Genomic DNA, 114,286 nt, shown 5'->3' with positions numbered 1-114,286 from the left:
GCCGGCGCTCAGTGCAGGCCAGAGCGCGGCGGCCACCGCGTATCCGCTGGCCTGCGCCTATTTCCATCGGGATCTCGACCAGTACGCGCATTGCGCCCGGCGCGAGGGCGGGATGGTCCGGGTCGCTCCGGCCCACGCCGCTCGGATGCATTTCGAGCGCGGCTTGGCCGAGTTGCGCGTGCCGGGAATCGGCTGTCTCTGGGTGCGCCGCGACGGACTCGCGCTGCCGGTGTTCATGCTCGACAACGGGCCGGACCCGTTCGCGCAGGGCCTCGTGCGCCATTGGCGGGACGGCAAGGTCGCCTTCTCCGACCGCCGGCTGCGGCTCGTCCTCGCCACGCCCTACGACTGGGCCTTTCCATTCAACGCCCGCGGCGAAGCCCTGGTCTGCGAGGGCTGCCGCTCGGACGGACGGGAGCCTGCCTCCATGGTCGGCGGGCGCTGGGGCCTGATCGACCGGACAGGGCGCCTGACCATGCCTTTGCGGGACGGCGAGGCCGCCCATCGGCAGTTCTTCGGCTGGCGCTGATCGGCGGCCTACGCGTCCTCGACCGCGTAGCCGAACTCGGCGGCCGCGTGCTCCAGCCAGTGCCAGAAGCTTCCGGCGAAGCTGCGGGCCACCGCGAGGTCGTAGGTCGGTCCCGTATCGCGCTGCCAGAGCTGCACGCCGATATGGGCGATGCTCGTCACCGCAGCCTGCCCCGGCCCAAAGGCGCGGGGATGCAGATCGACCGCCACGCCCTTGGCCAGCATGGCGCGTGCCTGCGGGCCGGAGATCCGCACCAGGGCGCGGCTGTCGCTCTGGTCGGTGACCGCCGCGACGCTGCGCAGGGCCTCGGGCAGGTCCCGCAAATCGCGCGGCGACGGCGCCACCGCCAGCCACTGGCCCGGCGCCGACCAGATCAGGCCGCGCTCGCCTTCGAATTGTGCCGCGCCGGCCTCCGGCAGAGACAGGCCGAAGCGCTCGGTCAGGATCGCTCGTAAGTCGGCTTCCTTTCCGTCCGCCGCGATGAGCGTGGCGAGCCCGAAACCGTCGCGGAGTGTCAGACGGATGCCCGCCGGGCCCTTCGCCGCGCCGTAACGTCCGGTCTTCGCCGCCCCCTCCCAGGCGCCGCGGGGGCGCCAGAGCGGTGAGGGCGCTCGGGAAGCCGAAGCTTGGGTCGTTGCCGGCTCAGACACGCAGCTTCTCCTCCTTGGGATCGACGAAGATGGGCGAACAGATCTCGACCTCGATATCGGCGCCGCGCACCGGATCGTATGCGCGGACCCGCTCGCCGTGGCGCTCCGGCCCGCGCCGGATCAGGCCGATGCCGATCCACATCCGCAGGCTCGGCGAGTAGGCGACCGACGTCATCACGCCCTCGTCCGCCGCCAGGCTCGCCTCCGCGTCGAGGCTCAGGAAATGGGCGCCTGCCCGCAGCCGCGCGCTCGGATCGACCGGCCGGAAGCCCGCCAGGATCGGCCGATCCGGATCGGTGAGCGCGGGACGCTCCTTCATCAGGCGACCGACATAGTCCTTCTTCTTGGCGAGCATGCCGCCGAGCCCGAGATCGCGGGCGGTGGTCTGGCCGTTGATCTCGGCGCCGGCTGCGTGGCCCTTCTCGATGCGCATGACCGAGAGCGCCTCGGAGCCGTAGGCGGTGATGCCGTAGGGCAGGCCCGCCTGCATGACCGCCCGCCACGCCGCATCGCCGTAGCTTGCGGGCACCGCCAGCTCGTAGGCGAGTTCGCCCGAGAACGAGATGCGGAACAGCCGCGCCGGAATGCCGCCGCCGACGGTGATGTCGGCGCAGGCCAGGAACGGGAAGGCCTCGTTTCCGATGTCGAAGCCGGGATCGACGATGCGGCGGAGCGTATCGCGGGCGCGGGGGCCGGCGATCGCGTATTGCGCCCACTGCTCGCTGACCGATGCGAGCTGCACGTCGAGGTCCGGCCACAACCATTGCCGGCAAAATTCGAGGTGCTGCATCACCCGCGCGGCGTTCGCCGTCGAGGCGGTCATGACGTAGTGGGTCTCGCCGAGGCGCACGACGGTGCCGTCATCCATGACGAAACCGTCCTCACGCAGCAGCACGGCGTAGCGCGCCTTGCCGACGGGGAGCGTTGCGAAGGGGTTGGCGCAGACCCGCTCAATGAAGGCGAGCGCATCGGGGCCCTGGATGTCGATCTTGCCGAGCGTGGTGACGTCGCAGATTCCGACGCGGGCGCGCACGGTCTCGACCTCCCGCACCACCGTGTCGAGCCAATCGGTCTCGCCGGCCTTCGGGAAGTAGGCGGGGCGCAGCCACAGGCCGGTCTCGACGAAGACGCAGCCGTTCTCTTCCGCCCAGGCGTGCGAGGGGACGTGGCGGGTCGCGCGAAAATCCTTGCCGCGGTGGTGGCCGGCGAAGGCGCCGATGGCGACCGGCGTGAAGGGCGGACGGAACACCGTGGTGCCGACGCTGGGGATGTCCTTGCCGGTCAGCTCGGCCATGATCGAGAGGCCGGCGAGGTTCGAGGTCTTGCCCTGGTCGGTCGCCATGCCGAGGGTGGTGTAGCGCTTCAGCAGTTCGACCGCACGGAAGCCCTCGCGGTGAGCGAGTTCGACGTCGGAGGCGGCCACGTCGTTCTGGAAGTCGACGAAGGCTTTTCCACGGGGCTTGGGCACGCGCCAGAGCGGCGTGTGATCCACACTCTCCGGGTCGGTCCGAGGCGTGGCCTCGGCCGTGGCGCTGAAGCCGCAATCCGCGGCAGCCTCGGCGCCGGCCCGCGCGCCGGTCTCCAGGCATTCGGCCAGGGTGAAGCGCCCGGCGGCGGCGCCCGCCGCCCGCATGCCGGAGGGGAGGGCACCCGGCACGAAGGCGTGGATCGCCTCGTCCCAGACCGGCCGGCGCGAGAGATGCGAATCGAGATGGACGATCGGGTTCCAGCCATTGGCCATGGCAAGGCCATCGCAGGCGATCGTCTCGGTGCTGTGGTAGCCGTCCACGACCTGGATCGCGCTCAAGCCGAGATGGCCCTTGGTGCCGGCGACGTACCCGCCGGCCACCACCCGGGCACCTGCGGCTTCCGCCATCCGGCGTAGCGCAGGGGGAATAGAGGCACGGGTGTCGATCACCGCCGCAAGCCCTCCGCCGGCGGCCAGGATGTCGGCGGCGGTGCGCCAGCCGTCGTCGCTCGACGTGAACACGGCGAGGCGGCGGCCCGGCAGCACGCCGTAGCGGTTGAGATAGGTCCGCACCGCGCCGGCCAGCATCACACCGGGCCGGTCGTTGCCGCCGAAGACGTGCGGGCGCTCGATGGCGCCAGCCGCGAGCACCGCGCGCCGCGCCACGATCCGCCACAGCCGCTGGCGCGGGGCGTAGGCGGCCGGCACCGCGACATGATCGGAGACGCGCTCCACCGCGCCGTAGGCGCCGTGATCGTAGACGCCGAACAGGGTGGTGCGCGACAGGATGCGGACTTCGGGCAGGCTCTCCAGCTCGGCCAGCGCGCGGGCTGCCCACTCGGCCCCGCTCGCGCCGCCGATCTCGCGCCGTTCGGCGAGCAGGCGGCCGCCGGTCGAAAAGTCCTCGTCGACGAGGATGACCCGCGCGCCCGAGCGGCCGGCGGCCAAAGCCGCCGACAGGCCGGCCGGGCCGCCGCCGATGACGAGCACGTCGCAATGGGCGTGGGCGTGGTCGTAGGTGTCGGGATCGGGGGCGTCGGCGGCACGCCCGAGGCCCGCCGCGCGCCGGATCATCGGCTCGTACAGCTTCTCCCACAGGGAAGCCGGCCACATGAACGTCTTGTAGTAGAAGCCCGCGGCGAAGACCGGCGAGAGCAGAGCATTGACCGAGAGCGCATCGACGGCGAGCGAGGGCCAGCGGTTCTGGCTCGTCGCCTCCAGCCCCTCGTAGAGCTCGGCCATCGTAGCGCGGGTGTTGGGCTCGCGTCGCGCCCCGGAGCGCAGCTCCACCAGGGCGTTCGGTTCCTCCGAGCCGGCCGAGAGGATGCCGCGTGGTCGGTGATACTTGAACGAGCGGCCGACGAGGCGCACGCCGTTGGCGAGCAGGGCCGAGGCCAGGGTGTCGCCGTGGAAGCCGGTGAGGCGCCGGCCGTCGAAGGTGAAATCGCGCGGCCGGTTGCGGTCGATCAGGCCACCGGTGGCGGTGCGGAAGGGCTGCGTGTCTGCGGCCATGGAGGCGGGTGCCTCGGCACGCTGAAGGGCGAGCGTGGTCATGCGGCCTCTCCCGAGCGGCGCGCCCGCGCGACATCGCGCGCCGGCTCCACCGATTCAATCGCGTGGGTGCGGGTGTCGCGGGTCACGACCAGCCAGGAGCGGCATCCGGCGGCGTGGTACCAGAGCTCGCGGATCGTCCCGGCCGGGTTGTCGCGCAGATAGACGTAGTCGTGCATGGCCGCCGCCGAGGCCTCCATCCCGTCGGGACGCTGAGGCGCGGCGTCGCCGAGGTAGCTGAACTCCCCGTTGTCGCGCTCGCCGCAATGGGGGCATCGGATGCGCATGGCGTATCGTCCTCTTCGAGATCGGTGCCCGCTGCAGCGGGCGCCGCCAAGGAAGCGTCAGTGCAGGTTGGGCTGGGCGCCCATGCCCTTCTCGTCGATGAGATGGCCGGTGGCGAAGCGGTCGAGGCGGTAGGCGCTCGCATCCGCATGCGGTTCGTCGCGGGCGATCAGGTAGGCGAAGCAGAAGCCCGCGGCCGGCGTCGCCTTGAAGCCGCCGTAGCACCAGCCGGCGTTGAGGTAGAGGCCGCCGATATCGGTGCGGTCGATGATCGGGCTTCCGTCCATCGACATATCCATGATGCCGCCCCAGTGGCGCAGCAGCCGCAGGCGCCCGAGACCGGGCCACAGCGCCATGCCGCCTTCCATCACGTCCTCGATGGTGTGGAGGTTTCCGCGTTGGGCGTAGGAATTGTAGCCGTCGATATCACCGCCGAAGACGAGGCCGCCCTTGTCCGACTGGCTGACGTAGAAGTGGCCGGCCCCAAACGTCATCACGCCGTCGATCAGCGGCTTCACGCCCTCGCTGACGAAGGCCTGGAGCACGTGGCTCTCGATCGGCAGGCGCATGTCGACCATGCCGGCGAGCAGCGAGGACGAGCCGGCCACCGAGATCGCCACCTTGTTGGCGCGGATGAAGCCGCGGCTGGTCTCGACGCCGGTGACGCGGCCGTTCTCGCGGCGGATGCCGGTGACGGCGCAGTTCTGGACGATGTCGACGCCGCGGTCGCTCGCGGCGCGGGCGTAGCCCCAGGCCACGGCATCGTGGCGCACGGTGCCGCCGCGACGCTGGAGCAGGCCGCCCTTCACGGGGAAGCGGGCGTTGTCGAAATCGATGAACGGCACGAGGCGGCGCACGCCCTCGCGGTCGAGAAGTTCCGCATCGATCCCGGCGAGCCGCATGGCGTTGCCGCGGCGGGCGTAAGAATCGCGCTGGGCGTCCGAGTGGTAGAGGTTCAGCACACCGCGCTGGCTGACCATGGCATTGTAGTTGATGTCCTGCTCCAGCCCCTCCCAGAGCTTCATCGACCGCTCGTAGAACGGGATGTTGCCGGGCAGGCCGTAATTCGAGCGCACGATCGTGGTGTTGCGCCCGACATTGCCGGAGCCGACGTGGCTCTTCTCCAGCACGGCGACGCGGGTGATGCCGTGCTCCTTGGCGAGATAGTAGGCGGTGGCCAGCCCGTGCCCGCCGCCGCCGACGATCACCACGTCGTAGGCCTCCTGCGGGGCGGCGTCGCGCCATTGCGGGGTCCAGTCCCGCTGGCCGCGCAGGGCTTGTCCCAGGACGCTGAAGAGAGAGTAGCGCATGCGGGAATCCGCTCAATCGCCGGAGGAGTGTCGCTCGCCCCATCACTAGCGGACATGCCCGCAGTTGGACTTGCATTTCGCGACATGATTCCGGCACATCACGTCGAAATGCATGAGGCACACGCACCGACCGGCCGGGCGCGCTCCGGGCGCAGGGCGCCGCAGGCCGTCACCCCCGCCCCGCGCACGGTCGGCTTCGTGCTGGTGCCGGACTTTCCGCTGATGGCCTACACCGCGGCGGTCGAACCGCTGCGCGCGGCCAACACGCTGTCGGGCTGCGAACTCTATCGCTGGTGGCACGCCGCACCCGGTGGCGGCATGGTGCAGGCGTCGAACGGACTCGGCATCCTCACCGACGTCACCGTGGGCGCGAGCGCGGACGCCGACCGCATCTTCGTCTGCGCCGGCGGCAACCCGGCCGAATTCGACGATCCCGCCCTGTTCGCGTGGCTGCGCGGGCTCGCCCGGCACGGGGCGACGCTCGGCGGTATCTCCGGCGGCCCGTACCTGCTCGCCCGCGCCGGCCTGCTCGCCGGGCGCCGCTGCACGCTGCACTGGGAACACGTGCCGGCGTTCGAGGAGCGTTATCCCGAGATCGACGTGGTCCGCTCGTTGTTCGAGATCCAGGGCGATCGCATCACCTGCTCCGGCGGCATCGCGGCGCTGGATCTGATGCTCGACCTGATCGGACGCGACCACGGCGCCGGGCTCGCGGCGGGCGTCAGCGACTGGTTCCTGCACAACCGGATCCGCGAGGGCGTGAGCCCGCAACGGATGGATCTGCGCCAGCGCTTCGGCGTGCGCGACCCGCGCCTGCTGCGGGTGCTCGCGGCAATGGAGGCGAACCTCGAGGCGCCGCTTTCCCGCGAGACCCTGGCGGATCTCGCCCACGTATCCGTGCGGCAGTTGGAGCGGCTGTTTCGCGGTGGCCTCGGGCGGGGCCTCCACCGGCATTATCTGGGGCTGCGCCTCGACCGGGCGCACCAGCTCGGCCGCGAGAGCGCGCTGAGCCGGACCGAGATCGCCACCGCGACGGGTTTTGCCAGCGCCGACGAGCTGTCGCGGGCCGAGCGGCGACGGCAGCGGCAGGGGGCGGAGGGTTGAGATCGAGGCCGGCCGCGTCCGTCTCTCCCGCCGTCATCGCGAGCGTCAGCGAAGCGATCCAGAACGCGACATCCCCGGACAGGCCGCGCCCTGGATTGCCACGGCTTCGCCTCGCAATGACGCAGGCGTGACGGGAACCACCGGCTCGATCGCGAGACCAGCGTTTCATGAGAGGAAATTTTCGTGCTTGAAAGTTGACGTAGCCGTCACACCATGCGATCCCTCTCGACAGTGATCGAACGGACGGGGCGACGCCGATGTGCGGTATTGTCGGACTATTCCTCAAGAATCCGAAGCTCGAACCGCAGCTCGGCGCGATGCTCTCCAAGATGCTGGAGACGATGACCGATCGCGGCCCCGACAGCGCGGGCTTCGCGGTCTACGGCTCGGACGGTGTTTCGGATACGGGCAGCGTGAAGCTGACCCTGCGCGGACCCGGCGCTTCGGCCCTGCGAGAGGCCGTCTCGAAGATGGAAGGGGCGCTGTCCCTCTCGGCGCAAGCGACCGAGCGCGATACCCACACCGTCCTGTCCATCCCGGCAGAGCGCGAGAGCGAGATCCGCGCCTGGCTCAAGACCAACGCACCGGGCATCGACGTGGTGAGCGCGGGCAGGCGGATGGAGATCTACAAGGAGGTCGGCCTGCCGGCCTCCGTCGCCGAGCGGTTCACCTTGGAGAAGATGTCCGGCACCCACGGCATCGGCCACACCCGCATGGCCACCGAGAGCGCGGTGACGACCAACGGCGCCCACCCGTTCTCGACCGGCACCGACGAGTGCCTCGTCCATAACGGCTCGCTGTCGAACCACAACGACCTGCGCCGCCGCCTCCGGCACGAGGGCCTGAGCTTCGCCACGCAGAACGACACCGAGGTCGCCGCCGGTTACCTGAGCTGGCGCATGCGCGAGGGCGCGTCCCTGAAGCAGGCGCTGGAATCGAGCCTGACCGATCTCGACGGCTTCTTCACCTTCGTCGTCGGCACCGAGACGGGCTTTGCCGTGGTGCGCGACCCCATCGCCTGCAAGCCCGCCGTGATGGCCGAGACCGACGACTACGTCGCCTTCGGCTCCGAGTACCGGGCGCTGGTCGGCCTGCCCGGCATCGACACCGCCCGCGTGTTCGAGCCCGAGCCGGCCAAGGTCTACGCGTGGGAGCGCACGAGCGGCAACCACGCCTCCGGGGAGCGCCAGTGATGCCGAGCTTCGACCTGCGATCCGCGCCGCTGCGCGAGCTGAACCGGGCGCTCCACGCCCTGCGGCCCGATACCAACGAAACGCACTGGACCGTCACCGGTCCGGACGGGCGCCACGCCATCGCCGCCGGGCTTGACGCGCCGGTCTCCGTCGAGATCGAGGGCAATGTCGGCTATTACTGCGCCGGCATGAACAAGCTCGCCACCGTTCTCGTCAACGGCAATGCGGGCGTGGGGGTGGCCGAGAACATGATCTCCGGCCTCGTCCACGTGCGGGGCGATGCCAGCCAATCGGCCGGCGCCACGGCGCATGGCGGCATGCTCATCATCGACGGCAATGCGGGCGCCCGCTGCGGCATCTCGATGAAGGGCGTCGACATCGTCGTGAAGGGCTCGATCGGCCACATGTCGGCCTTCATGGCCCAAGCCGGCACCCTCACCGTCCTGGGGGACGCCGGCGAGGCGCTCGGCGACTCGCTCTACGAGGCGAAGCTCTACGTGCGCGGCTCGGTGAAAAGCCTCGGCGCCGACTGCGTCGAGAAGCCCATGCGCGACGAGCACCTGCGGGAACTCGCCGACAAGCTCGCCGCCGCCGGCCTCGCCGGCGAGGTGAACCCGAGCGAGTTCCGCCGCTACGGCTCGGCCCGCACCCTCTACCACTTCCACGTCGACAACGCCGGAGCCTACTGATGACGGATCACCGCCAGCCTCCGCGCACCAAGCCGCGTCTGTCGGCGACCTTCACCCCCGACGTGATGTCCGAGATCCGCCGCGCGGCGGCGACCGGCATCTACGACATCCGTGGCGCCGGCGCGAAGCGCGCCCTGCCGCATTTCGACGACCTCCTGTTCCTCGGCGCCTCGATCAGCCGCTACCCGCTGGAGGGCTACCGCGAGCGCTGCGGCACCGAAGTGGTGCTGGGCGCGCGCTTCGCCTCGAAGCCGATCCACCTGAAGACGCCGGTCACCATCGCCGGCATGAGCTTCGGCTCGCTCTCGGCCAACGCCAAGGAGGCGCTCGGGCGCGGCGCCACCATCGCCGGCACCTCCACCACCACGGGCGACGGCGGCATGACGCCAGAGGAGCGCGGCCACTCCAAGACCCTGGTCTACCAGTACCTGCCGTCGCGCTACGGCATGAATCCGGACGACCTGCGCAAGGCCGACGCCATCGAGGTGGTGATCGGCCAGGGCGCCAAGCCCGGCGGCGGCGGCATGCTGCTCGGCCAGAAGATCACGGAGCGCGTCGCCGGCATGCGCTGCCTGCCCCCCGGCGTCGATCAGCGCTCCGCCTGCCGCCACCCGGACTGGACCGGGCCGGACGACCTCGCGATCAAGATCGAGGAGCTGCGCGAGATCACCGACTGGGAGAAGCCGATCTACGTCAAGGTCGGCGCCTCGCGCCCCTACTACGACACCGCGCTCGCCGCGAAGTCGGGCGCCGACGTGGTGGTGCTCGACGGCATGCAGGGCGGCACCGCAGCGACCCAGGACGTGTTCATCGAGCATGTCGGCATCCCGACGCTCGCCGCGATCCGCCCGGCCGTGCAGGCGCTCCAGGATCTCGGCCTGCATCGCAAGGTGCAGCTCGTGGTCTCCGGCGGCATCCGCTCCGGCGCGGACGTTGCCAAGGTGCTGGCGCTCGGCGCCGACGCGGTCGCCATCGGCACCGCCGCCCTGATCGCGCTCGGGGACAACGATCCCCGCTGGCAGGCCGAGTACGAGGCGCTCGGCACCACGGCCGGCGCCTACGACGACTGGCACGAGGGCCGCGACCCCGCCGGCATCACCACGCAGGATCCGGAACTGGCCAAGCGCCTCGATCCGGAGCTCGCCGGCCGCCGGCTCGCCAACTACCTCGCGGTGATGACGCTGGAGGCCCAGACCATCGCCCGGGCCTGCGGCAAGAGCCACCTGCACAACCTCGAACCCGAGGATCTGGTGGCGCTCACCATCGAGGCCGCGGCCATGGCGCAAGTGCCGCTCGCCGGCACCGGCTGGATCCCCGGCAAGACGGGCATGTGATCTGCGAGGGCCGCTCCCGAGGCTTCGAGGGCGGCCCTCTTTCTTTTGTGGCGATGGGGCCGAACCACCAAGCCGGGAGGATTCTTGCAATGACGCACGAACTCGAAGCCGCCGCCCGGGAACGCGGCATCAAGTATTTCCTCGTCTCCTACACCGACCTGTTCGGCACGCAGCGCGCCAAGCTGGTGCCGGCCGCCGCGATCGCCAGCACCTGCCGCAACGGCGCGGGATTTGCCGGCTTCGCCACCTGGCTCGACATGAGCCCGGCCGACGCCGACCTTCTGGCGATGCCCGACCCCGAGGGGCTGATCCAGCTCCCCTGGAAACCGGAAGTCGGCTGGCTGCCCGCCGACCTCGTAATGAACGGCAAGGCGGTCGAGCAGGGCCCGCGCAACATCCTCAAGCGCCTGATCAAGGAGGCGGCCCGCGAGGGGCTGCAGATGAAGAGCGGCGTCGAGTGCGAGTTCTTCCTGATCACGCCGTGCGGCTCGGAGCCCGCCGACACCGCCGACAAGCAGACCAAGCCCTGCTACGACCAATCCGCTCTGATGCGCCGCTACGAGGTGATCACCGAGATCTGCGACGCGATGCTGAGCCTCGGCTGGAAGCCCTACCAGAACGACCACGAGGACGCGAACGGCCAGTTCGAGATGAACTGGGACTACGACGACGCTCTGATCACCGCCGACCGGCACGCCTTCTTCAAGTACATGACGCGCTCGATCGCCGAGAAGCACGGCTTCCGCGCGACCTTCATGCCCAAGCCCTTCATGGACCTGACGGGCTCGGGCTGCCACGCCCACGTCTCGCTCTGGCGCGACGGCCAGAACGTCTTCTCCGACCGCTCGGACGAGATCGGCCTGTCGAAGCTCGGCTACCACTTCATCGGCGGCCTGATCCACTCGGCCGACGCGCTCGCCGCCCTCACCAACCCGTGCGTGAACTCCTACAAGCGCATCAACGCGCCGCGCACGACCTCCGGCGCAACCTGGGCGCCGAACACCGTGACCTATACGGGCAACAACCGCACCCACATGATCCGCATTCCGGATGGCGGGCGCTTCGAGTTCCGCCTCGCCGACGGCGCGGCCAACCCCTACCTGCTCCAGGCGGGCATCCTCGCCGCCGGCCTCGACGGCATCCGGCAGGGCCGCGATCCGGGCCCGCGCCTCGACATCAACATGTACACCGACGGTCACACCGTCGAGGGCGTGAAGCGCCTGCCGCTCAACCTGCTCGATGCCCTTCGCGCGCTGGAGGCCAGCCCGGTCCTCAACGAGGCGCTCGGCGCCTTCGTGCCGAGCTACCTCAAGCTCAAGCGCTCGGAATGGGACGATTACTGCCGCCACCTGACGCAATGGGAGCGCGACACCACGCTCGATTGCTGAGCGGTTCGAAGGCATCCGCCCGATCGTTCGGGGCGGATGCCATCCCCACGCATCGGTGACCGGACCGTGGCTCGGGCGGGAACGCAAGCCGTTGCCCTGTCCGGCTCGCCCGGCCTATCGGTCTCTCCCGTTGCCGCCTCCGGCGAAGCGAGAGAAGGACCCGATCACCGATGACGTGGCTCGGACGCCTCCTCCTTTCCGTTATCGCCCTGATTCTGGCGATTCCGGCCGGCGCCCTGACGCTCAGCGCCGGAGTGCTCCTCGATCCGACCTTCCGCCAGACGTTAGGCGAACTCGGCCTCGTCGGCCTCTTCGCCGGCCTGTCGGATCTCGCGCAGGGCCTTCCGCCGGACATGGCAGTGATGGCCGTGATTCTCCTCGCCCAGGCCCTCGGCCTCCTGCTGATCCTGCCGCCGACACTGACCGCGCTCGTGGGCGAGACGCTCGGGCTGCGCTCCCCGTTCTGGTATGGCGGCGCGACGGGGCTTCTCACGGCGCTCCTGCCCTGGCTTGCCCGCGGCGGCCCACCGCTAGCCGCCGGCTCGGCGGCAGCGGGCGCGGAAACACGGCTCGCCGCAATCCTTCTCGTGACGGGCGCCGCCTCCGGCCTCGTCTACTGGCTGATCGCCGGCCGCAGCGCGGGTGCACGAATGGCGCGACGCGGCTCAGGCGCATTTTAGGGGTGGACAGGCGCCCGCCATCGCTTATGAAAATGGAGTGCTTTCGAAGCCTTGCCGCTCGAAAAGTACGCTCCGGCTCGAGGGCGGGTCACCGCGCCGAGCGCGGCCGGATGCGGGCGTAGTTCAGTGGTAGAACGTCAGCTTCCCAAGCTGAATGTCGTCGGTTCGATCCCGATCGCCCGCTCCATGCTTCACAACAACTTAGCCTGTGGATGACGTCCCACCCCGGGCGTGGATACCAGATCGATACCAGCCGCAGCCTGCGAGCCGGCTGGCATCCACCCGGCTGCCGGCGCCTAGCCGATACCCCATGTCGAACTCCGGCAGGCTCGCACGAAGAATGGTCTGTCCCCCCCCCGGAGACGGACATGCCCGCCAACGCCTACCTCGGCCTCACCTCTCTCACTGGCACGCGCCCTTTCGCGGTCCCCGACGACGTCCGCGGGTTCCGGCGTGAGGATCCCGCCGGGCGGTGCTCGACCTGCCGGCACCACGCCCGCATCGAGGGGCCGGCGCCGGCGACGCGCCATACCGGCCAGCCCGCCGTGGCGGACGTCTGCCTGGCGTACCGGCGCGAGCTCCTCGTCGCGCGACCGACGACGCGGCCCTGCCCACGCGCCGCCTGAGGTTCACACGCTCGGGTGAATTCCCCCGCCTGGGCCCGCCGTCACACGCTCGCGTGAAAACCAGAAGGGGCCCCCGGCGCGCGACCGGGGACCCCTCTCATGCCGCGGCAAGCCCCCCGGCCAGGGCGCGGCCGCCGTGCACGGGGACCGCGCGGCCAGGGTGTGGGATGTGGACCGATTCGTCACCCCGATTGCTGGGGGCCGCGGCCCCGGCGATCATCGCCGCCATGAGCGAGGCCCCCCTCCACCCCGTCGAGGACGGCCCCGGCGCCGGGCAGGTCGTCGAGGTCACCGTCCGCGTGATGGTCGGCCCGGAACGGTCCACCGTCGTCGTCCGCCGGGGGCGGGATCCCGTCGCCCTGCACGAGGTCCGGGAGCACGGGCGCGAGGTCGAGGGGATCGGCGACGCGGTCGAGGCGGTCGTGCGCGAGGTGCTCGCGAGACTGCCCTAGTCCTCGCCGCCGGGGAACAGGCGGAAGCGCTGGCGGAACCTGCGCTCCCTGTCCCAGGCCTCGAACACCTGCCCAGCGGCCTCCGGGGTGGAGACCCGGCCGTTGATCGTGACCAGGTCGCCCGAGCGTTCGATCTCGATAGTGTCGACCTCGGCATCGAGGCCGACCGCCGCCAGCGCCCGGCGTGCCAGCAGGCCGGCGCCGTTGATGATCAGGGTGTGGCTCACGCTCCCCTCCTCGCGTCGTCGGCTCTCAGGCACGTGTCCCGGCACTCGGGCTCGGCGGACCCGAGATAGGTGATGTCGAACTCCACGGACCACGTCCCGGCGGCCTCGTCGACCTCGAAGGAGGTGACGACGCCTTAGGCCTGGACCCGCCGCAGGACGCCCGTGGGCATGGCGGCCAGGGCCGCGTCAGCGGCCGCCTTCTCGCGCCCGGTCATGCCGTCCTCCTGAGCCAGGCGCGGGCGCGGCCCTGCCACCGGCGGCGGGCGCGGATGGAGAGGCGCTTGCCGAGGGGCGGCCGGGCGGTCTCGCTCATGGCGCCGATCATGCGGGACACCTGCACCTGGTACGGCGTCAGGCCGGTGACCCCGCCGAACCGCGCGATCCACTCCTCCAGCGTCAGTCCGGCCGAGCCGCCCGGCGCCGAATCCCACACCTCGCGCATGCGGTCGGCGAACTGGGAGTTGGCGACGCAGCGGTGCGCGAATTCGAGGCGCAGGAACTCGTCGTGCGTCATGTCAGCGTCAGCAATGGAAGGACCCCACCTGCGGCAGGCCGGCGTCGCGGGTGCGGACGGGCGGGTGGCGCGGGGCGCCGTAGACCCACATGCCGCCCTCGTATGTGCCGATGGTGAAGAGGACCCACTCGGCGGTCCAGGCCTGCGCGCCGAACCTCTCAAGGTCGAGCGCCTCCCGGTCCCCCGGCTCGCCCCCCTTCGGGCTCACCCAGTCCTCTGACGAGAGCTCGATGGCGGATAGCCGGCGCCGGGCCTCATCCTCCGAGACCGTCCGATCCCCGATCTGCCACGCCTCGATGCGGGCGCCGTCGGCGCGCGAGAGGAAGAGGTCGTACGTCGAGGTCTTCATGCGTTGCGGCCTCCTACGGCTTCGCGACTGGGCCGCCCGGAACGATGCGCCCGGAGATCTGGCGGCGGTAGCGCCACGCCAGGTAGGCGGCGACTTGGCACTGACGCGGGGTGAACGGACGGCCGCTGTCGAGCCGGCGCGCCAGCTCGCGGGCCAGCTTCTTGTCCGTGCTGCCCACCGAGTAGGTCACCGCGCCCGGCGACAGGGCGGCCGCGCGGCGCCCGGCGAGGTCCTGTGTCTCCCGCCATATCCGCCTCAGGCGCTCGCGCTCGTCACGGTCGCGCTCGGCCATCACCTCGTCGTAGGAGAGGTCGAGGGAGGCGCACATGTGCTCCATGACGGTGCGGACGAATCGCTCGTGGGTCGCCTCAGCCATGGAAGCTCCCCACCTGCGGGAGGTCGCCATCCTTGGTGCGGGCGGACCGGCGGCGCAGGATGTTGGGGTGATCGACGTAGGCGTCGAGCCGGTTGAGCACCGCCAGCTCCCATCCCCCGTAGATAAGGCCGTTCATGAAGGCCTCGTCCATCTGCGTGCCGTCGGGCAGGTCCGGGTTCGCGAGGAGATCCTGCAGGCTATGCAGGCGATGACCAGGGCGGGGCTTCGCCCGCTCGCGCGCTTCGGCCTGCATGGCGGCGAACCGCTCCTGCCACCCGGGCAGCATCACCATGATCAGGACCTTCCTTGCTTCGTGGCGGCGGCGATCCTCGCCCCCTCGGTACGGAGCCACATGGCGGCCGCCGCGATCAGGCTGTCGACCTCGTGGTCGTCGGTCTCCATGGCGGACCGGGAGACGATGCTGGCGGCCTTCTCGTGGGCAGGGGTCTCTCGGTCCCAGCGGATGCCCATCCGCGTCGCCTCGGACAGGGTGAAGGTGATCCGGAACTCGCCGGCGCGGTTGCGCTTGCTGAAGCGCTCCGGGCGCGTCCCCCGCTACCAGACGTCGCCCGAGCGTTCGAGCGCCCGCAGGGTCGACCAGTCCTCGGGGCCGGTGCGCTCGACGAGCTCGCCGTCGCGGTAGACGAAGAGCGCGCCTTCGGGGTTCTCGTACAGCCACTCCAGGACCCGGACGGAGGCGGCAGAGCGCGTGTAGACGTGACGGGAGAACGACATGGCTCAGGCCCCTTTCAGGATGTAGCCGGGAACGTCGTCGTCCTTCGCCAGCTCGCGGAGGTCGTAGTCACGGCCCCGCACGTAGTCGTAGTCATCCTCGTCCTGCAGCGGGTGGCCGCTGCCAAGGTGCTCGTGACCGTAGCGCTCGTACCCGGCGCGATAGGCCGCCTGCAGGGTGACGCCCCGGACGAAGCCGGCGTCCCGGAGAACCCGCACGGACACCTTCGGGTCGGGGTGGGCGGACCTGATGATGAAGTCGACGACCTGGAAATCCGTCATGGCCCGCAGGCGGTCGAGGCGCTTCTCCTCGGCCCGGACCCGCTCCGCCTTGATGGCGAGCAGGGAGACCTGCAGCGCGGCCTCCTCGTCCTCGCTCAGGTCCGCCAGCGTCGCCGCCAGGGCGTCGATCTCGCGCTCAGTAGTCATCCGCGTCTCGGGGGTCGATGGGGACGGCGGCGCCTGTGTTGCCGCTCAGGAAATCGATCCAGGCCATGCCCTCAGGCTACCCTCGGCGCGGCCCCGGAACAGGGGTCCTGCCGCCGGTTGCGGTAACCATGTTGACGGCGGCGGGGGCCTGGATGAACTCGTAAATGAGTTATCCGGGCCCCCGGGGTCCCCGACACAAGCTATATGAGTTGCCCGGCGGCCGGTGTCGGCGACCGCGTTAACCATGCGGTTCCGACAGTGGCCTCTATACGCGACATCCGGACCGCCCCGCCCCCGAGATGTCGCGTATACGAACCATTCGGCCTGCGGCGTCGGCGACCGCGTTAACCCTGGCCTGTGGCGGCTCGCGGTGGCAGGAACGTCGGGAGCGCGGATCCTCGCGCCCTCCTCAGGACCGTCCGTTCAGTGCGCATCATGCTCCACCCGATCCCCGACGGCGTGCCGGTCGTGGGCACGCCCGTCGGGCTCGTGAACCCGACCCGGCTCAAGGAACTGGGCGCAGTCATCACCGCCCGGAACGTGGGCTCGGTGCTGTCCTACGACGGGCGCCAGGCCCTGATCGACGGGCAGCCCGTGGAGCATGACGCCATCGCCGAGCCCCTCTGGGAGGCCATCGACACCGCGGCGCGGCGGCTGTTCGGGCCGCGAGAGTGGACCAGCGACCTCTCGGCCATCACCGGCATGAACACGCGCTCGATGATGCGCGGGCGGATCCTCTCGCACGGCCTGCCGCCGGCCATCCTGTCGCTGCTTGGCCGCGCCGCGGCGAGCCGGTCTCCCCGCGCCCTCGGCCACCTGATGCTCGCCGTCGCGTGGATGTGGGACGAGGCCGTGAAGGATGCCGCGCGCGAGGGGGACGAGGAGGTCTCGCTGGCGCCGGGCGGCCGCCTGTCGCCGCAGGGCCAGGATCTCCTCCAGGAGCGGCTGGACGGCATGCTGGCGCGCGCCTTGGAGCTCGTCGGCGGGATGCAGGCAGACTCCGCCGCGGCCCGGGCCCGGCGCGAAACGAAGCCTTAACCCGGCGCTGCTACGGTCAAAGTCCCTTATCAGGCCTTCCGCGGGAAGGCTGTCAGTGGGAGTAGACCAATGACAGACGAGATCCGGCGCGCGGAGCGCGCCCGGGCGCTGCGCCACGCGTACACGCCCCCCGACACCGTCACCGCCCCCGCGACCCTGCGTCAGCTCCGCTACGGCTGGCCCCTGCTCTGGGGGCACCCCGGCCCGGACCTGCTCGCGTGGTCCCGCTCGATCCCGCTCGACGGGCTGCCGCGCGGCGTGCTCGACGCCCTGGCCGCCCTCGACGAGGGCACCGTCACCGTGGCGGTGGCATCCACGCTAACGGAGGCCTTCGCGGATGCCGCCGCCGACACCCGGCTCACGTCGGACGTGCGCGACGACTGCCGGGAGTACGCCTCCCGCTGCCGGTTCTCCACCGCTTGGCTCGGGGACTACGCGAACTCCGTCCTCGCCATGCACGAGACCGACGTCCATCTCGGCGGCTCGTTCGACGACTGCGAGCGCTGGGCTCTCATGCTCACGCGCGCGGAGCTCTCGTACCTGGCGCACCAGATTCTGCAGGGTGGGCACGACCACACACAGCCCGTCCACCGCGCCTTGATGCGCGAGCGGGCGGCCCAGGAGCTCCTCGCCGAGAGCGAGGTCGTCCGGTTCTGGGCGGCGCTCGACCGGGGCGAGAGCGGCTCCACCCTCCGGGGCGCGGTCCGGGGCCCGGTCCGCGACGACACCGGCACGGACCCGCGGGATCCCGATTTCGACCCCCTCGACCTCGGTGACGAGGCCGTGGAAGCGCCCCCGGCCGGGGTCCGGGTGGCGCCCCCGCTGACGCACCTCGCCGACACGCGGGCGGGCCCGCGGGCGGAGTTCCGTGACGTCGCCGACCGGATTCTGCCCGTCACGCCGGCGCCGGACCCCGAGGCCGTCCATGCCGCGCTGCTGCGGCGCGTGCCGTGGGCCCCGGCGCTGGCCGACGCCGTCGCCAGCGACCTCGTCGGCGCGCCCTACGCCCGCCTGCGTCCCACGCTCCTCGTGGGCCCTCCGGGCAGCGGGAAGACCTCGGCGGGCCTGGCCATCGGCGAGGTCCTCACCCTGCCCGCGACGCTGTTCAGCGCCGCCGGCGTGGCCGACGGCATGTTCGGCGGCACGTCCCGGGCCTACCACTCCGGCCGCGCCAGCATCCCGTTGCAGGCCATCCGGCGGGCGAGGCAGGCGAACGTCCTGATCGTCGTCGACGAGGGGGACAAGGCCGCGACCTCGGACCACAACGGGTCTCTCGTCTCGACGCTGCTGCCGTACCTCGAATCGACGTCGGCGCGCCGGCTGTACGACGTCTACCTTGAGTGTGAGGTCGACCTCTCGCCGGTCTCGTACGTCATCACGGCGAACGACCTGGCGCGCGTCGCCGGCCCGCTCCGGGACCGGTGCCGGGTGATCCACGTGCCGCGTCCCGGCCGGGAGCACCTCGCGGCCCTCGCGCCCCAGATCGCGGAGGCGCTCTGCCGCGAGCGGGGCATGCACCCGTCCGAGGCGGCCCTGGACGCCTCGGAGATGGAGAGCCTGTACGCGTTCTGGCGCGGAGGCTCGCTCCGCGAGCTCACGGCTTGCGTGGCGGTCTGTTTCGACAGCCGCGCCCTCGGCCCGCGCCATTAGGGAGGACAGGCCATGCACGCTCCCGTCCTCGACTACCTGCTCTCCACGCTCCGCTCGCACCGCGCGGCGGGGACCGTCCACCCGGCCGCGGCGGCGGGCATGGAGCAGTACATGCTCCACGTCATCCGCCTGGCGGACGAGCGCGCCATCACCGGGCCCGAGGCCCTCGTCGCGGCGAACCGCGCCCTCAACTCGGCCCTCGGCCTGCCCCCGCTCCAGGAGGCGCGCCGTGAGCCCCGGTGAGATCGCAGCGACCGCCGACCGGATCCAGGCGGCGTGGGAGAGCGGGCGCATCTGTTCGCTCTCCGGGCGGGGGCTCCGCGCCCGCGTCCTACGCGCCGGCAGGCTCGTCCGGGCCGGCATGCTGTCCCCGGCCGCGGCGGCCGCCGTCGCCATCGAGGCGGAGAACGTGGCGCTGGCGTTCGCGCCCCTGCCGACGCCGCCCCTCGATGACTGACGTCTACCGCAACCTCTCGCGCCGGGTCTGGTCGGTGCGAGAGGGCGGCCGCGTCGTCGCGCACCTGCCCGAGATCGCGCTCCGGGACGTGCGCCTCGTCGTCCAACCCGGCGGCCGCGCGGCGTGCCTGCGCACCGGACAGCGCTCGGTTCACGCGGTCGCGCGCGGCACCCGCACCGATTTCGCCGGCGTCCCCGAGGGCGCCGTCGAGATCGGGTACAGCCCGTGGATGGCACCGTATTTCACCTTCCGGCCAGGGTTTCGGAAAGCTTTGGCCTGTAGGGTCGCAGTATTCACAAGCAACGGCACGGCCTGGGCGCTCCTCTGAGCGCGGCCGGAGGACTCCCGCCATGACCGCCCGCCTCTGGGTCCTCTCGGACCTGCATCTCGACGTGCACCCGCTCGATCTCGACCCGCCCGAGCACGACGTCGCCGTCATCGCCGGGGACGTGTGCGAGCGCCTGTGCGACCGCGTCCTGCCGTGGCTGCGGGGGCTCGCCGGCCCCGTCGTCTACGTGCCCGGCAACCACGACTTCTGGAGAACGACGTACCAGAAGGAGGTCGCCGAGGCGCGCGAGCTGGCGGCGGCCGCCGGGATCCACCTCCTGATCGAGGGCGAGGTCGCCGAGATCGCGGGGGTCCGGTTCATCGGCGCGACGCTCTGGACGGACTGGTCTCTCCGCCTGGACGAGCAGGCCCGCGCGATGTCGGAGGGGGCCGCGCGCGAGGGCGGCATGCGGGACGTGCGGCGGATCAAGTGGCGCAGGGGGCCGCAGGACTACAGCAAGTTCCTGCCCCGCTTCTCCGCCGACCTGCACCGCGAGCAACGCCAGCGCATCGAGGCCGCGCTGGCGGAGCCGTACGCGGGCCCGACGGTCGTCGTCACGCACCATGCCCCGCACGAGCGGAGCCTGCGCGGCGGCGGCTGGCGGACGCCGCTGGACGCCGCCTACGCCTCCGACCTCTCCGCGGTGTTGGAGGGGCCGACGGCGCCGGCGGTCTGGATCCACGGGCACATCCACGAGTGCCGGGACTACACGGTCGGGGCCACGCGGGTCGTGGCGAACCCGCGAGGCTACGTGACGGAGCGGCTAGCATCCCGCCTCCGGCCGGCGACGCGGGAGGTCGAGAACCCGGCTTTCGACCCGGCCCTGATCCTGGAGGTCTGAGCATGCGCGCGATCCTCATCGCGGTCGCCCTCGTGGCGGCCCCTCCCGCCGTCGCGGGCGTCATGGTAGGCCCGCTGGTCCGCCGGGGCGGTCGAGCTCCGCGGCCCCGTGACCGTGACGACGGGTCTGGATTTCGTCCGGACCGGTCCCGGCGAGTGGCGCGTGCGGGTGCGGTGCGAGACACGCGACACCCGGACGGGGCGCTGGACGGCGCGCACGGAATCTGGCGTAGCGGTCCAGAGCATGGAGATGGTGATGATCGACGTCGGGCGCCTGGGCCGGATGGTCCTGTTCCCGAACGGCGAGTTCGCCTCCAACACGGCCGCCTGCGCCTCGGGGACCGCCGACCTCGGGACCGGCGACTAAGCGATCGTTTCGTTTTGCCCCTGGCTCCCCGAAAACGAAACGATCGCTTAGTCCGACCTCAGCCCCACTTGTGCTCGCTCAGGCCACGGCCCGTCAGGAACATGAGGAAGTCCTTCCCGAGCGGGGTGAGCGCGGCCCGAGTATCGTCGTCTACGGGTTGCCGCTCGACCGCCACCAGACCCCGCGTGAGCAGGTAGTCGCCCCACGCCTCGAACGTCTCTGGCTTGAAGATGTCGGGGTAATTCCGCAGGGCGGTGAGGGCGTATATTTCCTTGGCCTGCGCGACAGTTATGGGCCCGCGGACGTTCAACTCCTTCAGGGCTGTGATCTGGCTCCCGAATATCAGCCTGTAGGTTTGCTCGTGATCTCGCTCGACTTGAGCGGCGACGGCGATCCGAACCGCCCACGCCATCTGGACGTCGAGGCCGCCCGGCACGACCGTCTCGATGCGGTGGCGCAGTTCGGTCTCCAGCGGACCGTACACGGGGCTGGGCGGTGGGAGTTCCGGAAGCCGCTCGCCGGGTTCGGGTGTCGGGACGGGGAGCCGCTCGGTTTCTGGCGCGTGTTTCTGGGCCTCGATCTGAGCGGCCGCCTCGCCGCCGGTCAGGTCGGCTGATCCTCCCGGGAACGTGAGGGCTCGCAGGTCGCCGAGTTTCTTCCTGACCTCGGGGCGGAAAAGCCCTGCGAAGGCGAGGAGGCCGGTGACGATGACGAGGGCGAGCTGGGCGTTCGGATCCATGGTTAATGAGCCTGGGACGGCCTCGCCCAAACGCAAGCGGCCCGGGAGAGTTATCCCTGGGCCGCTGCGTAGCTAACTGGTGTTCGGTTCTCTTTACTGACGCGGGTAGCCGAGGCGGAGCTCACCCTGGATCCTGGCGCGCTTGGCCTCGCGCTCCTCCACGCGGAGGTGGGCGGCCCAGCGGGGCCAGAGCCACACACCGCCACAAAACAACATGATTTCAATGAGGGGTGATCCCCCACTCAGTGCCGCATGCAACCGGCAGCCGCCGGCCGTGCTGCGGTGCCGCGAGGGATTGCCCAAGATTTTTTCGAGGCTCCTGGATGCCCGTCAGGGGGTCAGGATCGCATCGCCGGTCCTTCCCCTACCGGCCGGTGCGCGCGGCATGGCGTGGCGGCGACCCAGGGGCCTGGACGGGGTGTGTATCAGGGTCTCTCGCGGGAAGGTTTCGGGCCGTTAACCTCCGACCCTCGGGGCCGAACTGCCCCGCTTGTGGAAGGGCGCGACGCGACCCACACTGTGCAGGTTCGCGGGTGTGGTGCCCTGCGACGACCCGCAGAGCCCGATGCCACTCACCCCTCGCCAGGCCTACGCTGTCCCGCCGGTCCCGTCCGTCCTGATGGACCGGGCCGACGTCGCGACGCTGCTGCGCGAGCAGGAGGAGCGCACCGCCCTCCAGGCCAAGCTCGCCCACCTCCGCACCGTCCACGCCCCCCGCGCCCGCGGCAACGCCACGGTCATCGTCGACAGCCGGTTCGCCGAAGGCGTCCAGCTCCGCACCCGCGAGCTCGCCAGGGACCCGGCCGCGCACGCCGCATCCCACGTCTCGCTCCAGCGACACTACGAAGCCCGCGGCGCCCACGCCCTCGCGCGCGTGAATGCCCTGATGTGGGCGGACTGCGAGATCAAGCCGGGCAGCCCCTTCTTCGGTATGCCGCCCCAGGAGATCGCGGGCATCCTGCTCGCCCGCATGGATGCCGCTGGGATCCCGCGGCCGAGCTACATCCTGTTTTCCGGCCGCGGCCTGTGGTGCGTGTGGCTGTCCCGCCGCCCCCTCCGTGCCTGCGTCCAGGCCCGCGTGCGGCGCCTGATCCGCTGCCTGTGGGGCGAGGCCGTCCAGACCGGCGCCGCCAACGCCGAGCGCGTCCGGGCCAAGGCCGCCGCCAACGCTGCCGTGTGGGCCGGCATGGACCTCGACTGGAGCGTGGGCGACATGGCCCGCGTCCACCGCGTCGCCGGCAGCGTCAACGAGAAGAGCCAGGAGCGCGTCCGCCTCCTCTGGCCCGAGAGCTGGGAGGACGTGCAGCGCCACGACCTCGACACGCTCGCCGACGCCGTGCTCCCGTTCTCCCGGTCCGAGACCGCGCTGTACCGCGAGGAGCGCGACGCCCGCCGGGCCTCCCGCGAGGCGCAGGCCCTGGCCGAGGGCGGTCCGGTCGCGCCCCCGCGCCTGCGCACGCATTCCCGGGGACTGTGGGGCGCCGTCGAGGCCGAGCTCCTCCGCGTCCTGTCCCTCGGTCCCGACCGTCTCGCCCGGCTGGAGAAGCGCGACCTAGTGTGCTTCCACCTCGCCGTCGCCCGGGCGCGGACCGGCGTGGGCGGCGACGCCGATTCCTGGGCGATGGAGCTCGGCCCCTACGTCGTCGGCGACGGCCTCACGCAGGAGAACCTGCGCGCCTACCTCGGGTCGGTCGCGAGGCGCCTGCGCCAGCACAAGGCCGGCGAGGTGCGGATGCACAAGGGCAAGGCCGTCACCCCGCTCTACACCCCGAAGCTGGCCAAGGTCCGGTCCGACCTGAACCTGCCCGCCGACCTCTGCGACGAGCTCGGCCTGACCCTGCTTCGCCCCGACGCGCCGACCCAGACGGCCACGGAGCGGTCCGCCGCCCGGCGCCAGCGTGAGGGGGCCACGAGCCGCGCCGCCCACGCCCAGACCCTCGCCGAGGTCGCCCGGCTGGCCCGCGAGTTCCAGGCCGCCGCGGACCTGCCGGTGACCGAGATCGCCCGCATCCTCGACTGCTCGCGCGCCACCGTCTACCGCGCCCTCGATGCCCACCCGGCCGAGACGGTGGTCGAGCCCGTCCCGTCGGAGGAGACCGTCTCGGAGAGTGTCGCAGTTCCGGCACGTAATCTAAAGGGTGGCTACGCCAGCCCTGCCTGCCCCGCCCCGCCCGAGACCCCGGCACCGGCCGCCCCCGCCGCCAAGGCCCCTGAGGCCCGCCCCAGCCGCCGCAAGTCCAAGGCCGCGCCCCAGCCCCAGACCCAGCCCTGGCTCATCCACGGCCCCCTGCAGCGCCTCCTGGCCCTGTACGAGTATTACCGTGCCCGCACCCTGGAGGCGGAGCGCGACGGCCAGAGGCAGGGCTGGTGCTCGCCGTGGGACAACATGATGTGCGCGGCCTCGACGCTGCAGATCGAGATGGCGGATGGCCGCCCGCATCACTCCGCCCCCCTCAAGCCCTGGAACGAGGCGAAGCTCCTCTCTCACCTCGCGCGCGTCGGTATAGATCCCTACCTCTACCTGCCTTGTCCGTCGCCTGAGGCGCGTCTACATTGAGGCCTGGGATCGAGAGATCTCTGCCGGGTCTACTTTGCACCACATCGTCGACCAGACCTTCGCCCGCCCGGTGACCCCGCGGCGGGCGTTGTCGTTCCAGGCCCCCTGGTCACTTGCCAGGGCCGTAGGCAGGATCGGGAAGCCATGATGCTCTCCCCTCCCGCCATGCCCCATCCCCCGACCGTCTCCGCCCGTGCCCGGCGCGAGGCCGACCGCGACCGCAAGCGCGCTGAACGCCAGGCACGCCGGGATGCGGGCGCGCCGGATCCGCGGGCCCTCGACGCCGCCATCGTCGATGCCCTCCGGGATGCCCTGCAGACGGGCTCAGGGACGGGTGGGCTCCACCCCTCCGTCCGGCTCGACGACGTGCTCCGGCGCGCCCTGGGGCACCTGCAGAGGCGCACGAACGGTGGCGCTCCCTTGCAGCGCGAAGCCGTCCACCAAGCCGTCGCGAACCGGTTGGCACCGCCCCCCGCCTGAGGCCCTGGGAACCCGCCAGGCAGGTCCGTTCCCCGGCACCGACCCGTCCCCATCGAGGCCCGCCCGGACTGGCGTTCGAGGATCCCACCTTCCGGACCGCCCAGGGCCGCAACGGCATGGTGGACTACCGCCGGATCAGGACGGGTCCCCGTTCCCGGGATAGGATCGAGCCGGGCGAGGTGCTCGCGATGCACCGGGCGACCCGAGCCTTTATCAAGGACGAGCTCGCCCGACCTTACGATGGCCCGACGGTCGTCGTGACACATCACGCCCCGCATCCGGCCAGCCTGCAAGACCCGCACGCGGACCTCGCGTGGAGCTACGCGTCCGATCTCACCGACATGATCATGGACAGGGGACCGGACATATGGATCCACGGGCACGTGCATCATGCGGCCGACTATCGGATCGGGCGCACGCGGGTAGTCTGCAATCCACGGGGCACCATGACGAACAGTCGGGCTTTGTGCCTTCCGTCGTTGTCGCCTTGTAGTTGCATAGCTAGACGGTGTGTCTGGACAAGGGACCGCCACGATAGGAAACTTGGCCGTAGGATTCCTGGTCAATTTCGATGTCCCGTCCCCACCTCAGCGCTAGCATCGTCGAGCTGGAGCGCATCTTCTCGGCAGCCGAGGGCGACCCGAAGGTCCTCAAGACCCTTCTTGCCGAACTCGGTCAGCGCTCGACGGAGAGAGCCGGGCGCCTCAAGGCCAAGGTGACCGCGGCTCTGGAAGGTGCCGAACCGTCCAAGGCGCCTCCGCGCGCGCCGACGATTCCTGCGCAACCGTCGAAGCCTCCGTGGCCTCCCCGCCCCACCGCCCCCAAGGCGCCGCCTTCCGAACCGAAGCCTGAGGCAAAGCCCTCATCGCCGCCGCCATGGCTGGACCGAGGCCCGCGCAAGGCGCCTCCGCCGGTGAGGGATCGGCCTGAGGACGTGCTCTCGGCGTGGACGGCGCTGGAGGTGCTGTCGCCTGTCACCTACCGCAAGCCCGCGGACATGGCCGACGGCGACACACGCCGGATCGCCGCCCTCGACAGGGGCCTGCCGTGGCGGCCGCCCGGGGAGAAGGCCAGGCAGAACAAGCAGCTCTTCTACCAGGTCGTCCTCGGCGCCGTGCGCATGGACGAGGCCACCAACGCCCTGCTGTCCGTCTTCGTGGACAAGCACCAGGACCGGCCCGTCGCGCGGGGCATGGCGGCAATCGCGACCGTCACCGTCGACAAGACCGGCGTGCTGGTCGAGGAAGGCGCGGCCACGGCGTTGTCGAGCTTCGCCTGGGGCCTGCCGCTTGCCCTCAAGCAGGATCTCGTCGGTCTGGGCTGCTGGCCCGAGGCCGAGACCAAGCTGAACGAGGATCTCGACCGTCGGCTCCGTCGGGTCGACGACGAGGGCAAGCCGTTGCCGCTGGACGCCGACGCGGTCCGTGGCGCCTATGACTGGCTCGTCGGGACTCTGGGGCTCCATCCCAGCCTCGTCGAGGGACCGACCTTCGCGATCCGCGTCTACCACTACTGGAAGGCCCAGGATCCGCCCGACGCACCGTTGATGGGCAGCTTCTTCCTTGAGGACATGGCCGCGGTCAGGAAGCTCGTGACGGCGGGGACGGTCCCCACCGCGCTCCGGTCCTATCTCGGGATCACCAAGCGCGCCGAGCGGAAGGACGTCCTCGCAGGCGAGGCGGTGATGGCCGCGTCGGTGACCCCCGGGCGCTTCCCGCCGGGACGCTGGCCCGCGCCGGGCCGCCATCCCCTCGTCCTGCTGCAGCAGGGCGCGGTCAACGTGGCGATGTCGGACCTGCCGGGCATCGACCTGTTCCCGGTCAACGGGCCGCCCGGGACCGGGAAGACCACTCTGCTCCGGGACATGGTCGCCGCGCTCGTCGTCCGCCGCGCCGAGGCTATGTGCACCTTCGACGTGCCCGAGAAGGCGTTCACGGCCTCCGGCGCCAAGCCCAAGGTCGGGACGGCGACCGTTCCCATCCACCGGGTGGACGAACGGCTGCGCGGTTTTGAGATGCTCGTGGCCTCGTCGAACAACAAGGCGGTCGAGAACGTCAGCCGCGAGCTCCCTGCCCTGAAGGCCATCGCGGACGACGCCGGTAGCCTGCGCTACTTCAAGACGGTGGCCGATAAGGTCGGCGGCGGGGTCGAGGCCTGGGGCCTGATCGCGGCCGTGCTCGGCAATGCCTCGAACCGCTTCGCCTTCCGCGAGGCGGCGTGGGTCGATCCCGATCATGGGCTTCGGACCTACCTCGCCGAGGTGGCGGGCAGCCCGCAATGGATCGAGGAGCCCGATCCGAGCGCACCTGGCAAGGTCCGCAAGCGCCGCCCCCTCGTCGTCGACAGGGAGAGCCCGCTTCGCAACCGGACCGAGGCCCTGAAGAAGTGGCAGGAAGCCCGGGCTGAGTTCCAGGCCGAGGTGGCGAAAGTCCGGAATTTCCTGGTCGAGATCGAGGCCGCCCGGGAAGAGGTCGGCACGCTGCCTGAACTTCGGTCGGCGGCCGCGAGGGCAGCCCGTGCCGCGGATGCCGCTGGGGAAGCGACCGCCACGGCGAAGCAGGATCACCAGGAATCGGTGGCGGAGGCATCTCGGGCGAAGCAGGTGCGGGAGCGGGCGCAGCAGGCCCTGGACGCGCACCAGGCCCGTCGGCCCGGCTTCTTCGCGCGGATGTTCTGGACGAGGCCGGCGAGGGACTGGTCCACGAGCAATGACCAGCTTGGAGCCGTCCTGGAGCGCGCCGACCGTGAGGCCGGCGATGCCGCCGCTCGCTCCGCATCCGCTCAGGGCCAGCATGGCGCTGCCGAGAAGGCGAGGAAGGCCGCCGCCAGGGAATTCCAGCAGGCGGTCGCGATCCGGGATCAGGCAGAGGAGCGGGTGGCCGTGATGCGCCGCAGATGCGGCGCGCGGGCGGTCGATGCCGCCTTCTTCGCTCGGGACAGGGAGGTCCTTCACCTCGCCGCTCCGTGGCTCGACGCCGCCGCCCAACGGGAGCGGGACCGAGTCTTCGAGCTCGCCCTCGCGGTCCACAAGGCCTTCATCGATGCCGCCGCGGTGCCGGTCCGGAGCAACCTCGAAAACCTGTTCAAAGCGCTGATCGGCCGGAACGCGTGGCAGCTGAAGACGCGACCGCACATGCCCGACCTGTGGGCGACCCTGTTCCTCGTCGTGCCGGTGATCTCGACGACCTTCGCCTCCGTCACGCGCATGCTCGGGTACCTGCCGCCGGAGACGCTGGGGTGGCTGCTCGTGGACGAGGCGGGACAAGCCGTGCCCCAGGCCGTGGTCGGCGCGATGATGCGTACAAAGCGGTCCGTAGTGGTCGGCGACCCCCTCCAGATCGAGCCCGTGACGTCTCTGCCCACCGAGTTGGCCGAGACGATCTGCGCGGACTTCGGGCTCGACCCGGAAAGCTGGAATGCGCCGAAGGCGTCCGTCCAGGCGGTCGCCGACGCCTCGGCGACCTTCGTGGCCGAGTTCCAGCAGACCGTGGGCTCGGTGCAGGTCGGCTTCCCCCTACTGGTCCACCGGCGCTGCGCCGACCCGATGTTCAGCCTCTCGAACTCGGTCGCTTACTCGAACCTGATGGTGCACGCGACACCGTCTCGGGCCTCCGGTATCCGGGACGTGCTCGGCCCTTCCCGCTGGGTCGACGTCGTGGGCGGGCGCACCGAGGACAAGTGGTCGGACGCGGAGGGAGCCGCAGTGGTGGCCCTGCTGCGCCGCCTCTCGGAAGCGGGCGTGGCCGAGCCCGACCTCTACATCGTGAGCCCGTTCGTCATCGTGGCCCAACGGCTCCGCGAGCGTGTGTCAGCCTCCGGCCTGCTGCAGCGATGGACCTCCGACCCCTACGCGTGGACCCGGGACCGGATCGGCACGGTGCACACCGTGCAGGGTCGCGAGGCGGACACCGTCATCCTAGTGCTCGGGGCCTCGCTGCCGACGCAGCGCGGCGCTCGGGGATGGGCCGGGGGCTACCCGAACCTCCTCAACGTGGCCGTGACCCGTGCCAAGGAGAACCTCTATGTCGTTGGCGCCCAGGACGCTTGGCGCGAGGCTGGGGTGTTCCGGCATCTCGCCACGCGTCTGCCCGCGTTGGCCGAGACGCTGGAACCGATATAGCCCTCCGCCGGAAGCCGGGCTCGTCCCGCCGTAAACGCTACTTCCGCCGGTTATAGGGGCTCTGGTTGACCGGCTTGAGGGAAACGCCGAGCTCGACAGCCTTCGACTGAACCGCCGTCGGCGTGCGCTTGAGCTTCAGGGCCATCACGCGCGTCGGCGTGTTCTCGTCGGCCAGCTTGCGCAGGGCCCGCGTGTCTCCGGGCGTCCAGGGCTGTCCGGAATTCGACGGTGTCTTCGCCATCATGCTCTCCTGCGGTTACTTACGCCGCGGCCTTCACAGCCGGCAGCCGGTGGAAGGGCTCGAACGCCGGGGCGACCTCCCCGAAGAAGTGACGGCGCAGGTCGGGAAGCTGCTCGCGCGCCTCGACCACGGCCCGGTTCTTCATTTCGGCGATGCGCGAGACGTCATCGAGCGTGTAGCGGTCCAGCGGGACGGTCTGGTCGATCCGCCAGATCGCCTTGCGGTCGTGCACGTCGCCCGTGATGATCTTCGCGGCGCCGAGGGCGCTATGGGACTGACCTGCCATGAAGAGCCGGGCGAGGTTCGGCGCCGCACCGAGCTTGCCTCCGATCCGGCTGGGCGCCTTCACGTCGTTGGTCGTTCCGATGCTCAGGATCTTGAGCCCGTTGCCCAGCCACTGCAGCACGCCCACCGCCTCGACCGCCGCCACGCCGATGGGATTGTTTGCCCATACGCCGCCGTCGACCAGTTCGATTTCCTCCTTCGTGAGGTAAGGGTCGAGGAAGGTCGGCGCCGCCGCGCTCGCCATTGCGGCATCGACCGCCGGCTGAAGGTAGTCGGTCTCGAAACGCGGGTGATGGGCGGTCTTGTAGAGATAGACGCGCTCTAGGATCGGATGCCAGGCCGGGATGACGAGGCGGGTCTGGCTCTCGCCGATCAGGCGACCGCCGATCACCTCGTCCAGCGCCTCCCGAAGGCTCGTGTTGGAATATTTCGTGCCCATCCAGTGGCGAGCCGACCGCGCCTGCCTCGTGATCCAGTTCGCGATGGGGCCGCGATGTTGGTCGAAGATGGCGGGGCCCTTCTCCTCGTAGAAGCGGAGGATCTCCCCGGCGGTGAGGCCAAGGCTCAGTCCAGCCGCAATGATTGCGCCGGTGGACGTGCCGACGATCAGGTCGAAGTAGCGGCCGATGGGCTCGTCGAGATGCTCTTCGAGCTTGGCGAGGAAGGCGGCCGGAAAGACCCCGCGGATGCCGCCGCCGTCGAGGGTGAGGATCTTACGGAATTCGGGAGCGTCGATGTTAGCTTCCATCACGCGGCCTTCTTTTCGGGCTGAAGGACCTCGATGAGGCCGGGGTTGTTGGCGATGATCTCGGCCTCGACGTCGGGGGAGACATGGACGCCTCCGCCACGCCACTCTCCGGTCGCCAGCCAGTCCTCGAAGTACCAGAGCCAGAGGACCGCCCAGGGCACGATGGTGCGCTCCAGCAGCATCGAGGGCCGCCACTCGTAGGCGCTGGGAAGGTACAGGCAGAGCCGCGGGGGCCGCTCGGAGTAGAGGTGAGGAATCCTCGCCCCGTTCGCGAGCAAGGTCAGGTCGGGCTGATCGACGAAGGTGACCGGCACCCCATTGACCCGATACGTCAGGCGTAGATCGTACGTGCGCGAGATCGGGGACGGCGAGGCCTGGAACCGCCACGTCAGCGCGCCACCCGCGATGCCGCCATCACCCCGGGTGATGGGGCTGGCTTTGAGGTTGACGTGCTGCTGGGCGAGCGTGAGGCGCCGCGGACGGAAGGGGGGGCTCATCCGCAGTCCCGCCCGTAGAAGGTGTTGCTCCTGACGGGGACAGCAGCCGCGACGGCCGGCGTGGCCGTTAGTCCGACGAGCGGCGCCACCCTCAGCAGGCCGGAGCGGCGGGCGCTGGCGATCTCGTTGTCCAGCGCGGTGAAGGCGGCGCCGACCGGCCGGGGGCCGAACGATTCGTCCATCCGCTTCCGCACCAGGTCGGTGCCATCGACGCGCGCGAGGTTCTCCATGTCGGCCACCGCCTTGGCGTGCCAGGTAAAGAAGGCCTCCGCCTTGTCCGGATCGTCGTTCCACCGCTCCGCGAAGTTCTCGTCGATGGTGGTCTCGTTCGGGATGTACCAGCCCGGGGACCCGTCCGGCAGCGTCCGGCGGATGAAGGCCGGCATGCCGCGCAGCACGGCGATCATGAGGTCGAACTCGGTGTCGTAGACCCCCGCCTTGACGCAGCGCTCGTAGCTCCACGCGATCAGCGTGGTGAGGATGACCGAGATCGGCCAGAGGGCGAGGTCCTGCCCCTCGAAGTGGACGTCGCGGTGCCGCTTGGCGACTTGCACGAAGTTGCAGAGGATGCTGCGGCCGCTGGAGGCGACGGGGAACGGCTCGATGTCGGCGCGGCTCTTGATCTCCTCGTCCAATGCTTTCGTGAGCTTGATGACCGGCACCAGCGCCGCACGCGCCTCGAACGCCTTGCGGTAACCGCGCGGGTTGCTGCCCTTCCACTCACGCAGGCTCTTATCGGGGACGAGTTCACCCTGGTTGCGGCAGGCAAGGTTCAGGATCGCCGGCGTGATGTCGAGGTGGAACTCGTTCGCGTAGACGAGCCGCCAGCACCGGATCTTCTCTTCCAGCAGCCTGGCGTAGGTCGCGTGCGCCTTGAGGCGGTCGCCGATCACCTTCTTGATGTAGGCCGGCGTCCACACGGTGGTCCCCGAGGGCATGAACGCGACGAGGTCGACGTCATGCTCGTTTTTGCCGATGGGGCGCACCGACGTCCCGAGGGCCGTGGAGCCCTGCAGGTAGATGGAGAGATCGTGCAGCAGGAAGTGCTCGCCGGCGGCAAGCCACCGGGCGACGCCCTCGTAGCGCTCCTTAGCCTGTTGGAACCGGCTCTCTGTGATGTCGAGCTCGGCGCACATGCGCGCCAGTAGGTTGATCAGGTAGGCCTTGCGGTGGGCCAAGCGGTGATCGACGAACATGCCTCATCTCCATCGAGATAGGCAGCGCGCCAATCTCCATAAGTGAAGCCATTTATGGTGGTGCGACCGAACGTCGTCAAGGTCCCGTTCACCACGAACCTCGATGGCCTATGCGATGCGCTGGTAGACGAATTCGACGCCACCCGTGTCAGCGACGCTTTCCCGCCGCAGCAGGAAGCCGCTGGACCAGAGCTGCTTGAGCTTCATGGAGGCGTTCGCCACCGTGACGTGAATGGCGTCAGCAATTTCGGAGGCACGTGCGTGCGACCGTGCAACGACGAAATCGAGTGCCGCCTTCGATCCGGCACTAGGTTCGAAACCGATGAACCGATGGCCCTTCGCATCGGCAATCACCAACGGCTGCTCGACACGTCGGGCGGCCGCGTCGATGTTTTCCTCGATGTAGGGAGTGGCGATTTCGAACAAGTAGAAGCCCTTCTCGCCCTTATAGCGGCGGGCGAGTTGAACGATTGTCTCGGACGCGAAGGAATAGTCGACCTGCTTCACGCCCTTGAAGGAGATCGGGAAGATCGTCTGGTCGGGGTTGCGCTCGACATGCTCGACGAGCTTCGAGAAAACCGGTCGTCCCATCTCCCGTCCCCAGCCCTCGGACTTGGGCATCATATCGCGAAGCACGATCATCGAAGCACCTGGTTCATGTCCGTCATTTAAGCGGTGATGATGGCGTCAGACAAGAGACAGCTCGAAAGCGATGTGAGTTCCAGCGAGCTCCGGTAACTCCGATGAGAGGATGGCGGTGTTCGGAAGGTACGCCTCCCCCGATGGCACCAGCGTCACCGCTTGCGACCTCAGCCGCACATCGAGTGTGGCTCGATATTTGATCGCCTTAGTCGCACACCCCTTCAGGCCATTTCCGTGGGAGGGGTCGTCGAATCGCGACAGGCCATCGCGGAACATCTCCACGAGCAGGTCTATGTCCCGGATGTCGCGATAGCTCGGGTCCCTAGCTTCCAAGGCGGGCCGAATGGTCTGCATCAGCCCACGCCCATTATCGGAGACCACGACGCGCGCCTTGTTGGAGGCGGGGTACGATTGGAAGGCCGCATGCCCGGTCGCACCGTCGCCACCGTGCAGGTACACGTTTCCGATGAGTTCCGAGAGGATCGTCGACATCGCATCCTCGAATTGCGGAAAATCGGTCCGGGCCCCGCAGGTCGCGCCAATGGTCTCCTTGAGCTTGGAGATTAGGTCGTGGGCATCCATCCCCGGGCGGATGCCACAGATTTCCACGAGGCCCCGATTGTTGCCGCCGAACACATGCGCGCCCGACACGGCCGGACGATCCGGCGACACCTCAACCTCAGGCGCGAGGTGATCGAAAAAGCCCATTCGGTCGAGATACCCCATCGCAGGGCCGTCTTCGAATACGAGCCGGACCGGAATGTCTTGCGCGATGATCTGGTTCGAATAGGCAAGGAGGCGGACGCAAGCGTCGAGCAGCATCTTGGTCCGGCTCGTCACCTGGAAGGTGACCGGCACGGGCGAGGCGAAGGGGTTTCCTCCCGCCCGTACCGCCCTGTCGACATCACTCGCCCTGAGCCAATTCCCCCCCAGTCGGATCAACATGCTCGAAGGCGCTCTCAGAAACGAATCGGGGATAATGCCTGAGCGGCCAGGATACTCGCCTCCCGCACCACTCCGCAGCTACAACCGCCCAAGAGCGTCGGCCGGGCCGGTTCAGGAGGGTCATTTCGTGGAAAGCGAGCTGCCAAATCCAGCTCAAAGTGGCACGGATTGGTCCTTAGAGGAGGTCGCCGCGGTCGTCACGGACTACTTCGCCATGTTCGCGGACGAGGTTGCCGGGCGCCCCTACAACAAGCGGGAACACAACCGCGCTCTCCAGGCGGTCACAGGCCGCTCGGCCGGCTCCATTGAGTTCAAGCACCAAAACATCAATGCGGTCCTGGCCGAGCTCGGGTTGCCGTGGCTGCGGGGCCATAAGCCCCGCTTCAACTATCAGGACGCCTTGGTCGCGGAGATCGAAGGACACTTGGCTGGCATACCTGACCTAGACGCCGCGCCCGCGTCGCCACTAATAGCTGTCCGTACGCTGTTCGTGCCGCCGCCGGCGCGTCAGACTGGTCCTCGCAACGCCGCCATGGAACGCCTCGTTCGCAAGTTCGATCCAGCCGGACGGGACGAACGTAACCGTGCGCTGGGCTTTGCTGGCGAGGAGTTCGTGGTCGAGGTTGAGAAGCGTCGTCTCCATGCAGCCGGACGCTCTGACCTGACCAAGAAGGTCGTCTGGGTCGCCCGCGACGAGGGTGACGGTGTGAGTTAAGACGTCAGTTCGATTGATCTGGCGACCGGCCAGAAGCTCCTCATCAAAGTGAAGACGACCCGGGGCGCGAAGACGACGCCGTTTTTCGTGACGCGGAATGAGGAGGCGGTATCCAGGGAGCGGCCGGAAGAGTGGCGGCTATACCGCGTGTTCGAGTTCGCCGTGGCCCCGCGGATCTTCGTTCTGGATCCCCCGCTGAGCCATGGGCGCAACCGTATCGGCGAGGTGCGGCCAAGGTCAACTTTATGTGGCATGACGTTAGGACGTTCTGGCTGCGGGACCGACCATTGCATCGCAACGGTAACTGTGTGGCTACAAGCGGCCGTTTCAGTGGTTTCGGCCTAGAGGCTGTTATGAACTGGCTGCGAGTAGAGCGGCCTTTTTGAGCATGATGCAGACGAAGGCGACGATGTGGAGGTCAGCCAGCGTGCTGGCATAGCGCTCGTAGTCTTTGACGCGCCGGCGGAAGCGGGTGGCCCAGGCAAAGGAGCGTTCCACGACCCAGCGCTTGGGCAGCAGTACGAAGCCGCGCTTGGCCTCCGGCAGCTTCACGACCTCCAGTTCGATGCCGTGCCTGCGCGCGGCTGTGGCTGGCTTCTCGCCGGTGTAGCCCTGATCCACGAACGCGATCTCGACGTGATCGTCGGTGGCCGCCTGCACAGCCTTGGTCAGACGCTCGACCTGGGCGCGGTCATCGGCGTTGGCCGGCGTGACATGCAGGGCCAGGAGGTGGCCGAGCGTGTCCACCGCCATATGCAGCTTCGAGCCCTGCTTGCGCTTGGCCCCATCGTAGCCGGCCCGCTCGCCGCTCTCGGGCGTCGCCCGCAGCGTTCGGCTGTCGAGGATGGCCGCCGACGGCTCCGCCTTGCGCCCGGCCGCCAGGCGCAGCACGGCGCGAAGGTCCTCGGCCAGTTGCTCGAAGCAGCCCGCCTGCAGCCAGCGTTGCGCCTGCTGGTAGACGGCCGCCCAAGGCGGCAGGTCGTGGGGCATCCAGCGCCACGGCGCGCCCGTCTTCACCACGTAGCGCAGCCCGTTGAACACCTCCCGCAACGGATGCGCGCGCTGGCCGGCGTCCTCGCGGACCAGCGTCAGATACGGGGCGACCAATGCCCACTCATCATCGGACACATCAGACGGGTAGGCTTTCCGGGACAGGCTCATCGCCCATCATCTGAGCCTCACAGCTGACAGGTCCATAACAGCCTCTAAGGTCCGCTGATGGCGGATTTCGTTGAAAAACTCCGGGACCCTGCGCCATGCGTCTCCCGACACAGGTTGCTGGAGAACATTTTTCTCATAATAGCGATACGATGCCACGGTGACCGCGTATTATGAGCAATCCTGAGGCAGGATTTTCTCCTGAAAACGCGGCTGGCGGTGCTGCTTCGGGTGGATCCCGAGTTTTTCAACGAAATTGGCGCGTAGCCAACCAGTCGGCATGCTAACTCCTGACCCCTTCCGGACCTTCTGCTCTGTCAGTTGGGATGTCGCCTGAGGAGGAGGAAGCGGACGCAGCCGGCCGCGACCATTTCATCTGTTGCACTGCTTGCGGGCCGGGCGCCGTAGGACATACGGGCTCGACGCGTGGTGACATCACGACACTCCAAACCGACCTAAGCCGCTGCTTTTTGGCCAACTAGGAATGCGATGAAGTCCGCGGAGGGCAGCGGGCGGCTGACGTGGTAGCCCTGCACCTGACTGCACTGTTCCGACGCCACGAACGCGTACTGCTCGGCCGTCTCGACGCCTTCGACTGTGGTCGTCATGCCAAGGCACGAGCCCATGGTGATAATGGCCCGAACGATGGCAGCGCTCTCTGCGTCAGCGGGTAGTTGGCGGACGAACGAGCGGTCGACCTTGATCTTGTTGAAGGGGAACCGGCGCAGGTAGCTCAACGAGGAGTAGCCGGTGCCAAAATCGTCCATGGCAAGGCCGACGCCGGCAGCCTTGAGGCGGGACAACATCATCAGAGTTCGCTCCTCGTCGTCGAACATGACGCCCTCCGTGATCTCGAGTTCCAGCCGACGGGCGGGCAGACCTGTTTCTCGAAGGATGTCCTCGACAGCCTCGGGCAGCCGGTCATCGCGGAACTGGACAGGGGACAGGTTGACCGCGACCTTGATCGCATTCGGCCATCGCGTCGCATCGCTGCACGCGGTTTGCAGTACCCAGGCGCCGAGCGGCATGATGAGGCCCGTCTCCTCGGCGAGCGGGATGAAGTCGGCCGGAGAGACGAGCCCGCGGCGGGGATGGCGCCAGCGGACCAGGGCCTCCGCTGCCGTCACTCGCCCGGAATGCGCATCGACTAGCGGCTGATAATGCAGCTCGAACTCGCCAGCCTTCAAGGCACGGCGCATGTCTGTCTCTAGGGTCCGGCGCGCCTCGACCCGCTCGGCCAAGGCGGGCTCGAAGATCCTGAACCGTGCCTTGCCCTCCGCCTTGGCCTGGTAGAGCGCGAGGTCGGCATTGCGCAGGAGTTGTTCCGGATCGGACCCGTCCTGCGGCGCCAGGGCGACGCCGACGCTGGCGCCGACATTGACCAGTTGCCCGTCCAACAGGAAGGGACGGTCCATCACCTCGACGATGCGCGCGGCCAAGCACTGCGGTCCGCCGCGCTCCTGCACGCTGAGCGCGAGGACAGCGAACTCGTCGCCGCCTAGGCGCCCGACCATGTCGTCTTCGGAGATGACCGACCGCAAGCGTTCCGCGACCTTGCGGAGCAGAGCGTCGCCCATGGCGTGGCCGAGGACGTCGTTGACGAATTTGAACCGGTCCAGATCGAGCATGAGGACGGCAAAGCCTCGCCCACTCTCTCGGAGGACGGCCGCGCGTTGCGCCAGCACGTCGCCGAGGCGGGCTCGGTTCGGGAGCCCTGTGAGAGCATCCGTGAAGGCCAGTGCGCGCATGCGCGCCTCGGTGTGTAGCCGCTCGCGTTGATCGCGGATCGCAACCACGGTCTGGCGCTTACGGCCGAGCAGTACGTCCTTGCGCAGCACGCGCACAGGCAGGGACTGACCGTCGGCGGCGGTTAGTTCAGTGTCACGCTCTTCCTGCTCTGGAAGATCGGCCACCACGAGGCCCGGCAGCAGCGCCGACAGGTGGCGGCCGGTCAGCTCGGCCTGCGTCAGGCCGGACAGCCGTTCGAGGCTGTGGTTGGCGGTCGCGATGACCTCGCCGTTGCAGACCGCAAGGCCTTCCAGAGCTATGTTGGCGAGGTCGCGCAGGCGCTGCTGATCCTGCCGCGCTTGCGCCCGCGCATGCAGGGTCAAGCGCAGACCGACGAAAGCCAGGATCACCAACGCGAGAGAGATGGCCGCGAGGACCGGCGCGATCGTGGCGGGCGCGACGGCGGTCACCGGAAGCGCAACCTCGGGATCGAAGGTCAGGGTTACCGCGGACATGCCGCCGATGTGCAGGACGACGATGGCAGCGATCAGCAGCGGAGCGCCCAATCGGCGCAGGCCGCGGTTGCGTTCACCTGCCAGCACCAGCGCGAGGCCGAACAGTGCGAGACTCATCAGGCAGGATCCGGCAACGAGGGACATGTCCCATGCAACCTGCCCCGTCACTTGGTAGGAGGCTTGGCCGAGATAGTGCAGGGCCGTGATACCGAGGCCGAGAATCAGCCCGGCTGCGAGCCGCCTGAGACGATGCCGCCGGCCGACGACGAGCACCATGCCGAGGCCGATTCCACCGATTCCGGCCAGCAGGGACAAGGTGGTCATGATCGGCTCGAAGCCTGCCGCCATGCCTGGATCGAACGCGAGTAGCGCGATCATGTGGGTCGCCCAGGCAGTGCAGCCGGCGGCGACGATGCTGATGCCGGCCCAGTTGCGGCGTGCCGCACCCTCCGAGCGACCTGCTTGGTTGGCGACGGCGAAGGAGGCGTAGATGCCCGCGACGCAGATAAAACCTGCCACAAGCATCAGCCGAGGGTCGTGCGCCTGCGTAACACAGGTTAGTATTGACTGCATCTCGACCTCCGCTGGAGATAGTGATGGCCTCAGTCTTAAAAGAGAGCCTGTTTCGTTGGTTAAAACTTGCCTCTCTCCAGCACATGATGACGCAGTGAGCTAACTAAGGCTGTTCAGTCTTGATCTATGTATTGTATTAACGATGATGACGCCGCAAAGGGCCATGGCCGCTGCAGGCTGCGGAACAGGTACCCAAATTTGTGCGGTGGCAAACTCACGAGCCTTCGCGCCAATAAGTGACACGCGTCGAGCTGACTCTGGATGTTTTTCGCACAATTTGCTGTGACGCCGACTGCTCCGCATCACTGCCATGCGGCCCTAGGTGTCACTTAGCCAAGCTTCTCCATCTACAAGGACCCGCTCGTTGTCAGCGGAGGGACATCGTTCCCGCGCCTGATCGTACCCATTCTCTGTTTTGAGCAGCGGCCTTAACACAGAGCCGCCCGTCAAAGCGGACCGGCTGTGCATGTTATGATCAAGACCGCCTTCACATCACCGATGCCGCCGAGGCAGAACGAGAGCCGGCGCCTTGCAGCGCTCCATCGTCTCCAGCTGCTCGACACACCGCCCGCTCCGGCCTTCGACCGCATCACTCAGCTTGCTCAGTCGCTGTTCGGTGTCCCGATCGCACTCATCTCGCTCCTTGATGAGGACCGGCAATGGTTCAAGGCCAAATGCGGCCTGAACGTCCCTGGCACACCGCGGGAGCAGGCGTTCTGTAACTACACAATCCTGCACGACAGCGTGTTCGTGGTTTCCGACGCCCGCGCGCATGCTGCTTCGCCTCGAACCCTCTGGTGACCGGGGAGCCGTTCATCCGTTTCTATGCTGGTGCGCCTCTCGTCGTCGCACCGGAAATCAGGATCGGCTCACTGTGCATTATCGACAGACAGCCACGCACCTTCAGCGATGAGGATCGGTGGCTGCTAGCCCGACTGGCTCAAGTTGTTACGGATGAAATCTGGCTGAGAAGTCTTGCATCTGAACAGGGGCGGATGCCGACCGCTTCCCGGCAGCTCGAACGCAGTTCCGCAGTATCTTCTGTGATCACCGGCGTGCAGGTTCGTGCCGCCAGGGCGATGCTCGGTTGGTCCATCGACGAGCTCAGCCTGAAAACCGGTCTTTCAGCAAACACGATCAAGCGAGTAGAGGCCGATGATCAAAGCCGGCCGAGCAGCCGCTCGACGATAACTAAGGTTAAGGAGGTCTTGGAAGGCGAAGGAGTGGTCTTTATCGGCCACGGCGCAGCTGCCCCGGGCGTACAACTTGTGCGAGATCTTGATTAGATCAAAGATCAATTTAGCGGTTAACGAGCTTTTAGGGCCTGATTGCCCATCTTAGGCAACAGCAGACCGCCTGGCGGCAGAGCGGCGCTCCGGTCCCTCACAGGGGCGTGGTTCAATCGAAAACGCCGCTTCTAGGATGGATGCATGTCGCTGTTCTCTCGCGGCGATCATGCCGTGCTGCACGCGGTAGGCTGTGCGCAGGGCATGGTGGAGTTGACGCCGGCCGGCACAGTATCAGGCGCCAACCCGCGCTATCTCAATCTGCTCGGCTATACGCTCGACGAGCTGCATGGCCGCTCGCTCGAAGCCGTTTTAGATCCGCACGAGGCAAGAAGCGGGGACCAGCAGAAACTTTGGGCGGCCGTCGTTCAGGGTGAAGCTCGGACATCATGCTCACGGCACCTCACCAAACATGGCAGCGAGGTCTGGCTGCAAGTCAGCTACTGCCCCGTCCTCGACCGTGCCGGCCGGGTGACGAAGATCATCCAGCTCTCGCTGGATGTCACTGCGCAGCAGCAGCGCAGCGCCGATCAGGCAGCCGTCCTTCAGGCCATCAGCTGCTCGCGGGCCTCGATCGAGTTCGCTCTCGACGGCACCATCCTCACGGCCAACGCCAACTTCCTCAGCACCGTGGGCTACAGCCTAGGAGAGGTCCAGGGCCGGCACCACAGCCTGTTTGTCGACCCGGCTGAGTGTGGAAGCCAAGCCTACCGCGACTTCTGGGCAGCGCTGGCGCGCGGTGAGTTCCAGCGCGCCGAGTACAAGCGCTTCGGCAAGGGCGGACAGGAGATCTGGCTGCAGGCGATCTACAATCCAATCTGCGATAGCCAGGGTAAGCCCTACAAGGTCGTGAAGTTCGCGACCGACGTCACGCAGGACAGGCTGCGCCGCGCAGATGTGGCAGGACAGATTGCGGCCATTAACCGGTCCCAGGGCGTCATCCACTTCGACATGGACGGCACGATCCTCGACGCCAATGAAAACTTCCTCGGCGTCGTCGGCTACCGCCTGGACGAGGTCCGTGGTCAGCACCATCGGACCTTCGTCGAGCCGTCTCACGCCCAGTCAGCGGAGTACCTGCAGCTATGGGAGGCGCTCCGGCGCGGTGAGTACCGTGCGGGCGTGTTCAAGCGCCTTGGCAAGGGCGGACGAGCCGTCTGGATCCAGGCCAGCTACAACCCGATCTTCGATGCGGAGGGTCAGCCGTTCAAGGTCGTGAAGTACGCGACTGACATCACCGCCAAGACGGCGGCTCAGCACGCGGCGACCGGTGCCTCAGGCCGGACGCTGATGAACGTGCAGACCGTCGCCTCGGCAGCGGAGGAACTGAGTGCTTCGATTGGCGAGATCGCCCAGAGCTTGGCTCGCTCGCGCGGCGAGGTGGACGCCATCCACGATCAGACCATCGTGGCGGACCGCTCCACAGCGAAGCTGAAGGACGCCGCCGCGTCGATGAATGGCGTCGTGCAACTCATCCAGGGTGTTGGGCAGCAGATCAATCTGCTGGCCCTCAATGCAACGATCGAGGCGGCGCGGGCTGGCGAAGCCGGGCGCGGCTTTGCCGTGGTTGCCGGCGAGGTGAAGAACTTGTCGAATCAGGTGACGCAGGCGACGAGTCGGATTGCCCAGGACATCCATGGGATGCAGGAGATCGCGGAAGAGGTAGTTGCTGCTCTGCTCTCGATTGTACAAGCGCTTGAGTCGGTACGGGAGACGGTGACCGGTGTGGCGTCGGCGGTGGAGGAGCAAAGCGCCGTCACCCAGGAGATCTCGTCTAGCATGCAGACGGCCGCCCAGGGTGTCAGCGAGATCAACACCAGCCTGCAGGCTCTCACGGGCTGAGGGAGTTTGAGACCAGGAATATGCTTACGGCGCGTTGCGGCCTCTGCCGCGCGCCGTTGAGAGTTCCATATCGGCTGCGAAGGCTCAGAGTGCTAAGACGCCAAGGGGGGCTGTCGCCGGCCCATCGCTCGGCCGCGAGTTTGAACGTTTGGAAGCCACACTTCCGCAGATAAGTCTGCTTACGAAGCAACAGCGGACCTGCCGCCGCACGAGGGCGAAGGTCTGCTGATGGCGCATAGCCGAACCGGCGGCATGCGAACACCTGACCCGTTCTCGACCTTCCATCTCTTCGATCTGAATGGCAGGACGTCGACCTCGGCGGCTGGCTGCTGCGCCCCAGGCTTGGCCTTGCGCATCCCGATGCCGCGCAGCGTGTAGGGCGCCAAGTCGTTGATGCTGTCCACGAGCGCGACCTGCAGGTCGACGGGCGTGAGCTCGTCCCGGCCGACCGGCTCTGTCACGACGGTGATCCTGAAAGCCGTGCCCGGCAGGGTGCCTCAGACCCCTGCACCCGGCGAGCCGCGTCCGAGGGCGACTTTTTCGGGGCCCTGGCTCTCCCCCCGTTACTCCTACGCGCGGCAACGGAGATCCACAGGCAGGCAACGCTTTTCCAAGGACGTGACGCGTCGCGCCTCCGGCCCGGTTTTCCACAGGGGCCAGGAGATCGTTGGCCCTACGCACAGGCCGCCGTTGCGGAGACGTCCGCGACCTGAATCTATGGGGGCGAGAGACGGATGGAGGCGGACATGGCGGGGCACGCACGCGCAGCGACGGGCGAGATCGGCGCGGGGCTGGGCGCAGCCCTGCTGGCCGTCGACGGCGCCCTCCGGCAGGCGCGCGAGCAGCAGGCTTGGGCCCGGGCGGACGCCGCGGCGGAGCAGGCCGTCCACGCCCTGGGCCAGCGCCTCCTGCGGTCGCAGGCGAACGAGCGCGCCCTGATCGCCCGGATCCGGGAGTTGGAGGCCGAGGTCCAGGCGCAGCGCGCCCGAGCCTGCCGGGCGGAGGGCCAGCTCCTCGGGCTCCGGCGCCGGGCCGCGGCCTGACAGGGGACGCAGGTCGGCCTCGCGAGGACGCAGCGGGGCCGCACAGGGCAAGGGACCATCCCAAAGAGAGGGCCCGCCGGCAGGTTCCGGCGGGCCCGTTTACGTCCGGAGGATGTGCGGGGGCTCAGGCGACCCGGCGGCGGTGCTGCCTCTCCACGTGCGCGAGCAGGTCCCGCATCGCCGCGTCCCCGCGCTGGTCCCGGTAGGGCCAGACGTAGGCCGGCTCCGCCTCCTCGTCGGACGCGTCACACTCGGGACGCGTCACGGATTCCTGCGCCGCGTCCGCACGCAGCGGCGGCAGGCCGGGCAGGTCGGCCCCGCCCCCGGCGAAGGCCTGGGCCTCGTGCGGCATGGCCTTGGCCAGGACCGCTAGCTCGTCGCGCCCGAGGCTCGCGAGCCAGACCTGGACCTCATCCGGGAGCGCGGCCACGTCCACGGCCGGGCTGTCGCCGGTGAGGTGCCGGGCGTGCATGACGAGCGCGATGCCCGTGGGATGCAGCGCGCGCGAGCCGCCGACATGCGGCACGGCCGGGGCCGCGGCGGGGGCGGCCGCCGCGCTCGCGTCGAGGTAATCAGCGGCGGTAGCGATCGCGGGCAGCACGGGATCCGGCCGGGCGACCGAGCGGAGGATCCACCGGCCCGCCTCCCAGACGAGGACGGGCACGAGGACGACGGCGCGGAGCGCGGCGGAGAGGACGGCGAGGAGGCGCATTGGACTGATCCTGTGGCTGTGGCCGCCCTCGATGATCACGCCGCCGGCGAAAGGGACAACGTGGCCTGCTCTGGCGCCGGGCCCCGCGGGGCGAACAGCGCGAGGATCAGGCGCGGCGGGAGCTGGCGCTGGTGCACGCGCAGCAGCCTCAGGGCGTGCGAGGTCTGCTCGACGGTGAGCCGGTCGAGGCCGGCGAGGACGTGCCCGTCGCACGTGGTCGCTTTGCTCCACCCGACGCCGTTCTGGAGCGAGGCCCAATCGGCGTCGAACCCGGTGACGTGCCGGACGCCCGCCAGCGCGGCCGCCTGGATCTCGGGATCCTCCGCGCGCGCCATCTCGGGCTCGTGCGCGACGGCGGTCCGCTGCTCCGAGCGGGCGACGTTTCGCCCGGCCTGGTCGACGAGATCGAGGAGCCGGACGGCGTCCGAGCGGTCGAGATCGGGACGGGCGAGGAGCTCCTCCGCCTCCGCGACCAGGGCCGCCTTGGCCCAGGACCAGCGCCGTTCCCGGAGCGAGACCCGGGCCGCGACGCGCGCGGCCTCGATGTAGACCCGCTCCCGCTCCTCGCGCTCGGCCTGCTCGCGCGCCTGCCTCTCACGCCGCTCCTGCTCCAGGCGCGCGGCCTCGACCTGCGCCTGGGCGGCGCGCTCGGGCAACGAATCGATCAGGCGCTGCAAGCTGGCGCGGTCGAGGTCCCGGCGCTCCCAGAACAGAACGCTACCCCTCTCCCAGGCGTAGCCCGCCTCGCTGAACTCGTCGGGCGCGATGTTCCAGGCCCGCTCGAACGCGCGCGTGACGTTCGTCGCCCGGGAGAGCTGGCGCTCGCCCCGGCGCGTGACCACGATCCGCGGCGGCCCCCACCGCAGCCCGAAATAGTCGGGCGGCCCCTCGAAGCCCGGCTCCACCGCGCCCCCGTTCTCGATCCCTTCAGGCATGACGACCTCCTCAAATCCGCTGACCCGCTGCGAGTATAGGGCAGCGCCCGCCACGAACAACGTCCGTATTTCCCCCATGATTTCCCCAACAGGGTGTGGTGGAAAGCGTTGTTGAAATCGTACCTCACTGTTGGATGCAGCAATGGGCGGCTGGCAGGTTGGTTTAGGTGAACAGTGTTCACCTCAAATACTTTTTGAGGCCGCATTCGGGCCCTGGAATTTCGCGAGGGCCTGCCCCATCATCTTATCAGCCGAGGTGCGGAGGGTTTCTGGGGTGGTTGTGGAGCTCACACAGGCGGAGGTGATCGAGCGCCTCAAGAGCAGGGTCGCGGAGCGCGGCTCGCAGCATGCCGTCGCCCTGGAGGCCGGCGTCTCGCCCCAGCACCTCTCGGACGTCCTGCACGGCAAGCGGGACGTGGGCCCGGCGGTGCTGGCCCTGCTGGGGGTCCAGCGGGTCGTGCGATTCGTCGCGGAGGCGCGGTCGTGATCCGGGATCCCGGCGGTCGCCCGCCCTGCCGCATCCCGAGGGCCCGCTGCGAGAGGCACATCGCCGAGGGCCTCACCGTCGCGCAGATCGCCCAGCGCGAGGGCTGGTCTGTCTCGACCGTGCAGCGACACCTCCTCGCGCTGGGCCTCCGGATGCCGTCCCGCGCAGTCGTGCGGATCGAGGACCTCCTCTCCATCGCGGCCGGCCGCGAGACGGTGCGCGACGTCTGCGAGCGCCTCGGCGTCACGCGCGCCGCCGTGCACCAGCGCGCCCATCGCCACGGCATGACCTTCAGCGGCCGCGGCCCCCGCCGCCCGGCCGGGCAGCTCTCCTTCCCCTTCCTCCGCGAGGCCGCGTGATGCCCCATCCCCTCCTCGAAGGGCTCGACGCCCTCGTCGGCGCCCCGCTGCGGGAGCGCCTCGTGAAGGCGCGCGAGCTTGCGCTGGCGGCGTCCGCGGGCGACACGGCGCACCCGGCGCACGTCACCCTGATGGCTCAGCAGGCCCTCGTCGCCGCCGCCATGCGCGCGGCCGTCGAGGCCGTCGTCGCCGCGCTCCCGGAGGCGGCCGCCCCCACCCCGGCGCAGCCCGCGGCGGCCCCCACGCCCCGCCCGGCGCCGATGCGCCCGGTGCCCGCCCCGGGGCCGGCGGCCGCCGCGCCCGCGCCGAGCCGGCTGGGGGCCCTGAGGCGAGCGCCCGTCGAGGACGGCCCGCCCGAGCAGCCCGAGCCCGCCACGGCGAAGCCGGCCTGGCAGCCGCCCCCGCCGCCCAAGCCGCAGCTTGGGTGGCCTACGATCCAACTGCCCGATGACGGCGCGCCGCGGAGGCGCATGCCGATGGGCAAGAAGCTCCCGCACAAGCTGGATAAGGCCCCGCCGCCCTTGGACCCCGACGACGTGCACATCCCCTGGTGACCGACAGGCCCCCGGCGCCGGGCGAGTGGCGCCGCACCCGCAGCAGCCCGATAACCGACAGGACCACTCGAATGCGCATCCCCGACACCACCCCGGCCACCAAGGACATCGCCGAGGCCTTGACGCGCGCCTACTTCACCGGCCGCGACGCAGGGGTCATCGAGGCACGCCTGGGCCACGGCCGCGCCCGCAAGTTCGACCTGGACGGGATCACGGGCGAGTTGCTCGCGAACCTCGACCATGCAGGCTTCGAGATCGTCCGGAAGACGCCCAGGCTGGGCACGGTCGCGACGCTCACCCCTGAGGGCGAGCGGATCGTCCAAGCCATCGCGGCCGGCGATTTCACCGGCATCTCCGACCGCGACTACAGGTCCTTCACGGTGCTCGTCGACCGCGTGCTGGAGGGCGACAGGACGTCGGCGCGGCTCCGTGACCTGGACGCGGCGATCCACCGGGCGGAGCGGTCGCTGTCCCCGGGTGAGGAGCGGCCGCTGCCTGCCGGCGAGGCGGTCCGCTACGACTACGTCCGCGACCCGCACCTGGAGACCCCGCTCCGCGCCGGCGAGGAGCGGCCGCTGCCCCGGGGCGAGGTGGTCACCTCCGACGAGACTGACGCCGACGCGGACGAGATCGACAGGCTGGCCCGCGAGGCGGCGCCGGACGCGGACGGGCCCGCCGACATCGAGGAGCAGGAGGACGGCACGATCCGCGTCACGTCCTGCGGGCTCGCCGAGATCGCCGGCATGAATTACGGGACCGCTGGCTGGTGGTTCCGCATGAACGGCCTCAAGGGGCATGTGGACCTCGACATGATCGAGCAGGTGCTGGCTGGCCAGGAGGAGGGGTGGCAGCTCCACGCCGGCATCGAGTCGACGGAGCTCTCGCTCGCCCTGAAGGGCGTCCGCCATTACCGCGCCGAGCATGCCGGCAAGCGCGCCGCGGCCGCCGACGAGGTCCGCGCCGCCGCCGCCCGCCTGGCCCTGCTCAAGGCGCTGGCGGCGGCCCGGCTCGTCATCCCGCACCGCGAGCTCGTCGAGATCGTCTCGCAGCTCGACACCGGGAGGGCCGCTTGATGCGCGCGCTGCTGCGTCCCGGTGAGAAGCCCGCTCCCGACCTCACCCCGACCGAGGCGGCCGCCGTCCGCCGGGGTGCGTGCCAGGCCGTGCAGGAATCGGAGCTCGCGGACGTCGGGACGCTCGCGCCGGTGGGGGCCGAGCTCCGCGAGCTGGCGAAGCGGATCGACACCATGCACGAGGAGGGCCGGACCGATGGCTAGGCCGTCCTCCCTCACGGCGCGCGCCCGCGAGGCGATCCTCGACGCCTGGGCCACCGGCCGGACCGCGGTCCAGATCGCGGCCACCTTGCGCGTGCCGGCCTGGCAGGTCCGGAACGCCGTCTCGCCCGCCCGGCGCCGGGGCGACCCCCGCGCCGCGCTCCGGAACGCCGGCGCCGCGTGGCGGCCGGAGCCCGTCGTCTACTCCTCGTCCCGCGCCTACCTCGATGCCTCCCTGACGGGGATCCGCCGGCGGACGCAGGAGTGGCAGCAGTCCGAGATGGGACGGAGGATGGCGGCCGTCGCGGTGCCGCCGGCGAAGGCTCCCGATGCGTGACCCTGGCCGCGGCCGTTAACCCGCGGCCAGGGTCGTTTAACGAAAGATTCAGGCGGGGCTGGTAGGACTCCCGGCAGTCTCCGAGGCGACGGCTCTACTCTACTCCACTCATCCTGTAGACCGATCAACCAACGCACACCGTTCATGGCCGAATAACCGGCGCCGGACGGAGACAACGATGGCCCAGGAGCCCTGCCTACACACGCCCGACATCTTCCACGGCCGCACGGTCGCTGAGATCCGTGCCGACGCCGATGCGCGGCCGCGATACCGGCGCTTGCGCTGGGTCCACGCCGTCTTCCCGCCCGAATACAAGGGCGTCGCCGAGGGATCCGAGGACCGGCTGCAGTTGCGCCGGATCGCGTTCGAGGACCATCCGCTCTCCGAGCGGTACGACCTCGATGACCTCGGGGAGGTCTTGGAGGTCTGGGAGATCCTCGCTCGCGCCAGCCCCGAATTCTCGCACGGCGTCGTTCTGCGGACACCGCCCAATCTCAGGGTTTATGGCAACCGGTGGGTGGCCCTCGATGGCCATTGCCACGTCAGCTATGGCCGCATCGGCTGGGCCGTCTGGGACCTGGCATGCAACGGCGGCGTGAGCTACCCGTCGAGCACCGGTTGGATCAGGCCTCCCCGGGAGCCATAGCGGGGGCAAGTTCCTCCGGCCAGGTGTCGCTCAGCGCCATCTGGTCGAGGACCTCGTCGAGCGTCACCGGCCGGAAATCCCAGACGTCCACCCCGACATCGCAGGACCGGCGCGTCCCGGGCAGGCTGCCGTGCGTGTGCCCGTACAGATGCAGGGCGCCATGATGGATCCTGTTCCAGGCCCGCATCGGGTAGTGGCAGAGCGTGACGTCGTACCGATGGCCGCCGGCGTCGACGGCGATCCGGCGCAGGTCCGCCGGCGGCGAGGACCACGGCAGCCGGAGCGTGCGGCGCGGGTCGTGGTTGCCGATGATCAGGTGCTTGCGGCCGCGCAGGCGCCGGAACGGGCGCTCCAGGGCGTCGGCATCGAGCCCCAGGGCGAAATCGCCGAGGACGTAGACGTCGTCCGAGTTGCTCCGGACGGTCTCGTTCCAGCGGACGATCAGGGCCTCGTCATGCTTCGCGATGGAGGCGAACGGCCGGGGTCGGGCGACGGCGCTCGTCAGTAGGGTTGCGTGGCCCAGATGCAAGTCGGCGGTGAAGAAGGTGGTCACGGGCAGCCTCGCGGTTGGAGGCTGCGCGCGCGGCGTCACGCCTCCGTGGGGACGGGATGGGGCGGGAAGGGCGCGGGTTTTCGCATCGGGACCTCGGGCAGGAATCGTCACCCTAGCAGAGGCGGCTTAACGGGACCTTGACGGTTGCGACTGCTCCCTATATATTAGGGAGTGACGGTGGCTGTGCCCCGTCCGAACCCGAGGGAAATCCCCGATGAACACCGCTTCCAAGTACGACCGTTCCGCCATCCTCGGCTACGCCTGGACCCGCGCGCGCGCCGCCGCCGCCGCCGCCGCCGGCGAGAGCGTCCGCCTGCACATCGGCGCCGCGATGCGCGCCGCCTGGTCCGAGGCCAAGGCCGTCGCCGCTGCGGCGATGGTCCCCCAGCCGGCGCAGCAGCAGCAGGCCAACGCGGGCCTGCCCGGCGCCGGCGCCTGCGAGGTGTGCGGCCGCCCGCTCACGGCCCCCGTGTCCATCGAGGCCGGCATCGGGCCCGTGTGCCGGTCGCACGGCCATGCCCGCCGCCAGCTCAGCATCTTCGACAACCGGTCCGACTACCGCGTCGAGCTCGCCGGCGACGTCATCTGCGTCACGGACCTCAACTTGGGCGGCCGCTCCGTCACGAACGACGCCGAGGGCGTCATCCGCGACCTCGCCGAGGCCGGCTACGACCTCGCCCGCATGCCGGTGATCTACCGGGACAGCCAGCGCAACTGGGACGAGCTCGTGGTGAAGGACGGCGTCTTCGCCGGCTTCCGCCACCTCGACACGGCGCGCAAGGAGGCCCTCCGCGCCATCGCCAAGGGCCTCGACGTCCCGCCGCCCGAGATGGTCGAGCAGCCGTGCCAGCAGCATCAGGCCTGCGCGGCGCAGGAGGAGGCGGCCGCCCCCGCCGCCGAGCCCGAGGAGGTCGAGGTCGTGCAGTACGGCCGCGCCGTCTTCACCCGCGGCGGCGACCGCATCACGTTCCGCGGGCAGGTCACGGGCGGCGGCGCGGCCGGCCCCGGCCACGTGGCGGCCTACCGCGCCTACGGCGACAGCGTCCCGGTCCGCATGTTCCAGGACAACCGGTCCGGGTCCCAGCGGTCGGGCTCGTGCACGTGGCGCCTGGAGCCGGACACCGTCTATTGGATCTCGAACGTGGCGATGGATTCGAGGCGGTCCGGGGCGGTCGGCCTGTCGACGCTCGACGGCGGCCTGCGGATCCTGGGCGTCGACGCCTGCGAGGCCGAGCGCCGCCGGGTGTGGCCGCTGCAGGCGGAGGCGCACGACGACGCCCAGGCCCGCCGCCGGGAGGACGAGGCCCGGCGCATCGAGGCCGAGCGCGCCCTGGCGGAGGAGCGCCGCGTGGCCCGCGAGGCCCTCGCGGAGATGAACGCGGAGGCGGCCGCCCGGATCAAGGCCGAGGGCCAGCCCCGCGTCGCGGACCTGCCCAAGCTCACCGGCACCGCCAAGCAGGTCGCCTACGCCCTGCAGATCCGCGACGCCGTCCGCGCCCGGCAGCCGGACTTGCCCGAGCTCCGCACGCAGCGGGCCTCCCGCTACTGGATCGAGAACCACCGCCGGGCGCTGCGCTGAGAGGGGCCCCGGCGATGGCCATGATCCGGTTGAACGGGGTGCGCCTCCCCGTCGTCACCATCGCGGGGCGCCCTTGGGCGCCCCTCCAGGGGGCGCGCCTCCTGGCGAACGACCACGCCCCCCGCCGCCTGCTCGTGGCGGTCCACTACTACGCCGTCACCACGCATCCCCCCGACTGAGAGCCGCTATGCACCTCGACCTCGACGTCGTCACCTCGGTGGCGCGCCTCCTCTACGGCGCCAACTGGCAGCGACCGTTGGCGCGTGGCCTCGGGCCGCTCCACCCCGCCGGGGCGCGCGATTCCATCGACGACCGTCTCGTCCGCCGCTGGGCGGCCGGGCAGAATCTCGTGCCCGGCTGGGTCGGGTCGGCCCTCGTGACGTTGCTGGAAGCGGAGGCCTCCGCCAGCGCCGCCCACGCGCAGGCATGCCGGGAGCGCGCCGAGCGCCTCCGGCTCGCGCTGACGCCGGCGTTCCAGGACGACGAGGACGAGGACGATCTGCGGCCCTAGCGCCGCTGGGCCTCGGCCCGGTCGAGGGCGGCCGCCTCCCGTTCGTAGGCCTCGATCACCGCCGAGACCCAGGCTTCCATGCCCCTGGCCTTCAGGTCGAGGCGCTGGGCCCGGGCGTAGACCTTGCGGGTCACGTCCTCCAACTTGGCGTGCTCCTCGTCCTTCTTGCCCGTCTTGTGCGCCAGGATCGCCGCCGCGGCCCCGCCGAGATCCTCGTCGTCGAGGAACGTCGCGAGGGCGCGCCTGATGTCGTGCGGCACCCACGGCCGGATCCGGTGCCGCTTGAACAGGTCCTCCTTCCGCTCCGTGACCCTGCCGGCGCGGCCGGCCTTCTCCTTGCCCTGCAGGCGCGTGAGGAGCTGGGCCAGCCCCTCGCTCGTGACGTGGCGGCCGCCCTGCCGGGACGGGAAGAGCCACTCGGGATCCCCGTCCTCCTCGAACCGGGCGAGCACGTCCAGCGCCGCCGGCGGCACCGGCAGGGCGTGGGGGCGGCCGCCGGCCTTGCCGCCCTTCATGTCCGTGCCGCTCCACGTCCAGACCTGCCAGCCGGGGCGGTCTGCCATGGGGATGATCCGGTCGAGCCGGGTCGCCGTCAGGGCGCCCGTCCGCTGCGCGGTCAGGACCGCCGCCCACAGGGCCGCCAGCGTCCCCTTGCTCGTCTCCTGCCCGGTCCCGCCGAGCGCCCGGTGCCGCTCGGCCAGCGCCAGGGTGCGCCCGAGCTCGGCCAGCGTGGGCGTGTGCTCCCGGGTGCCGGCGGAATACTGGATCGACCAGCGCTGCCACCAGGGATCCCGTCCCAGCCGGCTCCGGCGCGCGTGGTAGCGCCAGGCCCAATCCAAGGCCGCCTTGCCCTGGTTCACGGTGCGGGCGGCGGACGACGGCGAGGTCGCCTCCGCGATCTCGTCCCGCGCCCGCTCCAGGTCCTCGATGGTCAGCGTCGAGAGCGGCCGCGGCCCCAGGCGCTCCAGGGCCGGGTAGCGGAGGTGGACCGGGTACTGCGCCGCCCAGGCGGGCTTGAGCGTGGGGAGCTTCACCGCGAGGAACTCCTCGATCAGGTCGGCCCACGTCCACGGCCCGTGCCGGCGCCGGTGCGCGTCGGAGGGCATCGCCACCTCCTCGGCGAACGCCGCCTCGGCCGCCAGCGCGACGTCGTCGGTCCGCTCCAGGGCCCGCGAGAAGATGTCGAGGTCCTCGCCGGGGTGGCGCCCGTCCTTCAGTGCCAGGCGCGAGCGCAGCGCCGCCTCGCGGGCCGCCGCCACCGGCAGGGCGTCCATGTCGCCGAGGCGGACGGTCGTCTTCTCCGTCTTCAGGAGCCAGGCGGCGGAGAGCGGCGTCACCCGCAGGATGAGCCCCGGGCAGCCGGCGTCGGCGTATTCGAGGCCGCGCCCTTCCACCTTGCCGGCGGCGATCAGGGCGGCCGCCTTGCGGGTGTGGTCCGCCGTGATCCGGACGCGCTCGCGCAGGTACGTGCCCCGGGATCTCTTCGCCTTCGCCATGCCCTGCCTCAGCCGTGGATGCCAGGGTGGATACCAGCCGGTCCCGGAACCGCTGGCAAGGGGGCGATGTACGAAGGCTTGGGCTAAACCACTGAAAATGCTATGCCAGGGTAAATATAGATGCGGCCCCGGCGCCGCGAATCTGTTGTTCGTTCAGCTTCCCAAGCTGAATGTCGTCGGTTCGATCCCGATCGCCCGCTCCACCTTAACCCCTTACCTTTGCAGGGTTTTCCTGGCGGTTTGGTAGCGTTGAGGTCAGCATAAATCCTAGCCTGGATCGGCTCGAATCGGCTGACGTCGGCCCGAAATCCACACTGGATTCCACACCAACGCTTCGCCGCAGATCATCCTCCTTCGCCTCACCGTGGGAGAGCAACACGATCAGATTACCTGTCACCGAGCCGGGGCAGCCCCCAGATCAGGCGACCTATCATCAGCCCGCTTCGTCGAGCAGTCAGAGCCGCCATTACCATCCAGCCCACTGCCAGCCAGACAGCTTGAAGCAGCAGACCGACTGCTTCCCCGAGAACCAGAGCAGCCGATCCCAGCAGCTTGAGTGCTGCCCGAGTCCTGCCGCCCATGACCTCTGCCAAACGCCGGGCTCGTCCGAGTTCTCCGGCATCCCGCACGACACCAAGGGCCTGAGCAGCGCCGCGCTGACCAAGGCGGGCTTCGAGCGCGACCACATCATCACCCATCGCGGAGATCGTGCGAACCGCGCCTGGACGAAGCGCCCTCGAAGCAGCCTGTCGAGCCGCCGGTAGATTGAAGGCGCGCGCAGCCGCGACCGCTTCCTTCAGGGCGACCGTGTCCAAGGCCGACGTCGCCATTCCAGCGACCTTCCCGGCTAGTTCACGCGACAGCAGACCCGCGCGGCGAGCAGCCTTCAACAGGCCCAAACCTCGGGCGACTGGCACTCTGGCCGCGATGCTGCCGCCACCACTTGGCAAGAGGGAGGCGACCGTGAAGCCGGTCAACGCGAGGCCAGCCGTTGAGAGACCGAGGATGACCCTGTCGTAGGGTTCGCCTTGGACCAGCTTGTTGCCTTCTTGCCAGAGGTCGCGCACATCGCTGATGCCTACAGCGTCAACGGTGAATGAAGCCGCCGTCCCCAACCATGTGTTGGCTGCATCAGAGGTGACTCCACCGAGGGAATCCTGGTCCGCGTGAACTTCAGGGGTGGCCGCCGAACTCGTGACTCGTTCCTGCCGCTCGGCATCGACCTTCAAGCCATGGGCGTCGGCGAGATCGAGGAAGCTACGAGCGAGATCGCCGTCGCCCTTGCTCAGGGCATCGTCGATTTCGGAGGCAATCCGCTGCTCGGTAGCGACTGCTGGCAGGCGGAGTTCTGCCAGCCGGGCTGGGTCGTCAGCGGCTTGTAGAATGCCAACGCTGGCGGCGGCCTTCGGCAGGATCATTGCGCCGCTCACAACCACGGCGACCATGAGGGCGACTGTCACCCAAAGCCGTAGAGGTCCCGATTTGACGACGGCCACTCGACTGGTCCTGCTCGCAGCGCGTTCAGCGCATGCATGTAATCGCACCCGATGGGTGCCACCAACCGCAAAAGCGGAGACGGTGAGAAGCGGTGCCAGTGCGACAAAGCGGCGAGGTCGCACAGCCGGAACTGCCCGCATCTGGCACCGTTGGAACCCCAAATCGCACTCGTGAAGGAGACTTCATGCGTAAGGGTCATCTCGTTCTTGGCCTGCTGCCGGTTTCACGGACACCCTGTTTAGGTGTGAAGGTGAAGCCGGAGGTGTGGCCTGCTGCCGGTTTCACGGACACCCTGTTTAGGTGTGAAGGTGAAGCCGGAGGTGCTCCATGCAGCGTCGCAAGTTCGGACGTGAGTTCAAGATCGAGGCGGTTCGACTGATTCGGGAACGTGGTGTCAGTGTCGCGCAGGCCGCGCGCGATCTCGATGTTCACGAGACGATGCTGCACCGGTGGGTGAGGCAGGCGGCGGCCGATCCCCAACACGCTTTTCCCGGTCAGGGGCAGATGAAGCCCGAGCAGATCGAGATCGACCGGCTGCGCAAGGAGGTCGCTCGTCTAAAAGCGGAGCGTGACATCCTAAAAAAGGCCGCCGCATACTTTGCGAGGGACGCGATATGAAGTTCGCGTTCATCGCAAAGCATCGTGCTGTCTGGCCAGTTGCCTGGATGTGCGCGGCGCTGGGTGTCTCGCGCTCCGGCTTCCACGCTTGGCTCACCCGGCAGCCTAGCCGACGCACACGGGACGACGAAGCTATCCTGAGCAAGGCCCACGCGAGCTTCGTGGCCAGCGACCGCACCTACGGCGCGAGGCGCGTCTGGCGCGATGTGCTCGCCCAGGGCGTGTCATGCGGGCTGCACCGCATCGAGCGGATCATGCGCGAGAATGCCTTGCGAGCGCGACCGCGCCGACGGGGCCTGCCAAAGGACGAAGGTGAGCGGGCCGCTGCCTCGCCCAATCTCCTGGAGCGGCGGTTCGCGGCCGACGCTCCGAACCGGAAGTGGATCGCCGACTTCACGTATATCTGGACCGCCGAGGGCTGGCTCTACGTCGCCGCCGTCATCGATCTGTTCTCGCGCCGTGTCGTGGGCTGGTCGATGCAGGCCAGTATGACGGCTCAACTCGTGACAGATGCGCTCGTCATGGCGATCTGGCGCAGAGGCAAGCCGGATGCCTTGCTGCATCACTCGGACCAGGGCTCGCAATACACGAGCGAAGCCTTCCAGCGTCAAATGACCGAGCACGGCGTGACCTGCTCGATGAGCCGTTCGGGCAACGTCTGGGACAACGCGGCAATGGAGAGCTTCTTCTCCTCGCTGAAGACCGAGCGCACCGCCCGACGGACCTACCGGACGCGGGATGAAGCCCGTGCAGACGTGTTCGATTCCATCGAGCGCTTCTACAACCTGGCGCGGCGGCACTCGACCTTGGGCTACCTCAGCCCCGTCGAGTTCGAAAACCGAACCCAATTAGCTTAGGACGGTATCCAACAAACCGGCAGCAGGCCACCTTCGGCGGATTCGTCCGATGCTGCAGGATCGCCCGTGCAGCCGCTTGTGAGACCAGAGCGGATGTTCGGTGTAACCGGCCCAGGGCCCGCTCACGGCGCATTGCCGACCGACAAGTGTTGGGCGGTCTCCGGCCGCCCGCCGCGGCGCGGAGAATTTTCGTTGCGAGCCCGTGGAGTAACGAGGGAGCGGTTTGGCCGTGCCCCAGGGCGACCCGGACCCGTCCGTCCGCATTCCTCGCCCAGGGATTGGCTAAGAACCTATCTCGCTAGGCGCTGAGGCTCGGCGCCCTAGTTTGTCGGGATGACCGAGCCTCGCAAGCGCCGCCCGAGCAAGCCGTCAGTTCTGGACGACGGCTATCGCCTGCCCGACGATCTGTGGGCGCGGATGGAGCGCTTGCTGCCTCCACGTCCGCCTCATCCTCTGGGCTGTCACAACCCGCGGACGCCCGATCGCAAGGCGATGGACGCGATCCTGTTCGTGCTGCGCACCGGATGCCAGTGGAACGCCCTGACCGCCACCGGGATCTGCACCTCTTCCTCGGCCCATCGCCGGTTCCAGGAGTGGACGCAGGCCGGGGTGTTCGAGGCGTTCTGGCGGGAGGGCCTGCTGGCCTACGACGATCTGGTCGGGATCGACTGGACGTGGTTGTCGCTGGATGCAGCCATGGGCAAGGCGCCCCTGGGTGGGGGAAAAAACCGGCCCCAACCCGACCGACCGCGGCAAGCGCGGGGTCAAGCGCTCGGTGCTCACTGACGGACGCGGCGTCCCGATCAGCGTCGTCATCGCGGGCGCCAACGTCAACGACCATCTTCTCATGGGTGAGACCTTGGACGCCGTACCCGTCGCCCGGCCCAAACCGACCAGACGCTCGCCCCTGCACCTGTGCCTCGACAAGGGATACGACTACGCCACCTCCCGGACCTTGGTCGAGGAGCGCGGCTTCACCCTCCACCTGCGCCGCCGAGGCGAGGAGATCCACGCCAAACGCCACCGCGGGGCCAAGGCGCGCAGATGGGTCGTCGAGCGCGCCCACGCTTGGCTCAACCGCTTCCGTGGCATCCTCATCCGCTGGCCCAAAAAGCCCCGGAACTACCGAGCCCTCGTCCACTTCGCCTGCGGGATCATCGCCGCTCAACAAACCCTACCGGAATAGGTTCTAACCCTGCCCACAGGCGCAGCTGGACAGCGACCCAGCGAGCTGAATCTATGGCCTTCTTAGAGTCTGTTTGAGGAGCGGTCTCAGGCTGGATTGTGGAGGGCGCTGACGGCCCTGAGGCAGGCGACACAGGTGAGGCGACCGGTGGCGACGTCGAGGCGCCCGGCGCGCTCGCGCAGCAGGCCGCCCCAATGGCTGAGCCAGCCGAAGGTGCGCTCGACACCCCAGCGCCGCTCCAGCACGACGAAGCCCTTCTGATCCGGGTCCTTCTCGACCACGTGGTGGCGCATGCCATGCAGATGGCACCAGTCCCGGCAGCGCTCGGCCGTGAAGGCGCCGTCGAGGATGGCCAGGCGCAGGCTCGGCCACCGTTCCTTACCTTCATCGAGGGCCGTCAACGTGTCGCGATCCTGAACGTTGGCGGGCACGATGGCGAGCGCCAGGATGTGACCTTCGGCATCGACCAGCGCCACGCGCTTGCGCCCGACCAGCTTCTTGGCCCCGTCATAGCCGCGCGGCCCGCGCACCCCAAGGCACTTGACGCTTTGCGTGTCGATGATGGCGAGGCGCGGCGTCGCACGACGGCCGCAGCGGCGACGCTGTCGGCGCGCCAGAGCGCGCATCAGGCTCTCGAACAGCCCCTTCTCGATCCAGCGTCGGAACCAGCCGTAGACCGTGCGCCAGGGCGGAAAGCCGGCCGGCAGCCTCCGCCATGCGCCGCCGACCCGCAAGTGCCAGGCAATCGCCGCCGCCACCAACCGCACCGGCCGTGCGTTCGGGCTGCCCGGCGGATCGGCCCGCTCCAGAAAGCAGGCGACCTCGTCCAGGCCCGCCTGCAGCACCATGTCCTTTAGGCGCGCCTCATGACGCGTCCGATCTCGATCCGTCCACATCTGCTCTCCACTCCGCCCCGCCAGGCGGAATTTGTCTCGGCACACGAGACAGATGGGGACGGTCGGCAGAGGATCTCAAATAGGCCCTCAGTGAGCTACACCACGCCAAGGGACACGACCGCAAAATCTCTCCTCCACATCCCCACCGTGGCAGAGCCCAGGGCATCGTCCCGAAAGCCGTCGGTCAGCTTTCGGGACGATGCTCTATCCCGGCTCGCGGGTCAGGGCATCGAGGGCTTGGGCAAGACCGCGGAACGACAATGGGATCGTGATCTCCTGGCCGCCCGCGTTCTTGAACGCTATCCGTCCCGACCCGGCCGCTCCGCGCCAGCGTCGGAGCGGCTCTTCCTTGAGGGCCGCATCCGCCACGCAGACGCCGGGCAGGCAGCGCCGCCACGCCAGTTCGACCCCCGCTGCATCCTTGTCGTCCATCAGCACGCGCACGCTGCTGGGGAAGGCGACATTGGGCGGCAGCAGGATCGTGATCTGCAGCGGCTGACCGGCGCCGACCCGCCCGACCGCGATCTGCGCGATCGGCTGGGTCTGCCCCTGGACCTGCATCGATTGCGCGACTTCGCAGACCCGTACCGGCTTCTCGGCCGAGCCGCCGCGCTGGCACCGCATCACCCAGTCGCCGTAGCTCGCCGAGGTCGTGCCGGGCTCCGCGGGCACGGGCGGTGCCGTGGGTGCCGCCTGCGCCAGGCGCGGACCGGAGACGAGGAACGCCGCAGCCGGGGCGCCGGCTGCGAGGATCAGGGCCGCCTTCTTCGTTGACCGCATCGTCAGACTCTTACCAGCGATAGAGGAAGCCGCCCTTGAGGCCGTGGATCTGGGTGCGATCCGCGCCGATCTGGCCGGTATAGGCGAGCGACAGCGTCGTCTCCGACGCCACCTGCCAATCGAGACCCGCCTGCGCCACCACGGCGTCGCGTGCGACCGGAACGCCGGCCGTCAGGAACGTCTGGCCGGCCACACCGAAGCTGAACAGGGTCGAGGGCAGAACGTCGCCGTAGGCACGGCGGTAGCCGACGAGCCCGCGCACGAAGATCGGCGTCGTCAAGCCGAAGAGCGCGCCGATCTGCCCCTGGGCCTGTACGCCCACCGTCGACGTGGCGACGTCGTAGTCCTGCCCCTGGGTGGTCAGCGCCGCCGCACCGCCGCGTTCGCTGAAGCCGTCGCGGCCGACCCTGATCGCCGCCGCGCCGATGAACGGCTCGACATGACCGATCCCGGAGCCGAAGCGATAGCCCACCTCGCCGAAGGCTTGGCCGAGCGAACCGCCGTAGCGGGCGCTGGCGTTGTCCGAGAAGCCGGGGACGATCACCGCGCGGTTGGTGGCCAGACTCGAGCCGGCATAGCTGCCGCCGAGGCGCACCTGAACCGGTCCGAAGCCGGCGCCGGCATAGAGCGCGCCGTATCCGCTCTCGACCGTGGCGGTGGATTGGCGGGCGGTGAGGTCGAGGGTGTTGAAGGTGTAGCCGCCGGCCACGCCGACGCGCCAGCGCTCGCCGAGGCGGGTATCCGCCCCGAGCAAGAAGCCCGAGGTCTGCTGATCGAGCCGGGCGGCGTTGCCGTCCCCGCCGGTCGAGCCGAACGCGCCGAAGCCCTGGCCCCAGAGCGCGACCGGATTCGGCACCACGAGCTGGGTCGAGACCGGGACCGGAACCGTGGAGCGGCCCGGAAGATCGGCGGTGTAGACTGCCGGCAGGGTGGTGCCGGGGGCGAAGCGCTGGCCGATGCCCTGCGCACCGATCCCGCCGAAGCTCGGCGCATCGCCGAAGCGCAGACGGTCGAGGATCGCCTCGCGTACGAGGAAGCCGGTGTCGAACTGGCTCGTCACCGCGCTCGAATGGATCTCACCCGAGAGCGCATCGAAGGCTTGGCGAGCCTGGGGGGCCGAGAGCACGGCGATCCCGTCGTAGAGCCGCGTGCCGACGCCCTGTGCCTGAGCGGCGGCTGCGACGTTGCCCTGGTTGCGCGTGGCCGCTACGGTGCCGAACTGCAGGTCGTTGCGGGCCAGCGTCAGGAAGGCGGTGTTGGCATCGTAGGTCAGGGACGGCGTGAGGAAGGCGAAGTTCGAGGTGACGCCCGCGAACTGCCCGGTGACGCCGCCGGCCGCCGAGAGGATGGTGTAGCGCGTCCGCGGCGCGTACGGGCCGGTCCCCGCCGTGACCTGTACCGTCCCGCCCTGCAGCGTCGCGCTCCCCGTGGCGGCGATGCGGTCGGACTCGCCGGACGCGGTGACATCGACCCGATACTGCGAGCCGGCCGCGAAGAGGACGGTGCCGGTGACCGACACCGTGCCGAGCGTGCCGGCTCCGTCCGGGCTGGCGCTGGCGCCACCGAGGACCGTCAGGGTCCGGGTCGAGCCGGAGCCGATGAGGCGGGCGCCGTCGGCGACCGTCACCGCCGAGGCGAGCGTGCCCCTCAGGTTCAGGGTTCCTTCGCTGACGAGGGTGGCGCCGGTATAGGTGCTGACGCCCGACAGGGTCAGCGTCCCGCTGCCGGCCTTGGTCAGGGAGGTGGCGCCCGCCCCATCCGCGATCGTGCCGGCGTAGTTCGTTGAGCTGTTGTCCGCACCGACGGTGAGGCGGCCGTTGCGCAGAACCGCGCTCGCGCGTGTCCCCGAGAGCGAGCCGACGCTGAGCGCCGTGCCGCCGAGATCGACGGTCCCGTCATTGGTGAAGGCGGTGATGCCGCTCGTCGTACCGGTGAGCGTGAGGCTGCCGGCATTGCTCAGCACGCCGTTCAGCTCACCGGACATCTGCGCGGTGCCGGTATTCGCCAACCCGCCGTTGAGGACGCCCGTGCTGACGAGCGTGCCCGCGTTCAAGAAGGGCTGCGACGCGGTCGAGACGGTGCCGGCATTGGTGAACCGGGCACCGGCCGCGTTCGTCACGTCCGCATCCAGGGTCCCGGCATTCGTGGCCGTACCCGCATTGGCGAACAATCCCGCGTTCCGGAAGCGGCCGGTCCGGTCGATCCGGAGGGTCGCGCCGGATGCGTTGGAGAGCGGACCGTTGCCCGCAACCGTGCCGGTGATCGCGAGGGTACCGGCCTCGTTGGCGATGGCCCCGTCGAGCCGACCGGCCGACGCCGTCAGCGTACCGGTGTTCGTCAGGCCGCCCGCGAGCGTGCCGGAGGTCGTGAACGTGCCGGTATTCGCAACGAGCCCGGCGATGGTGCCGGTGTTGTCGGCCGTGCGGCTGTTCGTCAGCGTGCTTGCCAGTCGGCCGCCGTTCGCGAAGCGGCCGCTATTGGTGACGGTCCCTGCGATGGTGCCGGTGTTCGTGGCCGTACCCGCATTTGTCAGCCCGGCGGCCAGATTGCCCGCATTGGCGAAGGCTGCGCCGCCGGCGACCGACACATCCGAGCCCAGCGAGCCGCCCGCCGCCAGCACGAGCGTGCCGGCGGTGACGCCGGTCGCCCCCGTGTGGGTGCTGGCGCCGGTCAGCGTCAGCGTGCCGGCGCCGGTCTTGGCCAGGAGCAATCGGCCGCCGCCCGCCCCGTCCTGCAGGATGCCGGCATAGGTGCCGCTGGCATCGCCCGAGCCGATGGTCAGGGTCGCGTCCCTGCCGCTCGCGTTCTGGACCACGGCGCCCGCGCCGATACCGGTCAGCGTGCCGAGCGCAAGATCGTTGCCGGCGAGCGAGAGCGTGCCCTCGTTGGCAAAGCCGGTGATGCCGGTGAGCGGACCGGTGAGCGTGAAGCGTGCTCCGGCCGCGTTCGAGACGGTGCCGTTGATCCGGCCCCGAGCCGTCACGGTCGCGCTGTTGGCGAGCGCACCGTTGACGAGGCTGCCGGCGTCGAGCGCCAGGGTGCCACCGGTGACGCCGACACCGCCACTGAGCGTGCCCGTGTTCGTCAGCGTGCCGGCGGTGTTGGTGACGCGCCCGGCGACGGTGCCGGTGTTGGCCGAAGTTCCGGCACTCGTCAGATCGGCCGCGAGCGCGCCGTTGTTGGTGAAGAAGGCCCCGCTTCTCACACCCACACCGGAGGCGAGAGCGCCATCGTTGATGAGGGTGCCGTCGGCGACCGTCGTGCCGCCGGTGAAGCGGTTGTTCCCGGTGAGGGTGAAGCGGCCGGCTCCCGACTTGATCAGCCCGCCGGCACCGCCGACGCTGCCGCCGAAGGTCGTGCTGCCGTTGTTGCCGCCCGTCGTCAGCGTCTGCCCGGCCAGAATCTCGACCGTGCCGCCGCTCGTGCCCCCCCCGGCCAGCGCGCCGATCGTCTCGGAATTCGTCACCAGGAGACGGGCGCCGGCTCCATCGGCAAGCGTCACCGGCGCGCTGTCGAGGATGGCAGCGCCGCCGCGGACATCGACGGTGCCGTCGGCGATGGTGAGGGCGCTGAAGCTGTTGGTGCCCGTCAGGACCAGCGTGCCGGAGCCGACCGCCTTGTTCAGGCCGAGCCCGGTGATCGGAGCGGCGATCGTGGCGGTGACCGCGCGATCGACGCGCAGGGTGCTGAACCCGGCCGTTCCGTTCGGATCGCCGGTCAGGTTCAGGCTGCCGGCGCCGCCGGGGGTGAGGGTGTAGCCGTCGCCCGCGAATTGCAGGCCCTGCAGGTTCTGCTGACCCAGGACGGTGACGGTGCTCGCCCCACCCGCACGCGGCGCGGTGAAGACGCCGAACCGGCCCAGCCAGTTCTGGTTCACCTGCCCGCCCGCCGGATCGTCGGTCCAGTTCGCGTTGGTCGCGTTCCACACGCCCGAGCCGCCCTGGGCGCCGGGCGTGCCGCCGGCCAAGCCGGAGATATCGGTTCCGTCCCAGTACTGCACGATCTGGCCGCCGAGAGAGACGCGGGCGTTGACCTGGCTCGGCCCGCCCGCGCCCGGCGCGACCGTGTAGATCGAGGCGGTGCCGTTGGCCGTGGTGACCGCCGCGAAGCCCGCATTCGCGGCGCCCGCGCTCGTGACCGTGCCGCCGACATTGTAGAGGCGGTAGAGACCGCTGGCGTTGGCGTTCTGCAGGGTGGCCGTGCCGCCATTGATCGCCAGGGTACCGCCGACGTCGATCAGGTCGTTGGTGGCACCGCCGACGACGTTGGGCGTGCCGAGCCGGAAGATGTGGTTGGAGCCGGCATTGACCGTGTAGTTGCCGCCGACCGTGAGCGTTCCCGGCGGCTGACCGGGTGCAACGGCGGTGGAGACGGTCCCGCCGTTATTGACGAAGACCGCGCCGGCGATGGTGCCGGCGCCCTGCAGCGTGCCGCCATTGTTGACGCTGACGACCGCCGTGTTGCCGGCGGTGTCGCCGAAGGTGCCATTGATGCCGAGCGTGCCGGCATTCACGTTGGCCGTACCGGTAAACGCCGTCGAGGCCCCCGTCAGGGTGACGGATCCGCTGCCGTTCTGATCGACGATGCCGGAGCCCGAGATCGCGGGCGCGAAGGCGATCGCGTCCGAACGGTTGAAGGTCAGCCTTCCGTCGGCGGCCACGCCCGCCGTGCCCTCGATCGATCCGAGGGCGCCACCGTCGCCGAGCCGCAGCCCGGTGCCGGCCGCGATCGTGGTCGCGCCGGTATAGGTGTTCGCGCCCGTCAGCGTCAGCGTGCCGGATCCGGCCTTGGTCAGGCCGAGCGCACCGCCGCCCGCGCCGTCCTGCAGAAGGCCGCCATAGGTGCTGTCGCCCCCCGCACCCGTGCCGACGGTCAGCGTTGCCGCCGTCGTGCTCACATTCCGAACGGTGCCGTTGCCGCCGAGCGTGCCGACACCGAGACCGTTGCCGCCGAGCGCCAGGGTGCCGTTGTTGCTGACCCCCGTGATACCGGTGAGCGCGCCGGTGAGGGTGAAGGTGGCGCCGGGACCGTTGATGACGGCGCCGTTGATCCGCCCCTGGGCCGTCACGGTCGCGCTGTTGGCGAGCGCGCCGGTGACGAGGCTGCCGGCATCGAGCGCCAGGGCGCCGCCGGTGACGGTGGCGCCGGCACTGAGCGTGCCGGTGTTGGCGCTCGTGCCCGCGCTCTGGGTGAGCAGGCCGCCGACGCTGCCGGAATTCGTGAAGCGGCCGGTATTGGTGACAGCGCCCAGGATGGCGGCGGCGTTCGAGGCCGTGCCGGCGTTGCCGATGTCGCCGTTGAGCGTTCCGGTGTTGGTGAAGACGGCACTGGCCGCGTTCGTCAAAGTGCCGTTGATCCGGCCCTGGGCCGTCACGGTCGCGCTGTTGGCGAGCGCACCATTCACGAGGCTGCCGGCATCGAGCGCCAGGGTGCCGCCGGTGACGGTGGCGCCGCCGTCGAGCGTGCCGGTATTCGTCAGCGTGCCGGCGGTGTTCGTGACGCGCCCGGCGACGGTGCCGGTGTTGGCGAAGCGGCCGCTGTTGGTGACCGTGCCTGCGATGGTGCCGGCATTCGTGGTCGTGCCCGCATTCGTCAGCCCGGCGGCCAGATTGCCCGCGTTCGCGAAAGTGCCACCGCCGGCGACCGACACGTCCGAGGTCAGCGAGCCGCCCGCCGCCAGCACGAGCGTGCCGGCGGTGACGCTGGTCGCCCCCGCGTAGGTGTTGACGCCCGCAAGCGTCAGCGTGCCGGCGCCGAGCTTGTTGAGGCCGATCGTCCCGCCCGCGTCGGTGAGAGCGTTGGCGATCGTCGCGCCGACCCCGCCGTCCACGGTCACGAAGCTCTGGTTCGGGGTCGAGAAGGGATCGCCCGCCAGGTTGAGCGTGCCCGCCCCGGCGAGCCGGTAGCCGTCCGTCACGAACTGCAGGCCCTGAACGTTCTGCGCGCCCGCGACCGTGACGGTCCCCGCCGTCCCCGCAAAAATGCCGACGCCCGAGGCCCAGGCGGCGTTGACGGCGCTGGTCGGCGAGCCGGTCCAGTTCGTATTCGCCCCGTTCCAGACGGCCGTGCCGCCCTGGCCGCCGGCGCCCGCGCCCGTGGTGTCGGTGCCGTCCCAGTACTGCGCGACCTGGCCGGCATTGACCAGGAACAGGTTCACCTGATTGGGGATCGTCGTGTAGACCGTGGCCAAGATCGGGGTGGGGCTGGTCACCGCATCGAAGCGGCCGCTGAGCGTGCCGCCGTAATTGAAGAGCCGGTACGTGCCCGCGACGGGCGAGGCGGCGGTGTCGGCGGCGTTCACGAGTCTGAGCGTGCCGGCCAGCGTCAGGTCGCCCCCGACCTCGATGAGGTCGTTGGTGGGGCCGCCCACGATATCCGGCATCCCCAGTTCGAACAGCGAGGTCGCGCCGCTCGCCAGCCTGTAATCGCCGGCCACCGTGAGCGTGCCGGGCGAGTTGCCGGCCGAGACCGTGGCGCCGGCGGCGACGGTGACCGAGCCGGCGATGGTCCCCGAGCCGTGGAGGGTGCCGCCGCTGTTGACGTTGACGAGGGCGGACCGGCCCGCAGTGTCGCCGAAGGTGCCGTTGATCGCGAGGATGCCGGCGTTGACATTGGCCGTGCCGGTGAACTGACCCGAGCCCGCGCTGTTCGCGCCGGTGAGGGCGAGCAGACCTGCGCCGTTCTGATCGAGCGTCCCGGTCCCGGTGATCGTGTTGGCGAGCGTCAAGTTCGTCGCGCGGTTGACGGCGAGCGCGCCGGCCGTCCCGGCGATGGCGAGATTGCCCGTGAGGGTGCCGGTATTCGGGCCGAGGGCCAGCCTGCCCGCGTCGATCTGGATCGCGTTGCCGCCGGCCGCGCTCGCCGCGATGCTGCCGCCGTTGTTCAGGACCGTGGTGCCGCCGCCGGCCAGGCGCAGGCCGATCGCGCCCGAGACGCTGCCGCTTGCCCCGACCGTGACCGTGTTGCCCACGCCGCTGCCGGTGAGGAAGATGCCGGCAGCGCCGGCGCCGCCGGCCGTGATCGCGTCGTTGGCGGTCACAGCGACGGGACCCGCCCGGCCGGTCGCGACCAAGCCAGAGCCGTTTGTCGTGGTCACCGGACCGGCGGATATCGTGACGGTGCCGTTCCCGGTCGTGACCGCGTTGATGCCCGTAGTGCCGGCGATGATGCGGCCGGCGCTCGTCACGCCGAGCCCGGCGGTGCTGGCGGCGCTGCCGATCACCGCGTTGATCCCGACCCCTCCGGATGTGATCGCTCCGAGCGGAGTCGCGCCGCCGAGCGTGACGGCGCCCGAGCCGAGGGTGCGCGCGTCGATACCGGTCCCCGCGGCGTCGATCGCGCCGCCGCCGTCGATCGACAGGGTGGCGGCATTGCCCGCGTTGCCGATCAGGGCGGTCACGCCGGCCCCGGACACGGCGGCCCCCGCGGCCCCGATCGCGTTGGTGTTCGACACGCTCACGCCACCGGCGGCACCGGTCGCCTGCGCGGTGATGCCGTTCGTGGCGGCGCCGGAGATCAAGCCGGTATTCGCGACCGTGACCCCACCCGCGCCGGCATTGAGCGCGACGATGCCGGATGCGCCGCCGCCGATGGCCCCGGAATTGGTCACGCGGACCACGCCGTCGCTGTTGGCGCGGGCGCGGATGCCGGCGACAGCGAAGCTGTTCGTGATCGTTCCGGCATTCGTGACGGCGATCGCCGTCAGCGCACCGTTGAGCGCCGCTCCGGGGGACGGGGTCGGTCCGGCGCTGCTGCCGTCGTCGTTGTTGCGGACGTCGAGACCGAAATCGCCGCTCCCCGCACCGGCCCGCGTGACCGTGGCGTTGTTGCCCACCTGAACGGAGCCCGCACCGGTGCCGATGCCCGCCGCCAGCACGGCGGCGCGGCCGCCGGCAGTAAGTGTCGTCCCGCCCCCCGTCGTGATCGTGACGTTGCCGGTTCCGGCGCTCTGCGCGACGATCGCGCCGCCGTTGGCGGACGTGATGCTGCCTTTGGCGGTCAACGCGACATCGCCGGCGCCGGTGCTGGTGGTCTGGAGGCTCGCACCGACGCCCGTCGCATTGATCACCCCGCTCGTGACGGTGATGCTGCCGGCGCCGGCGCGCGTGGCGATGATCCCGTCACTGCCGACCGGATTCGCGCTCGTCCCGATCTGTCCGCCCGAGGTGTCGATGCTGATCGCGCCGATGCCGGACGAGCCGGCCTTGATCCCATCTCCGGTCGCGCGGATCGTGCCGGCCGCCTGCACGATGCCGGTCGCACCGTCCACGGTCGAGGTCGAGATGCCGCGCCCGTCTCCGCCTGTGAGGGGTCCGCCCGTGACGATGCCGACCGCATTCGCGCCGTTGACCACGATGGTGAGGGCGCTGCCGCCGGAACCCGTCACCGCGCCGAGCGGGTTCGCCGACGTGCCGAGCGTCACGTTGCCTGCGACATTCAAGGCGCTGATGCCGTCGCCGGAGGTCCCGGTGATGGAGCCGTTCCCGGTGATGCTCAGCCCGCCATTCGCCGCCCCGTTCCCGAAGAAGACGCCGGTGAGGCCCGTGATGGAGCCGGTGTTGACGAGGGTGGCGCCCGCGGGAACGAAGACGCCGCGTCCGCTCGCCGTGATCGTGCCCGAATTGATCAGGGTGGCCCCATCGATCCGGACACCGTCCTGATTGGCCGTCTGGGTCGCCGTGATCGTCCCCGCATTGTCTAGCGTCCCTCCGGCGACGTAGGCCGCCGTCGCGAAGCCGCCGGGCACGGCCGGGGCGCCTGCCGTGGTCAGGGTGCTGCTGCCGGCAAGGGCGAGGCGGCCCGCTTCGACCCGCAGCGAGACGCCGGAGAGCGCGCCCGCGAGCGTGACCTCGCCGGCACCGATCTGCCGCACCGAGCCGGTACCCGCGATCGCGCCCGAGACGACGAGGCGGCCCGTGCGGTTGAAGGTCAGCACGCCGTTGTTCGTGATGGCACCGGGCAGGCTGCCTTGGCCGCCGCCCTCGCCGATCTGCAGCGTTCCTGCGGCGGCGACCGTCGTGGCCCCTTGGTAACCATTATTGTCGCCGGAGAGGACGAGCGTACCTTGGTTGACGTTGATCGCGACGCCGCTGGACCCGAGCTGGCTCACGCTGCCCGAGATGGTCCAGGTGCTGGTGCCGGCCTTGTTGATCGCGTTGAAGTTGCTGACACTTCCGGGGATCAGCGCGGCGGAGCCGGCATCGCCCGCATCCCCCTGCAGAGACAGCGTGTTCGAACCATCCCCGCCATCGACGCTGCCCGTGAACTCGGCGCCCTTGTACATGTCGACGTTGTCGTTGCCGCCGCCGGTCGCGATGCTGCCGACGAATCGCGAGCCGCCGCGCAGCACCACCATGTCCTCGCCGCCACCGAGGGTGAGATCGCCCTCGACGACGCCCGTGGGGCCGTTCTCGAACTTAACGACGACGGCACCGCCGTTCCCGATGATCGGGCTCGTTCCCGAGGCCCCGGCCCGAATCGTGCCGTTGTTGAGTACGGTGTTGATGAGCCCATTGTCCCGCTTGGCCTCGAACCAGATGGCCGGGGTTCCGTCCTCCAGAGTCTCGATGCGGCCACCCTGATGGATGGTGATCGTGTTCCCGTTGCCGAGTGGATTGATGGCCTCATCGCCCCCGCGGTCGTTCTTCGCCCCCAGACCCTGCGACAGGACGGTCCCAAATATGTCGATGGTCGAACGGCTTCCGACCTCGATCGTGTTGGCGCCGATTTCATTCGGCCCTTTGCCCTGGCTGTTGCTCTTGACGGTCGCCCCCACGCCGATCGTGATCTGGGCGTTGTCGCCCAGACTGATCGCCGTACCGTCGCTGTCGATGGTCGCGTTCGGCGCGACCGTGAGCGAAGTGATCGGGGTCCCACTGGCGCGGAACCCCGCATACTCGCTCTCGCTGAAGCGCGTCGTTCCGCTGCAGGTTACGGAACTCCCGCCGCTCGTGTTCTCAACGCAGCCCGCACGCGCGGCCGATGCCGCCATGGCGACGCTGAGGGCGAGCAGCGAGACGCCCAACCGGACGCAGTCACGCAGCAAGCTGCGAAGCGCAATGTCCTTGCGCCGACGTATCAAATCACCCGCATGGTGTAATCTTAACGAATTTTTTACACTGCTATGTGTCGCAGTGAATTGGGCGAAGGCCATTTTTATCTGCCAATATAACCTTGGCCCTTGTTTACCATAATTGATGTTTCATCACGATGGTTTTCAGCAATTCATCGTCAACGTTGCACTCCTGCAACAACTGCTCTACTAAAATCATCATACGTATTCGTTGATAGACTGAAATAAGGAAAAATCTCTCTCATAGTCTCCATACGTATGCTAGCGCGACCTTCCGTATTGATGACGCCGGCGCAAGCGTGCTGAAGCCGTCTCGATCGGTCACGCGCGGCTCGAACTGTTACACGGCGGATCGATCCTGGCCTGGAACTTCGCTAGAGCAAGGCCGGCAATGGCTCCGCGAGCGGATCGGCGGCGATATCCATCCTCGAGATGCCGCCACGCATGGTTGATGAGCTGTTGCGGCGCGTCGAGGCTCGATCAGCCCCGGAAGGCGATGAGGGCGGCTTCGGACCCTGCCGACGGCCCGGACCATCATCGTGGCGCGGCGGGCCGCGCACAGGACCGGCGGCCCTCACACAAGCCTCGGCGGGCTCATCCCGAACGCGTTGGCAAGCCTGTCCAGGCTGGATCAGGCCCCGGAACGGATTCCGGTTCTGAACGGGGACGAACAGGGGAGGGTCACTCGCAGCCAGAAGCTGTGGCGTGGGTCCGCCGGGCGGCGTATCAGGGTTCGGCCCCCATCAGGTCGCCTCGGACGTTTCCATATTCCCGCAACGGATTAGGTTCGCTATGTCTGGGCCGGCACAACGGAGTCGCAAAGCAGAATGCTAAATCAGCTCCTTCGCTCAGCAACGTGGGCACCAACAATCGCCTTATCCTGGTTTTGGGGGCTCGGCTTCTTCTATGCGATCCATGTCACACTGACATACGGATGGCTCGGCTTCCTTGCCTTTGCTTTGCCGAATGCAGTCGGCCTTGCCTTATTTGGCTGGATCCTCGGCGCACGGGGACGAAGCCCCGACAAGATTATGGCGGCCATCCAAGGACCCTACGCGATTCTGTTCCTCGCCTGTCAGTTCCTCGCGGTTGCAATCACGATCTTCGGCTTCATCGCCTATGCTTGGATGCCCCTGTTCGGGCGGGACGCGGTGATTGGCTCGATCGCGCTCATCCTCGTGGCCTGCTCGATCGGACATGCGATCCCACTTCGTCGCATCAAGGTCCTGCACGGCGTCGTCCTGATCCTGGGCGTGTGCGCCGGCCTCGCGGCGGTCGCCGGGCTGGCGGGCGGATCCAGCGGTCCGGGCGTCCCGCTGTCCTCCTTCGATCAGCGCTTCTATGGGCTCGTGCTTCCCTCGCTCGTCGGCTTTCTGCTCGGCCCCTGGATGGACGTGCAGCAGTGGCAGCGCGCGGTCGAGATTCACCGCGAGGGCGCTTCCGTCCGGTCGGCCTATGCGATCGGGGCGGTCCTCTTCGTCGGCCTGCTGACCCTCAATGCCCTGCTCGCATCCGCGGCGGGCCTGGGCGAGCCGGTCGTGTCGTTCGACGGCCTGCCCGGAGCCTACGCCGCCGTGGCGCAGGCCACGGAGCGGACGCACCTCGCGGGCGTGACGGCGGCCTTCCTGATCTGGACGGTCGTGGCGGCGGCCACCACGATCGACGGTTTCTACAGCGCGACGCGCTGGCTCATGACGGCCATCACGACGCGCAGCAACTCGCCGCTCCTCGCCTTCGTGCCGGCCTCAATGGTGTCGTCGCCGATCTGGATCCTGATGGCCGCCTTCACGGCCGCGGTCGTTGCGATTCAACTCAATCTCTCGCTGATGTACCTGATGGTGCCCTTCGCGACGCTCCTCGTGGGTGGAGCCGCCTGCCTCGTCTGCGAGGCGCTCGGAGCCTCCCGGCGCTACGACCCGGTCCTCAGCTACATGATCGGTCTGGCCGCGAGCCTCGTCTTCCTGACCGGCTACATCGAGCCGAACGCGGCGTATCTGACCCTGGCGCCGGTCATCGGGCTCGTCGGCGCGCTGCCGATGATCGCGGAGCTGCTCGGCTTCAGTGACCGGCCGGCCGCGTCGGCGACGCCGGCACCGGTGCCCGCGGACGAGCCTGCCACGAGGACGGTGGTGGTCGCCGTACCCCGGGATGAGGCAATCGCCTCGCACGGCTTCGACGGGGAGTGGTTCACCTTGAATCTGACCCCGACCTACGACGACACCAATTCCGTCGGGAACGTCTATTTCGCGAACTACGTCCGCTGGGTCGGCAAGGCGCGAGAGCTGTTCTTCAACACCTGCATGCCCGACTTCGATCTGAAATCGACGGATTTCTACGTGCTGACGAAATCGTTCCAGCACGATTTCCGGCGCGAGGCCGCCGAGTTCGAGCCCATCACCGTTCGTGTCCGCATCGCCAGCCACAACCGGAAATTCGTGACGCTCGCGCACGAAATCCATAGCGGGATCAACGGTCTGCTCGGTCGCGGCGAGCAGTCCCTGATGTTCGTGGACACGGTCCAGTATCGTCCGCTGGACATCCCGCGGACCATCATCGAGGGCTTTCTTCCCTACTGGCCCAAAAGCTCTCCGCATGCGGCCTCGACCGTTCCGGGTCCGTTGGGCGCCGGGAGCATCGGCGTCTGAGCGGCCCTCGAAAAAACTCCCGTCGCGCGTTGCCGCCAGAGCGAGAGCGGTCTGTGACGGGAATCTCGCGAGACCCTCGAAAGGATCGTTCCACGAGGCGGTCGCCGGTCTTCGGACGAGGACGATTCAAGAGAAAGACCAGAGAGCATCGTCCCGGATCCGGTATCCGGATCGATGCTCTCGGCGGCCTCAGGCGGCCTGGATCTTTCCCCGCCGGAGGCCTTGCTGGCTCGCCAGGGCATTGGCCTCCTCGGCCGGTACGGGTTTGCTGAACAGATAGCCTTGGAGTTCGTGGCAACCCAGGCTCAGGAGGCACCGGCGCTGCGCCTCGGTCTCGACGCCCTCGGCAATGACCGTCATCTTGAGGCTTGTCGCCAGATCGATGATCGCGCGGACGATGGCCGCGCCGCTCTGCTCGTGCGGGAGGTCCCGGACGAAACACTGGTCGATCTTGATCTTGTCGAAGGCCAGTCGGCGAAGGTAGCTCAAGCTGGAATAGCCGGTTCCGAAATCATCGACGGAGAGCCGCACCCCCCGTTCACGCAGCTTGACCAGGGCGGTCTTGATGGCAGGCGTTGCCTCGAGGAACACCGACTCCGTGACCTCCAGCTCCAGCCGCGAGGCGGCCAAGCCGCTTTCCTGCAGCGCGGAATTCACGAGAAGCACCAGGTCTGAGTGACGGAACTGGATGGGTGACAGGTTGACGGCGACGCTGATGTCGCTGGGCCAGGCCGCGGCGATCATGCAGGCCTGCTGCAGGATCCACTCGCCCATCGGGATGATCACGCCCGTCTCTTCGGCCAGCGGGATGAAGTCGGCGGGCGAGACGAAGCCGCGTTTCGGGTGATCCCAGCGCACGAGCGCCTCGAAGGCCCGGATCCGGCCCTCCTTCGTCACGATGGGCTGGAAGTAGAGGAGGAATTCGTTGCGATCGAGGGCCCCGCGCAGCTCCGTCGACAATGCGCGCCGCGCCTCGATCCGCGCGTCCATCTCGGCTTCGTAGAAGCGGTATCCGTTCCGGCCCTCACCCTTGGTTCGGTAGAGCGCGAGGTCGGCCCGCCGCATGATCTCCTCGCCGCCGTCCTGGGGCGCGACGGCAATGCCGATGCTCACGCCGACACTCACCCGGATGCCGCTGATGGAAAAGGGGGATGCGACCGCCGCAACGATGTCGCTGGCCAGCAACGCGATCGCGTGGCGATCGCTCGCCGCCGCCCCTCTCGCGAGGATCGCGAACTCGTCGCCTGCGAGGCGGGCGAGTTGCACGTCGGAGGACGCGAAGCGCCGTAACCGTTCGGCGACGGCCCGCAGGAGCCCGTCGCCGGCCGCGTGCCCGAACGTGTCGTTCACGCTCTTGAACTCGTCGAGATCCAGCGCAAGCACCGCAAATCGCCCGTCCGGTCCGAGCTCTTCGCGGGCTGCTTCGAGAAGCTGCTGAAACTGGACCCGGTTCGGGAGGTCCGTCAGCGAGTCGTGCAGCGCGAGATAGGACAGGCGCTCCTCCGACCGCCGTTTCTCCGTCACGTCGGACCCGACGCCGCGATACCCTGAAAAGCTGACACCGTTGGTGAAGATCGGCTTTCCGCTCAGTTGCCACGTGCGCTGCTCGCCCGCGATGTTGAGCGGGAGGACGAGGTTGCGGAAGGTGCGGCGCTCCGCGATGCAGGTCCACAGAACCGTGCTCGGATGCCCGTCGGGCGGAGCGACCGCGGGGAACAGCAATTGCTCGAGAGGCAGGCCGAGGAGCTGGCGCTCCGAGGAGCGGGCGACCTCGACCAACCGCGGCGACACATGCTGGAGGCGAAGCTCGGCGTTCGTTTCCCAGAGCCAGTCGCTCGCATTCTCCTCGAATTCGTTGAGCAGGAGATTTGTGAATTCCTGCTGCCTCTCCAAGTCGACCTGTGCGACGACGCGCATCTTCAGGAGGCGGCTGAGATGCAGGATCGTGAAGCAGACAAAGGCCGCGTAGAACAAGAGCAGGATCGCGACGTAGGTGTAGAAGCGCTCTCCCGTCGCCGCCAACCCGAAGAAGGATCCGGCGATGATGAGGCCAGAGAAGCCGATGGCGACACGCGGCAGCACGGCGGCGCTCATCCCTGTCGCGATGAGGCCTGCACAACTGGCGGCGATGAGCAGGCGCCCGTCCGGATCGGCTCCGACGAACAGCATGACCGGGATCGAGGCGAGCAGACCGCCATAGATGTAGGCGGCCAAGACGGCGCGACGGATGAACGAGACCGACACTTCACGCGGCTTGGGACGCGAACGCCAGAGCCAGCATTGTTGGAGCACAACAATCGCAAGCGGCAGAATGACCGCTTCGAGCATGCCGAGATACGCGCGATTGGCGGGATTCCAGAACAGGTAGACGATGACTTGGACGACGCTCAGGCTGACGAGCACCGTAAAAGGAACGAGACGCAGAGCAACGTCGAGCTGCTCCACACGGACGCGAGCTTTCAGGTTGGCGTCGAGAGATTCGTTTTCACGACCGGCGCCTGATGGGAATGAAATCAGCATCTCTCGCGACACGTGCATTCCATGGAAAGCCACCCGATACAGATGAGGAATTTTTAATATTTTAAAACACCATCGAATTGCCTCTTCGATCGCAGGATGGGGCTCTGAGCTTAAATTGCTGTGAACGCGATGATTCGCATTTGATGCGCCTCAGTTGCTCAATTTGCAGTCTTCTTCGTCTCATCTCAGGCCTGGAAAGGGCTGAGATATCATCGTGATCGCGCGGCAGCAGCCATCCATCGCGTTGCCACACGGTACCCGCACCTCGGCCCTGTGGCGGGCTGGCCATCGCCGACGGAGCGTGCCCCGAACCTTGAACCTCACGTTGACGCGCTGGTCCGACGTACTGGTACGCCGCCGGTTTTGTTGGATCGGTGACGCCCAGTGTTCGATTCTCGGCGGCACACGAGCGGCCCTCGCCAAGGCGGGTGCCGCCTTCTGTGCGGCCAAAGAAGCCGGGCGCCGCTGCGTAGGCCAGGTCGTGTCCGCGTCGATACCAACGGCACAAGCGCATCGACCGCCGACCTTGCGCGGTCTCATACCAGATCCGGCTGGATCCCTTCGGGATGGCGGATTCGGCCTTCGGCGGGATCCCTTCGCGCCTGCGCGATGGATTGCCCTCCTCAAGCGCCGCGTGGGCTGAGCGGTACGCTCCCCGCTCCGATCAAGCGGAGACCGGATCGGAGCGCTGTCCGACGAAGTGGTTTGCGGTTCGCCGAAAGAATGCGCGGCACGACCGGGAACGAAAGCCGCCGGCCCGATGCATTCGGGTCGGGCACAACGCGAAGTCCGGGGCCAGCCCCGGACTTCTGGACGGGGCTCACGAGCGTTCTCGGGCCGGCGCCTCGTTCGTCTACCGGCTCTCGAGGCGGCATGAGGGGGCCGTCTCGACGGGGCAGGAGGCCGGCGGCTCTCGATAGATCCGCACCCGGGGCGGCTCGTCGCCGTTTTCCAGCGCCGTGCGACGCTCTTCCTCGGCGTAGTCCCAGCTCCACTCGTCGGAATGCTCCCCGTCGAGCACGACGCCGGCCCGGCAGCCCCAGCCATGCTGGCGCGCCACCTGGGCCTGCTCGTAGGTGACGGTGAAGTAGCCGTATTCGTGAAGCTCTCGATCCCGGCACAGGATCTTGCCGTCAGGCGTCACGATATCGCCTGGCTTCGCCCCCTGCGGCAGTGTCGATGTCAGTGTCGATGTCACGGCTGGCTCCCACGCGTCACATTTCGGCACGATCATACCGATCCCTCGAGCGCACGCAAAAGGCTGCGCGCCGCGTTGCTGCAAAATAATGTCAGACGGTTTTGGTGATGCCCGAGGGTCGCGCCCGAGGCAGTTCTCGCCGCAGCCACCGCACGACGTGCCTGCGGACGTTCGAAGCCCAGGCCGTCCGCCGGACCCGCGGGGGGGGCGGCCTGCAGGATTAGAATCGATCGGACACGACACGCCGACCGAAGGCGGCAAAGGAGAATGCAGGACGAGACCCGACCTTTCTCTCGACCTGTGCCCTCCGGGCATGTTTGCTGAGGAGACCGGCCAGCACGAGCCGGATAGGGAGCGAACATGCGCAACGTTTGGGTTGTGGTCGGCGCAATTGGCTGCGCTCTGGGGGCCGCGCCGGCCCAGGCGGGCATCACCGGCATCGAGATCGCCAGCGTCGAGCCTTTTGCCGACGGCGCCGAGTTCGGCGCGGCCGGCAGCTACGAGCGCGTCGTCGGCACGGCCCGCGGCGAGCTCGACCCGGCCGACCCCGCCAATGCCGGCATCGTCGACATCGCCCTGGCGCCCCGCAACGCCCGCGGCATGGTCGAGTACAAGACCGACCTGTTCATCCTGCGGCCCAAGGATCCGGCCCGCGGCAGCGGAACGCTGCTGTTCGAGGTGCTGAACCGGGGCCGCAAGTTCCTCTTCAACTGGGTCCTCGATGCGCCGGCCCAAGGCGTGCAGGCCGTCAACGATCCGAGGACCGCCACGGATGCCGGGACCGGGCTCGTCCTGCGCCGGGGCTACACCCTCGTCTGGTCCGGCTGGGAGGCGGATGCCCTGCGCCAACAGGGCGGCATGGCCATCGATGTGCCGGTCGCCACGCGCAACGGCAAGCCGATCGTCGAGCGCGTGCGCGATGAGCTCGTCAGCGCGACCCGCGGGCCCCCGGAGGCGCCCTTCGCCCTGACCTTCAAGACGGCGAGCCAGGACAAGACGAGCGCGCGGCTCACCGTGCGGCGCCGGGAGGCCGACCCGCCGCGGCCGGTGCCGCCGGAGGCTTGGCACTACGCCACGCCGCGTCAGATCGAGCTCCTGCCGAAGGGCACCAAGCCGTTGCCCGGCTCGCTCTACGAGTTCACCTACCAAGCCACCGAGCCGAAGGTGCTCGGGATCGGTTTCGCCGCCACGCGGGATGTGGTGGCCTATCTCCGTAGTGAGGCCGGGGCTGCGGCCAACCCGGCGGGCGGCGCCATCAGGCACACCCTCGCGCTCGGCATCTCGCAGAGTGGGCGCTATCTCCGCGATTTCATCCAGCAGGGCTTCAACCGGGACGAGACCGGCAAGCGGGTCTTCGACGGCGTGCTGTCCCATATCGCGGGCGTGGGCGGGGTGTTCCTCAATGCCCGCTTCGGTCAGCCCTCGCGCACCAACACGCAGCACGAAGACCACCTCTATCCGGAGAACACCTTCCCGTTCTCGACTGCCCGCCAGCACGACCCGATCACCGGGCGGACGGGCAGCATCCTGCGGGACGATGGCTTCGATCCGCTGCTGATCGAAGCGAACACCGGCACGGAGTATTGGCAGAAGGGCGCCTCCCTCCTGACGACCGACCCGGTCGGCCGCAGCGATGTGCCGCTGCCCGACACCGCGCGCGCCTATCTGGTCTCGAGCGGCTTCCATTACGGGCGTGCGGGCCTGACCTCGACGAAGGGACCGTGCACGAACCCGCGCAGCACCCTGAATCCGGCCCCGGCAGTTCGCGCGCTACTCGTCGCGCTAGAGGAGTGGGTGAAGGACGGCAAGGCACCCCCGGATAGCCGTGTTCCCCGCCTGTCCGATGGGACTCTGGTCGAGGCGGCGGAGATCGGCTTTCCGTTCATGGTCGGCGTCCCCGTCCCGACGGCGCCCAATGCGATGGCGCGCTTCAGCACCTACCTGGACCCGCGCCCGGAAAGCGGGCCGCAATATCGCCCGCTGGTCCCGCGCGTCGACGCCGACGGCAACGATGCGGCCGGCATCCGTCTGCCGGCCGTCGCGGCACCGCGGGCAACCTTCACGGGCTGGAACCTCTATGCCGATCCCTTCCCCGCCGACGCATTGTGCGACCGGGAGGGCAGCCAGATCCCATTCCCGGCCACGCAGGCCGAGCGGATCGAGAAAGGCGATCCCAGACGGTCCGTGGAAGAGCGTTATCCGGATGCCGACGCCTATCGCGCGGCCGTGACGAAGTCCGTCGATGCGCTCGTGACGGAGCGCCTCCTGCTGCGCGAGGACGGGGATCGCATGATTGCCGCGGCTCGACAGGAAACGCCGTAGCCGTCGCGCACTCACCGATGCCGGCGCTTCGGTTCGGCGCCGATAGAGCATCGTCCCGAAAGGTGGCCACCGGCTTTCGGAAAAGACGATGCAAAAGCAATGAAATAGAGCATCGCGCGCTCGGCCGCGCCCGGACAGGACGGGCGCCGGCCGGGCGAGCGGAATGACGGAGCCCGGCGCCGGGCGCGTCAGCCTTCGACGGACGGCCGGTTCCAGACGCGCTGCGCCCACACCGACAGGATCGCCGAGGCGAGCACGAACGGCAGGGCGACGATCAGCGCCGCCCCGGTCTCGCTGCCGATCAGCGTCGCGAGTGCGTCCCGCAGGGCGAACAGCAGGAGAACCAGTGCGGCGACGACCAGCAGGAGCGCGCCGCCGAACAGCAGCACGAGCAGGGCGACCGCCCGCAGATTGCCGCGGATTTCCGTTCGCGCCAGCCGGAGCAGCTTGCCGAGGTGAGCGCTGGCTTCACGGATCGCGACGAGCATCAGAACGGCGGTGGTGCGAGGATCCTCGGCCGGCTCACCTTGCGGACGGTTCTGTTGGCTCACGGATACTCCCTCGACCGTTCCCCGAGCCCGTCGTCATTCGCAGGCCTGAGAGAACGCGCGGCCCGACCCTCGGCGAAGCGATCCGTCGGGTCCGGACCGAAGCGCCCGAACGCTTCGGGCGCGAGCCGTTACACCACAGGCCGGGACCGCAGATCCAGCGGCACGAAACGTCCGTGCCGGAAAAGGCAACGGCCTCGCTTCGACGGGCCGGAGGCCCGTTGACCGTTCACAGGGGGCCGGACACGAAAAACCCCGCACCGGCGGAACCGGGCGGGGCCGAGGATCGCGACGGAGGATCGCGGCGGCCTACTGGCCCGGGCCGTTACCGCTTCCGCCGCCGGCACTGCCCTGGGGAACGGCGCGCTCGGGCTGGTTGGCGTTGCCGCCGGCGGCCGCGTTGTTGGTGATGGTGTCGGCGCCCGTGGCGCCACGCGAGATCGACACGCCGCGGTCGCGGCCGCCGGTGACGCTGCCGTCCTCCGTCACGATCACGCCCGATCCTTGCCGAGGCTGAGCGGTGGCAGGCAAGCAGGCGACGGCGGCAAGCGCGAAGCCGATCACGCAAGTGATCGTGTGTGGGTTCTTCATGGCGGCTCCAGTACAGTTCCTGTCGGTCTCTGTAGGAGCAACCCGGCCTGAACTCCGTTGTTCGGGCTCTGTCTGGAATCGCACCGTTCTCCGGTGCGCGCCGCGGCGGCCTTACTTTTCGTTGGGCGGGCCCGGATCGTCCATTCCCGACCTCGACGGAGGACAACGCAAGCGGGCACAGGGGTAAGACTTGCGCGCGCGGCGGGTTACGCCGCCTGGACGAGTCTCCGGCGCGCAACACCTCGTCTTTTCCTGCGAAACCGGCGTCAAACCTCTCCAAATCCGTCAAGGTTTGGCTATCAGGCTGATCCGGTCACCTCGTGATTGATCACCGTCATGCTGTCCGTCTCCCGCGCCGTCGTGTCCAAGCACCGTGAGATTTCCGCGCTGCTTGCGACCTATGCCATGTTCCTCAGCGGCGTGCTGATTCTCGCTTGGGCGGCATAGGCCCTCGGCAGCACGCAGTTGGGGCCGGATCGGCACGTGAGCCGTGAACGGTCGTGGCCTCGCGAGCACGTCCCACAACGGCCTCGCTCGAAGCCGAATCGGAGCCTTCCCAGGCCGCTCGGGCTCGGGATGGGCCTCAGCGGCCGCACAGAGCGGCGAAGGCGGCCGGTTGCGGAACGCCGCCTCCCTCCGAGAAGCGGGTCGGCGTGCACAGGCCGGGATTGGCGCCGCAATAGCCGTTGAAGCCGAAGCGCGTCGCGGCGCCGGGCGGGCCGGAGGTCACGCCGCCGGCGGTCACGATGGCGACGGCACCGGGCTGGTCGAGGGTGAGGCAGGCCTGCGGGCTCGCCTTGCGGGTGCAGACCCGAACCTCGCCCTCGGTGAGGGTGATGACCGAGCGTGCGCCGGTGGTCCAGACGTCGAACACCGTCCCGCGGACGCCGATCGTCGCGACGGGCGTCTTGATCTCGTAGGCCTTCTTGTCGAGGTCGCCGGTGACGAAGCGGTAGGTGCCCTTCAACAGGTTGAGCGCCACCTTCCCCGCCGGCCGCTCCTCCGAATAAACGTACTGGTTGAGGGCGATGCGCGCATTCGGCCCGATCGAGAGGTTGGTCTGGTCCAGGAAGACGATCTTGGCGAGGCTGTCGGCGCCGGTCTGCACCGCCTCGTCGCGGAACACCGTATCGCCCGCGGCGAGGCTGTTCTTCTGCGCCCCCTTCAGGCGGGACACGTCGTTCTTCACCACCGTCGTCGCGCCGATCTGCTGGGCCGAGGCCGGCAGGCTCAGCGCGAGGCCGCCGGCCAAGCCGGCGAAACAGATCCGTCTGACGAGGCGCATCGCGGGGCAGTCCATCGGGCAATCGCCCCATCGTAGACGCGAAACCGGCGGCGGCGGCAACTCTATTGGCAGCTTTTCGCGGCGCTGTTGCAAATCGACGGCCCGTCCGCAGGCCCCCTTCGCACTGTCCATCTCCGACCGGGACGCGGGATCTACTGAACCTCGGCGCTTGCCGCGAAGGGAGAACCGGCCCGGTAGAGGTCGCGCGGATCGGCCCCGATCCGGTGCCGGAGGGTGGCGATCGCCTCCGGCGGCAGGGCCTCGATCCAGGCCCGGAAGCGGGCGTGATCGGGCTTGTCCCGGGCGCCGACCGGCGGCGTCTCGCCCAGGTCCCGATAGGCTGCCGCGTAGGTCGCGATGCCGTTGAGCGTCGCCGAGCGGGTCCGGCCGACGGCAAGGCCGCTCGCCTTCGCCGCGAGCAGGAACAGGCGGTCGTCGATCTCGGCCAGCGGCCCCGGCGTCAGCGCCCAATGCCCGAACAGGTGAAAGCCCGCCGGCAGGAACAGGTAGCCGCTCGCATCGACGAAGCGGTCCGGGTGTTCCTCGGGAAGCGGCATGACGCTGAGATCGGGCCGCCGGAGCCGGCGGGAGGCCGTGACGAGCCCGCAGCGCTCGAACCCGACGCGCAGGGCCGCGACGAGGCAGCGCTCGATATGGTCCGGATCGTACCAGCTTGCGGCATCGAGGAAGCCGATCGCCGTATAGCCCCGCGCGGCGGCGAGCAGGCCGCCGGCCGCCCAGGCCGCGCGTCCGTGCGCCTCGCCCGTGCCGCCGAGGCGGATGTGGTCGGCCACCCCGGCGGCGAGGTCCTGATCCAGCACCTCCTGCGGCGGGCCGTCCGCGATCAGGATGTGGTCCACCGCCACGCTCTGGCCCGCCACCGAAGCGATGCAGCGCCGCAGCGTCTCGGCATCGTCCCCGCGGTAGGCCGTCACCACGGCGATCCGAGGGGCGCCGTCCTTCAGCGTCCCGGTCCAGAGGGAAGCGCGCGCCCGCAAGCGGTCCTCGGCGTAGTCGCGGTTGGCCCGCACGCGCGCGCGGCTCGGGGCATCGAGGTCGTCGCGCGCCAGGAGGATCGCGCAGGCGACGAGGCAATCCATGTCGCGGCCCGCCCAGTAGGCGTTGACCGCGAACTCGTCGAGCAGGCCGATCGCGTAGATCCAGGGCTGGAGGAACAGGCCGGCCTCCGGCAAGGGAAGACCGAGCCCGCGCTCCGCGGCCGCGAGGCCCGGCGCCCACGCGCCGCGCTGCCGACAGATCAGGGCCGCGGCGTGCAGCGCCTCGGCGCGCTCCGGCACGGTCGCGCTCGCGCGTTCGAGCACGGCCAGGACATCCTCTGTCGCCTCCCCCAGCCGCGCCATCAGCTTGCCGGCGTTGAGCAAGCTCTCGAACACCTCCTGATCCCAGAAGCCGAGTTCGGCCCGCGCGCGATAGGCCTCGATCGCCCGCTCGAACTGCCCGGAATCGCGCAAACTCTGGGCGAGATAGAAGGTGTAGCGGGCGCGCAGGAACGGATCGGCCTCGCCCGCCAGCGCCGCCTCCAGAAGGGCGGCGTCCCGCGCGAACTTCTGCGGATCGCACGAGCGCGCGCCGTCGCCGCCGTAGACGATGGAGAGCCCCGCCGCCACGCCATGCGACCGCGCGGTGACTGGAACCTCGAGGAACTCGTGCAGGACCGAGCGGTAGCGGAAGGCGAGGCGGTTCGAGAACAGTTGCGGCCGGCGGTAGACCGTTCCCCCGTGATGGATGTCGAGGTCGTAGACATCCGCGGTGAGGCCGGCCTTGAAGGCCGCCGGGTCGAAGCCGGCCGCGAAGGCGAGCCGGTCGTCGGCATCGATCACCAGGGCGTACTCGATGGTCGCGTCCTCACGGAGGGCCGCCAATGCCGCGCTGCGGTTGTGGGCGAAATCCTGCCACGGCTGTTCGAGCACCGCACCGGGAAGCCCGTGGCGGTCGAGATAGGCCCGCACGATCTCCGGCGTTCCGTCGCGCGAGCCGGTATCGACGATGACGGCGCCGTCGATCAGGGGCCGGACGCTGTCGAGGCAGCGCTCCACGACATGCGCCTCGTCCCTGACAATCATGCACAGGCCGATCGTCGGCATCCGTCCATTCCCCTCTCCCCGTCCGATCGGGGCTTGTCGTCCGTGCCGGGACTCGCTGTCCGTGCCGGGGCTTGCCCGCGCCGCCGAGGCCAGCCCCGGCGAATCGCGGCCGGGCGACCATCGTCAGGATGGCCCGCCCGTCCACCACCCTTCCAGAACACTCTCGCAGCCTGTTGCGGAAGACACACACCTTGCGTCCTTCTCGCTCGGTTTGCCTGCGGAAGACGAGGGTCAGCGGCACTATTCGGCTTCATGGAAGGGGAGCGAGACGGTATCGTTCGTGAGCAGCCTACCCGGCAAAACAACAAAGGCCTAATCATGCCGCGGGAAGGTCTGCCTCCGCGCAAGGGCAGTCCCGATCAGGACAAGCTTTCTGCCGGTGCGCGCAGGTTCGGACTCGTTGATGCGCAATCAATGGGGCCGGCCCGTCGATGGAAGCATCGGCTATGCGTGAGACAAATTGAAAAATAAGGCTCGGACCCGGCCCGCGATTGAAAAAGCGCGATGGTGGGGCCGACGGCCTCGGGGCACGCGCGGGACGGGGTTTGGGGGCATGGCTCAGCATAAGCGCGACGCGCTGCTCACGACCGTCTTCGTCGGAAGCGCCGTTCTCGCCCTGTTGCTCCCCGGCGCACCGGCATGGCCGGCCAGCGGCGGGGCCGGCGGGCGGAGTTCGGGCGACACGCTGGGCAACGGCAGGCCCGGCACTGACGCGCCCGCGGGCAGCGCCGACCCCGAGGGCAGTCTCGACAATTCCGGGGCCGGCGGGGGCGGCAGCGGCGGCGGGGCCGGTCGCGCCGGCGGGAGCGGCGGGAGCGGCTACACCTTCCCCGAGGGCGAAGGACCGCTGATCGCGATCCCGGGCGGCACGGCCGGGGCCGGCGGCACGACCGCTTCGCCGAATGGCGGCGACGGCGGCGATGCGCCCTTCTCCACGAGCGGGGCAGGCGGCGGCGGGGGCGGCGCCAGCGGCAACGGCGCCGCCGGACAGGCGCAGATCGACAATGCCGTGGGGCTGACCGGCGGCAACGGCGGCCGGGGCGGCGGTGCGGCGAGCTACGACGCCGCACAGCCCGGCAGCTTCCAGGGCGGCGGGGGCGGCGGAGCCGGCGGCGAGGGGGCGATCGTCACGGGCGTGGGGCCAAGCACCAACCGGGCCGGCGCCACCTTGCAGGGCGGGGCCGGCGGCGCGGGCGGCGACGCGCATGCCGGCGGCGGCGGCGGCGAGGGGGGCATCGGGCTGCGCAACGCCGGAACCGGCGCCGTCACCAATGCCGGGGCGATCCTGGGCGGCGGCGGCGGCAAAGGCGGCAACACGGAGCGGGCCTTGAACGGGATCGCGGGGGCCGGCGGCGCGGGCGGGATCGGCGTCTTCCTGTCCGGCCGCAGCCTCTTCACCAACGCGGCGGAGGGCACGGTCTTCGGCGGGGCCGGCGGAACCGGCGGCGGCTGGAACTTCACTGGCCAGACCCCACCGACGGCGCTCGGCGCGGCCGGCGAGGGCGGCGCGGGATTCTCCGGACCGGCCGGCGCGAGCCTGTCGAATGCCGGCGCCATCACCGGCGGCACCGGCGGCGGCGGCGCGGCCGGAACAACCGGCTTCGCCGAGATCACGGGACCGTCGGGCGCGCCGATCGCTACGGGCGGCACGGGTGGAACGGGCGGCATCGGCGGCCGCGGCGGGACCGGTGCGCAGCTCACCGGCGCGGAGGGCTTCAGCAACACCGGCATCCTGGCCGGCGGGGCCGGCGGCATCGGCGGGACGGGTGGTGACGCTGACAGCATCGGCGAGAGACCGATCCCACCCGATGCCTCCGGCGGGACGGGTGGGATCGGCGGGACGGGCGGCACCGGACTGCGGATCAGCGGCGGAACCGCCCTCGGCAATGCCGGGACTGTCCGCGGCGGCGACGGCGGACGGGGCGGCGACGGCGGACGGGGCGGCGACGGCGGACGGGCCGGCTTACCAGCGGAGAGCCGGGGCGGGGCCGGCGGCCGGGGCGGTGCGGGCGGGACCGGGGCGCAGATCACCGGCACCGAGTTCGGCAATGTCGGTCTCATCACCGGCGGCGGGGGCGGCACGGGCGGAGCCGTGGGCGCGCAGGATCCCGCAGCGGGCCTCGATGCGGTCGTCCTCGCCGGGAGCGGTGGCACCGGCGGCACCGGCCTCCTGCTCGAAGGCGCCACCCGCCTCACCAACACCACCCTCGGTCGCATTGCGGGCGGGACCGGCGGCCTCGGCGGCGCGGGCGCGGCCGGCGGTGCGGGCGGGATCGGCGTGCTCGCCCCCGCAGGTGGCACCCTGATCAATCTCGGGACGATCACCGGCGGCGCCGGAGCCTCCGGCGCGAGCGGCGCCGCGGGCAGCGGGGGTCTCGGCGGGACGGCGATCGTCGGCGCCGGCCTCACCATCGTCAATTCCGGCCTCGTCGCCGTCGGCGCCGGCGCCACCGGCCCCGCCGCCGTGGAGACGGGCCGGGCCATCCGTTTCACCGGCGGGCTGAACAGCCTGACCCTGACCACGACCTCGCAGATCGACGGGGCGGTCGTCGCCTTCGGCGCCGCCGACCGGCTCATCCTCGGCGGCACCGGCGACGGCACGTTCTCCGCCGCGGCGATCGGCGCACAGTTCCAGAATTTCGGCGTGTTCCAGAAGGCCGATGCCGGCACGTGGACGCTTACCGGCACGACGCCCGCGGCGACGCCCTGGCAGGTGCTCGGCGGAACGCTCGCGGTCAGCGCGGATGCCAATCTCGGCGCGCCGTCGGGCGGAATCCTGCTGAATGGCGGAACCCTGCAGGCCACCGCCGCCCTCTCGACCGACCGCACCGTCACCCTGGGCGCGGCCGGCGGAGCAATCCGGGCGGAAACCGGCGTCGCGATGACCGCGAGCGGACCGCTCACTGGCACGGGCGGGCTGACGAAGACGGGACTCGGCACCCTGACCCTGACCGGCGCCAACAGCTATACCGGCGCGACGACGATCGAGGCCGGCACGCTGGCGCTGGCGGGCTCGGCTACCCTCGCTGCATCGAGCGGGATCGCCCTGGCCAGCGGCACCACCTTCGACATCGCCGGGCTGACCAACGGCGCCGCCATCCGGAGCCTGGGCGACACCGCCGCGGGCCAGGCTGGCACGGTGGTGCTCGGCGCCAACCGCCTGACCCTGACGGACGCCTCCGGCACGTTCTCCGGCGCGATCACCGGGACCGGCGACGTAGTGCTCTCCGGCGGGAGCCAGACCCTGGCGGGCGCCAACAGCTTCAACGGGGTCACGAACGTGGCCGGCGGCACCCTGACGCTCGCGTCCGGCGGCGCGCTGACGGGCTCGGTGACAACAGGGGCCGGGGGCCGCTTCGCCAATGCGGGCACCGTGGGCGGCGGCCTCACGAATGCCGGCTCCACGACCAACGACGGCACCATCAATGGCCCCGTCGCCAACAGCGGCACCTTCGTCAACCGCGGCACCGCCGGGGCGCTGTTCAGCACGGCGGGTGCGGTGACGAATACCGGCACGCTGAACGGCGCGGTGACGATCAACGGCGGCAGCCTTGCGCTTGGTCCGGGCAGCCTCGTCAACGGCGCGCTGACGAACGCCGCCGTGGTCACGGCGCAAGGGCGGATTGCCGGGTCGGTGACGAACGCCGCCGGGGCGAGCTTCACCCTGTCCGGTCCGCTGGCCGACCTCACCGGGCTGAGCAATGCCGGCACCGTGAGCCTCGCCGGCAACGCGCTCGGCATCGGCACCCTGACGGGGCAGAGCGGCGTGATCCAGAACGCCGCCGCCACGGCGGCGACGCTGACGTTGGGGTCCGGCAGCACCGCGGGAATCGTGCTGCAGGACGGTGCGGGCGGCGGCGCACTGTCCCTGGCCAAGGTCGGCCCCGGCATTCTGACGCTGTCGGGCCCCCACACCTATAGCGGCGGCACGGCGCTGAACGGCGGCACCGTCCTCGTCTCGAGCGATGCCAGCCTCGGCGCGGCGACCGGCGGCTTGAGCTTCGGCGGCGGCACGCTCGCCTCCGGCGCAAGCTTCACCACCGGCCGCGCGCTCGCCCTCGGCGCCTCGGGCGGAACGCTGGCGCCGGACGGGGGTACGAGGCTCACCCTGACCGGCGTGGTCGGCGGCCCCGGCGGCCTCACCGTGGGCGGGGCCGGCCGCGTCGTCCTGACCGGTGCCAACAGCTACGGCGGAGGCACACAGGTGAATGCCGGCGCCACCCTGCAAGTCGGCGACGGCGGCACGGCCGGCACGATCCCCGGCAATGTCGTGGCCAACGGCACGCTCACGCTCAACCGTTCGGACCTCCTGGATTTTGCCAACGTCATCTCCGGCTCAGGGATCCTGAACCAGTCGGGCACCGGCGTCACGACACTGACCGGCAGCAACGGTCCGGCGGGCCAATTCACCGGCAGCGCCAACGTGCAGGCCGGGACGCTGGCGATCAACGGCACCTTCGGCGACACCGCCGGCAACCGCGCGAGCGTCATCGTCAATTCCGGCGGCACCCTGCACGGATCCGGCACCATCGCCGGTTCGGTGACCGTCAACGGCGGCACCGTCTCGGCCGGCAATTCGCCGGGCACGCTGACGGTCGCCGGCAACTACAGCCTCAACCCCGGCTCGACCTCGCTGTTCGCGTTCGGCGCGCCGGGCATCGTCGGCGGGGCGAGCAACGACCTCATCAATGTCGGCGGCAATCTCGGGCTCGGCGGCACGCTCAGCCTCGTCTCGGCGGCCGGCGCTACGGCTCCGCCGGTCTCGGGCGCCTACCGGCTGTTCAACTACGGCGGCACGGTCTCGGGCGCCTTTGCCGGCGTCACGACGCCGGGCGCCGGCACCAGCGCGCTCGTCTACACCGACATCCCGAATCAGGTGAACGTGCTCGTCACCAACGGCAACCAATCGGTGCAGCTCTGGGACGGCGCCGACACCACCGGCGCCGCCGCCGGCGCCCAGGGCGGCGCTGGCACCTGGAGCGCGGGCGGCACCAACTGGACGCGCCTGCCCGGCGGGCAGATCAACGACCTCTGGCGCTCCGGCGTCGGCCTGTTCGGCGGCAGCGCAGGCACGGTGACGGTGGCCGGGACGCAGGCCGTGCAGGGCCTGCAATTCACGAGCGAAGGCTACCGCCTCGCCGGGCCGGGCGCGCTTCTCCTCACCGGCGATCCGTTCTCGACGCCGAGCCAGAGCTTCGTCACCGTCGATGCCGGCGTCTCCGCCACCATCGCCACGGGGCTGAACGGAGGGGCGGGGATCGGCCTGCGCAAGCTCGGATCCGGCACGCTGACGCTCGCGGGCGCCGGCACCTTTACCGGCGCGACGACGGTCGAGGCCGGCACCCTGGCGCTCGCCGCCGGCGGATCGCTGGCGGGCTCGGTGGCGACAGGGGCCGGAGGTCGCTTCGCCAATGCGGGGGCGGTCGGCGGCAGCCTCACCAATGCCGGCTCCACGATCAACGACGGCACCATCAATGGGGCCGTCGCCAACAGCGGCACCTTCCTCAACCGCGGCACCGCCGGCGCACTGACGAGCAATGCGGGTGCCGTGACCAACACCGGCACGCTGAACGGCGCCGTGACGATCAGCGGCGGCAGCCTCGCGCTCGGCTCCGGCAACCTCGTCAACGGCGCGCTGACGAACGCCGCCACGGTGACGGCGCAGGGACGGATCGCGGGGCCGGTGACGAACGCGGCCGGGGCGAGCCTCACACTCTCCGGTCCGCTGGCCGACCTCACCAGCCTGACCAATGCCGGCACGGTGAGCCTCGCCGGCAACGCCCTCGGCATCGGCACCCTGACGGGGCAGGGCGGCGTGATCCAGAACGGTGCGGCGACGGCAGCGATCCTGACCCTGGGCGCCGGCAGCACCGACGGGACCGTGCTGCAGGACGGCGCGGGCGGCGGCGCGCTGTCCCTGGCCAAGGTCGGGGCCGGCACGCTGGCGCTGACGGGAGCCAGCACCTTCGGCGGCGGGACCACGGTGGCGGGTGGCACGCTGGCGCTCGGCGGGCCGGGCTCGGCCGGCAGCGGCGCCATCGCCCTCGATTCCGGCACCCGCCTCGCCTTCCTCGGCAGCGGCTACACGGTCGAGAACGCCATCCGCCTCGCGAATCCCGGCCTCGCGACGATCGATTCCGGTCCGGGCACGATCGCCCTGTCCGGGCCGATCTCCGGGCCCGGCAGCCTGGAGAAGGCCGGCCTCGGCACGCTGGTGGTGTCCGGCACCGGCAGCTATGCCAGCGCCACCGCGGTCACGGCCGGCATCCTCCAGGTCGATGGCGCGCTCACCGGCTCGTCGATCCTCACGGTCGGCCCCGGCGCGGGTCTGACCGGAACCGGCTGGGTCGGCGCGCTCACGGTCCAGTCGGGGGGCTTCGTGGCGCCGGGCAACGCGGCCAACCCCACCGGCACGCTGACGGCGGAGGGACCGGTGGTGCTCGGATCGGGCTCCACCCTGGCGACGACCCTGTCGCTGACGGCGGCGAGCCGGCTCGTCACGCCGTCTAGCGCGACGATCGCGTCGGGCGGCATCCTCCAGATCACGCCCTCGACGCTGGCCTACACCACGCCGGTGCGGTTGCCGATCCTAGTGGCGAGCGCCGGGCTCACCGGCCAGTTCACCACCGTCACCTTCACGGCGCCGGTGCGCGGCCTGCAGCCGGTCGTCGGCTACGACGCGAACAGCGCCTACCTCCAGTTCGGCGAGACGGAGCCCGGCCGCCCGACCGAGCCGGGGCCGGACCTGACCAGCGCGATCGCCGCGGCGCAAGGGTTGGCGCGCGACCGCTTCGGCGCCTTCGTGACGCAGCGCATTCTCGGCAGCGTGCTCACCGGCTTCAACCAGCAGATCAGCTGCGGCGACTGTTTCAGCGGCTTCGGGATGGCCGGCTCCTACAGCGTCGGTGCGCAGGGCCGCAAAGCCTTGAGCGACGAACTGATCGCCATCGGCGGCTTCGCCTATACCGGCTACGACAGCGGCCGGGTCCGCGTCTCCGGCGGGCCGATCTTCGCCGGTCTGCTGCGCTACGATCCGGCGGGTCTCGGCTCGGCACGACCGTTCGTGGATGTCGGCGGCCTGTTCGCGCCGAGCCAGACCACGACCTACAGTCGGAGCTACACCTTCGGGACCATGGCCGGCCAGGGCACCGGGCGGGTCTCGACCCTCGGCGGCTCGGTCTTCGGCCGGGTCGGCTACGTCGCCCGGCTGTCACCGCAGGACGAGGTCGCGGCGGCCGTCGAGTATAGCCGCGGCTGGCAATTTGCGGGCGCGTACACCGAGGGCCTGCTCGCCCCGAACCCCTACGCCCTGGCGAGCCGCGGCGGCACCGACATCATCAACATCGCCAAGATCGGCGGGCAGTACACGCGCCTGTTCGGCACCGCGATCGAGACGCAAGTGAATCTCGGCGTCGCCCACGGCTTCGGCCTGAAGAGCGGCCTGAACGGGACGGTGGCGGACGTACCGTTCACGACCCCGATCAAGGATCTCACCTGGGTGGAGTACGGGGCACGGATCAGCTACCGCCTGCAGCAGGATCTGGCGCTCGACGGCTTCATCCTCGGCACGCTCGGGCCGCAGCCGGTCGGCGACACCATCCACGGCGGTGCCTCGGTGCGCTACGCGTTCTGACGGTTTTTCACGCGAGGATCGGCTGGAAGAACCGCACATGATACGGCTTCCTGATGATGACCCCGGGAGCCGTGAATTCCCCTCTCTCCGCGTGCGGGGAGAGGGCTTCGGCGACCCTGTCGTCGCCGAAGCGAGGCGGCAGCCGAAGGTGAGGGGGCAGCCGAAGGTGAGGGGGCTTGGCCGAAAGAGCCTCATCCTGAGCCGCCCCCTCACCACCGCTCCGGCTTCGCCTGCGCTTCCTGTCTGCACGACAGGGTGCAGACAGGCCTCTCCCCGCGTGCGGGGAGAGGGGGCTCCGCACGTCCCGCAGCGATCAGCCGGACGCCGGATGAGATCGCCGGACATGCATGATGTCTGCTAGGCCCGCGAGCCGGGGCGCCCTCGGCTGGATCGGTCGCCTCGGCCGCCGCATCGGGCCGGGGCGGCTGCTGGCGAGCGGCCTGCTCGTGCTGCTGCTGCTCTTGCGGATCACCGATCCGCCGCCGGTCGAGGCCCTGCGCGTGCGCACCTTCGACGCGCTGCAGGTGCTCTCGCCGCGGGTGCCGCCGGCCGATCGTCCGGTGGCCATCGTCGATATCGACGAGGCGAGCCTCAAGGAATTCGGCCAATGGCCGTGGACGCGCACGCGGCTCGCCGCGATGTGCGGCAAGCTCCAGGAGGCCGGCGCGGTGATCGCCGCCTTCGACATCGTCTTCTCCGAACCCGACCGCCTGTCGCCGCCGCTTCTCGCCGAGACCCTGCCGGATCTGAGCGAGGCGGCCCGCGCCGACCTCAGGGCGCAGCCCGATAGCGACGCGGTCTTCGCCGAGGCGATTGGGCGCCTTCCCGTGGTGCTGGGCCAGACCGCCGCGAGCACGCCGATCGCCTGGACCGGACATGAGCCGCCGCCGCAGACCGGCACCGCCGTGGTGGGGACGGATTTCGATCCGGAGACGGCGCTGATCGGTTTTCCGGGCCTGATCCGCAACCTGCCGGTCTTGGAGCGGGCCGCCGCCGGGCGGGGCGTCTTCACCATCAGCCCCGAGCGGGACGGCGTGGTGCGGCGGGTGCCGCTGGTGCTGCGGGCGGGCGGCACCGTGGTGCCGACCCTGGCGCTCGACATCCTGCGGGTGGCGACCGGGGCCGACACCCTGCTGATCCGCACCGACGAGGCGGGTGTCGTCTCGATCCGCCTGCCCGAGCTCACCGTCCCGACCGATCCGCACGGGCAGATCTGGGTGCGCTTCAGCCCGCACGATCCGGGGCTCTACGTGTCGGCCCGCGACCTCCTCAACGGCACGGTGCCGCCGGAGCGACTGCGCGAAAAGATCGTTCTCGTCGGCACATCCTCCGTCGGTCTGCTCGACAACCGCACCACGCCGCTCGACCGCTCGATGCCGGGGGTCGAGATCCACGCGCAGCTCCTGGAAAACCTGCTGACCGGCGCCACTCTCACCGTGCCGAACGAGGCGACCCTGATCGAGGTCGGCGCGACGGCGGCGGTGTCGCTCGCCATCATCCTGTTTGCCCCCATCCTCGGCGCGCTCGGCCTGCTGCTGTTCGGCAGCCTCGTGGCGGGACAGCTCGTCTTCCTGTCGTGGTACCGGTTCTCCGCCCACGGCATCCTGTTCGATGCCACCTACCCGCTGCTGACGACCTTCCTCCTCTACCTCACCCTCGTCTTCACCAACTACTTCCGCGAGCAGGCCGGGCGGAAGCGGATCCGCACCGCCTTCGGCCGCTACCTGTCGCCGGACCTCGTGGAGCAGCTCGCCCACTCGCCCGAGCCGCTGCGGCTCGGCGGCGAGGAGCGGCGCCTGACGATCATGTTCTCGGACGTGCGCGGCTTCACCGCGATCGCGGAGTTCTACAAGGACGATCCGGCCGGGCTCACGGCCCTGATGAACCGCTTCCTTACCCCGCTGACGAACGCCATCCTCGACCGGCAGGGGACGATCGACAAATACATGGGCGACGCGATCATGGCGTTCTGGAACGCGCCGCTGCCCGTCGCGGACCACGAGGCCCAGGCCGCGGCGGCCGCCCTCGACATGCTGGCGCGGATGGACGCCCTGAACGCGGCACGTCGGCGCGAGGCGGAGGCCGGCGGGCATCCGGTCCTGCCGCTCGATATCGGCATCGGCATCAACACCGGACCCTGCGTCGTCGGCAATATGGGCTCCGACCTGCGCTTCGACTATTCGGTGCTCGGCGACCCCGTGAACGTCGCCTCCCGGCTCGAGGGACAGTCCAAGCTCTACGGGGTAAAGATCGTTCTCGGCGCGGCGACGGCCGAGGCCATCCGCGAGCGCTTCCCGGTGCTCGAACTCGATCGCGTCCGGGTGAAGGGCAAGAGCGAACCCGAGACCGTCTTCACCCTCGTCGGGGATGAGGATTTTCGGCGGTCCGAGCCGTTCCGGCAGCTCGCGGCCCGGCACGCCGCGATGATCGCAGCCTATCACGCCCGGCAATGGGACGAGACCGGCGCGGCCGCGCAAGCCTGCCGGGCGCTGGCGCAGGGACTGCGGATCGACGGCCTTTACGCGCTCTATGCCGAGCGCGCCGCGACCTTCCGCCGAGAGCCGCCGCCCGCCGATTGGGACGGCGTCACCGTCGCCACGACGAAATAGAGCATCGTCCCGAAAGGTGGCCGCCGGCTTTCGGGAAAAAGCCGATGCTCTAGCCGGCGGCACGCGGCCGATCGGCGAGGCCTCTTCGGATTTTTCGGTGCGAGCGGCGGCAACGGCTCTGTCGAGGTCGCTGCGAAGGTCCTGCCAAGAATCCAGTCCCTCCGGCACGGATCATCTCCGTGCATGGGATGAGCGAGAACCGTCGTCTCAACCCGTCGCCGGTTCTGCCCCGGCCTTGCCGCCGCGACGGCGCCGGTGCGGCCCGACAGCCGGCACGAGCGCATGATCAAGGCTTGCCAAACCGCGGAAAATCACCAATTATCAATATGGTACAATGACTTAGCGAAGAACATGCTTCCATCTGTCCCTTCCGCGACTGAAATCTTCTTCGCTGCGCGGGGGCATTCGGAAGACCGTTTTCGGACCCGGTCCCGAGACCATCACCAAGACCACCCGCACCCGCACAACCGGAATCAGGCCGTCCCAAACGGCCGCTTGAGGGAGTTCGATGCCATGGCTGCAGCGACGGTGACGCCCGGCGATCAAGTCGTGTTCGAGCGTCTCGACCTCGCCGAAGCGCTCGGGATCTGGCGCCATGCGCGGGGCCGGGTCGTCGGCATCCACGGGCAGGGCCGGGGGCTGGCCACCATTGACGTAAAATTCGACGGGCACGACACCCTGCAGCGCTACCTGCCCGACCTGTTCCGCCGCGTTCACTGATCGGCCGAGGGGGCCGGACCATGACCGCGCACATCACGGCACATTCGGGCACCGAGATCGCGACCCACGCGGCGATGCCGCCGCCCTTCCCCCCACCCCTGCGCACCACCAGCCGCAGCACGCGCGAGGCCGATGTCTGGACGGAGCTTCGGGCCGAGGCCGAGGCGGCGCTGATCGAGGAGCCGCTCTATGCGGGCATCGTCCAGGCGACGGTCCTCGACCAGCGCAGCCTCGCCCAGGCCCTGGCCTACCGCCTCGCCCACCGCCTCGGCGACGGCGACCTCTCGCGGCTCGCCATGCGCGACCTCTGCCTCTCGGCTTTCGAGGCGGACCCGCATGCCGGCGCGCATGCGGTGCGCGACCTGATCGCCATCCGCGAACGCGACCCAACCTGCCGGCGCTATCTCGACCCGTTCCTGTTCTACAAGGGCTTCGCCGCGCTCGAAGCCTACCGGGTCGCGCACTGGCTCTGGCATCAGGGGCGGGCGACGCTGGCCCTCCACGTCCAGAGCCGCATCTCCGAGGTGTTCGGCTGCGACATCCATCCCGCGGCCCGGATCGGCTCGGGCGTGTTCATCGATCACGCCACCGGGGTGGTGATCGGCGAGACGACGGTGATCGCCGACGAGGTCTCGATCCTGCAATCCGTGACGCTCGGCGGCAACGGCAAGGAGAGCGGCGACCGCCATCCGAAGATCGCGCGCGGCGTGCTGCTCAGCGTCGGGGCCAAGGTGCTCGGCAACATCCGCGTGGGCGAGGGGGCGAAGGTCGCCGCGGCCGCCGTGGTGCTGCACGAGGTTCCGCCACACACCACCGTGGCCGGCGTTCCGGCCCGGGTGGTCTCGCGCCTTTCCGCGAGCGAGGCGCCCGCGCTGAGCATGGACCAGTCCTTCGGCTTCGGCGACGGGATCTGAGAGTCTCTCGTGAAACGCGCGCCACATCGCCATGGTCAGAGGAGAGGCGGTCGGCGAACGGTCGCTTCGTAAGACGCTCCAAGCCGCCTCGAAGAAAAATTCTATCCGGCAAGATCGCCCTCCCTCGCCCGGAACGCCCCAGCCGGCGCGAGAACGTAATTCTACGATCGACCAGATTTTTAGCGGCGTCTTCCTCGCAAAGACGCGCGACAGGCAAACCCATCTCCACACTCGCTAAAATTTAGAACATTGTTTCGTTGACCCAGGTTTATCACCTCGCCTATCCCTGAATTGCGGTGCAGCAAGACTGGTTCAGCCGCAAAACCGCAAGCGACAACTTGCATCGGCGCGCATTTCTGCGCGCCGACACCAATCCTCGCGACCTGTTTGTCAGTTTTCGCGCGGATCGCCTCATCGCGGCCGCACCGTCCTGTGCCTCGGCCCCTCGCGGGCCGGACGCCGCGCAAGCCAACAGCCCAAGCCAACAGCCGAAGACGACGGAGACAACAGACGATGAGCGGACCGGGTTTGAGCGTCAGCGCCTCAGCCGCGCGCAATCTTGCGACGGCGACCGTCACCTCGGTCCAGAACGCGGCCAACACGCCGCGCTGGCTCTTGCGGCTCCTGCCCTTCGTCGACGTTCCCGGCGGCGTCTACCGCGTGAACCGCAGGGCGGTGGTGCTGGCCAAGCCCGGCCGCCTGGATCTTGCCACCGAGGACAAGGGCCGCGTCGTGCGTCCGGGCTCGCTGCGGGCCGTGCCGCTGTTCAGCCGCCTGGGTGATGCCGAACTCACCGCACTCGCGGGCAAGTTCACCGAGAGCCGTCACAAGGCCGGCGAGGTGATCCACGAGGAGGGCTCGACCGGCCGCAGCCTCGTGGTGGTCGCCGACGGCACGGTCGAGCTGACGCTGTCGGGCCCCTACAAGGGCCGGCTGCGCCAGGGGCTTGCCACCCGCGGCGACTATTTCGGCGACGACGACCTCGTCGGCGAGGCCGCCCCGGCACCGGCGGTGAAGGCTCTCTCGGCGGTGACCCTGCTGACACTCGACCGCGCCGCGATCGAGAGCGACGAGATCCGGGCCAAGATCACCCAGCATCAGGAGGAGCGCGACCGCCTGAAGGGCCACACCAACTCCTACGGCGAGCAGGGCATCGAGCTTCTGGCGGTGCATGCCGGCGAGCCGCGCCTGCCCACCACCTTCGTCGATTACGAGGTCGATCCGCGCGAGTACCACCTCTCGACGATCCAGACGATCCTCAACACCCATACCCGCGTCACCGACCTCTACTCGAACGAGATCGACCAGCTCCGCGAGCAGATCCGCCTCACCGTCGATGCGGTGAAGGAGCGTGAGGAGTGGGAGCTTCTCAACAACTCGGCTTTCGGCCTGCTCAACGAAGTCAGCGGCCGTCAGCGCATCCCGACCCGCGGCGGCCCGCCCACTCCGGACGACCTCGACGAGCTGCTGACGCTGGTGTGGAAGAAGCCGGCCTTCTTCGTGGCCCACCCCCGCGCCATCGCGGCCTTCGGCCGGGAAGCCACCCGCCGCGGCGTGCCGCCGGTCGTGGTGCACCTGTTCGGCGCGCCCTTCATCACCTGGCGCGGCGTGCCGCTGGTGCCGAGCGACAAGCTGCCGATCGACATCGACCCGGCCACCGGCGCCCAGACCACCTCGATCCTGCTGCTGCGCGTCGGCGAGGGCGAGCAGGGCGTGGTCGGCCTGCACAAGTCGGGCGTGACCGGCGAGATCGAGCCCGGCCTGTCGGTGCGCTACATGGGCACCAACGACCACTCCATCGCCTCGCATCTCGTGACCCGCTACTTCTCGGCCGCCGTGCTGGTCGAGGACGCGATCGCCCGTCTCGATAACGTGCTGCTCGGCAACTACCATGACTACGCCTGAGGCCGGCTCCTTGGGATCCCTCGGCATCGGCACCCCCGCGGGGAATCCGGGCGATCTCGCGCACGCCGATCTCGTCGGGCGCCTCGCCCGCGAGATCTACGGGCAGGGGCAGGCCGCGAGCCAGCCCCTCGCCCCGACCCTCCCGGCCGGCCCGCAGGTGCCGCAGGCTCTGGATAGCCTGCCCCAGGGGCCGGCCGGCGCGCCGCTCCCGAGCGGGGCGATCGGCATCCCGTCCGGGCCTGCCGGGGGCCAGCCCCACGGCCTGCAGCCGGACGCGTCGGCGCTGGCGGCGCGCGCCTTCGGGGCGCCGCCGGTCGGCCTGCCGGGCCTCTCCGGCCCAGGCCTGCCGAACCTCGCGCCCGCAAGCCCGGCGCTCAGTGACACGGCCGCGATCCCGCCGGTCCACCCGGCGAGCCCGCGCCCCGTCCTGCCGGACTTCTCGTTCGCGAGCGCGCCCGCGCTGGCGGCGGCGCTTCCCGGCGGCCCGGACCTGCACCGGCAGATCGCCGAGGACCACCCGCGCGCCAACGCCTTCGCGCATGCGCTGGCACCGCACCTCGTGCCGGCCGACCCGTCGCGGTCGGGCGTGGACGAGGCCCAGGAGAGTTTCTCGCGCACCGGCCGGCTGTCCCGGGCGCCCGAGGCCCACACCTCGGACTACTACTTCCTGAATCTCGGTCCCGGCCCCGCCCACAAGGCGCCGGCCGGCCCGCGGGTCGAGCCGAGCCGCCATCCCGGCCCCGCCCCGCGGGCGCTCTCCCACGGGTCGAGCCCGGTCGCCGCGCCCTTCGACGTCGAGAGCGTGCGGCGCGACTTCCCGGCGCTGCACCAGAGCGTGAACGGGCATCCGCTGGTCTGGCTCGACAACGCCGCGACCACGCACAAGCCGCGAGCCGTGATCGACGCGACCGCGGAGTTCTACGGCCGCCACAACTCGAACATCCACCGGGCCGCGCACACGCTGGCGGCGCGCTCCACCGACCTGTTCGAGGGCGGGCGCGAGGCGGTGCGCCGCTTCCTCAACGCACCGAGCAAGGACGACATCGTCTTCCTGCGCGGCACCACGGAGGCGATCAACCTCGTCGCCAACGCCTACGGCCGGGCCAATATCGGCCCCGGCGACGAGATCATCCTCTCGACGATCGAGCACCACGCCAACATCGTGCCCTGGCAGCTCTTGGCACAGCAGACGGGCGCGACGATTCGGGTCATCCCGGTCAACGACCGCGGCGAGATCATCTTCGAGCAATACGCGGCTTTGCTGTCGGGGCGCACCAAGATCGTCTCGGTGACGCATGTCGCCAACGCGCTCGGCACGGTGAACCCGATCGCTCAGATCATCGCGCTCGCCCACGCCTACGGCGTGCCGGTGCTGGTCGATGCGGCGCAATCCTCGCCGCACATGCCCCTCGACGTGCAGGCGCTGGACGCCGACTTCCTCGTCTTCTCCGGGCACAAGGTGTTCGGCCCGACCGGGATCGGCGCCCTCTACGGCAAGACCGCGCTGCTCGAAGCGATGCCGCCCTGGCAGGGCGGCGGCCACATGATCGAGGACGTCACCTTCACGCGCACCGTCTACAAGGGCGCGCCGGAGAAGTTCGAGGCCGGAACGCCGGACATCGCAGGCGCCGTCGGCCTCGGCGCGGCCCTCGACTATCTGGAGAGCATCGGGCTGCCCGCCATCGCGGCCTACGAGCACGACCTCTTGGACTACGCACAGGCGGGCTTGGCCGAGGTGCGGGGCCTGCGCCTGATCGGCACGGCGCGGGAGAAGGCGAGCGTGATGTCCTTCACCATCGAAGGGCAGGCGAACGAGGCGGTGGCCCACCATCTCGACGGGCACGGTATCGCCGTGCGCTCGGGCCATCACTGCGCCCTGCCGGCCCTGCGCCGCTTCGGCGTCGATCAGTCGGTGCGCGCCTCGCTCGCGTTCTACAACACGCGCGCCGAGGTCGACGTCTTCTTGAAAGCGCTGCACAGCCTGCCGCGAACCTGATGCGCGCCGATCGCCCCTCGCGCGCCGTGCCGGCTTCGGGACGACGCGCGAGGCCGTCGATGACGTCCCAGCATCCTGCCGCTAGCCCGCTCGCCTCCCGCTACCGGTGCGAGGACGATCCGTCCTGACGGGATGCGTCCTCGCCCAAAAGCTATGCCGCGCCATATGGTCGCCGAGCGTGGAACGGATGAGGCGAACGTGAGCGTCGGACTGCTAGCCCTCTTGGATGACGTGGTCGCCCTGACAAAGGTCGCTGCGGCCTCGCTGGACGACGTGGCGGCCCAGGCCGCCAAGGCCGGAACCAAGGCGGCCGGCGTCGTGATCGACGATGCCGCCGTCACGCCCCGCTACGTCGTCGGCTTCTCGCCCGACCGTGAATTGCCGATCGTCTGGCGCATCGCCCGCGGCTCGCTGATCAACAAGCTGGTGTTCCTGCTGCCCGTGGCGCTGCTTCTCAGCGCCTTCGCGCCCTGGGCGATCACGCCGCTTCTGCTGCTCGGCGGCCTATACCTCGCCTACGAGGGCGCCGAGAAAGTCTACGAGATGATCGCGCCGCACGCGGCCCACGCGCACGAGGACGCGGCGAAGGCGTCCGCACCGGATGCGCAGGTGCTGGAGAACCAGCGAGTCGCGGGCGCGATCAAGACCGACTTCATCCTCTCGGCCGAGATCATGGCCATCACCCTGTCGGGCTTGAGCGACGGCACGGTCTGGTCGCGGGCCGTGGTGATGGCCGTCGTCGCGCTCGGCATCACGGTCGCGGTCTACGGTGCGGTCGCCCTGATCGTGAAGGCCGACGACATCGGTCTGGCCCTGGCCAAGCGCGGCAGCGGCGTGCTCGCCGCGATCGGCCGCGGGCTGGTGCGCGGCATGCCCGTGTTCCTCAAGGGCCTCGCCGTTCTCGGCACGGCGGCCATGGTGTGGGTCGGCGGCGGCATCATCGTCCACAGCCTCGCGGGCTACGGCTTCGCCGGTCCCGAACACCTGATCCACGAGGCCGCGGTGGCGGCGGGCAAGGCCGTGCCGGCGATCGGCGGAGCGGTCGAGTGGCTCGTCAGCGCGGCCGGCGCGGGCGTGATCGGGCTGATCGCGGGCTTCGCGCTGATCCCGCTCGCCGGCAAGGTTCTGGCACCGGCCTGGAAAGCGGCGACGCGAGTTCTGCCGACGCGCAACAAAGAGGCTTGATGCCGGACGCGCGTCACCGAAAGAGCGCATCCGCCCTGCGCGTCCAGCCGGCGAACACACATCCGCACTCGATTTCCGCGGCCGATCCCTGGCGACCGCCAAATCGATGGAGACAGGCCAACATACGATAACTTTTCCTTAGGTGCGGCTGATTATCCTTTGTTGCATAGAATGCCCGACAGCCTCGGCTCGGGACATGCGCGGGGCGGCCTGGAATACGATGCGTGCAGCATCCCTCACGAGGCTTCGGCCATGAGAAGCGAGCCGAGCCTCCCGCCGCACGGCTCGTATTCTGTCGAGGACCGGCCGCCGCCCGATCGGATCGCGCGCTCGGCCGGGTTCGGCCTGACGGCGCGGAGTCTCGAGGCGACGTCATCGACCGGGGAAGCGGGCGCCCGGCCCGTCGCGTCTCGCATCGAGGATCTACGGACTGCGGACTTCCAGGCGGCTCTGTCCGGGGGAGAGTTTTCGCTCGTCTACCAGCCCATCCTGTCGGCGGCGACGGGGGCGATCACGGCCTGCGAAGCCCTGCTGCGCTGGGATCATCCGTCCCTGGGGTCGATCTCACCCGCTCTCTTCGTGCCGCTGGCCGAGAGGACGGAGGACATCATCCCGGTGGGCACGTGGGTTCTCGAAACCGCCTGCCGACAGGCGGCGGCGTGGCCGGATATCTGCCGGGTCTCGGTGAACGTCTCGCCGGTTCAGTTGCAGGAGCCGGCCTTCGAGAACCGAGTCGCCGCCGCATTGTGCGCGAGCGGACTAGCGCCCGGCCGCCTCGAACTGGAGCTGACCGAGAGCGTCCTGATGCGGGACGCCGCCGTCGCACTCAGCAGCATCGTCGGCATCCGCGCGCTCGGTGTCAGCATCGCCCTCGACGATTTCGGCACCGGCTTCTCGTCGCTCGGCTACCTGCAGAGCTTCGCCTTCGACCGGATCAAGATCGATCGCTCGTTCATCCGGGCCATGAGCGAGGGACGGGAGAGCCGCTTCCTGATCCGGACGATGCACGACATTGCGCATCATTTCGGAATGGCGGTGACGGCCGAGGGAATCGAGACCGAGGACGAAGCACGGATCCTTCGCGAAATCGGTTCGGCGGAGCTGCAGGGCTTCCTGTTCAGCCGTCCCCTGGCGAGCGAGGCCGCGATGTCTCTTCTCCGGGAGGAGGCGCACCGGCAGCGACGAAGCGAGGCCGAGCGACAACGGCGATCCGCGCGACACGCGACCCCGTGATGGGCCGCCCGCTCGGACGGCCGACAGGATCGGGGCCGAATCGCCTTTGTGACGTGCCTTTCGCCGAACCGGCCATCCGCTCTCGCGCCTGGCCCCCAGACGTGCCGGCCTTCCGCAGAGGATTCGAACGGCCATGCTCGACTTAACCACGCTTCAGGTCGCCAGCATCAGCTCTCGCCTCGCCTTCGTCATGGTGTTTCTCGTCACTCTGCTACGGCATCCGCGCGAGATCTACTTCGGTGTCTGGGCCAGCGCGCTGTGCAGCTCGCTGACAGCCTCGTTCCTGATGCTGGGCGATCCGCCGAGCGTTCCGCTGAATGCCGCCAAGGGATGCGTCGTCTACATCCTGTACGGCGCGAGCCTCGCCCTGTCCTGGGCGGGCTTGCGCCTCTTCTACGAGCGGGCGCGCCGCATTCCGCTGATCGTCGTGCTCACCCTCGCCTCCGGCCTGCCCTACGGCGTCCTGCAGCAGGTCGGGGCATCGATACCGTGGAGCCTGACCACGGTGTTCGGCTGCATCGCGCTGAGCACCGCGCTGTGCATTCTGGAGATCTTGAGGACGCCCGCCTCGATGCGCCTGTGGACGCAATACGTCGTCCTCTCGGGCTTCATCGGATATTTCTGCACCTTCCTGCTGTCGATCGGCGCGGTCCACTTCGCGAGCGAGCGCCTCGCCTCGCCCGAGAGCGGCATCTACCCGCTCGTGTTCGATCTCTGGTGCGGGGTCTTCATCCAGGTCGGCTATCTCGCCATGGTGGGCGAGCGCGCGAACCTGAAGATCAGCCGCCTGGCCGAGACCGATCCCCTCACCGGGCTGGCGAACCGGCGCGGGCTGTTCGCGGCGATCGGTCGGCGGGCCGGACCCGCCTCTTCCCCGCCGCGCTGCGCGATTCTGCTGGTCGACATCGATCACTTCAAGTCGCTCAACGACACCTACGGACACGATGGCGGCGACGCGGTTCTGGTCGGCTTCGCGGAGCGGCTGCGCAACGCGGTGCGGAAGAACGACATCATCGCCCGCTGGGGCGGCGAGGAGTTCCTGATCGTCCTCGACCAGACCAATGACGACATCGATCCCGCCCTTGCGGCCGCCGAGCGGCTGCGACGTGCGGCGGCAGGGCAGCCCTTCACCGTCAACGGAGCGGCCGTGACCGTGACCGCCAGCATCGGGGTCTCGATCATGGTGGCCGGCGAGGAGGGGATCGAGCCGGCCCTGGCCCGTGCGGACGCGGCCCTCTACGCCGCCAAGAGGGATGGCCGCAATCGGGTCTGCCTGGAACGGCCCCTGTCTCAGCCGGACATCAAAGCCGCCCGAACGGAGCCGCTCTCCGGTCTTCGCGGAGCCATGGACGCCATCCAGATCGTCGAACAGCCGCGGTCTGAGCCCGCCTGAAACAATCTCCCACGAGTTCTCGAAAAACACGATCCATGTTCGACCGTATCGTCCTGTCTCTCTCCCCTCCCCGGCGGGGGCCTCGTTCCGAGCGCCCTGCCGAGCGCCTAGCACCGAAGCGGACATCGCTCCGGCGCCGGCAGCCACCGCGCGGCAAGAGTCTGGAGGGGCTCTGCGATCCGGTGTCGATGGCGGCGCGACGGGTCTTCTCGCTCGCAGCCGCGCTCTGTCTGCTCGGGGTCTCCGTTCCCTGTCAGGCGGCCGAGCCGGCCGCGGACACGGCGCCCGCGGGGGGGCTGACCGCAGGGAGCCTCCTCGTTCGCGGCCGGGTCATCGGCTCGATCCCGGTCGGCCAGTACTCGCGGGTCGAGCCGATCGGCGGGCGCGTCATCACCCCCGCGCGCGCGCTGCCGGATCTCGACGTGTCCTATTTCCTGTCCGATCATTTCGCGGTGGCGGGCCAGATCGGCGTCCTGTCGACCCCGAGCTCGATCCGCGGGTCGCTCATCGGCAATCTGCCGATCGGCTCGACCTGGAGCCTCTCCATGACCGGCGCGGTCCAGTTCCATTTCCTGCCCGGCAACGCCTTCAACCCGTATCTCGGCGCCGGCGCCGCCTACACCCATCCGATCGCCTACGAGCCGGCGAAGCCCTTCATCACCAAGATGAAGGCCGATCCGCAACTGGGGCCGATGCTCCAGGCCGGATTCGACTATCACCTTGTCGGCAACTGGTACGCCAACATGGAGATCAAGAAGATCTTCCTGCCGCCGCAGGTCTCGCGGATCGGCGCCGGCAGCACGACCGTGAGGCTCGACATGCTGATCGTCGGCGCGGGCATCGGCTACCGCTTCTGAGCGGCAGCCGCCCTCATCGGGCGGCGCCGCGCCAGCCCTGCAACCACGAGCTCACGGGATCGACCACGTAGGCCGCAACCGAGGCTGCCCAAGCGCCGGCCCGGACGCTCAGGGGAAGGCCGGCCCGGCGCGCGGCCTCATCCGCGCGGAGCTGTTCGCGCATCGTGGCGGCCACCAGCCGGTCCTCGTGTTCCCGGCACTCGTCGAGAGTGTTGCGCTGTGCGCCGACCCGGCTCTGCTCCGGCCGCTGCCGGGCATAGGCCTCCCGCACGCAGCCGTGCCAAGCCGCTTCGAGGGCGTCGAGATCGTGCAGGCCGGCCGCCGCGGCACCGAGGCTGCCGCCGATCGCGGACAGGGCCAAGGCCAGCGACAAGACCGGGACCAAGGCCGAGATCGACGCCAAGAACGAACCTGAGAACGAACCTGAGAACGAACCTGAGAACGACCCCAAGCACGAAGCCTTGGATCGAGCAACGAACGGAGCGGTGAGGAGCCTCGGCGCGTTCATGGCGGCGAGATGCTCCCGAAGCCATCAAGACCAACTTAACGGATCGCCGACGGAGCGATCCGAGAGCCGATGACGGGCTTGTCGAAGGAACGAGTCCGCCCCACGGCGCTTCCCACCTCCCGACGATCAACGCCGCTACGGGAGACCGCATGGCCAAGGACGTGACCACCTACACCCTCAGACAGGCGCTCGCCGCGAAGGTCGAGGACCACATCGAGATCGCGGTGGAGGCCGAGGACGGAACGAAGTTCAAGATCCGAGCGACCTCGGAGCAGCTCGACGCGCTCACGGGCGATCTGGAATCGATCCTCGACGGGGACGAGGCGGGAGACGCCTGACCCACGCTCCACCCCGTCACCGCAGGACGACCCGTGCCGATGCCCACCCGCGATCCCATCGGGAGCGGGATGCCGGCGCCGTACCGCCGGCCGCGGCGCGGCGTCCATCGCGGTGGCACCGCGACCGGGCCTCGAGCCCGGTTCGCGCCCGCGCCGGACCGGACACACCGTCCGGCTTGGTCCCACGCGAACTTTCCGGGAGCCATCGGGTTGAGGCAGGCTGCCTTTCCGCGCATTTCCCTCGCACAGGACACCCCATGCGGCTCTCCACGATCGTGCTGACTCTGGCGCTGATCATCCCGACTTCGGCCGTGGTTCAAGCGGCCGAGGAAGGGCGTCCCTCACCGCCGAGCCCCAAAGCCTCGGCCACGGGATCGCGGCCGGTTCCGGGTCCGCAGACAGGCATCCCTCCGGCCGGCACTCCGAACGAGCCGGCGGTCGTCGGCGGCACGCCGGGCGCGGTGATCGGCGGCACCCCGACCAGCGGACCGCCCGGCACCGGCGGCGCCGCGGGCGGCCCGTCCTTGAGCGGGCAATAGCGCATCGGCTGCCCCGAAATCCGGGGCCGGCCTTTCGGAACGATGCACGCGCGCGCCGCGTCAGGCGCAGCAAGCCGCATGGCCGCGCCTCGCATTTGCGATAAGTTCGGGCCATGAATCCGACCTCGTCCGCTCGCGTCGCCCTCGCGCTTGTCCTCGCCGCCTCCCTCGCGGGGCCGGTCCAGGCCCAAGCGCTGGCCCAAGCACCTGTCCAAGCACCGGCGGTGCCGCCCGCGCCCGAGCCGCCGCCGATCCAGTCGGACGAGGCCCGCCTCCTGCCCGTTCTCGCCAGCCGCGGCATGGTCTCGTCGCAGGACGCGCTCGCCACCCGCGTCGGCGTCGAGATCCTGCGGAAGGGCGGCAACGCCGTCGATGCGGCGGTGGCGGTCGGCTTCGCGCTCGCCGTCACCCTGCCGCGGGCGGGCAATGTTGGCGGCGGCGGCTTCATGATGGTGCATCGCGCGACGCCCAGGGAAACGATCGCGATCGATTACCGCGAGACCGCCCCGGCCGCCGCCACCGCCGACATGTTCCTGACCCCGCAGGGCGAGCCCGACCGCGCCGCCTCCACCCGGTCCGGCAAGGCGGTGGGCGTGCCCGGCACGGTGCGGGGCCTCGCCGAGGCCCACCGGCGCTACGGCTCGGGCAAGCTGACGCTCGCCGAACTGATCGCCCCGGCGGAAAAACTCGCCCGCGACGGCATCCCGGTCGAATCGGGGCTCGCCGACTCCCTGCCGCGGGCCTCGGGGCTCCTCGGGCAGTGGCCGTCGAGCCGGGCGGTGTTCTTCGACGGCGACCACGTCCTCACGCGCGGCGCGACGTTGCGCCAGACCGATCTCGCCGACACCCTGAAGACGATCGCCGAGCGCGGGCCGGACGCCTTCTACGAGGGGCCGATCGCCGAAAAGATCGCGGCGGCGGTGCAGGGCGCGGGCGGGATCATGACGCCGGCCGACCTCGCCGCCTACCGGCCGGAGATCCGCACGCCGGTGCGCGGCACCTATCGCGGTTACGAGATCGTCTCGATGCCGCCGCCGAGCTCCGGCGGGGTGCATCTGATCGAGATCCTCAACATCCTGGAGGGCTACGATCTCGCCGGCATGGGGGCGGGCAGCGCGCAGGCGCTGCACACGCTGGCCGAGGCGATGAAGCCGGCCTATGCCGACCGGGCCACCTGGCTCGGCGACCCTTCGCGGACCCAGGTCCCCGTCGCAGGGCTCACCGCCAAATCCTACGCCGCCGGCTTGCGCGAAAAGATCGATCCGGAGCGAGCGAAGACCGCCGCCGAGGTGAACGCCGGCAACCCGCTGCCGTACGAATCCGACCAGACCACGCATTTCTCGGTGGTGGACGCCGAGGGCAACGCCGTCTCCAACACCTACACGCTGAACTTCTCCTACGGGATCGGGCTCGTCGCCGAGGGCACGGGAGTGCTGCTCAACAACGAGATGGACGACTTCTCCGCCAAGACCGGGGCGCGCAACGCCTACGGCCTCGTCGGCGGCGAGGCCAACGCCGTGGCGCCGGGGGCGCGCCCGCTCTCCTCGATGACGCCCACCTTCGTGTTCCGGGACGGCCGGCTGTTCCTCGTCACCGGCAGTCCGGGAGGCAGCCGCATCATCACCACCACGCTCCAGGTCATCGTGAACGTGCTCGATTTCCGCATGAACCTCGCGCAAGCCGTCGCGACCCCACGCATCCACCACCAGTGGCAGCCCGACGTGCTGATGGCCGAGGAGGGCATCTCGCCCGATACCCTCGCGCTGCTGCGGGCCAAAGGCCACAATGTGAAGGTCGGCGCGACCTCGGGCTCGGCCAATTCGGTGATGGCCGAGGACGGCCTGTTGGCCGGCGCGTCCGATCCGCGTCAGCGCGGGACCTTGGCCGAAGGATTGTGAGGGGCAGGCCCTGAACCAGGGCTCGGCCCCGGGCCCGCGAAAAGGCTCGCCTTCTCGAAATCCGGACTGTTGCGGGCGAACGGACGGGCAGGCGGCGACGGGTTTCCGCAGAGCGACGGTGGGCAAGCGCGGGCACCCGCGATAAAGGAGCGGCACTCTCACGCGGACCACCGATGCTCCTCCTCCGCTCGCTCGCCTTCAACCTCTCGTTCTACGTCGCGACCGCTCTGATCGCGATCCTGGGACTGCCCGCATTCGTCTCGCGCAAGGGCGTGATCCGGGTGGCGCAGTTCTGGGGCCGCACGGTGCTGTGGTTGCTCCGGGTCGTCGGCGGCACGCGGGTGGAGTTCCGCGGCCTGGAGAACATTCCGAAGGGTCCGCTGCTGGTCGCTGCCAAGCACCAGTCGGCGCTGGAGACGCTGGCGCTGACGATCCCGTTCGATGATTTCGGCTACGTGCTCAAGCGCGAGCTGATGTGGGTGCCGGTGGTCGGCTGGTACTTCGCCCGAGGCGGCATGGTGCCGATCGACCGCTCGAAGGGCACGCGGGCGATGGCGGCGATGAACAAGGCGGCGGCGCAGGCGATCCGCGACGGGCGCCAGCTCATCATCTTTCCCGAGGGCACCCGCCGCCCGGCCGGCGCGCCGCCGGCCTACAAGCAGGGCGCCTCCCACCTCTACACCGCCTTGAACGTGCCGTGCCTGCCGGTGGCGCTCAACACCGGGCTGTACTGGCGCCGCAGGGGCTTCCGCCGGATGCCGGGCACGACGGTGATTGAGTTCCTGCCGGTCATTCCGCCGGGCCTGTCCCGCAGCGACTTCCTCAAAGAGGTGCAGACGCGGATCGAGACGGCCTCCGACGCGCTGCTCGCCGAGGGCCGGGCCGACCTCGCCCGCCACGGCTACCCCGTCGCCGTGGCGATGGGCGGCTCGACGCCGGCCGCGGACACCACGGAAGGACTTTAATTTATCTCAAGTATTGATAGAAAGGGATTTTAAAAATAACTGCGCTCTTCTATTGAGTATCGTGGCATACATTTGATCCGCATCAAACTTGATATTTAAGTATAGTCTTGATATAAAAAGTTTGATTAGATCCGACTGTCTTTCACGCCCCGACTCTCTCGCGAGCCTTACGGAAATCTTTTTTGTATATCTCGGCAAGAGCAGGTAAATTCAAGCTTTGCTCATTGCTTTGCCGAACCATAGGATAAGTCGAAAGTATCAAATCTAGTAATTTTTCATAGTTGTAATGCATATAGCTTTTCTTTATATTTTCCAATATCATTGCACTCTCAGTGTCAATCTTGCTAGTTACTGAATTAGGAGCCCCATGCGCTAGGGAGTTTCGGTATGTCACGATCTTTGCGAAGAGGTCTCTAGAGAAAGGCCCCCATTTCAGCCGCTTCCAATCAGATCCTGATATCGTTGATCCACGCTCGATGGCCGATTTCCAGTCAGCAAGATATATCAGAAATATTAACTTAGGATAATCATGCACACTGATATGCTTGTCAACATCAAGGTGCTTGAGCAGATCGGCCGCCTGTTCCATGTCAGAGTCCCTGCCTCATAGCATTATCCATAGAAGGGACGTGATGTTCAAGGGCCAGCAAAAAAATGGCAAACGGAGAAAAACGAGCTTCCATCATTTCTCTATTCAAATGGTTAAGAGACTTAATGCCGGTACTTTCAATGCATACAATCGCAACCGGCTCGCCAAGGCCACCATCTTTAATTGATAACGCACGATAACATCTCGACTTCATATTAAATCTATTAGCAGTTTGTACTGGTATCCTAAATTTTCTAAGCTGCTCATCCGCATATTTCTTCCGTCGCGCGTTATTATCTGCATATGAAACACCTAGATCGGCTTGAAACCACGATCTCTCAAAGGCTTTTTCTAGTATTCCTTCCTGCCTAGGATAATAATTTCTTCCAATCCTCCTGTAAGATTGATTGGTTGAATACCTACCGATTAAGAAAAAGTGATCTTCTGAAACCTTGTATATCGATATTCTATCTTCCTCCTTCAGACCCAATTCCGCCGCCAGCGTCTTTAATATTAAACTGAAGACCTCGAAAGTATTTACTGTCTTCAGGCTTAGATCTGAGGTGATTTCTGTATTGAATTCATTGAGCTGAGAGATTTCTTCGGATTTTATTTCTAATTCTCGCGAAAGCTTTTCGATCTCATCCTTATCCTTGTAGCCAATGTATGCACTAAAAGAGGACGCTAAAATTCCAACAGATATCATCCACCCTTCTATCCTGTAGAACATAAATTCAAAAACGCCGGTCGTGCAGAAATTACCTTCGCCGCATACTTTAGAAAAAACGGGGCCCGATGTGGCATTCGTTATAACTCCGCCAACACCGGCAAAAATGACACCTATTACTCCAACAAACCAAGAGTTCTTAAGAAACAAGTCTCTGAGGATGCGCAAAAACGCATTGATTATACTCATGAGTGGTGAAGTCGTATACGAGTGTTGTCTGTTCTGGCTAGAGGCAACGTTACATGCGCTTCGATACGTTAGGTAGGAGAAATAAACTCCTTTTGCCGCGCAACGGCTGAGCGCGACAATTTCGTCACGCTGCTGACTGCACTCACGACCAACTTGCTGACATAGCGAGCATTATGCACTCGGGCAGGAATTCTTCATGAATCAAGCCCCACCCTGCGGAAGCAATCCACTCACCCCCGCCTGCCGCGCCTGAGCAAGAACACCCCCTGCGCGCCGATCAGGTTCCAGAACCACCACGGCATCGAGAAGCGCATCGGGCGCCCCCGCGCGTCGAGAGCGGTGGCCTTCTCGATGCGGGCGCCGACGTCGCGGCAGAGGCCGACGAAGTCGCGGATCGTGCAGTGGTGGATGTTGGGGGTCTCGTACCACGTCTCCGGCATGATCTCGGTGACGGGCATCCGGCCGCGGAAGGCGAGTTCGGCCCGCACCCGCCAATGGCCGAAATTTGGGAACGAGATGATGACCTGCCGCCCGATCCGCAGCAGGTGCTCCAGCACGATGCGCGGGTTGCGGGTCGCCTGGATGGTCTGGGACAGAACCACCACGTCGAAGGCGTCGTCGGGGTAGTTGGCGAGATCGGTGTCGGCGTCGCCTTGGATCACCGGCAGGCCGCGGGCGAGGCAGGCGTTGACGCCCTCGCGCGACAACTCGATGCCGCGGCCATCGACGCCGCGCCGGTCGCGCAGCAGCGCCAGCAGCGAGCCGTCGCCGCAGCCGATATCGAGGACCCGCGCCCCCGGCGGCACGAGGCCGAGCACGACAATGTGGTCGATGCGCGCCGCGCCCTCGCCGCGGGGCAGGGACTCGGCAGCGTCCCACGGCACGCCGGAGGCGGCGTCTGTGAAGCTCTCGCTCATCGTGTCTAGAGTCCTCGGGCGCGGGCCGCCGCGTCGATGAAGCCTTGTGCCGCGGAGAACATCGCCGGCTCGTCGAGCAGGAAGGCGTCGTGGCCCTTGTCGCTCTCGACTTCGACGAAGGCGACGGGAGCCGCCACGGCGTTGAGCGCGTGGACGATGGCGCGGGAATCGGCGGTCGGGAACAGCCAGTCCGAAGTGAAGGACATCACGCAGAAGCGGGTTTTGGAGCCGCGGAAGGCGTTGGCCAGCACCCCGCCATGGTCCTCGGCGAGGTCGAAATAGTCCATCGCCCGCGTGAGATACAGGTAGGCGTTGGCATCGAAGCGCTCGACGAAGCTGAGCCCCTGGTGGCGCAGGTAGCTCTCGATCTGGAAATCGGCGTTGAAGGAGAAGGTCGGCGCCGCCCGGTTCTGCAGGCGGCGGCCGAACTTGCGGTGCAGGGCCGGCTCGGACAGGTAGGTGATGTGTGCGCCCATCCGCGCGACGCCGAGCCCCTTGGCCGGCCGCGTGCCGGCTTCGAGGTAGCGCCCGTCGGCCCAGGCGGGATCGGCCATGATCGCCTGCCGGCCGACCTCGTGGAAGGCGATGTTCTGCGCCGAGTGGCGCGCGCCGGTGGCGATCGGCATCGCCGCAAAGACCCGCTCGGGGAAGAGCGAGGCCCATTGCAGCACCTGCATCCCGCCCATCGAGCCGCCGATGCAGAGGAACAGGTCCGAAATGCCGAGCCGGTCGAGCAGCATCGCCTGGGCGCGGACCATGTCGCGGATCGTCACCAGGGGAAAGTCGAGCCCGTAGGGGCGGCCGGTCTCCGGATTGAGCGAGGCGGGCCCGGTCGAGCCCATGCAGGAGCCGATGACGTTGGAGCAGACGACGAAGTAGCGGTTCGTATCGACCGGCTTGCCCGGCCCCACCAGCGTCTCCCACCAGCCGGGCTTGCCCGTCACGGGGTGGGGTTGGCCGAAATGTTGGTCGCCGGTGAGGGCGTGGCAGATCAGAACCGCGTTCGAGCGGGCGGCGTTGAGGGTGCCGGCGGTCTGGTAGGCGATCTGGAAGGGTCCGAGGCGCGCGCCGGAATCCATGGCCAGCGGCTCGTCGGCGGAGAACAGCATCACCGGGCTGCGCGGGTCGGAGGCCGGCGAGGCCTCGTAGACCGCCCGGCGCGCGCTCTCCCGCCGGACGGTCTCGGCGTCGCGCTCGGCGTTCGGGGTGAGGGTGGAATCCATGGTATGTCCCGGGTGCCGGCCCTGGAACCGGTCCCGAGCGGCCCGGCATCGACCGTCCCGCCAGTCGTGCGGGCGGTCACGGTTGCACCCGAGCGCGTACCTTGAGAGCCTGTCTTGGCCGGCTGACCCAAGGAGGTAATGTGCACATCCCCGAGCGTCAACGCGCCGGGGTGCGGCGACGCGGCGGGCGGACCGGACGACGGTGCCGCGGCGCACATGCCCTCGGCTCCGGTTCTCCGCCGCCACGAACGGTCCCGCCGCGGAGCGGACAGCGAGCCGGCATCGAACGCGCTCGACGGGACATGGCCGCGAGCGGCGAGGTCTTGGGGCGGGCCGAACCCGGCCGCGCGCTCCGCGATGACGCCGCCGGGTTTTACCGCAAGGACCGGCGCAACCCTAACGGATGTCAGTGCGGGCCAGGCGGCTGCGCCTTAACGCTGCTCCTGCCTCGGATGTCCCTCCGAGGATGTCATACACCAACCCTCCTCGCCCCGCGCCTTCACCGGCCGCGGGGTTTTCTTTGTTCTTTTCGCACCCGTGTCAGTGAGGCCGCCCGCATCCCTGCACGGAGACCTGCGGCGGTTCGTCTTCGCGGCGGCCGAGGCCCTTCCGTGCTATCGATTGCGCGCGATTGATGATCCTTTACTCGCCGCCCGCACCGCCGGGCCTGATCGGTCGGAGTTCCGCGCATGAACCGCCGCCAGACCTTGCGAGCCGGCGCCTCGTTGCTCGGCCTGCTCGCCGCCGCCCGTCTCACGGGCCTATCGGCTTCTCCCGCCGTCGCGGCAGGCTTCGAGATCGAGAGATCCGAGGCCGAATGGCGCGCGCGGCTCTCGCCCGAGGCCTACCGGGTGTTGCGCGAGCACGGCACCGAGCGGGCCTATACAAGTCCGCTCAACGGTGAGAAGCGCGCGGGCCGCTTCTCCTGCGCCGGCTGCGACCTGCCGCTGTTCTCCTCCAAGACCAAGTTCGAGAGCGGCACCGGCTGGCCGAGCTTCTTCGAACCCCTTCCCGACGCGGTCGGTACCCAGGTCGATACCGCCTACGGCATGCGCCGCACGGAGGTGCATTGCCGCCGCTGCGGCGGCCATCTCGGCCACGTCTTCGAGGACGGACCGAAGCCGACCGGCCTGCGCTACTGCATGAACGGCGTCTCCCTGCGCTTCGAGCCCGCCGCCGACGGCCCGGCCTGACAGGCGGGCCGGAACAAGGACCACATCCGAGGAGCACGACCATGACGCGCGAACGCTTCCGCCCGCGGGCCTCCTACGTCATCGGCGGTTTGGCCGGCCTCACCCTGCTCGCCGGCGCGGCCCTGCCCCCGATCTCCGCTGCGGCGGAGGAGGGCGGACGGCGCCTGCCCGAGGCGGCGGTCACGGCTCGGGCGCCAGCCGGGGATGAAGCGAAGGGCGGCGCGAACCTGCGCACGGCGACCTTCGCCGGCGGCTGCTTCTGGGGCGTGCAGGGCGTGTTCCAGCACGTGAAGGGCGTGAAGAACGCGGTCTCCGGCTATGCCGGCGGCACGCGGGCGAGCGCCCGTTACGACGAGGTCGGCACCGGCCGCACCGGGCACGCGGAAGCGGTGCAGGTGACCTACGATCCGGCGGTGGTGCGCTACGACGAGCTGTTGCAGATCTTCTTCTCGGTGGCGCTCGATCCGACCGAGGTGAACCGGCAGGGTCCGGATACCGGCCCGCAATACCGCTCGGCCCTCTTCCCCGCGGATGCTGAGCAGGCGAGGGTGGCCAGGGCCTACATCGCCCAACTCGATGAGACGAAGGCGTTCTCGAAACCCATCGCCACGAAGATCGAGTCCGGCGCCTTCTACCCGGCGGAAGGCTACCACCAAGATTACATGACGCTCCACCCGACCAACAGCTACATCGTCGCCAACGACGCGCCGAAGCTGCGGGACCTGAAGACGCTGTTCCCCGAGCGGGCGAACGCGCAGCCGGTTCTGGTCGGCCGCCCGCCGGTCTGACCGGGGCTCCCCTCCCCGCGCGGGGAGGGGACAGGAAGGATCACTCCTTCTCGGGCGCGATCTGCTCCAGGCCGCCGACATGGCGCTGGGCGTAGAGCGGCAGGCCGATCTGGCCGATCAGGTCGAGCTGCGTCTCAAGGAAGTCGATATGGCCTTCCTCGTCCTCAGCCAGATCCTCGAACAGCCGCTTGGAGACGCGGTCGTTGATCGAATCGCAGTACTTGGCGGCTTCGAGATAGAGCGCGCGCGCCTCGTTCTCGGCGGCGAGATCGCACTCGATAATCTCCTGCACGTTCTGGCCGATCCGCAGCGGGTCGAGCTCCTGCAGGTTCGGGAAGCCGTCGAGGAACAGGATCCGGTCGATGAACCGGTCGGCGTGGTTCATCTCCTCGATCGACTCCTTGCGCCAAAACTTGGCGAGGTCGACGTAGCCCCAATCGTTCAGCAGGCGGAAGTGCAGCCAGTACTGGTTGACGGCCGTCAGCTCGCTGCGCAGGCCCCGGTTCAGATACTCGATGACCTTGGCATCGCCCTTCATCCGTCACTCTCCTCGTGAGGCGTCGGGACGAGCGACCGCTCGTCTCAGGCTGCGACGCCCTCCCGCTCCCTTGTAGTTTGGAATGATCCCAAACTGCAAGACGCTTCGCACGTGGTCGAGCAAGCGTGAGCGGGCGCGGCCTCATCCATGGCCTTGCGCAGGATCGAGCGGATGGTGCGGGCGCAGCGACCGCATTTCGGGCTGCAGCCGAGGCAGCCATAGACCTGGGCCGGAGTGCGGGGACAGCCCGGACCCGGTTGCAGGCACGCGCGCACCTGTCCGTCGGAGAGGACGTTGCAAGAGCAGACAATCATGCGGGCGATCGCAACCTGTCGTGCCTGTCGGAAATGCTGGCCCGTGAGAACCGGCGGAGCCCGAAGCCTTCCGATCATTCGCGCCGCTCAAAGCCACCGGAAACCGGCCGATTTGAGGCGATCGCAGATTAGAATGATTGAAAACTTCAACCTTTTCAGGAATTTAGCGATCGAAGTCGGTCCTGGCAACTCCTGGCGGGCCCAATTGAATACGGCACAAGCCTTCGCGGCAGCCGACCGCGAAACCGCATCGGCGCCCTTGAGTCGGCTCACCGCTCGATCGAAGCGTCGTCGAACGTCCTCACCGGACACGCGAAATTCGCGCAGGCCCGAACGCTGCGCTCGTGGAAGCGCGAGCGCCGCTCCTCAGTGCGCCATCAGCACCGGCACGGTCGCATGCGACAGGATGTGGCTGGTCGGCCCGCCGAAAATCATCTGGCGCAGGCGGCTCTGGGTGTAGGCGCCCTTGATCAGGAGGTCGCAGCCGAACGACTCGGCGGTGTCGAGATAGAGTTCGCCGGGGGTGCGGCGACCGGCGGGCAGCGCCTTGTGCTCGGCCTCGATCCCCTCGCAGGCGAGCGAGCGGGCCACATCCTCCGCGCTCGGACCCGGCACCATTCCGCCCTCGGCGCTGAGCACGAGCACGCGCCGGGCCCGGCGCAGGAAGGGCATGGCGAAGGCGATGGCGCGCGCCGTCTCGGTCGAGCCGTTCCAGGCGATCAGGATCGCCTCGCCGAGGCAGGCGGGGGCGGCAGGCGGCGCCAGCAGGATCGGGCGCCCGCTCTCGAACAGCGCGGTCTCGAAGGTGGTCATGCGCGGCGCGCCGTCGTCGGCGCCGGGGCGCCCGACGACGGTCGCCGAGAACAGCCGCGCGTACTGGCCGAGGAAGGCGTCGCCGGGCGGCACGTCGGGCTGCCAGCGGTAACGCGGCCCGGCATTGGCCACCGCATCCGGGGCGCAGGAGGCGCCGGGCTCGCGCCGGGGCAGCCCCGCCGCCTCCATCGCCGCGACGAAGCGCTGACCCGCATCCTGCGCCTCGGCTTGGTCGGCCTCCTCGTCGCGCAGCCACGTCATGCCGCCGACCATGTCCACGGGGACGTACTCGGCGAGCGCCGGGCGCAACGACACGCCCTCGATCAGGCTGCCGAAGCGGCGCGCCACCAGCACCGCGGTGGCGAAGACCGAGGGCAGGGCGTCGTGGAGGGTGACCGGAACGAGCAGGGTCTTCATGGCCGGCCTCCGAATACGGCGAGGAGCGACAGGGCGATGTCGGGCGCCAAAAGGCTAGATCGAAACGGCGCCAGGGAAAACCGCGCGGCAGTCCGTCATCCCCGCCCGCGTCATCGCTCACGCATCACCGCGCTTTCCGGCGCCTCGGCCGGGCGGGCGGGTTCGAGCCGGCGGCGCACGAGGCGGGTCAGCGGCCGCTCCACCCAACGGTGGACGAGGAGCGCCGCCGGCAGGGTCAGCACGACCATCAGGACGAGGCTCGGCCAGGGGCCGAGCGGGGCCGCGAGACCGGTGCGCAGCAGCCCCTCGCGGACCGCCCGCAGAACGAAGGGATGCAGCAGGTAGAGCGCGTAGGAGGCATCACCCAGCCGCTCCGCCGCACCGAGGAGGCGGGCGGCCTCGCCACTGGACACGGATTCGGGCCGGTCCCGGCCGAGCACCGCCGCCGCGACGAGGAAGGCCGCGGGCAGCCCCCAGGCGAGGAGGCGGACGCCCGTCTCGGAGGGAGCGAGGGCGAGGCCGAACAGGCCGGCCGCGGCGAGCGCCGCCCGGGACGGCGCGTGGAGGCGAAACCCTTCCGCACGCAGAAGGCCGAGGCCGGCGCCGAAGGCGAATTCGAGCACGATCGGGTCGGACCAGAAGGCGAGGGGGACCGGCGGCGCGGGGATCCAGAGCCCGGCAAGCGCGACGAGCGCCAGGGCGCCCACCAGCCACGCCACGGCCCCGCGCCGGGAGAAGCCGAGGCCGAGGGCGAACAGGGCGTAGAAGGCCATCTCGTAGTTCAGGGTCCATCCCAGACCGTAGAGCGGCAGCACCGCGCCGTCGGGCCGGGCCATCGGCCAGAACAGGAAGGAGGCGAGGATGCGCACCGCGTCCGGCGGGCCGCCCTCGCCGCTGAGCAGGGCGGGCATGGCCAGACCAAGAGCGAGATAGAGCCCGGTCACGAGCCAGTAGAGCGGCACGAGCCGGGCGATGCGGTGGGCGAGGAAGCGCCGGCGCGCGCCCGGCTGGCCGTAGAGCGGGCTCGCCGCGTGGACGATGATGAAGCCGGAGATGACGAAGAAGATATCGACACCCGCCGGCCAGGGCAGCCCATTGCGCGGAATGAAATCAGCTCCCGTCCGCCCGGCCAGGATTGCGGCCTCGTTCTGCGCGTGATGAACGACCACCATCAGCGCAGCCAGGGCACGAAGCCCTTGGACGAGGACCAGTTTTCCCCGGATGGGGTCGGAAGGAAAAAGCTTAATCAAATTTCGGGAACCAGCTTGGAAGGTCGTCGTTGACGCGTCGAAGTGATCTTCACGGCCTCGACCGGTGCATTCGGTTGTCGAGGCCAGTCCGCATGTCGGCAATCCGATATTTGAGGTAAGGTATGCTGAAGAAATACGCTGCTGCGTCCGCTCTCGTCGTCGCCATGGCGACCCCCGCTTTCGCCCAGGTCGGGGGC

At 69.3% G+C, this 114,286-nt stretch carries 99 protein-coding genes, 1 tRNA gene and 2 pseudogenes (2 of these 102 running past the window's edge); 57 read left to right on the top strand and 45 right to left on the bottom strand.

Annotation, left to right across the window (positions count from 1 at the left end; all coding sequences use genetic code 11):
• Positions 1–529, top strand: partial view of a hypothetical protein gene (locus tag LPC10_RS08635; protein ID WP_231346322.1) — the 3' portion only. The gene continues 110 nt to the left of window position 1, outside the view; only the last 529 of its 639 coding nucleotides appear in the window; its start codon lies off the left edge, out of view; it ends in the stop codon at positions 527–529.
• Positions 530–537: 8 nt separating this feature from the next.
• Here the strand turns inward: LPC10_RS08635 and LPC10_RS08630 are convergent, their stop codons facing one another.
• From LPC10_RS08630 to LPC10_RS08615, 4 genes are read right to left on the bottom strand one after another with little or no spacing between them, the layout of a single operon-like run.
• Entirely contained in the window at positions 538–1,179 is a 642-nt protein-coding gene (locus LPC10_RS08630; protein ID WP_231346321.1) for a sarcosine oxidase subunit gamma, read from the bottom strand.
• Positions 1,172–4,201: a sarcosine oxidase subunit alpha family protein gene (locus LPC10_RS08625; protein WP_231346320.1), complete on the bottom strand. Its 3,030-nt coding sequence runs from the start codon at positions 4,199–4,201 to the stop codon at positions 1,172–1,174. Before LPC10_RS08625 ends, LPC10_RS08630 begins: the two co-directional genes overlap by 8 nt.
• Complete coding sequence (locus LPC10_RS08620) at positions 4,198–4,485, bottom strand: sarcosine oxidase subunit delta (RefSeq protein ID WP_231346319.1); 288 nt, start codon at positions 4,483–4,485, stop codon at positions 4,198–4,200. Before LPC10_RS08620 ends, LPC10_RS08625 begins: the two co-directional genes overlap by 4 nt.
• A gap of 57 nt (positions 4,486–4,542) precedes the next feature.
• Positions 4,543–5,793, bottom strand: a complete 1,251-nt coding sequence (locus LPC10_RS08615; protein WP_231346318.1) for a sarcosine oxidase subunit beta family protein — start codon at positions 5,791–5,793, stop codon at positions 4,543–4,545.
• A gap of 108 nt (positions 5,794–5,901) precedes the next feature.
• On the opposite strand from LPC10_RS08615, the gene LPC10_RS08610 reads away from it, so the two are divergent.
• The 8 genes from LPC10_RS08610 (at position 5,902) to LPC10_RS08575 (ending at position 13,259) form a co-directional block, all read left to right on the top strand.
• On the top strand, positions 5,902–6,897 hold the full coding sequence (locus tag LPC10_RS08610) for a GlxA family transcriptional regulator (RefSeq protein WP_231346317.1): 996 nt from the start codon (positions 5,902–5,904) through the stop codon (positions 6,895–6,897).
• A gap of 257 nt (positions 6,898–7,154) precedes the next feature.
• Complete coding sequence (locus tag LPC10_RS08605; RefSeq protein ID WP_231346316.1) at positions 7,155–8,090, top strand: glutamine amidotransferase family protein; 936 nt, start codon at positions 7,155–7,157, stop codon at positions 8,088–8,090.
• Positions 8,090–8,779, top strand: a complete 690-nt coding sequence (locus LPC10_RS08600; protein ID WP_231346315.1) for a protein glxC — start codon at positions 8,090–8,092, stop codon at positions 8,777–8,779. The genes LPC10_RS08605 and LPC10_RS08600 overlap by 1 nt, the downstream gene beginning before the upstream one ends.
• Positions 8,779–10,113, top strand: coding sequence for an FMN-binding glutamate synthase family protein (locus LPC10_RS08595; RefSeq protein ID WP_096484651.1), 1,335 nt, complete (start codon positions 8,779–8,781; stop codon positions 10,111–10,113). Before LPC10_RS08600 ends, LPC10_RS08595 begins: the two co-directional genes overlap by 1 nt.
• An 89-nt stretch (positions 10,114–10,202) precedes the next feature.
• A complete protein-coding gene (gene glnT, locus LPC10_RS08590) occupies positions 10,203–11,501 on the top strand; it encodes a type III glutamate--ammonia ligase (RefSeq protein ID WP_231346314.1) in 1,299 nt (432 codons plus the stop codon).
• A 170-nt stretch (positions 11,502–11,671) separates the two neighbouring features.
• Positions 11,672–12,181 carry a hypothetical protein gene (locus tag LPC10_RS08585; protein WP_231346313.1) on the top strand — a complete coding sequence of 170 codons (510 nt, stop codon included), beginning with the start codon at positions 11,672–11,674 and terminating at the stop codon, positions 12,179–12,181.
• A gap of 112 nt (positions 12,182–12,293) precedes the next feature.
• Positions 12,294–12,368, top strand: a tRNA-Gly gene (locus LPC10_RS08580).
• Between the two features lie 666 nt (positions 12,369–13,034).
• Positions 13,035–13,259, top strand: coding sequence for a hypothetical protein (locus LPC10_RS08575; protein WP_231346312.1), 225 nt, complete (start codon positions 13,035–13,037; stop codon positions 13,257–13,259).
• On the opposite strand, the gene LPC10_RS08570 is transcribed toward LPC10_RS08575, so the two are convergent.
• The 8 genes from LPC10_RS08570 to LPC10_RS08535 all read right to left on the bottom strand — a co-directional run bounded on the left by LPC10_RS08570 (position 13,256) and on the right by LPC10_RS08535 (position 15,886).
• On the bottom strand, positions 13,256–13,486 hold the full coding sequence (locus tag LPC10_RS08570) for a hypothetical protein (RefSeq protein ID WP_231346311.1): 231 nt from the start codon (positions 13,484–13,486) through the stop codon (positions 13,256–13,258). The two genes, LPC10_RS08575 and LPC10_RS08570, sit on opposite strands and share 4 nt — an antisense overlap.
• A gap of 211 nt (positions 13,487–13,697) precedes the next feature.
• The gene (locus tag LPC10_RS08565) at positions 13,698–14,000 is read right to left on the bottom strand and encodes a hypothetical protein (RefSeq protein WP_231346310.1); all 303 of its coding nucleotides are present in this window, start codon (positions 13,998–14,000) and stop codon (positions 13,698–13,700) included.
• Between the two features lie 7 nt (positions 14,001–14,007).
• Positions 14,008–14,349: a hypothetical protein gene (locus tag LPC10_RS08560; RefSeq protein ID WP_231346309.1), complete on the bottom strand. Its 342-nt coding sequence runs from the start codon at positions 14,347–14,349 to the stop codon at positions 14,008–14,010.
• Positions 14,350–14,362: 13 nt separating this feature from the next.
• Positions 14,363–14,725: a hypothetical protein gene (locus tag LPC10_RS08555; RefSeq protein ID WP_231346308.1), complete on the bottom strand. Its 363-nt coding sequence runs from the start codon at positions 14,723–14,725 to the stop codon at positions 14,363–14,365.
• Entirely contained in the window at positions 14,718–15,017 is a 300-nt protein-coding gene (locus LPC10_RS08550; RefSeq protein ID WP_231346307.1) for a hypothetical protein, read from the bottom strand. The genes LPC10_RS08555 and LPC10_RS08550 overlap by 8 nt, the downstream gene beginning before the upstream one ends.
• Positions 15,018–15,019: 2 nt before the next feature.
• Positions 15,020–15,196 (bottom strand): hypothetical protein, encoded by a 177-nt coding sequence (locus LPC10_RS08545; protein WP_231346306.1) that lies wholly within the window; start codon positions 15,194–15,196, stop codon positions 15,020–15,022.
• A gap of 84 nt (positions 15,197–15,280) precedes the next feature.
• Positions 15,281–15,460 (bottom strand): hypothetical protein, encoded by a 180-nt coding sequence (locus tag LPC10_RS08540; protein ID WP_231346305.1) that lies wholly within the window; start codon positions 15,458–15,460, stop codon positions 15,281–15,283.
• 3 nt (positions 15,461–15,463) lie between these two features.
• Positions 15,464–15,886 (bottom strand): hypothetical protein, encoded by a 423-nt coding sequence (locus LPC10_RS08535; RefSeq protein WP_231346304.1) that lies wholly within the window; start codon positions 15,884–15,886, stop codon positions 15,464–15,466.
• Positions 15,887–16,321: 435 nt separating this feature from the next.
• On the opposite strand from LPC10_RS08535, the gene LPC10_RS08530 reads away from it, so the two are divergent.
• The 7 genes from LPC10_RS08530 (at position 16,322) to LPC10_RS08500 (ending at position 20,566) form a co-directional block, all read left to right on the top strand.
• The gene (locus LPC10_RS08530) at positions 16,322–16,924 is read left to right on the top strand and encodes a hypothetical protein (protein ID WP_231346996.1); all 603 of its coding nucleotides are present in this window, start codon (positions 16,322–16,324) and stop codon (positions 16,922–16,924) included.
• Between the two features lie 69 nt (positions 16,925–16,993).
• Positions 16,994–18,574, top strand: coding sequence for an AAA family ATPase (locus LPC10_RS08525; protein WP_231346303.1), 1,581 nt, complete (start codon positions 16,994–16,996; stop codon positions 18,572–18,574).
• A 12-nt stretch (positions 18,575–18,586) separates the two neighbouring features.
• A complete protein-coding gene (locus tag LPC10_RS08520) occupies positions 18,587–18,817 on the top strand; it encodes a hypothetical protein (protein ID WP_231346302.1) in 231 nt (76 codons plus the stop codon).
• Positions 18,804–19,031, top strand: a complete 228-nt coding sequence (locus LPC10_RS08515; protein WP_231346301.1) for a hypothetical protein — start codon at positions 18,804–18,806, stop codon at positions 19,029–19,031. Before LPC10_RS08520 ends, LPC10_RS08515 begins: the two co-directional genes overlap by 14 nt.
• Positions 19,024–19,359: a hypothetical protein gene (locus LPC10_RS08510; protein ID WP_231346300.1), complete on the top strand. Its 336-nt coding sequence runs from the start codon at positions 19,024–19,026 to the stop codon at positions 19,357–19,359. The genes LPC10_RS08515 and LPC10_RS08510 overlap by 8 nt, the downstream gene beginning before the upstream one ends.
• A gap of 22 nt (positions 19,360–19,381) precedes the next feature.
• Entirely contained in the window at positions 19,382–20,200 is an 819-nt protein-coding gene (locus tag LPC10_RS08505; protein ID WP_231346299.1) for a metallophosphoesterase, read from the top strand.
• 108 nt (positions 20,201–20,308) lie between these two features.
• Positions 20,309–20,566, top strand: a complete 258-nt coding sequence (locus LPC10_RS08500) for a hypothetical protein (protein WP_231346298.1) — start codon at positions 20,309–20,311, stop codon at positions 20,564–20,566.
• A gap of 58 nt (positions 20,567–20,624) precedes the next feature.
• Here LPC10_RS08500 and LPC10_RS08495 read toward each other — a convergent pair whose 3' ends face one another.
• A complete protein-coding gene (locus LPC10_RS08495; protein WP_182553626.1) occupies positions 20,625–21,305 on the bottom strand; it encodes a hypothetical protein in 681 nt (226 codons plus the stop codon).
• 565 nt (positions 21,306–21,870) lie between these two features.
• Here LPC10_RS08495 and LPC10_RS08490 point away from each other — a divergent pair.
• From LPC10_RS08490 to LPC10_RS08480, 3 genes are all read left to right on the top strand, one after another.
• A complete protein-coding gene (locus LPC10_RS08490) occupies positions 21,871–23,862 on the top strand; it encodes a helix-turn-helix domain-containing protein (RefSeq protein WP_231346297.1) in 1,992 nt (663 codons plus the stop codon).
• Between the two features lie 144 nt (positions 23,863–24,006).
• On the top strand, positions 24,007–24,342 hold the full coding sequence (locus LPC10_RS08485) for a hypothetical protein (protein WP_182553624.1): 336 nt from the start codon (positions 24,007–24,009) through the stop codon (positions 24,340–24,342).
• Between the two features lie 913 nt (positions 24,343–25,255).
• On the top strand, positions 25,256–28,462 hold the full coding sequence (locus LPC10_RS08480) for a DEAD/DEAH box helicase (RefSeq protein ID WP_231346296.1): 3,207 nt from the start codon (positions 25,256–25,258) through the stop codon (positions 28,460–28,462).
• 37 nt (positions 28,463–28,499) lie between these two features.
• Here the strand turns inward: LPC10_RS08480 and LPC10_RS08475 are convergent, their stop codons facing one another.
• From LPC10_RS08475 to LPC10_RS08450, 6 genes are all read right to left on the bottom strand, one after another.
• Positions 28,500–28,703 carry a hypothetical protein gene (locus tag LPC10_RS08475; RefSeq protein WP_182553622.1) on the bottom strand — a complete coding sequence of 68 codons (204 nt, stop codon included), beginning with the start codon at positions 28,701–28,703 and terminating at the stop codon, positions 28,500–28,502.
• Between the two features lie 19 nt (positions 28,704–28,722).
• A complete protein-coding gene (locus LPC10_RS08470) occupies positions 28,723–29,736 on the bottom strand; it encodes a CBASS cGAMP-activated phospholipase (protein WP_231346295.1) in 1,014 nt (337 codons plus the stop codon).
• On the bottom strand, positions 29,736–30,233 hold the full coding sequence (locus tag LPC10_RS08465; RefSeq protein ID WP_231346294.1) for a hypothetical protein: 498 nt from the start codon (positions 30,231–30,233) through the stop codon (positions 29,736–29,738). Before LPC10_RS08465 ends, LPC10_RS08470 begins: the two co-directional genes overlap by 1 nt.
• Positions 30,230–31,429, bottom strand: coding sequence for a nucleotidyltransferase (locus LPC10_RS08460; RefSeq protein ID WP_231346293.1), 1,200 nt, complete (start codon positions 31,427–31,429; stop codon positions 30,230–30,232). The genes LPC10_RS08465 and LPC10_RS08460 overlap by 4 nt, the downstream gene beginning before the upstream one ends.
• 108 nt (positions 31,430–31,537) lie before the next feature.
• Entirely contained in the window at positions 31,538–32,071 is a 534-nt protein-coding gene (locus tag LPC10_RS08455; protein ID WP_182553618.1) for a hypothetical protein, read from the bottom strand.
• A 45-nt stretch (positions 32,072–32,116) separates the two neighbouring features.
• Complete coding sequence (locus LPC10_RS08450; protein ID WP_231346292.1) at positions 32,117–32,893, bottom strand: hypothetical protein; 777 nt, start codon at positions 32,891–32,893, stop codon at positions 32,117–32,119.
• A gap of 250 nt (positions 32,894–33,143) precedes the next feature.
• Between LPC10_RS08450 and LPC10_RS08445 the strand changes: the two genes are divergently transcribed.
• Together LPC10_RS08445 and LPC10_RS08440 are read left to right on the top strand one after the other, a co-directional pair.
• Positions 33,144–33,731 (top strand): hypothetical protein, encoded by a 588-nt coding sequence (locus LPC10_RS08445; RefSeq protein WP_231346291.1) that lies wholly within the window; start codon positions 33,144–33,146, stop codon positions 33,729–33,731.
• Between the two features lie 48 nt (positions 33,732–33,779).
• Complete coding sequence (locus LPC10_RS08440; protein ID WP_231346290.1) at positions 33,780–34,076, top strand: protein NO VEIN domain-containing protein; 297 nt, start codon at positions 33,780–33,782, stop codon at positions 34,074–34,076.
• 6 nt (positions 34,077–34,082) lie between these two features.
• On the opposite strand, the gene LPC10_RS08435 is transcribed toward LPC10_RS08440, so the two are convergent.
• On the bottom strand, positions 34,083–34,892 hold the full coding sequence (locus tag LPC10_RS08435; RefSeq protein WP_231346289.1) for an IS5 family transposase: 810 nt from the start codon (positions 34,890–34,892) through the stop codon (positions 34,083–34,085).
• Positions 34,893–35,344: 452 nt separating this feature from the next.
• Entirely contained in the window at positions 35,345–37,657 is a 2,313-nt protein-coding gene (locus LPC10_RS08430) for a bifunctional diguanylate cyclase/phosphodiesterase (protein ID WP_231346288.1), read from the bottom strand.
• Between the two features lie 519 nt (positions 37,658–38,176).
• On the opposite strand from LPC10_RS08430, the pseudogene LPC10_RS08425 reads away from it, so the two are divergent.
• From LPC10_RS08425 to LPC10_RS08415, 3 genes and pseudogenes are all read left to right on the top strand, one after another.
• Positions 38,177–38,595: pseudogene (locus tag LPC10_RS08425) on the top strand (GAF domain-containing protein); the annotation flags it as partial.
• 105 nt (positions 38,596–38,700) lie between these two features.
• On the top strand, positions 38,701–38,991 hold the full coding sequence (locus tag LPC10_RS25680; RefSeq protein ID WP_370644719.1) for a multiprotein-bridging factor 1 family protein: 291 nt from the start codon (positions 38,701–38,703) through the stop codon (positions 38,989–38,991).
• A gap of 144 nt (positions 38,992–39,135) precedes the next feature.
• Complete coding sequence (locus LPC10_RS08415; RefSeq protein WP_231346285.1) at positions 39,136–40,833, top strand: PAS domain-containing methyl-accepting chemotaxis protein; 1,698 nt, start codon at positions 39,136–39,138, stop codon at positions 40,831–40,833.
• A 179-nt stretch (positions 40,834–41,012) separates the two neighbouring features.
• Here LPC10_RS08415 and LPC10_RS08410 read toward each other — a convergent pair whose 3' ends face one another.
• Entirely contained in the window at positions 41,013–41,294 is a 282-nt protein-coding gene (locus LPC10_RS08410; RefSeq protein WP_231346284.1) for a hypothetical protein, read from the bottom strand.
• A gap of 285 nt (positions 41,295–41,579) precedes the next feature.
• Here LPC10_RS08410 and LPC10_RS08405 point away from each other — a divergent pair, with 285 nt between their 5' ends.
• Positions 41,580–41,876, top strand: a complete 297-nt coding sequence (locus LPC10_RS08405) for a hypothetical protein (protein WP_231346283.1) — start codon at positions 41,580–41,582, stop codon at positions 41,874–41,876.
• A gap of 124 nt (positions 41,877–42,000) precedes the next feature.
• On the opposite strand, the gene LPC10_RS08400 is transcribed toward LPC10_RS08405, so the two are convergent.
• Both LPC10_RS08400 and LPC10_RS08395 read right to left on the bottom strand, forming a co-directional pair.
• Positions 42,001–42,588, bottom strand: a complete 588-nt coding sequence (locus LPC10_RS08400) for a hypothetical protein (protein WP_231346282.1) — start codon at positions 42,586–42,588, stop codon at positions 42,001–42,003.
• A gap of 35 nt (positions 42,589–42,623) precedes the next feature.
• Positions 42,624–43,523 carry a hypothetical protein gene (locus tag LPC10_RS08395; protein ID WP_231346281.1) on the bottom strand — a complete coding sequence of 300 codons (900 nt, stop codon included), beginning with the start codon at positions 43,521–43,523 and terminating at the stop codon, positions 42,624–42,626.
• Positions 43,524–43,797: 274 nt separating this feature from the next.
• Here LPC10_RS08395 and LPC10_RS08390 point away from each other — a divergent pair, with 274 nt between their 5' ends.
• From LPC10_RS08390 to LPC10_RS08360, 7 genes are all read left to right on the top strand, one after another.
• The gene (locus LPC10_RS08390) at positions 43,798–44,010 is read left to right on the top strand and encodes a helix-turn-helix transcriptional regulator (RefSeq protein WP_231346280.1); all 213 of its coding nucleotides are present in this window, start codon (positions 43,798–43,800) and stop codon (positions 44,008–44,010) included.
• A complete protein-coding gene (locus LPC10_RS08385; protein WP_231346279.1) occupies positions 44,007–44,369 on the top strand; it encodes a hypothetical protein in 363 nt (120 codons plus the stop codon). Before LPC10_RS08390 ends, LPC10_RS08385 begins: the two co-directional genes overlap by 4 nt.
• On the top strand, positions 44,369–44,923 hold the full coding sequence (locus LPC10_RS08380) for a hypothetical protein (protein ID WP_231346278.1): 555 nt from the start codon (positions 44,369–44,371) through the stop codon (positions 44,921–44,923). Before LPC10_RS08385 ends, LPC10_RS08380 begins: the two co-directional genes overlap by 1 nt.
• 71 nt (positions 44,924–44,994) lie before the next feature.
• Positions 44,995–45,996, top strand: a complete 1,002-nt coding sequence (locus LPC10_RS08375) for a hypothetical protein (RefSeq protein ID WP_231346277.1) — start codon at positions 44,995–44,997, stop codon at positions 45,994–45,996.
• The gene (locus LPC10_RS08370) at positions 45,996–46,199 is read left to right on the top strand and encodes a hypothetical protein (RefSeq protein WP_231346276.1); all 204 of its coding nucleotides are present in this window, start codon (positions 45,996–45,998) and stop codon (positions 46,197–46,199) included. The genes LPC10_RS08375 and LPC10_RS08370 overlap by 1 nt, the downstream gene beginning before the upstream one ends.
• Positions 46,192–46,533, top strand: a complete 342-nt coding sequence (locus LPC10_RS08365) for a hypothetical protein (protein ID WP_231346275.1) — start codon at positions 46,192–46,194, stop codon at positions 46,531–46,533. Before LPC10_RS08370 ends, LPC10_RS08365 begins: the two co-directional genes overlap by 8 nt.
• A gap of 178 nt (positions 46,534–46,711) precedes the next feature.
• Positions 46,712–47,179 (top strand): hypothetical protein, encoded by a 468-nt coding sequence (locus LPC10_RS08360; RefSeq protein ID WP_231346274.1) that lies wholly within the window; start codon positions 46,712–46,714, stop codon positions 47,177–47,179.
• Here the strand turns inward: LPC10_RS08360 and LPC10_RS08355 are convergent.
• Positions 47,157–47,732, bottom strand: a complete 576-nt coding sequence (locus LPC10_RS08355; protein ID WP_370644683.1) for a metallophosphoesterase — start codon at positions 47,730–47,732, stop codon at positions 47,157–47,159. The two genes, LPC10_RS08360 and LPC10_RS08355, sit on opposite strands and share 23 nt — an antisense overlap.
• Before the next feature lie 214 nt (positions 47,733–47,946).
• On the opposite strand from LPC10_RS08355, the gene LPC10_RS08350 reads away from it, so the two are divergent.
• From LPC10_RS08350 to LPC10_RS08340, 3 genes are read left to right on the top strand one after another with little or no spacing between them, the layout of a single operon-like run.
• Entirely contained in the window at positions 47,947–49,311 is a 1,365-nt protein-coding gene (locus tag LPC10_RS08350; protein WP_231346273.1) for a DUF6011 domain-containing protein, read from the top strand.
• A gap of 20 nt (positions 49,312–49,331) precedes the next feature.
• A complete protein-coding gene (locus tag LPC10_RS08345; protein ID WP_231346272.1) occupies positions 49,332–49,490 on the top strand; it encodes a hypothetical protein in 159 nt (52 codons plus the stop codon).
• Between the two features lie 8 nt (positions 49,491–49,498).
• A complete protein-coding gene (locus LPC10_RS08340) occupies positions 49,499–49,822 on the top strand; it encodes a hypothetical protein (RefSeq protein WP_231346271.1) in 324 nt (107 codons plus the stop codon).
• On the opposite strand, the gene LPC10_RS08335 is transcribed toward LPC10_RS08340, so the two are convergent.
• Together LPC10_RS08335 and LPC10_RS08330 are read right to left on the bottom strand one after the other, a co-directional pair.
• On the bottom strand, positions 49,819–51,318 hold the full coding sequence (locus LPC10_RS08335) for an integrase arm-type DNA-binding domain-containing protein (protein WP_231346270.1): 1,500 nt from the start codon (positions 51,316–51,318) through the stop codon (positions 49,819–49,821). The two genes, LPC10_RS08340 and LPC10_RS08335, sit on opposite strands and share 4 nt — an antisense overlap.
• A 386-nt stretch (positions 51,319–51,704) precedes the next feature.
• Positions 51,705–52,763, bottom strand: coding sequence for a hypothetical protein (locus LPC10_RS08330; RefSeq protein WP_231346269.1), 1,059 nt, complete (start codon positions 52,761–52,763; stop codon positions 51,705–51,707).
• 379 nt (positions 52,764–53,142) lie between these two features.
• On the opposite strand from LPC10_RS08330, the gene LPC10_RS08325 reads away from it, so the two are divergent.
• Positions 53,143–54,290, top strand: a protein-coding gene (locus LPC10_RS08325; RefSeq protein ID WP_231343685.1) for an IS3-like element ISMch5 family transposase whose coding sequence is annotated in 2 segments (ribosomal slippage) — positions 53,143–53,392 and positions 53,392–54,290 — 1,149 coding nt in all. Because the reading frame shifts where the segments join, the coding sequence is not laid out codon by codon here.
• Between the two features lie 417 nt (positions 54,291–54,707).
• A protein-coding gene (locus LPC10_RS08320) for an IS5 family transposase (RefSeq protein ID WP_231346938.1) occupies positions 54,708–55,476 on the top strand; the annotation gives its coding sequence in 2 pieces (ribosomal slippage) (positions 54,708–55,004 and positions 55,006–55,476; 768 coding nt in all).
• 86 nt (positions 55,477–55,562) lie between these two features.
• On the opposite strand, the gene LPC10_RS08315 is transcribed toward LPC10_RS08320, so the two are convergent.
• The 3 genes from LPC10_RS08315 to LPC10_RS08305 form a co-directional block, all read right to left on the bottom strand.
• Positions 55,563–56,372 (bottom strand): IS5 family transposase, encoded by an 810-nt coding sequence (locus tag LPC10_RS08315; protein ID WP_231343882.1) that lies wholly within the window; start codon positions 56,370–56,372, stop codon positions 55,563–55,565.
• A 204-nt stretch (positions 56,373–56,576) separates the two neighbouring features.
• Positions 56,577–57,152, bottom strand: a complete 576-nt coding sequence (locus LPC10_RS08310) for an invasion associated locus B family protein (protein ID WP_231346268.1) — start codon at positions 57,150–57,152, stop codon at positions 56,577–56,579.
• A gap of 10 nt (positions 57,153–57,162) precedes the next feature.
• Positions 57,163–67,197 (bottom strand): autotransporter-associated beta strand repeat-containing protein, encoded by a 10,035-nt coding sequence (locus LPC10_RS08305; RefSeq protein ID WP_305080632.1) that lies wholly within the window; start codon positions 67,195–67,197, stop codon positions 57,163–57,165.
• Between the two features lie 536 nt (positions 67,198–67,733).
• Between LPC10_RS08305 and LPC10_RS08295 the strand changes: the two are divergent.
• Both LPC10_RS08295 and LPC10_RS08290 read left to right on the top strand, forming a co-directional pair.
• Positions 67,734–67,859: pseudogene (locus LPC10_RS08295) on the top strand (IS3 family transposase); the annotation flags it as partial.
• Positions 67,860–68,255: 396 nt separating this feature from the next.
• Positions 68,256–69,869, top strand: a complete 1,614-nt coding sequence (locus tag LPC10_RS08290) for an acyl-CoA thioesterase (protein ID WP_370644682.1) — start codon at positions 68,256–68,258, stop codon at positions 69,867–69,869.
• A gap of 189 nt (positions 69,870–70,058) precedes the next feature.
• On the opposite strand, the gene LPC10_RS08285 is transcribed toward LPC10_RS08290, so the two are convergent.
• Together LPC10_RS08285 and LPC10_RS08280 are read right to left on the bottom strand one after the other, a co-directional pair.
• Positions 70,059–72,272, bottom strand: coding sequence for a bifunctional diguanylate cyclase/phosphodiesterase (locus LPC10_RS08285; protein WP_231346266.1), 2,214 nt, complete (start codon positions 72,270–72,272; stop codon positions 70,059–70,061).
• 970 nt (positions 72,273–73,242) lie between these two features.
• A complete protein-coding gene (locus tag LPC10_RS08280; protein ID WP_370644718.1) occupies positions 73,243–73,575 on the bottom strand; it encodes a hypothetical protein in 333 nt (110 codons plus the stop codon).
• Between the two features lie 372 nt (positions 73,576–73,947).
• On the opposite strand from LPC10_RS08280, the gene LPC10_RS08275 reads away from it, so the two are divergent.
• Positions 73,948–75,909: an alpha/beta hydrolase domain-containing protein gene (locus LPC10_RS08275; protein ID WP_231346264.1), complete on the top strand. Its 1,962-nt coding sequence runs from the start codon at positions 73,948–73,950 to the stop codon at positions 75,907–75,909.
• Between the two features lie 188 nt (positions 75,910–76,097).
• Here the strand turns inward: LPC10_RS08275 and LPC10_RS08270 are convergent, their stop codons facing one another.
• The 4 genes from LPC10_RS08270 to LPC10_RS08255 all read right to left on the bottom strand — a co-directional run bounded on the left by LPC10_RS08270 (position 76,098) and on the right by LPC10_RS08255 (position 80,417).
• Positions 76,098–76,460 (bottom strand): phage holin family protein, encoded by a 363-nt coding sequence (locus tag LPC10_RS08270; protein ID WP_231346263.1) that lies wholly within the window; start codon positions 76,458–76,460, stop codon positions 76,098–76,100.
• Between the two features lie 306 nt (positions 76,461–76,766).
• Positions 76,767–77,048 (bottom strand): hypothetical protein, encoded by a 282-nt coding sequence (locus tag LPC10_RS08265; protein WP_231346262.1) that lies wholly within the window; start codon positions 77,046–77,048, stop codon positions 76,767–76,769.
• A 583-nt stretch (positions 77,049–77,631) separates the two neighbouring features.
• Entirely contained in the window at positions 77,632–78,333 is a 702-nt protein-coding gene (locus LPC10_RS08260; RefSeq protein WP_231346261.1) for a FecR domain-containing protein, read from the bottom strand.
• Positions 78,334–78,485: 152 nt separating this feature from the next.
• On the bottom strand, positions 78,486–80,417 hold the full coding sequence (locus LPC10_RS08255; protein ID WP_231346260.1) for a glycosyltransferase: 1,932 nt from the start codon (positions 80,415–80,417) through the stop codon (positions 78,486–78,488).
• 574 nt (positions 80,418–80,991) lie between these two features.
• Between LPC10_RS08255 and LPC10_RS08250 the strand changes: the two genes are divergently transcribed.
• The 10 genes from LPC10_RS08250 (at position 80,992) to LPC10_RS08200 (ending at position 100,883) form a co-directional block, all read left to right on the top strand.
• Positions 80,992–88,071, top strand: coding sequence for an autotransporter-associated beta strand repeat-containing protein (locus LPC10_RS08250; protein ID WP_255700745.1), 7,080 nt, complete (start codon positions 80,992–80,994; stop codon positions 88,069–88,071).
• Positions 88,072–88,418: 347 nt separating this feature from the next.
• Entirely contained in the window at positions 88,419–90,680 is a 2,262-nt protein-coding gene (locus LPC10_RS08245; protein WP_370644681.1) for a CHASE2 domain-containing protein, read from the top strand.
• A 513-nt stretch (positions 90,681–91,193) separates the two neighbouring features.
• Positions 91,194–91,400, top strand: a complete 207-nt coding sequence (locus LPC10_RS08240) for a hypothetical protein (protein WP_231346258.1) — start codon at positions 91,194–91,196, stop codon at positions 91,398–91,400.
• A 74-nt stretch (positions 91,401–91,474) separates the two neighbouring features.
• Positions 91,475–92,314: a serine O-acetyltransferase gene (gene cysE / locus LPC10_RS08235; RefSeq protein WP_108942860.1), complete on the top strand. Its 840-nt coding sequence runs from the start codon at positions 91,475–91,477 to the stop codon at positions 92,312–92,314.
• Between the two features lie 513 nt (positions 92,315–92,827).
• Positions 92,828–94,219: a family 2B encapsulin nanocompartment shell protein gene (locus tag LPC10_RS25575; protein ID WP_305080631.1), complete on the top strand. Its 1,392-nt coding sequence runs from the start codon at positions 92,828–92,830 to the stop codon at positions 94,217–94,219.
• The gene (locus LPC10_RS08220) at positions 94,206–96,215 is read left to right on the top strand and encodes a family 2A encapsulin nanocompartment cargo protein cysteine desulfurase (RefSeq protein ID WP_231346257.1); all 2,010 of its coding nucleotides are present in this window, start codon (positions 94,206–94,208) and stop codon (positions 96,213–96,215) included. Before LPC10_RS25575 ends, LPC10_RS08220 begins: the two co-directional genes overlap by 14 nt.
• 198 nt (positions 96,216–96,413) lie before the next feature.
• Positions 96,414–97,400, top strand: coding sequence for a DUF808 domain-containing protein (locus LPC10_RS08215; protein ID WP_231346256.1), 987 nt, complete (start codon positions 96,414–96,416; stop codon positions 97,398–97,400).
• Between the two features lie 252 nt (positions 97,401–97,652).
• Complete coding sequence (locus LPC10_RS08210; RefSeq protein ID WP_231346255.1) at positions 97,653–98,633, top strand: bifunctional diguanylate cyclase/phosphodiesterase; 981 nt, start codon at positions 97,653–97,655, stop codon at positions 98,631–98,633.
• Positions 98,634–98,766: 133 nt separating this feature from the next.
• A complete protein-coding gene (locus LPC10_RS08205) occupies positions 98,767–100,026 on the top strand; it encodes a GGDEF domain-containing protein (protein ID WP_231346254.1) in 1,260 nt (419 codons plus the stop codon).
• A gap of 188 nt (positions 100,027–100,214) precedes the next feature.
• Positions 100,215–100,883, top strand: coding sequence for an OmpW family protein (locus tag LPC10_RS08200; protein WP_231346253.1), 669 nt, complete (start codon positions 100,215–100,217; stop codon positions 100,881–100,883).
• Between the two features lie 13 nt (positions 100,884–100,896).
• Here LPC10_RS08200 and LPC10_RS08195 read toward each other — a convergent pair whose 3' ends face one another.
• Positions 100,897–101,268 (bottom strand): hypothetical protein, encoded by a 372-nt coding sequence (locus tag LPC10_RS08195; protein WP_231346252.1) that lies wholly within the window; start codon positions 101,266–101,268, stop codon positions 100,897–100,899.
• 272 nt (positions 101,269–101,540) lie between these two features.
• Here LPC10_RS08195 and LPC10_RS08190 point away from each other — a divergent pair, with 272 nt between their 5' ends.
• The 4 genes from LPC10_RS08190 (at position 101,541) to LPC10_RS08175 (ending at position 105,131) form a co-directional block, all read left to right on the top strand.
• Positions 101,541–101,729 (top strand): hypothetical protein, encoded by a 189-nt coding sequence (locus LPC10_RS08190; RefSeq protein ID WP_231346251.1) that lies wholly within the window; start codon positions 101,541–101,543, stop codon positions 101,727–101,729.
• A gap of 257 nt (positions 101,730–101,986) precedes the next feature.
• A complete protein-coding gene (locus LPC10_RS08185; RefSeq protein ID WP_231346250.1) occupies positions 101,987–102,268 on the top strand; it encodes a hypothetical protein in 282 nt (93 codons plus the stop codon).
• Between the two features lie 113 nt (positions 102,269–102,381).
• Positions 102,382–104,166 (top strand): gamma-glutamyltransferase, encoded by a 1,785-nt coding sequence (gene ggt / locus LPC10_RS08180; RefSeq protein WP_231346249.1) that lies wholly within the window; start codon positions 102,382–102,384, stop codon positions 104,164–104,166.
• A gap of 173 nt (positions 104,167–104,339) precedes the next feature.
• Positions 104,340–105,131, top strand: coding sequence for a 1-acyl-sn-glycerol-3-phosphate acyltransferase (locus LPC10_RS08175; RefSeq protein ID WP_231346248.1), 792 nt, complete (start codon positions 104,340–104,342; stop codon positions 105,129–105,131).
• A gap of 142 nt (positions 105,132–105,273) precedes the next feature.
• On the opposite strand, the gene LPC10_RS08170 is transcribed toward LPC10_RS08175, so the two are convergent.
• The 4 genes from LPC10_RS08170 to LPC10_RS08155 all read right to left on the bottom strand — a co-directional run bounded on the left by LPC10_RS08170 (position 105,274) and on the right by LPC10_RS08155 (position 108,776).
• A complete protein-coding gene (locus LPC10_RS08170) occupies positions 105,274–105,720 on the bottom strand; it encodes a SocA family protein (RefSeq protein WP_231346247.1) in 447 nt (148 codons plus the stop codon).
• A gap of 1 nt (position 105,721) precedes the next feature.
• Complete coding sequence (locus LPC10_RS08165) at positions 105,722–106,636, bottom strand: hypothetical protein (protein WP_231346246.1); 915 nt, start codon at positions 106,634–106,636, stop codon at positions 105,722–105,724.
• A 230-nt stretch (positions 106,637–106,866) separates the two neighbouring features.
• Positions 106,867–107,553: a methionine biosynthesis protein MetW gene (metW, locus tag LPC10_RS08160; RefSeq protein WP_231346245.1), complete on the bottom strand. Its 687-nt coding sequence runs from the start codon at positions 107,551–107,553 to the stop codon at positions 106,867–106,869.
• Between the two features lie 5 nt (positions 107,554–107,558).
• The gene (locus LPC10_RS08155; RefSeq protein ID WP_231346244.1) at positions 107,559–108,776 is read right to left on the bottom strand and encodes a homoserine O-acetyltransferase; all 1,218 of its coding nucleotides are present in this window, start codon (positions 108,774–108,776) and stop codon (positions 107,559–107,561) included.
• Positions 108,777–109,465: 689 nt separating this feature from the next.
• Between LPC10_RS08155 and msrB the strand changes: the two genes are divergently transcribed.
• Positions 109,466–109,969, top strand: a complete 504-nt coding sequence (gene msrB / locus LPC10_RS08150) for a peptide-methionine (R)-S-oxide reductase MsrB (protein ID WP_231346243.1) — start codon at positions 109,466–109,468, stop codon at positions 109,967–109,969.
• A gap of 41 nt (positions 109,970–110,010) precedes the next feature.
• The gene (gene msrA, locus LPC10_RS08145) at positions 110,011–110,757 is read left to right on the top strand and encodes a peptide-methionine (S)-S-oxide reductase MsrA (protein ID WP_231346242.1); all 747 of its coding nucleotides are present in this window, start codon (positions 110,011–110,013) and stop codon (positions 110,755–110,757) included.
• Between the two features lie 40 nt (positions 110,758–110,797).
• On the opposite strand, the gene bfr is transcribed toward msrA, so the two are convergent.
• The 4 genes from bfr to LPC10_RS08125 form a co-directional block, all read right to left on the bottom strand.
• Complete coding sequence (bfr, locus tag LPC10_RS08140; protein ID WP_108939513.1) at positions 110,798–111,295, bottom strand: bacterioferritin; 498 nt, start codon at positions 111,293–111,295, stop codon at positions 110,798–110,800.
• Positions 111,296–111,339: 44 nt separating this feature from the next.
• Positions 111,340–111,609, bottom strand: a complete 270-nt coding sequence (locus LPC10_RS08135; RefSeq protein WP_166058948.1) for a bacterioferritin-associated ferredoxin — start codon at positions 111,607–111,609, stop codon at positions 111,340–111,342.
• Between the two features lie 366 nt (positions 111,610–111,975).
• Positions 111,976–112,839 carry a universal stress protein gene (locus LPC10_RS08130; protein ID WP_231346241.1) on the bottom strand — a complete coding sequence of 288 codons (864 nt, stop codon included), beginning with the start codon at positions 112,837–112,839 and terminating at the stop codon, positions 111,976–111,978.
• Between the two features lie 110 nt (positions 112,840–112,949).
• Positions 112,950–114,011, bottom strand: coding sequence for an acyltransferase (locus LPC10_RS08125; protein WP_231346240.1), 1,062 nt, complete (start codon positions 114,009–114,011; stop codon positions 112,950–112,952).
• A 200-nt stretch (positions 114,012–114,211) separates the two neighbouring features.
• On the opposite strand from LPC10_RS08125, the gene LPC10_RS08120 reads away from it, so the two are divergent.
• A protein-coding gene (locus LPC10_RS08120) for a DUF4142 domain-containing protein (RefSeq protein WP_231346239.1) crosses the window boundary here: on the top strand, positions 114,212–114,286 show its 5' end (the start). Its footprint extends 636 nt past the window's final position; only the first 75 of its 711 coding nucleotides appear in the window; its start codon is at positions 114,212–114,214; its stop codon lies beyond the right edge, outside the window.

The sequence above is a fragment of the Methylorubrum sp. B1-46 genome (genome assembly GCF_021117295.1).
In the GTDB taxonomy this organism is placed as follows: domain Bacteria; phylum Pseudomonadota; class Alphaproteobacteria; order Rhizobiales; family Beijerinckiaceae; genus Methylobacterium.
This window is presented reverse-complemented; position numbering and strand designations above follow the sequence as displayed.

What these genes read in the sequence shown, in the direction of transcription:
- LPC10_RS08260 (WP_231346261.1), bottom strand. Translation starts at nt 78,333, where the DNA reads ATGCGCCTCGTCAGACGGATCTGTTTCGCCGGCTTGGCCGGCGGCCTC.
- LPC10_RS08205 (WP_231346254.1), top strand. Translation starts at nt 98,767, where the DNA reads ATGCTCGACTTAACCACGCTTCAGGTCGCCAGCATCAGCTCTCGCCTC.
- msrA (WP_231346242.1), top strand. Translation starts at nt 110,011, where the DNA reads ATGACGCGCGAACGCTTCCGCCCGCGGGCCTCCTACGTCATCGGCGGT.
- LPC10_RS08400 (WP_231346282.1), bottom strand. Translation starts at nt 42,588, where the DNA reads ATGCGCCTCCTCGCCGTCCTCTCCGCCGCGCTCCGCGCCGTCGTCCTC.
- LPC10_RS25680 (WP_370644719.1), top strand. Translation starts at nt 38,701, where the DNA reads ATGCCGACCGCTTCCCGGCAGCTCGAACGCAGTTCCGCAGTATCTTCT.
- LPC10_RS08460 (WP_231346293.1), bottom strand. Translation starts at nt 31,429, where the DNA reads ATGTTCGTCGATCACCGCTTGGCCCACCGCAAGGCCTACCTGATCAAC.
- LPC10_RS08625 (WP_231346320.1), bottom strand. Translation starts at nt 4,201, where the DNA reads ATGACCACGCTCGCCCTTCAGCGTGCCGAGGCACCCGCCTCCATGGCC.
- LPC10_RS08550 (WP_231346307.1), bottom strand. Translation starts at nt 15,017, where the DNA reads ATGGTGATGCTGCCCGGGTGGCAGGAGCGGTTCGCCGCCATGCAGGCC.
- LPC10_RS08475 (WP_182553622.1), bottom strand. Translation starts at nt 28,703, where the DNA reads ATGGCGAAGACACCGTCGAATTCCGGACAGCCCTGGACGCCCGGAGAC.
- LPC10_RS08265 (WP_231346262.1), bottom strand. Translation starts at nt 77,048, where the DNA reads ATGAAGAACCCACACACGATCACTTGCGTGATCGGCTTCGCGCTTGCC.
- LPC10_RS08585 (WP_231346313.1), top strand. Translation starts at nt 11,672, where the DNA reads ATGACGTGGCTCGGACGCCTCCTCCTTTCCGTTATCGCCCTGATTCTG.
- LPC10_RS08375 (WP_231346277.1), top strand. Translation starts at nt 44,995, where the DNA reads ATGCGCATCCCCGACACCACCCCGGCCACCAAGGACATCGCCGAGGCC.
- LPC10_RS08505 (WP_231346299.1), top strand. Translation starts at nt 19,382, where the DNA reads ATGACCGCCCGCCTCTGGGTCCTCTCGGACCTGCATCTCGACGTGCAC.
- LPC10_RS08240 (WP_231346258.1), top strand. Translation starts at nt 91,194, where the DNA reads ATGGCTGCAGCGACGGTGACGCCCGGCGATCAAGTCGTGTTCGAGCGT.
- LPC10_RS08615 (WP_231346318.1), bottom strand. Translation starts at nt 5,793, where the DNA reads ATGCGCTACTCTCTCTTCAGCGTCCTGGGACAAGCCCTGCGCGGCCAG.
- LPC10_RS08360 (WP_231346274.1), top strand. Translation starts at nt 46,712, where the DNA reads ATGGCCCAGGAGCCCTGCCTACACACGCCCGACATCTTCCACGGCCGC.
- LPC10_RS08175 (WP_231346248.1), top strand. Translation starts at nt 104,340, where the DNA reads ATGCTCCTCCTCCGCTCGCTCGCCTTCAACCTCTCGTTCTACGTCGCG.
- LPC10_RS08605 (WP_231346316.1), top strand. Translation starts at nt 7,155, where the DNA reads ATGTGCGGTATTGTCGGACTATTCCTCAAGAATCCGAAGCTCGAACCG.
- LPC10_RS08345 (WP_231346272.1), top strand. Translation starts at nt 49,332, where the DNA reads ATGATCCGGTTGAACGGGGTGCGCCTCCCCGTCGTCACCATCGCGGGG.
- LPC10_RS08520 (WP_231346302.1), top strand. Translation starts at nt 18,587, where the DNA reads ATGCACGCTCCCGTCCTCGACTACCTGCTCTCCACGCTCCGCTCGCAC.
- LPC10_RS08335 (WP_231346270.1), bottom strand. Translation starts at nt 51,318, where the DNA reads ATGGCGAAGGCGAAGAGATCCCGGGGCACGTACCTGCGCGAGCGCGTC.
- LPC10_RS08395 (WP_231346281.1), bottom strand. Translation starts at nt 43,523, where the DNA reads ATGCCTGAAGGGATCGAGAACGGGGGCGCGGTGGAGCCGGGCTTCGAG.
- LPC10_RS08465 (WP_231346294.1), bottom strand. Translation starts at nt 30,233, where the DNA reads ATGAGCCCCCCCTTCCGTCCGCGGCGCCTCACGCTCGCCCAGCAGCAC.
- cysE (WP_108942860.1), top strand. Translation starts at nt 91,475, where the DNA reads ATGCCGCCGCCCTTCCCCCCACCCCTGCGCACCACCAGCCGCAGCACG.
- LPC10_RS08370 (WP_231346276.1), top strand. Translation starts at nt 45,996, where the DNA reads ATGCGCGCGCTGCTGCGTCCCGGTGAGAAGCCCGCTCCCGACCTCACC.
- LPC10_RS08275 (WP_231346264.1), top strand. Translation starts at nt 73,948, where the DNA reads ATGCGCAACGTTTGGGTTGTGGTCGGCGCAATTGGCTGCGCTCTGGGG.
- LPC10_RS08200 (WP_231346253.1), top strand. Translation starts at nt 100,215, where the DNA reads ATGGCGGCGCGACGGGTCTTCTCGCTCGCAGCCGCGCTCTGTCTGCTC.
- metW (WP_231346245.1), bottom strand. Translation starts at nt 107,553, where the DNA reads ATGAGCGAGAGCTTCACAGACGCCGCCTCCGGCGTGCCGTGGGACGCT.
- LPC10_RS08185 (WP_231346250.1), top strand. Translation starts at nt 101,987, where the DNA reads ATGCGGCTCTCCACGATCGTGCTGACTCTGGCGCTGATCATCCCGACT.
- LPC10_RS08540 (WP_231346305.1), bottom strand. Translation starts at nt 15,460, where the DNA reads ATGTCGTTCTCCCGTCACGTCTACACGCGCTCTGCCGCCTCCGTCCGG.
- LPC10_RS08490 (WP_231346297.1), top strand. Translation starts at nt 21,871, where the DNA reads ATGCCACTCACCCCTCGCCAGGCCTACGCTGTCCCGCCGGTCCCGTCC.
- LPC10_RS08315 (WP_231343882.1), bottom strand. Translation starts at nt 56,372, where the DNA reads ATGTGGACGGATCGAGATCGGACGCGTCATGAGGCGCGCCTAAAGGAC.
- LPC10_RS08560 (WP_231346309.1), bottom strand. Translation starts at nt 14,349, where the DNA reads ATGAAGACCTCGACGTACGACCTCTTCCTCTCGCGCGCCGACGGCGCC.
- LPC10_RS08310 (WP_231346268.1), bottom strand. Translation starts at nt 57,152, where the DNA reads ATGCGGTCAACGAAGAAGGCGGCCCTGATCCTCGCAGCCGGCGCCCCG.
- ggt (WP_231346249.1), top strand. Translation starts at nt 102,382, where the DNA reads ATGAATCCGACCTCGTCCGCTCGCGTCGCCCTCGCGCTTGTCCTCGCC.
- LPC10_RS08530 (WP_231346996.1), top strand. Translation starts at nt 16,322, where the DNA reads ATGCTCCACCCGATCCCCGACGGCGTGCCGGTCGTGGGCACGCCCGTC.
- LPC10_RS08220 (WP_231346257.1), top strand. Translation starts at nt 94,206, where the DNA reads ATGACTACGCCTGAGGCCGGCTCCTTGGGATCCCTCGGCATCGGCACC.
- LPC10_RS08470 (WP_231346295.1), bottom strand. Translation starts at nt 29,736, where the DNA reads ATGGAAGCTAACATCGACGCTCCCGAATTCCGTAAGATCCTCACCCTC.
- LPC10_RS08350 (WP_231346273.1), top strand. Translation starts at nt 47,947, where the DNA reads ATGAACACCGCTTCCAAGTACGACCGTTCCGCCATCCTCGGCTACGCC.
- LPC10_RS08170 (WP_231346247.1), bottom strand. Translation starts at nt 105,720, where the DNA reads ATGGAACAGGCGGCCGATCTGCTCAAGCACCTTGATGTTGACAAGCAT.
- LPC10_RS08620 (WP_231346319.1), bottom strand. Translation starts at nt 4,485, where the DNA reads ATGCGCATCCGATGCCCCCATTGCGGCGAGCGCGACAACGGGGAGTTC.
- LPC10_RS08190 (WP_231346251.1), top strand. Translation starts at nt 101,541, where the DNA reads ATGGCCAAGGACGTGACCACCTACACCCTCAGACAGGCGCTCGCCGCG.
- LPC10_RS08130 (WP_231346241.1), bottom strand. Translation starts at nt 112,839, where the DNA reads ATGAAGACCCTGCTCGTTCCGGTCACCCTCCACGACGCCCTGCCCTCG.
- LPC10_RS08495 (WP_182553626.1), bottom strand. Translation starts at nt 21,305, where the DNA reads ATGGATCCGAACGCCCAGCTCGCCCTCGTCATCGTCACCGGCCTCCTC.
- LPC10_RS08430 (WP_231346288.1), bottom strand. Translation starts at nt 37,657, where the DNA reads ATGCTTGTGGCAGGTTTTATCTGCGTCGCGGGCATCTACGCCTCCTTC.
- LPC10_RS08210 (WP_231346255.1), top strand. Translation starts at nt 97,653, where the DNA reads ATGAGAAGCGAGCCGAGCCTCCCGCCGCACGGCTCGTATTCTGTCGAG.
- bfr (WP_108939513.1), bottom strand. Translation starts at nt 111,295, where the DNA reads ATGAAGGGCGATGCCAAGGTCATCGAGTATCTGAACCGGGGCCTGCGC.
- LPC10_RS08380 (WP_231346278.1), top strand. Translation starts at nt 44,369, where the DNA reads ATGCCCCATCCCCTCCTCGAAGGGCTCGACGCCCTCGTCGGCGCCCCG.
- LPC10_RS25575 (WP_305080631.1), top strand. Translation starts at nt 92,828, where the DNA reads ATGAGCGGACCGGGTTTGAGCGTCAGCGCCTCAGCCGCGCGCAATCTT.
- LPC10_RS08600 (WP_231346315.1), top strand. Translation starts at nt 8,090, where the DNA reads ATGCCGAGCTTCGACCTGCGATCCGCGCCGCTGCGCGAGCTGAACCGG.
- LPC10_RS08405 (WP_231346283.1), top strand. Translation starts at nt 41,580, where the DNA reads ATGGCGGGGCACGCACGCGCAGCGACGGGCGAGATCGGCGCGGGGCTG.
- glnT (WP_231346314.1), top strand. Translation starts at nt 10,203, where the DNA reads ATGACGCACGAACTCGAAGCCGCCGCCCGGGAACGCGGCATCAAGTAT.
- LPC10_RS08595 (WP_096484651.1), top strand. Translation starts at nt 8,779, where the DNA reads ATGACGGATCACCGCCAGCCTCCGCGCACCAAGCCGCGTCTGTCGGCG.
- LPC10_RS08155 (WP_231346244.1), bottom strand. Translation starts at nt 108,776, where the DNA reads ATGGATTCCACCCTCACCCCGAACGCCGAGCGCGACGCCGAGACCGTC.
- msrB (WP_231346243.1), top strand. Translation starts at nt 109,466, where the DNA reads ATGAACCGCCGCCAGACCTTGCGAGCCGGCGCCTCGTTGCTCGGCCTG.
- LPC10_RS08575 (WP_231346312.1), top strand. Translation starts at nt 13,035, where the DNA reads ATGAGCGAGGCCCCCCTCCACCCCGTCGAGGACGGCCCCGGCGCCGGG.
- LPC10_RS08250 (WP_255700745.1), top strand. Translation starts at nt 80,992, where the DNA reads ATGGCTCAGCATAAGCGCGACGCGCTGCTCACGACCGTCTTCGTCGGA.
- LPC10_RS08555 (WP_231346308.1), bottom strand. Translation starts at nt 14,725, where the DNA reads ATGGCTGAGGCGACCCACGAGCGATTCGTCCGCACCGTCATGGAGCAC.
- LPC10_RS08135 (WP_166058948.1), bottom strand. Translation starts at nt 111,609, where the DNA reads ATGATTGTCTGCTCTTGCAACGTCCTCTCCGACGGACAGGTGCGCGCG.
- LPC10_RS08485 (WP_182553624.1), top strand. Translation starts at nt 24,007, where the DNA reads ATGATGCTCTCCCCTCCCGCCATGCCCCATCCCCCGACCGTCTCCGCC.
- LPC10_RS08365 (WP_231346275.1), top strand. Translation starts at nt 46,192, where the DNA reads ATGGCTAGGCCGTCCTCCCTCACGGCGCGCGCCCGCGAGGCGATCCTC.
- LPC10_RS08525 (WP_231346303.1), top strand. Translation starts at nt 16,994, where the DNA reads ATGACAGACGAGATCCGGCGCGCGGAGCGCGCCCGGGCGCTGCGCCAC.
- LPC10_RS08255 (WP_231346260.1), bottom strand. Translation starts at nt 80,417, where the DNA reads ATGATTGTCAGGGACGAGGCGCATGTCGTGGAGCGCTGCCTCGACAGC.
- LPC10_RS08245 (WP_370644681.1), top strand. Translation starts at nt 88,419, where the DNA reads ATGATGTCTGCTAGGCCCGCGAGCCGGGGCGCCCTCGGCTGGATCGGT.
- LPC10_RS08545 (WP_231346306.1), bottom strand. Translation starts at nt 15,196, where the DNA reads ATGGGCATCCGCTGGGACCGAGAGACCCCTGCCCACGAGAAGGCCGCC.
- LPC10_RS08340 (WP_231346271.1), top strand. Translation starts at nt 49,499, where the DNA reads ATGCACCTCGACCTCGACGTCGTCACCTCGGTGGCGCGCCTCCTCTAC.
- LPC10_RS08125 (WP_231346240.1), bottom strand. Translation starts at nt 114,011, where the DNA reads ATGGTGGTCGTTCATCACGCGCAGAACGAGGCCGCAATCCTGGCCGGG.
- LPC10_RS08415 (WP_231346285.1), top strand. Translation starts at nt 39,136, where the DNA reads ATGTCGCTGTTCTCTCGCGGCGATCATGCCGTGCTGCACGCGGTAGGC.
- LPC10_RS08330 (WP_231346269.1), bottom strand. Translation starts at nt 52,763, where the DNA reads ATGGTCGCCGTGGTTGTGAGCGGCGCAATGATCCTGCCGAAGGCCGCC.
- LPC10_RS08535 (WP_231346304.1), bottom strand. Translation starts at nt 15,886, where the DNA reads ATGACTACTGAGCGCGAGATCGACGCCCTGGCGGCGACGCTGGCGGAC.
- LPC10_RS08435 (WP_231346289.1), bottom strand. Translation starts at nt 34,892, where the DNA reads ATGAGCCTGTCCCGGAAAGCCTACCCGTCTGATGTGTCCGATGATGAG.
- LPC10_RS08455 (WP_182553618.1), bottom strand. Translation starts at nt 32,071, where the DNA reads ATGATCGTGCTTCGCGATATGATGCCCAAGTCCGAGGGCTGGGGACGG.
- LPC10_RS08290 (WP_370644682.1), top strand. Translation starts at nt 68,256, where the DNA reads ATGGCGGCCATCCAAGGACCCTACGCGATTCTGTTCCTCGCCTGTCAG.
- LPC10_RS08565 (WP_231346310.1), bottom strand. Translation starts at nt 14,000, where the DNA reads ATGACGCACGACGAGTTCCTGCGCCTCGAATTCGCGCACCGCTGCGTC.
- LPC10_RS08450 (WP_231346292.1), bottom strand. Translation starts at nt 32,893, where the DNA reads ATGCTGCTCGACGCTTGCGTCCGCCTCCTTGCCTATTCGAACCAGATC.
- LPC10_RS08165 (WP_231346246.1), bottom strand. Translation starts at nt 106,636, where the DNA reads ATGAGTATAATCAATGCGTTTTTGCGCATCCTCAGAGACTTGTTTCTT.
- LPC10_RS08610 (WP_231346317.1), top strand. Translation starts at nt 5,902, where the DNA reads ATGCATGAGGCACACGCACCGACCGGCCGGGCGCGCTCCGGGCGCAGG.
- LPC10_RS08510 (WP_231346300.1), top strand. Translation starts at nt 19,024, where the DNA reads ATGACTGACGTCTACCGCAACCTCTCGCGCCGGGTCTGGTCGGTGCGA.